This window comes from Muricauda brasiliensis, from assembly GCF_003057865.1.
GTDB classification, from domain to species: Bacteria; Bacteroidota; Bacteroidia; order Flavobacteriales; family Flavobacteriaceae; genus Flagellimonas; species Flagellimonas chongwuensis.
In genome coordinates, this window is sequence record NZ_QBTW01000014.1 from 1 (window position 1) to 115,343 (window position 115,343).

108 protein-coding genes and 1 other RNA gene (1 of these 109 running past the window's edge) are annotated in these 115,343 nt (G+C 41.4%); 67 read left to right on the top strand and 42 right to left on the bottom strand.

The genetic code is table 11. From position 1 onward, the window contains the following. The 10 genes from DCK90_RS10370 to DCK90_RS10415 form a co-directional block, all read left to right on the top strand. A partial coding sequence (locus DCK90_RS10370) for a BspA family leucine-rich repeat surface protein (RefSeq protein WP_159075809.1) occupies window positions 1–1,297 on the top strand: 1,297 nt, incomplete at its 5' end. A 30-nt stretch (window positions 1,298–1,327) separates the two neighbouring features. Then, a complete protein-coding gene (locus tag DCK90_RS10375) occupies window positions 1,328–2,218 on the top strand; it encodes a PorP/SprF family type IX secretion system membrane protein (RefSeq protein ID WP_108246146.1) in 891 nt (296 codons plus the stop codon). 615 nt (window positions 2,219–2,833) lie between these two features. Next, entirely contained in the window at window positions 2,834–3,133 is a 300-nt protein-coding gene (locus DCK90_RS10380) for an alpha/beta fold hydrolase (RefSeq protein ID WP_159075810.1), read from the top strand. A 43-nt stretch (window positions 3,134–3,176) separates the two neighbouring features. Next, window positions 3,177–3,467 (top strand): bestrophin family protein, encoded by a 291-nt coding sequence (locus DCK90_RS16990; RefSeq protein WP_159075811.1) that lies wholly within the window; start codon window positions 3,177–3,179, stop codon window positions 3,465–3,467. Next, a complete protein-coding gene (locus tag DCK90_RS10385) occupies window positions 3,388–3,684 on the top strand; it encodes a hypothetical protein (RefSeq protein ID WP_108246148.1) in 297 nt (98 codons plus the stop codon). The genes DCK90_RS16990 and DCK90_RS10385 overlap by 80 nt, the downstream gene beginning before the upstream one ends. A 433-nt stretch (window positions 3,685–4,117) precedes the next feature. Next, window positions 4,118–4,663, top strand: a complete 546-nt coding sequence (locus DCK90_RS10395) for a carboxymuconolactone decarboxylase family protein (protein WP_199912683.1) — start codon at window positions 4,118–4,120, stop codon at window positions 4,661–4,663. A 70-nt stretch (window positions 4,664–4,733) separates the two neighbouring features. After that, window positions 4,734–5,861, top strand: coding sequence for an L-dopachrome tautomerase-related protein (locus tag DCK90_RS10400; RefSeq protein WP_108246150.1), 1,128 nt, complete (start codon window positions 4,734–4,736; stop codon window positions 5,859–5,861). Further along, complete coding sequence (gene rclC, locus DCK90_RS10405) at window positions 5,858–6,418, top strand: reactive chlorine resistance membrane protein RclC (RefSeq protein WP_108246151.1); 561 nt, start codon at window positions 5,858–5,860, stop codon at window positions 6,416–6,418. The genes DCK90_RS10400 and rclC overlap by 4 nt, the downstream gene beginning before the upstream one ends. 15 nt (window positions 6,419–6,433) lie before the next feature. Further along, on the top strand, window positions 6,434–7,369 hold the full coding sequence (locus DCK90_RS10410) for an NADP-dependent oxidoreductase (RefSeq protein WP_108246152.1): 936 nt from the start codon (window positions 6,434–6,436) through the stop codon (window positions 7,367–7,369). 11 nt (window positions 7,370–7,380) lie between these two features. Beyond that, window positions 7,381–8,871: an L-dopachrome tautomerase-related protein gene (locus DCK90_RS10415; protein WP_108246153.1), complete on the top strand. Its 1,491-nt coding sequence runs from the start codon at window positions 7,381–7,383 to the stop codon at window positions 8,869–8,871. A gap of 57 nt (window positions 8,872–8,928) precedes the next feature. Here DCK90_RS10415 and DCK90_RS10420 read toward each other — a convergent pair whose 3' ends face one another. Together DCK90_RS10420 and DCK90_RS10425 are read right to left on the bottom strand one after the other, a co-directional pair. Continuing rightward, a complete protein-coding gene (locus DCK90_RS10420; RefSeq protein ID WP_108246247.1) occupies window positions 8,929–9,801 on the bottom strand; it encodes a polysaccharide deacetylase family protein in 873 nt (290 codons plus the stop codon). 85 nt (window positions 9,802–9,886) lie between these two features. Next, on the bottom strand, window positions 9,887–10,282 hold the full coding sequence (locus tag DCK90_RS10425) for a DoxX family membrane protein (protein ID WP_108246154.1): 396 nt from the start codon (window positions 10,280–10,282) through the stop codon (window positions 9,887–9,889). Window positions 10,283–10,372: 90 nt separating this feature from the next. Between DCK90_RS10425 and DCK90_RS10430 the strand changes: the two genes are divergently transcribed. The 5 genes from DCK90_RS10430 (at window position 10,373) to DCK90_RS10450 (ending at window position 15,389) form a co-directional block, all read left to right on the top strand. Further along, window positions 10,373–11,200 (top strand): helix-turn-helix domain-containing protein, encoded by an 828-nt coding sequence (locus DCK90_RS10430; RefSeq protein WP_108246155.1) that lies wholly within the window; start codon window positions 10,373–10,375, stop codon window positions 11,198–11,200. Between the two features lie 166 nt (window positions 11,201–11,366). Continuing rightward, complete coding sequence (locus DCK90_RS10435) at window positions 11,367–12,191, top strand: SDR family NAD(P)-dependent oxidoreductase (RefSeq protein WP_108246156.1); 825 nt, start codon at window positions 11,367–11,369, stop codon at window positions 12,189–12,191. Window positions 12,192–12,265: 74 nt separating this feature from the next. Beyond that, complete coding sequence (locus tag DCK90_RS10440) at window positions 12,266–13,477, top strand: MFS transporter (RefSeq protein WP_108246157.1); 1,212 nt, start codon at window positions 12,266–12,268, stop codon at window positions 13,475–13,477. 108 nt (window positions 13,478–13,585) lie between these two features. Then, window positions 13,586–14,407 carry an SDR family NAD(P)-dependent oxidoreductase gene (locus tag DCK90_RS10445; protein WP_108246158.1) on the top strand — a complete coding sequence of 274 codons (822 nt, stop codon included), beginning with the start codon at window positions 13,586–13,588 and terminating at the stop codon, window positions 14,405–14,407. Window positions 14,408–14,495: 88 nt separating this feature from the next. Beyond that, the gene (locus tag DCK90_RS10450; RefSeq protein ID WP_108246248.1) at window positions 14,496–15,389 is read left to right on the top strand and encodes a helix-turn-helix domain-containing protein; all 894 of its coding nucleotides are present in this window, start codon (window positions 14,496–14,498) and stop codon (window positions 15,387–15,389) included. A 221-nt stretch (window positions 15,390–15,610) separates the two neighbouring features. Here DCK90_RS10450 and DCK90_RS10455 read toward each other — a convergent pair whose 3' ends face one another. The 4 genes from DCK90_RS10455 to DCK90_RS10475 all read right to left on the bottom strand — a co-directional run bounded on the left by DCK90_RS10455 (window position 15,611) and on the right by DCK90_RS10475 (window position 17,123). Then, complete coding sequence (locus DCK90_RS10455; RefSeq protein ID WP_159075812.1) at window positions 15,611–15,997, bottom strand: MBL fold metallo-hydrolase; 387 nt, start codon at window positions 15,995–15,997, stop codon at window positions 15,611–15,613. A gap of 433 nt (window positions 15,998–16,430) precedes the next feature. Beyond that, window positions 16,431–16,724: a PAS domain-containing protein gene (locus tag DCK90_RS10465; protein WP_108246161.1), complete on the bottom strand. Its 294-nt coding sequence runs from the start codon at window positions 16,722–16,724 to the stop codon at window positions 16,431–16,433. Next, the gene (locus DCK90_RS10470; RefSeq protein ID WP_159075813.1) at window positions 16,721–16,891 is read right to left on the bottom strand and encodes a PAS domain-containing protein; all 171 of its coding nucleotides are present in this window, start codon (window positions 16,889–16,891) and stop codon (window positions 16,721–16,723) included. The genes DCK90_RS10465 and DCK90_RS10470 overlap by 4 nt, the downstream gene beginning before the upstream one ends. 16 nt (window positions 16,892–16,907) lie before the next feature. After that, window positions 16,908–17,123 carry a PAS domain-containing protein gene (locus DCK90_RS10475; RefSeq protein ID WP_108246163.1) on the bottom strand — a complete coding sequence of 72 codons (216 nt, stop codon included), beginning with the start codon at window positions 17,121–17,123 and terminating at the stop codon, window positions 16,908–16,910. A gap of 352 nt (window positions 17,124–17,475) precedes the next feature. Between DCK90_RS10475 and DCK90_RS10480 the strand changes: the two genes are divergently transcribed. The 6 genes from DCK90_RS10480 (at window position 17,476) to DCK90_RS10505 (ending at window position 28,821) form a co-directional block, all read left to right on the top strand. Further along, a complete protein-coding gene (locus DCK90_RS10480) occupies window positions 17,476–19,056 on the top strand; it encodes a response regulator transcription factor (protein WP_108246164.1) in 1,581 nt (526 codons plus the stop codon). Between the two features lie 287 nt (window positions 19,057–19,343). Continuing rightward, a complete protein-coding gene (locus tag DCK90_RS10485) occupies window positions 19,344–24,182 on the top strand; it encodes a gliding motility-associated C-terminal domain-containing protein (RefSeq protein WP_108246165.1) in 4,839 nt (1,612 codons plus the stop codon). 11 nt (window positions 24,183–24,193) lie between these two features. Next, window positions 24,194–25,204, top strand: a complete 1,011-nt coding sequence (locus DCK90_RS10490) for a PorP/SprF family type IX secretion system membrane protein (RefSeq protein WP_108246166.1) — start codon at window positions 24,194–24,196, stop codon at window positions 25,202–25,204. A 44-nt stretch (window positions 25,205–25,248) separates the two neighbouring features. Then, on the top strand, window positions 25,249–27,183 hold the full coding sequence (locus DCK90_RS17175) for an OmpA family protein (protein ID WP_159075814.1): 1,935 nt from the start codon (window positions 25,249–25,251) through the stop codon (window positions 27,181–27,183). A gap of 240 nt (window positions 27,184–27,423) precedes the next feature. Further along, window positions 27,424–27,870, top strand: a complete 447-nt coding sequence (locus DCK90_RS10500) for a DUF1330 domain-containing protein (protein WP_108246168.1) — start codon at window positions 27,424–27,426, stop codon at window positions 27,868–27,870. 30 nt (window positions 27,871–27,900) lie between these two features. Further along, entirely contained in the window at window positions 27,901–28,821 is a 921-nt protein-coding gene (locus tag DCK90_RS10505) for a hypothetical protein (RefSeq protein ID WP_108246169.1), read from the top strand. Window positions 28,822–29,221: 400 nt separating this feature from the next. Here the strand turns inward: DCK90_RS10505 and DCK90_RS10510 are convergent, their stop codons facing one another. Further along, a complete protein-coding gene (locus DCK90_RS10510) occupies window positions 29,222–31,315 on the bottom strand; it encodes a hypothetical protein (RefSeq protein WP_159075815.1) in 2,094 nt (697 codons plus the stop codon). Between the two features lie 507 nt (window positions 31,316–31,822). On the opposite strand from DCK90_RS10510, the gene DCK90_RS10515 reads away from it, so the two are divergent. Further along, window positions 31,823–32,080: a winged helix-turn-helix domain-containing protein gene (locus DCK90_RS10515; protein ID WP_229418473.1), complete on the top strand. Its 258-nt coding sequence runs from the start codon at window positions 31,823–31,825 to the stop codon at window positions 32,078–32,080. Here the strand turns inward: DCK90_RS10515 and DCK90_RS10520 are convergent. The 10 genes from DCK90_RS10520 to DCK90_RS10565 are packed head-to-tail and all read right to left on the bottom strand — an operon-like array spanning window position 32,077 to window position 40,446. Beyond that, on the bottom strand, window positions 32,077–32,832 hold the full coding sequence (locus DCK90_RS10520) for a sulfite exporter TauE/SafE family protein (protein WP_108246172.1): 756 nt from the start codon (window positions 32,830–32,832) through the stop codon (window positions 32,077–32,079). The genes DCK90_RS10515 and DCK90_RS10520 overlap by 4 nt on opposite strands. Window positions 32,833–32,835: 3 nt before the next feature. Next, window positions 32,836–34,002 carry a molybdopterin molybdotransferase MoeA gene (locus DCK90_RS10525; protein ID WP_108246173.1) on the bottom strand — a complete coding sequence of 389 codons (1,167 nt, stop codon included), beginning with the start codon at window positions 34,000–34,002 and terminating at the stop codon, window positions 32,836–32,838. Continuing rightward, the gene (gene moaA / locus DCK90_RS10530) at window positions 34,002–34,994 is read right to left on the bottom strand and encodes a GTP 3',8-cyclase MoaA (protein ID WP_108246174.1); all 993 of its coding nucleotides are present in this window, start codon (window positions 34,992–34,994) and stop codon (window positions 34,002–34,004) included. Before moaA ends, DCK90_RS10525 begins: the two co-directional genes overlap by 1 nt. Then, window positions 34,984–35,883: a bifunctional molybdenum cofactor biosynthesis protein MoaC/MoaB gene (gene moaCB, locus DCK90_RS10535; protein ID WP_108246175.1), complete on the bottom strand. Its 900-nt coding sequence runs from the start codon at window positions 35,881–35,883 to the stop codon at window positions 34,984–34,986. Before moaCB ends, moaA begins: the two co-directional genes overlap by 11 nt. Then, on the bottom strand, window positions 35,884–36,327 hold the full coding sequence (locus tag DCK90_RS10540) for a molybdenum cofactor biosynthesis protein MoaE (protein WP_108246176.1): 444 nt from the start codon (window positions 36,325–36,327) through the stop codon (window positions 35,884–35,886). After that, window positions 36,320–37,333 (bottom strand): HesA/MoeB/ThiF family protein, encoded by a 1,014-nt coding sequence (locus DCK90_RS10545; RefSeq protein ID WP_108246177.1) that lies wholly within the window; start codon window positions 37,331–37,333, stop codon window positions 36,320–36,322. Before DCK90_RS10545 ends, DCK90_RS10540 begins: the two co-directional genes overlap by 8 nt. Continuing rightward, window positions 37,330–37,566: a MoaD/ThiS family protein gene (locus DCK90_RS10550; RefSeq protein ID WP_108246178.1), complete on the bottom strand. Its 237-nt coding sequence runs from the start codon at window positions 37,564–37,566 to the stop codon at window positions 37,330–37,332. The genes DCK90_RS10545 and DCK90_RS10550 overlap by 4 nt, the downstream gene beginning before the upstream one ends. Continuing rightward, window positions 37,563–38,168, bottom strand: coding sequence for a nucleotidyltransferase family protein (locus DCK90_RS10555; protein WP_108246179.1), 606 nt, complete (start codon window positions 38,166–38,168; stop codon window positions 37,563–37,565). The genes DCK90_RS10550 and DCK90_RS10555 overlap by 4 nt, the downstream gene beginning before the upstream one ends. Further along, window positions 38,165–39,319: an XdhC family protein gene (locus tag DCK90_RS10560; protein ID WP_108246180.1), complete on the bottom strand. Its 1,155-nt coding sequence runs from the start codon at window positions 39,317–39,319 to the stop codon at window positions 38,165–38,167. Before DCK90_RS10560 ends, DCK90_RS10555 begins: the two co-directional genes overlap by 4 nt. Then, the gene (locus DCK90_RS10565; protein WP_234414731.1) at window positions 39,316–40,446 is read right to left on the bottom strand and encodes a cysteine desulfurase family protein; all 1,131 of its coding nucleotides are present in this window, start codon (window positions 40,444–40,446) and stop codon (window positions 39,316–39,318) included. The genes DCK90_RS10560 and DCK90_RS10565 overlap by 4 nt, the downstream gene beginning before the upstream one ends. 176 nt (window positions 40,447–40,622) lie before the next feature. On the opposite strand from DCK90_RS10565, the gene DCK90_RS10570 reads away from it, so the two are divergent. The 6 genes from DCK90_RS10570 (at window position 40,623) to DCK90_RS10595 (ending at window position 45,223) form a co-directional block, all read left to right on the top strand. Next, window positions 40,623–40,952 (top strand): ArsR/SmtB family transcription factor, encoded by a 330-nt coding sequence (locus tag DCK90_RS10570; protein WP_108246182.1) that lies wholly within the window; start codon window positions 40,623–40,625, stop codon window positions 40,950–40,952. Between the two features lie 46 nt (window positions 40,953–40,998). Next, window positions 40,999–41,466, top strand: coding sequence for a DUF6428 family protein (locus tag DCK90_RS10575; RefSeq protein WP_108246183.1), 468 nt, complete (start codon window positions 40,999–41,001; stop codon window positions 41,464–41,466). 10 nt (window positions 41,467–41,476) lie between these two features. After that, a complete protein-coding gene (locus tag DCK90_RS10580) occupies window positions 41,477–42,094 on the top strand; it encodes an arsenate-mycothiol transferase ArsC (protein WP_108246184.1) in 618 nt (205 codons plus the stop codon). Then, complete coding sequence (gene arsB, locus DCK90_RS10585) at window positions 42,094–43,152, top strand: ACR3 family arsenite efflux transporter (protein WP_108246185.1); 1,059 nt, start codon at window positions 42,094–42,096, stop codon at window positions 43,150–43,152. The genes DCK90_RS10580 and arsB overlap by 1 nt, the downstream gene beginning before the upstream one ends. Window positions 43,153–43,224: 72 nt before the next feature. Beyond that, window positions 43,225–44,172, top strand: coding sequence for a TolB family protein (locus DCK90_RS10590; protein WP_108246186.1), 948 nt, complete (start codon window positions 43,225–43,227; stop codon window positions 44,170–44,172). Window positions 44,173–44,314: 142 nt separating this feature from the next. Next, window positions 44,315–45,223 (top strand): DUF4382 domain-containing protein, encoded by a 909-nt coding sequence (locus DCK90_RS10595; RefSeq protein WP_108246187.1) that lies wholly within the window; start codon window positions 44,315–44,317, stop codon window positions 45,221–45,223. Between the two features lie 66 nt (window positions 45,224–45,289). On the opposite strand, the gene DCK90_RS10600 is transcribed toward DCK90_RS10595, so the two are convergent. Continuing rightward, a complete protein-coding gene (locus DCK90_RS10600; protein ID WP_159075816.1) occupies window positions 45,290–46,480 on the bottom strand; it encodes a TlpA family protein disulfide reductase in 1,191 nt (396 codons plus the stop codon). 152 nt (window positions 46,481–46,632) lie between these two features. Here DCK90_RS10600 and DCK90_RS10605 point away from each other — a divergent pair, with 152 nt between their 5' ends. Both DCK90_RS10605 and DCK90_RS10610 read left to right on the top strand, forming a co-directional pair. After that, a complete protein-coding gene (locus DCK90_RS10605) occupies window positions 46,633–47,022 on the top strand; it encodes a DoxX family protein (protein WP_108246189.1) in 390 nt (129 codons plus the stop codon). Between the two features lie 52 nt (window positions 47,023–47,074). Beyond that, a complete protein-coding gene (locus DCK90_RS10610) occupies window positions 47,075–47,428 on the top strand; it encodes a tRNA-binding protein (RefSeq protein WP_108246190.1) in 354 nt (117 codons plus the stop codon). A gap of 4 nt (window positions 47,429–47,432) precedes the next feature. Here the strand turns inward: DCK90_RS10610 and DCK90_RS10615 are convergent, their stop codons facing one another. Continuing rightward, window positions 47,433–48,929 carry a potassium/proton antiporter gene (locus tag DCK90_RS10615; RefSeq protein ID WP_108246191.1) on the bottom strand — a complete coding sequence of 499 codons (1,497 nt, stop codon included), beginning with the start codon at window positions 48,927–48,929 and terminating at the stop codon, window positions 47,433–47,435. A gap of 391 nt (window positions 48,930–49,320) precedes the next feature. Here DCK90_RS10615 and DCK90_RS10620 point away from each other — a divergent pair, with 391 nt between their 5' ends. Both DCK90_RS10620 and DCK90_RS10625 read left to right on the top strand, forming a co-directional pair. Next, window positions 49,321–50,169 carry a TolB-like translocation protein gene (locus DCK90_RS10620; protein WP_108246192.1) on the top strand — a complete coding sequence of 283 codons (849 nt, stop codon included), beginning with the start codon at window positions 49,321–49,323 and terminating at the stop codon, window positions 50,167–50,169. Between the two features lie 697 nt (window positions 50,170–50,866). Next, window positions 50,867–51,511, top strand: coding sequence for a response regulator transcription factor (locus DCK90_RS10625; RefSeq protein ID WP_108246249.1), 645 nt, complete (start codon window positions 50,867–50,869; stop codon window positions 51,509–51,511). 74 nt (window positions 51,512–51,585) lie between these two features. Here DCK90_RS10625 and dnaK read toward each other — a convergent pair whose 3' ends face one another. After that, window positions 51,586–53,505 (bottom strand): molecular chaperone DnaK, encoded by a 1,920-nt coding sequence (dnaK, locus tag DCK90_RS10630; RefSeq protein WP_108246193.1) that lies wholly within the window; start codon window positions 53,503–53,505, stop codon window positions 51,586–51,588. A 231-nt stretch (window positions 53,506–53,736) separates the two neighbouring features. On the opposite strand from dnaK, the gene DCK90_RS10635 reads away from it, so the two are divergent. Further along, the gene (locus DCK90_RS10635; protein WP_108246194.1) at window positions 53,737–55,161 is read left to right on the top strand and encodes an L-serine ammonia-lyase; all 1,425 of its coding nucleotides are present in this window, start codon (window positions 53,737–53,739) and stop codon (window positions 55,159–55,161) included. 132 nt (window positions 55,162–55,293) lie between these two features. After that, window positions 55,294–56,307: a glycoside hydrolase family 88/105 protein gene (locus DCK90_RS10640; RefSeq protein WP_199912684.1), complete on the top strand. Its 1,014-nt coding sequence runs from the start codon at window positions 55,294–55,296 to the stop codon at window positions 56,305–56,307. Window positions 56,308–56,309: 2 nt separating this feature from the next. Here DCK90_RS10640 and DCK90_RS10645 read toward each other — a convergent pair whose 3' ends face one another. Beyond that, window positions 56,310–56,792, bottom strand: a complete 483-nt coding sequence (locus DCK90_RS10645; protein WP_108246196.1) for a nuclear transport factor 2 family protein — start codon at window positions 56,790–56,792, stop codon at window positions 56,310–56,312. A 70-nt stretch (window positions 56,793–56,862) separates the two neighbouring features. On the opposite strand from DCK90_RS10645, the gene panB reads away from it, so the two are divergent. After that, the gene (gene panB / locus DCK90_RS10650) at window positions 56,863–57,681 is read left to right on the top strand and encodes a 3-methyl-2-oxobutanoate hydroxymethyltransferase (RefSeq protein WP_108246197.1); all 819 of its coding nucleotides are present in this window, start codon (window positions 56,863–56,865) and stop codon (window positions 57,679–57,681) included. Window positions 57,682–57,701: 20 nt separating this feature from the next. Next, window positions 57,702–58,406, top strand: a complete 705-nt coding sequence (locus DCK90_RS10655) for an RluA family pseudouridine synthase (RefSeq protein WP_108246250.1) — start codon at window positions 57,702–57,704, stop codon at window positions 58,404–58,406. Here DCK90_RS10655 and DCK90_RS10660 read toward each other — a convergent pair. Then, window positions 58,396–59,940 (bottom strand): hypothetical protein, encoded by a 1,545-nt coding sequence (locus DCK90_RS10660; RefSeq protein WP_108246198.1) that lies wholly within the window; start codon window positions 59,938–59,940, stop codon window positions 58,396–58,398. The genes DCK90_RS10655 and DCK90_RS10660 overlap by 11 nt on opposite strands. A 147-nt stretch (window positions 59,941–60,087) precedes the next feature. Here DCK90_RS10660 and DCK90_RS10665 point away from each other — a divergent pair, with 147 nt between their 5' ends. Further along, the gene (locus tag DCK90_RS10665) at window positions 60,088–61,260 is read left to right on the top strand and encodes a 2-isopropylmalate synthase (protein ID WP_108246199.1); all 1,173 of its coding nucleotides are present in this window, start codon (window positions 60,088–60,090) and stop codon (window positions 61,258–61,260) included. Between the two features lie 12 nt (window positions 61,261–61,272). Further along, window positions 61,273–62,391, top strand: a complete 1,119-nt coding sequence (leuB, locus tag DCK90_RS10670) for a 3-isopropylmalate dehydrogenase (protein WP_108246200.1) — start codon at window positions 61,273–61,275, stop codon at window positions 62,389–62,391. Here leuB and DCK90_RS10675 read toward each other — a convergent pair. Further along, window positions 62,384–63,640: a peroxiredoxin family protein gene (locus tag DCK90_RS10675; RefSeq protein ID WP_108246201.1), complete on the bottom strand. Its 1,257-nt coding sequence runs from the start codon at window positions 63,638–63,640 to the stop codon at window positions 62,384–62,386. The two genes, leuB and DCK90_RS10675, sit on opposite strands and share 8 nt — an antisense overlap. Before the next feature lie 129 nt (window positions 63,641–63,769). Between DCK90_RS10675 and pheT the strand changes: the two genes are divergently transcribed. After that, window positions 63,770–66,181, top strand: coding sequence for a phenylalanine--tRNA ligase subunit beta (gene pheT / locus DCK90_RS10680; RefSeq protein ID WP_108246202.1), 2,412 nt, complete (start codon window positions 63,770–63,772; stop codon window positions 66,179–66,181). Between the two features lie 2 nt (window positions 66,182–66,183). On the opposite strand, the gene DCK90_RS10685 is transcribed toward pheT, so the two are convergent. Then, entirely contained in the window at window positions 66,184–66,711 is a 528-nt protein-coding gene (locus DCK90_RS10685) for a fasciclin domain-containing protein (protein WP_108246203.1), read from the bottom strand. A gap of 209 nt (window positions 66,712–66,920) precedes the next feature. Between DCK90_RS10685 and DCK90_RS10690 the strand changes: the two genes are divergently transcribed. Further along, window positions 66,921–67,640 carry a hypothetical protein gene (locus DCK90_RS10690; RefSeq protein ID WP_199912685.1) on the top strand — a complete coding sequence of 240 codons (720 nt, stop codon included), beginning with the start codon at window positions 66,921–66,923 and terminating at the stop codon, window positions 67,638–67,640. On the opposite strand, the gene DCK90_RS10695 is transcribed toward DCK90_RS10690, so the two are convergent. Beyond that, window positions 67,637–69,265 carry an ABC-F family ATP-binding cassette domain-containing protein gene (locus DCK90_RS10695; RefSeq protein ID WP_108246204.1) on the bottom strand — a complete coding sequence of 543 codons (1,629 nt, stop codon included), beginning with the start codon at window positions 69,263–69,265 and terminating at the stop codon, window positions 67,637–67,639. The two genes, DCK90_RS10690 and DCK90_RS10695, sit on opposite strands and share 4 nt — an antisense overlap. A 173-nt stretch (window positions 69,266–69,438) precedes the next feature. On the opposite strand from DCK90_RS10695, the gene DCK90_RS10700 reads away from it, so the two are divergent. Further along, window positions 69,439–70,827: a TlpA family protein disulfide reductase gene (locus tag DCK90_RS10700; RefSeq protein WP_234414734.1), complete on the top strand. Its 1,389-nt coding sequence runs from the start codon at window positions 69,439–69,441 to the stop codon at window positions 70,825–70,827. 57 nt (window positions 70,828–70,884) lie between these two features. On the opposite strand, the gene fsa is transcribed toward DCK90_RS10700, so the two are convergent. The 3 genes from fsa to ffs all read right to left on the bottom strand — a co-directional run bounded on the left by fsa (window position 70,885) and on the right by ffs (window position 72,513). After that, the gene (gene fsa / locus DCK90_RS10705; protein ID WP_108246205.1) at window positions 70,885–71,541 is read right to left on the bottom strand and encodes a fructose-6-phosphate aldolase; all 657 of its coding nucleotides are present in this window, start codon (window positions 71,539–71,541) and stop codon (window positions 70,885–70,887) included. Window positions 71,542–71,580: 39 nt separating this feature from the next. Continuing rightward, window positions 71,581–72,390 (bottom strand): SDR family oxidoreductase, encoded by an 810-nt coding sequence (locus DCK90_RS10710; RefSeq protein ID WP_108246253.1) that lies wholly within the window; start codon window positions 72,388–72,390, stop codon window positions 71,581–71,583. A gap of 24 nt (window positions 72,391–72,414) precedes the next feature. Next, window positions 72,415–72,513, bottom strand: an RNA gene (gene ffs / locus DCK90_RS10715) — signal recognition particle sRNA small type. A 98-nt stretch (window positions 72,514–72,611) separates the two neighbouring features. On the opposite strand from ffs, the gene DCK90_RS10720 reads away from it, so the two are divergent. From DCK90_RS10720 to DCK90_RS10745, 7 genes are all read left to right on the top strand, one after another. Continuing rightward, window positions 72,612–73,655, top strand: a complete 1,044-nt coding sequence (locus DCK90_RS10720) for a glutaminyl-peptide cyclotransferase (RefSeq protein ID WP_108246206.1) — start codon at window positions 72,612–72,614, stop codon at window positions 73,653–73,655. Continuing rightward, on the top strand, window positions 73,655–74,047 hold the full coding sequence (locus tag DCK90_RS10725) for an acyl-CoA thioesterase (RefSeq protein ID WP_108246207.1): 393 nt from the start codon (window positions 73,655–73,657) through the stop codon (window positions 74,045–74,047). Before DCK90_RS10720 ends, DCK90_RS10725 begins: the two co-directional genes overlap by 1 nt. 398 nt (window positions 74,048–74,445) lie before the next feature. Continuing rightward, complete coding sequence (locus DCK90_RS10730) at window positions 74,446–75,180, top strand: LytR/AlgR family response regulator transcription factor (protein WP_108246208.1); 735 nt, start codon at window positions 74,446–74,448, stop codon at window positions 75,178–75,180. A 137-nt stretch (window positions 75,181–75,317) separates the two neighbouring features. Further along, window positions 75,318–75,491, top strand: coding sequence for a hypothetical protein (locus tag DCK90_RS16995; RefSeq protein ID WP_159075817.1), 174 nt, complete (start codon window positions 75,318–75,320; stop codon window positions 75,489–75,491). A 333-nt stretch (window positions 75,492–75,824) separates the two neighbouring features. Continuing rightward, window positions 75,825–77,909, top strand: coding sequence for a tetratricopeptide repeat-containing sensor histidine kinase (locus DCK90_RS10735; protein ID WP_108246209.1), 2,085 nt, complete (start codon window positions 75,825–75,827; stop codon window positions 77,907–77,909). Window positions 77,910–77,937: 28 nt separating this feature from the next. After that, on the top strand, window positions 77,938–78,606 hold the full coding sequence (locus DCK90_RS10740) for a response regulator (protein ID WP_108246254.1): 669 nt from the start codon (window positions 77,938–77,940) through the stop codon (window positions 78,604–78,606). Window positions 78,607–78,786: 180 nt separating this feature from the next. After that, window positions 78,787–79,452 carry a hypothetical protein gene (locus DCK90_RS10745; protein ID WP_108246210.1) on the top strand — a complete coding sequence of 222 codons (666 nt, stop codon included), beginning with the start codon at window positions 78,787–78,789 and terminating at the stop codon, window positions 79,450–79,452. 17 nt (window positions 79,453–79,469) lie between these two features. On the opposite strand, the gene glyA is transcribed toward DCK90_RS10745, so the two are convergent. Then, entirely contained in the window at window positions 79,470–80,744 is a 1,275-nt protein-coding gene (gene glyA / locus DCK90_RS10750) for a serine hydroxymethyltransferase (protein ID WP_108246255.1), read from the bottom strand. 251 nt (window positions 80,745–80,995) lie between these two features. Between glyA and DCK90_RS10755 the strand changes: the two genes are divergently transcribed. After that, entirely contained in the window at window positions 80,996–82,180 is a 1,185-nt protein-coding gene (locus DCK90_RS10755; protein ID WP_108246256.1) for a hypothetical protein, read from the top strand. 76 nt (window positions 82,181–82,256) lie between these two features. Here the strand turns inward: DCK90_RS10755 and ytxJ are convergent, their stop codons facing one another. Continuing rightward, entirely contained in the window at window positions 82,257–82,646 is a 390-nt protein-coding gene (gene ytxJ / locus DCK90_RS10760; protein WP_108246211.1) for a bacillithiol system redox-active protein YtxJ, read from the bottom strand. A 142-nt stretch (window positions 82,647–82,788) separates the two neighbouring features. Here ytxJ and clpB point away from each other — a divergent pair, with 142 nt between their 5' ends. The 8 genes from clpB to DCK90_RS10800 all read left to right on the top strand — a co-directional run bounded on the left by clpB (window position 82,789) and on the right by DCK90_RS10800 (window position 94,033). After that, entirely contained in the window at window positions 82,789–85,389 is a 2,601-nt protein-coding gene (clpB, locus tag DCK90_RS10765; protein WP_108246212.1) for an ATP-dependent chaperone ClpB, read from the top strand. 158 nt (window positions 85,390–85,547) lie between these two features. Further along, window positions 85,548–86,861 (top strand): gluconate:H+ symporter, encoded by a 1,314-nt coding sequence (locus DCK90_RS10770; RefSeq protein ID WP_108246213.1) that lies wholly within the window; start codon window positions 85,548–85,550, stop codon window positions 86,859–86,861. Window positions 86,862–86,872: 11 nt separating this feature from the next. Then, a complete protein-coding gene (locus DCK90_RS10775) occupies window positions 86,873–87,340 on the top strand; it encodes a RidA family protein (RefSeq protein ID WP_108246214.1) in 468 nt (155 codons plus the stop codon). A 12-nt stretch (window positions 87,341–87,352) separates the two neighbouring features. Beyond that, a complete protein-coding gene (locus DCK90_RS10780) occupies window positions 87,353–88,417 on the top strand; it encodes a dipeptidase (RefSeq protein ID WP_108246215.1) in 1,065 nt (354 codons plus the stop codon). A gap of 117 nt (window positions 88,418–88,534) precedes the next feature. Then, window positions 88,535–89,131: a TetR/AcrR family transcriptional regulator gene (locus DCK90_RS10785; RefSeq protein WP_108246216.1), complete on the top strand. Its 597-nt coding sequence runs from the start codon at window positions 88,535–88,537 to the stop codon at window positions 89,129–89,131. A 250-nt stretch (window positions 89,132–89,381) separates the two neighbouring features. Continuing rightward, window positions 89,382–90,284, top strand: coding sequence for a leucine-rich repeat domain-containing protein (locus tag DCK90_RS10790; RefSeq protein ID WP_108246217.1), 903 nt, complete (start codon window positions 89,382–89,384; stop codon window positions 90,282–90,284). A gap of 241 nt (window positions 90,285–90,525) precedes the next feature. Further along, window positions 90,526–93,465 (top strand): DUF4132 domain-containing protein, encoded by a 2,940-nt coding sequence (locus DCK90_RS10795; protein WP_108246218.1) that lies wholly within the window; start codon window positions 90,526–90,528, stop codon window positions 93,463–93,465. 4 nt (window positions 93,466–93,469) lie between these two features. Beyond that, window positions 93,470–94,033: a hypothetical protein gene (locus DCK90_RS10800; RefSeq protein ID WP_108246219.1), complete on the top strand. Its 564-nt coding sequence runs from the start codon at window positions 93,470–93,472 to the stop codon at window positions 94,031–94,033. 90 nt (window positions 94,034–94,123) lie between these two features. Here DCK90_RS10800 and DCK90_RS10805 read toward each other — a convergent pair whose 3' ends face one another. After that, complete coding sequence (locus tag DCK90_RS10805) at window positions 94,124–95,557, bottom strand: PorP/SprF family type IX secretion system membrane protein (protein ID WP_108246220.1); 1,434 nt, start codon at window positions 95,555–95,557, stop codon at window positions 94,124–94,126. Window positions 95,558–95,630: 73 nt separating this feature from the next. Here DCK90_RS10805 and DCK90_RS10810 point away from each other — a divergent pair, with 73 nt between their 5' ends. Then, complete coding sequence (locus DCK90_RS10810) at window positions 95,631–96,155, top strand: SixA phosphatase family protein (protein ID WP_108246221.1); 525 nt, start codon at window positions 95,631–95,633, stop codon at window positions 96,153–96,155. Window positions 96,156–96,157: 2 nt separating this feature from the next. Here the strand turns inward: DCK90_RS10810 and DCK90_RS10815 are convergent, their stop codons facing one another. Continuing rightward, complete coding sequence (locus DCK90_RS10815) at window positions 96,158–96,895, bottom strand: DUF6503 family protein (RefSeq protein ID WP_234414740.1); 738 nt, start codon at window positions 96,893–96,895, stop codon at window positions 96,158–96,160. 80 nt (window positions 96,896–96,975) lie between these two features. Between DCK90_RS10815 and smpB the strand changes: the two genes are divergently transcribed. Further along, the gene (smpB, locus tag DCK90_RS10820; RefSeq protein ID WP_108246223.1) at window positions 96,976–97,437 is read left to right on the top strand and encodes an SsrA-binding protein SmpB; all 462 of its coding nucleotides are present in this window, start codon (window positions 96,976–96,978) and stop codon (window positions 97,435–97,437) included. Here smpB and DCK90_RS10825 read toward each other — a convergent pair. Further along, a complete protein-coding gene (locus DCK90_RS10825; protein WP_108246224.1) occupies window positions 97,434–98,075 on the bottom strand; it encodes a protein-L-isoaspartate(D-aspartate) O-methyltransferase in 642 nt (213 codons plus the stop codon). The genes smpB and DCK90_RS10825 overlap by 4 nt on opposite strands. Window positions 98,076–98,190: 115 nt before the next feature. Here DCK90_RS10825 and DCK90_RS10830 point away from each other — a divergent pair, with 115 nt between their 5' ends. The 8 genes from DCK90_RS10830 (at window position 98,191) to DCK90_RS10865 (ending at window position 105,769) form a co-directional block, all read left to right on the top strand. Beyond that, a complete protein-coding gene (locus DCK90_RS10830) occupies window positions 98,191–99,156 on the top strand; it encodes a Gfo/Idh/MocA family protein (RefSeq protein WP_108246257.1) in 966 nt (321 codons plus the stop codon). Window positions 99,157–99,208: 52 nt separating this feature from the next. Then, the gene (locus tag DCK90_RS10835) at window positions 99,209–100,096 is read left to right on the top strand and encodes a 3-hydroxyacyl-CoA dehydrogenase family protein (RefSeq protein WP_108246225.1); all 888 of its coding nucleotides are present in this window, start codon (window positions 99,209–99,211) and stop codon (window positions 100,094–100,096) included. Between the two features lie 179 nt (window positions 100,097–100,275). After that, on the top strand, window positions 100,276–101,511 hold the full coding sequence (locus DCK90_RS10840; RefSeq protein WP_108246226.1) for a DUF1015 domain-containing protein: 1,236 nt from the start codon (window positions 100,276–100,278) through the stop codon (window positions 101,509–101,511). Window positions 101,512–101,517: 6 nt separating this feature from the next. Further along, window positions 101,518–102,177 (top strand): YggS family pyridoxal phosphate-dependent enzyme, encoded by a 660-nt coding sequence (locus DCK90_RS10845; protein WP_108246227.1) that lies wholly within the window; start codon window positions 101,518–101,520, stop codon window positions 102,175–102,177. Between the two features lie 13 nt (window positions 102,178–102,190). Beyond that, complete coding sequence (locus tag DCK90_RS10850; protein ID WP_108246228.1) at window positions 102,191–103,507, top strand: exonuclease domain-containing protein; 1,317 nt, start codon at window positions 102,191–102,193, stop codon at window positions 103,505–103,507. Between the two features lie 3 nt (window positions 103,508–103,510). Then, window positions 103,511–104,359 (top strand): ion transporter, encoded by an 849-nt coding sequence (locus DCK90_RS10855; RefSeq protein ID WP_108246229.1) that lies wholly within the window; start codon window positions 103,511–103,513, stop codon window positions 104,357–104,359. Further along, entirely contained in the window at window positions 104,356–105,279 is a 924-nt protein-coding gene (gene miaA, locus DCK90_RS10860; protein ID WP_108246230.1) for a tRNA (adenosine(37)-N6)-dimethylallyltransferase MiaA, read from the top strand. Before DCK90_RS10855 ends, miaA begins: the two co-directional genes overlap by 4 nt. Continuing rightward, complete coding sequence (locus DCK90_RS10865) at window positions 105,272–105,769, top strand: gluconokinase (RefSeq protein ID WP_108246231.1); 498 nt, start codon at window positions 105,272–105,274, stop codon at window positions 105,767–105,769. Before miaA ends, DCK90_RS10865 begins: the two co-directional genes overlap by 8 nt. A gap of 73 nt (window positions 105,770–105,842) precedes the next feature. Here DCK90_RS10865 and DCK90_RS10870 read toward each other — a convergent pair whose 3' ends face one another. The 9 genes from DCK90_RS10870 to coaBC all read right to left on the bottom strand — a co-directional run. After that, window positions 105,843–106,559, bottom strand: coding sequence for a response regulator transcription factor (locus DCK90_RS10870; protein WP_108246232.1), 717 nt, complete (start codon window positions 106,557–106,559; stop codon window positions 105,843–105,845). 9 nt (window positions 106,560–106,568) lie between these two features. After that, window positions 106,569–108,155 (bottom strand): sensor histidine kinase, encoded by a 1,587-nt coding sequence (locus DCK90_RS10875; protein WP_108246233.1) that lies wholly within the window; start codon window positions 108,153–108,155, stop codon window positions 106,569–106,571. Window positions 108,156–108,219: 64 nt separating this feature from the next. Further along, complete coding sequence (coaE, locus tag DCK90_RS10880) at window positions 108,220–108,813, bottom strand: dephospho-CoA kinase (RefSeq protein ID WP_108246234.1); 594 nt, start codon at window positions 108,811–108,813, stop codon at window positions 108,220–108,222. Next, window positions 108,810–109,766, bottom strand: coding sequence for a CdaR family protein (locus DCK90_RS10885; protein ID WP_108246235.1), 957 nt, complete (start codon window positions 109,764–109,766; stop codon window positions 108,810–108,812). The genes coaE and DCK90_RS10885 overlap by 4 nt, the downstream gene beginning before the upstream one ends. 1 nt (window position 109,767) lies before the next feature. Continuing rightward, entirely contained in the window at window positions 109,768–110,775 is a 1,008-nt protein-coding gene (locus DCK90_RS10890; RefSeq protein WP_108246236.1) for a glycosyltransferase, read from the bottom strand. A gap of 54 nt (window positions 110,776–110,829) precedes the next feature. Then, a complete protein-coding gene (locus DCK90_RS10895) occupies window positions 110,830–111,642 on the bottom strand; it encodes an enoyl-ACP reductase FabI (protein WP_108246237.1) in 813 nt (270 codons plus the stop codon). 73 nt (window positions 111,643–111,715) lie between these two features. Further along, entirely contained in the window at window positions 111,716–113,368 is a 1,653-nt protein-coding gene (gene recN, locus DCK90_RS10900; protein ID WP_108246238.1) for a DNA repair protein RecN, read from the bottom strand. 46 nt (window positions 113,369–113,414) lie between these two features. Beyond that, a complete protein-coding gene (gene porD, locus DCK90_RS10905) occupies window positions 113,415–114,305 on the bottom strand; it encodes a type IX secretion system protein PorD (RefSeq protein ID WP_108246239.1) in 891 nt (296 codons plus the stop codon). Beyond that, window positions 114,298–115,343, bottom strand: partial view of a bifunctional phosphopantothenoylcysteine decarboxylase/phosphopantothenate--cysteine ligase CoaBC gene (gene coaBC, locus DCK90_RS10910; protein ID WP_108246240.1) — the 3' portion only. Its footprint extends 160 nt past the window's final position; the window shows 1,046 of its 1,206 coding nt (coding positions 161–1,206); the start codon falls outside the window, past its right edge; it ends in the stop codon at window positions 114,298–114,300. The genes porD and coaBC overlap by 8 nt, the downstream gene beginning before the upstream one ends.

The window sequence follows — 115,343 nt, forward strand, 5'->3', positions numbered from 1 at the left end:
CCAAGATATTGGTGGTTGGGACGTAAGTAAAGTAACCGATATGAAGAACATGTTCGCTAGTGTACAAACATTTAACCATAACATTGGTTCTTGGCAAGTTGGCCAGGTGACCAATATGGTCGGCATGTTTGCATATGCTTGGAAATTCAACCAAGATATCGGTGGTTGGGACGTTAGCAATGTCACCAACATGGCTGGGATGTTCTTCTCGGCAAGAGCCTTTAACCAAGATATTGGATCCTGGGACGTGCAGCAAGTAACCAGTATGAAAAACATGTTCTTTGATTGTCCTTTGAACCAGGATTTAGGTGCTTGGAACGTAAGCAATGTAACCGACATGTCGGATATGTTTGGAAGCTTTGGCCATCTGTCTGTGGAGAATTACGATAAGCTATTGATAGGTTGGAGTACGTTAACATTGCAGAATGGGGTGAATTTTGGCAATTATGCCGCTTTTTATTGTAACGGAAGCGACGCTCGACAGCAAATAATCGATGACTTTGGATGGAGCATTTTTGATGCTGGTGCAAAATGTTTGGATTCTGACAATGATGGTGTTGAGGATTCCATTGATGTCTGCCCCAACACGCCAATTGGAGAAGAGGTAGATGAAACTGGTTGTCCCGTTGATCAAGATGAAACAGATACGGATGGAGATGGCATTCCTGATATGGATGATACCGATGACGATAACGATGGAACTCCAGATACGGATGATGATTTTCCTTTGAACCCCGAGGAAGATACCGATACGGACGGAGATGGTACTGGAGATAACGCCGATGAGGACGATGACAATGACGGTACTCCAGATTCGGATGATGCATTTCCGTTTGATCCGGATGAGCATATGGATACAGACGGTGATGGTATTGGTGACAATAGCGATACAGATGATGACGGTGACGGATATTCCGATGAAACTGAACAGGAAGAAGGAAGTGACCCGAAGGATGCTTCCAGCATCCCTGAAGATTCAGTGGACGAGGGAGACGATAATGGGGATTCTCCTGGGATCAGTGAGCCATTGTTGGTGCCTGCACAAGCCTTTACCCCTAACGGAGATGGCAACAACGATGCTTGGATCATTCCAGGTATCGACAATTATCCCAATAATAATGTCAGGGTTTATAACAGATGGGGACATGAGGTCTTCGGAACGAAATCGTATAGGAACAACTGGGAAGGCTTTTACAAAAGCAGAAATGAAAAGCTTCCTGCGGGATCGTACCTCTACATCATTGATTTGGGTAATGGAAGTGCTCCGTTACAAGGCTGGATCTTTATCAACTATTAACCACAACGACAGAAAACACACAATACAGACATGAACCTAATTAATAAATTACAGATACTGTTAGCAGCTATGGTTTTTACCGCAACGGTGAATGCACAACAAGACCCCAACTATACCTTTTACCAGTACAACATGAACTTATACAACCCGGCTTTTGCTGGAAGCTCCGAGGCTGCTGAATTCTCATTGGGAATTCGGAGCCAGTGGGCAGGTATAGAAGGAGCGCCCGAGAGTCAAAGCGCCATCTTTGGTATGCCCGTTGGAAAGAACGTGGGATTGGGAGCGTCCATTCTCAATGACCGCACCTTTATCGAACAACAGACTTGGGTGGCCATAGACATTTCCTATTTCATCCAATTAAATGAAGACCATCGCCTTTATTTTGGAATCAAGGGTAGTGCCAACTCTTATAATGCCAACACCGATGGGTTGATTACCTATGGTGTAGCTCAAGACGGCACGCTCATCAACTATGAAAGTAGATTTACCCCAAATGTAGGGGCAGGAGCCTACCTAAAACACGATAGGTACTTTGTGTCTCTTTCTGCACCAAAACTTCTCACCCCAGATAGATTGCAGGAACGCGATGGCAATGCCTATTTGGGTGCAGATCGTATGCATGCCTATTTGAGTGGAGGCTACAGCTTTATCTTGGGCAAGACATTGGACCTAAAGACCATGGGGATGTTCCGCTATGTGGACGCCTCACCCGTATCTTTGGAACTTACCGGGATTTTGGATTTTGGGGAACGATTTGAATTTGGTGCCTCGTACCGAATTGACGAAAGTATCAGCGGCTTGTTCCTGTTCAATGTAAGCAACGGTTTTAACCTTGGGTATGCTTACGAAACGTCCATTCAAAATTCAATTGATGGATTGGACAACAATACCCATGAGCTTTTTATGAAGTTAACGCTATAAAAACCACTTATTAGATCAGGAGAGCTCAATTTTAAACATATAATTAAACCTAATAAGTTCGAGAAGATTGCTTGATGGTATCACATATACCTCTAACATTGTACTTTTAGACTAGGATTTTTATTTCTAGGTTGATAAAATAAACTGTGTAGCGATTAAATTATCTAATTTTATAGCGCAAAACCCCCATAAGTTTTGCCTCTGAAAGTACTGTTTTATAGACAGTTTAGAGTTCGGTTAACCAGTTTTTAAGACAAGTGTAAATACTGATTGTCAGGTAACTGCGAATAACGCTTTCTTCCAGTCATCCCGTCACATTTTAGTGTTTAGTTTGACATATATGTTCGTTTATTTTTTATAGTTAAATCTGACATCAACGAAGCAAGCTTACCAAAAGTGGTCTGTAATTCGGTTAGTAAAAAAGCATAAGCAAGGAAAAAAACAATAAACTTAAGAGTTGGCAAAGGAGGTTCGAATCCCTCAACGCACACCTTCTTTGAAAGGGTCTTAAAACCGGAAAATAATCTTGAGGATGAATATATCCTTTTCTTTGAACCCAGTTCAGAAAAGAGCACACAAGCTGCTAGGGAATCACATAACCGAATTGCAAAAAGATTGGACAGGACATTGATTCCAAAGGACCAAGCCATATTCCAACGTTCCTATTCCGGATCAGGTTCCTTCAGGGAGGATCCATTGGGTTTTAGGGACGAATACCAAACGCTCGAAACTCCGATGTTTGTAGTTTCCGGTGATCATGACATCAGTTTTGCAACGGAGAATTGGTTCCCATTGATGAAATATGCCCCTGCACTTCAGCATATCATATTCAATGATGCCGGACATGCACCCCATCACCAATTCCCGGAACAATCGGCAGGGTATATAAATGCTTTTCTAGGGAATCATTACTAGGAATTTCCAATAGAATCACCAATACAACCAAATCATTTATACTATGTATGCCAAACGACATTACGGTTTTTGGAAATTGTTCAACTGGAGCAAAAAACCTTTTATTCTAAGTACGCTTTATGCTGCCTTCACAACAATGGCCCATTGGCTGGTCTATACCTATTTCCATTTGGACATCGCATTGAATTGGCAGCCCATAAGTGTTTTGGGCATAGCCGTGGCTTTCTACCTTGGCTTCAAGAACAGTGCCAGTTATGAAAGATTATGGGTGGGGAGCCATTATCAACAGTTCCAGGAGCTTTGGCGCAGCCGTTACCAGTTTTATCCAGGGTGATGAAAGCCACTCCATTCAGAAAGAACTCATCTACAGGCATATTTCGTGGCTTACGGCACTGCGTTATCAATTGCGATTGGAAAGGGAATGGGAACATGTCGAAAATAGGTTAAAGGAAGTTTATATGCCTACCATTTGTGAACACTATTACGAGGATTTGGAAGGAGAAATTTTAAATATGATCGACCACGGGGAATTCAAAAACTATAAGGACTAATCCAATATGGCCACACAGATTCTACAAAGGCAATCCGTACGACTGCAAGAACCCAGGGACAAGGCCTATTTTGAGGATTGATCTCTTGGGTATTTTTTCTTATGGAAATGATCGGTGATTCGAACATTCCAAATCCCATGTCGACAAAAGATGGATTTTTGATGTAGAATAGGTCTGGCATTCGATGGTTTGTCATAACCGGACCGATTTACATAAATCACAAAAAGGACTCCCTGATTCGAGTCCTTTTTTATTGGTTTCGATTACTGCAAAAAATGACTGACACAACCCAACAAAACTTTATAACAACTTATATTTCAATAGTATATGTGATTTTATGTAAATCGTACTTCTGTACCATTCTTACGCTCAAACGGACTATTTATTCGAAAGCCACTGGAATAACTTTGTCCCATAAATCAATATAAAAACCATGATAGAGACAAGTAAAGTACCCAGCTTACAGGAAGTAAGTAGTACATCGAGGGAAATGTTGGAAAACGTCCAACAAAAATTGGGAATAGTCCCAAATCTTTATGCAACCATAGGCTATTCCTCTTCTGCCCTAAAAGCCATGTTGGAGACGGAGACCACTTTGACCAAGGATGCTTCCTTTTCGGCCAAGGAGCGGGAAGCAATCAACCTTATCGTTTCACAGGTAAACAATTGTGACTACTGTTTGGCCGCCCATACTGCATTGGCCAAAATGAGAGGATTCAGTGAAGCCGATACCTTGGCCATTCGAGCTGCAACATACGGTGACGCCAAATTGAACCTTGTATTACAATTGGCAGCTTCCATTGCCGAGAACAAAGGAAATGGGGATGCTGACTTAAAGGAAGACTTCTTTGATGCCGGTTATGATGAGAAAGCCTTGGTAGAACTGATCGCACTTATTGCATTGAGGAGTTTTACCAACTATGTTTTTTCCAATACAAGGGTACCTGTGGATTTTCCAGCCGCAGCTCCATTGAACTAAAAACCCAAAGATAGATCGCTAAGTAGACAAAACCTACTTACCGGTCCATCCAAACAAAAATGAATTGACTATGAAAACAATTGGACACATCATTCTATTGACCTTAACACTTGCCGTGATGGCGTGCAAGGACACAACAAGGGCCAACCGTGATACAGTGGGAACTAATACCGCTCCAGAAAGCCAAAAATTGGAAACCGTTTTCACGGATAGTATATATCAGTTTACCGGGGTTGCCGTGGCAAACGATGACCGGTTATTTGTGAACTACCCCTATTGGTTGGATACACATCAATATTCCGTTGTCGAAGTAAAACAAGGCAAAGCGGTTCCCTACCCCAATGAAACGTGGAACAGTTTTAAAAAAGGAGAAGACGGACAAAACAAATTTGTCTGTGTCCAGGCCGTGTATACCGATGACCAAAACTATCTATGGATTGTGGATGCCGCTGGCATTGGATTGGGCCCTGTATATCAAAGGAGCAACAAGGTGATCAAGATCAATTTGGCAACAGATGCAATTGAGCGGATCTATCGATTTCCCGAGGAAATTATCAATGAACACGTCTATCTTAATGACATCCGTGTGGACAACCAAAATGGTTTTGCCTATATGACGGATTCCTCCTCAGGGGGATTGGTCGTTTTGGATATCAACTCAGGGGAATCCAGGTATGTTTTGGAGAAGAGCCCAGCGGTCCTATCGGATAAAAACTATACGTTCAGTCCTTTGGGCGAAGAACTCACTACAAGTGATGGCAATCCTTTGAAGGTGAACAGTGATGGAATAGCCTTAAGTCCTGATAGGGAGTGGCTCTATTTCAAGCCCCTCACCGATGCAAAATTATACCGTATAAACACTTCGGTTTTAATGGATTTTGAAACCCCAAAAAACACCATTGAGGAAAGTGTAATCGACCTAGGGACTTTTACCACCACCGACGGGATGATCTTCGATGACAAGGGTAACCTATACTTTGGCGATTTGGAGCAACACAGCATCCTTAAGATCACACCAGATCTTCAAATGCAGGAATTGGTACAGGACAAGGACCAATTGATCTGGCCCGATAGCTATAGTATTTCCAAAGATGGATATCTGTACATCACGGCTTCCCAAATCCAATGGATGCCTTGGTTCCATCAAGGAAAAAACAAAACCAAAATTCCTTATAAGGTATTACGATTGAAATTATGAAAAATATACTAGCCATAATTCAAGGTTGGGAAACAAAGTCCATACCTTTCTTACGGATAGCCATATTTGTGGTCATGGCTTGGATCGGGGGCTTAAAGGCATTCCAGTATGAAGCAGATGGTATTGTTCCCTTTGTGGCCAATAGTCCTGTCATGAAGTTCTTTTACGCCCATCCAGAAGAATATCAACGTTATAAAAACAAAGAGGGTGAATTGGTGCCAACCCATCTTGCGTGGCACCAAACCAATGGAACCTATCGATTTTCCTATGTTTTGGGAACGGTGATTTTCCTTATTGGAACATTGACCCTCTTGGGAATCTGGCTGCCCAAGATCGGACTGATTGGAGGATTGTTGACCATGGCCATGTCCTTGGTAACCCTTTCTTTTTTGATTACTACACCGGAAGTCTATGTGCCTGATTTGGGAGGTCCCGATCATGGTTTTCCTTTTCTATCAGGAGCAGGAAGATTGGTCCTGAAGGATATTATCATGATGGCGGCCGGCATGACCGTTGCCTCTAAAAGTGCAAAACAAATTCGAATTGAACCTAAATAAAAAATAAGACAATCCATGAAAGCAATTGTATTAAAGACACCGGGAGGTGTAGAAAATTTGACCATCCAAGAAGTAGATAGGCCCACCATCAAATCCGGAGAGGTATTGATCCAGGTCAAAGCAATCAGTATCAATCCCGTCGATGTAAAATCAAGATCGGGCAAAGGAGTCTATGGACGGATAAAGGATGAAAATCCGCTTATTTTGGGTTGGGATATCTCAGGAATTGTGGTGGAGAGCCAAGATGCCAAATTTAAAACCGGAGATGCCGTTTTCGGAATGGTGCAATTCCCCGGACACGGTAAGGCTTATGCCGAATATGTTGCGGCACCAGCGTCCCAACTGGCCTTGAAACCCCAAAACATCACCCATGAAGAAGCGGCTGCGGCAACATTGGTAGCACTGACCGCTTGGCAGGCTCTTGTCAAAAATGCCCAAGTCCAGAAAGGACAAAAAGTACTCATCCATGCAGCTTCTGGAGGTGTAGGTCACATGGCGGTCCAAATTGCCAAATATTTGGGGGCAACCGTGGTTGGTACGTCCTCGGTAAAAAACAGGGATTTTGTACTGGGCCTGGGAGCTGATGCGCACATTGATTACCACACCTACGACTGGACAGCCCATCCCCGGGAATTTGATTTTGTCTTGGATACCATTGGGGGCAACAACATCGACCACTCCCTTGAAGTGACCAAGGAAGGGGGAAGTATCATCAGCATTCCAACGGGGTTGAACGAGGAGGTCACCTCAAAGGCAGCCTCCAAAGGGGTCAACGGCTATTTTATCCTGGTACAATCCAATGGTGCGGACATGGAAGCGATTGCCTCCCTAATGGAAAAAGGAACCCTCAAGTCCCATATTTCCCAAACTTTCGATTTTGATCGAATGCAAGAAGCCCATTTGGCGCAAGAGACAGGAAGAACGGTAGGAAAAATCATTATTACCCTATAACCTTGAAACGCATGAAAAACGTATTGATTATTTCATTAAGCATCCTAATAAACCATGGAATCCGTTCCCAAGAACCAAAACACCTGGTTTTGAATGAGCTCCCGGAAAAACAGCTCAATGACTTGATTTCAAGAAAAATGGTCTCTGGTGAAAAGGGCACCATTGGCTATTTTACCTTCAAAAAGGGGGCCGAGGTACCATGGCACCAACACCCCAACGAACAGTATTCCTTGATTACACAAGGTAGCGTAAAAGTGTATATCGGCAAGACCGAGACATTGGTCAAAGCTGGGGAAGTCATGGTCATCCCACCCAATATTCCCCATCGGTTCATTGCCTTGGAGGACGAGACCATAGACATTGATTTTTTCACCCCTTCCCGAATGGACTGGATCAATGGAACGGACAACTATTTCAATGAGGGGCCAGACAAGGTCAAAGAGAAACCTTGGGACCTGAAAGTAGGTCAACCCGAGGTTTTTGCAAAAGTGGACCATGCTGTGGGCAACATAGCGTTTACGCCCCAGGGAGAAATTGTGTACAGCCAGCATCCCTTTTTTGCACCGGAGACCCGGGTTTCCATATACAATCGGGAAACAAAGACCAGTAGGCCGTTCCCCAATGAAGCTTGGAATACACCAAATAGGGACAATGACCATTATTTCAGCAATGTATTGGGAATCCGTAACGACGCCAACGGAATCATATGGATATTGGATATGGGACAGCGCAATGAGGTCACGCCAAAAATTGTAGGATGGAACACTCGTTTTGACACTTTGGAACGTATCTATTATTTGCCCGAAACCGCTTTGGCCGCAACCTCACAACCCAACGATATGGTCGTTGATACCAAACATGGAGTATTCATCATTGCTGATGAAGGGATCGGCAAAGGCGGGAATGGTGAAAAAGCCGCATTGATCGTTGTGGACATGGCTACCGGCCGGACACGAAGGCTTTTGGAAAGTACACGGGCAACACTGCCTGAAAACGTCCCTATTACCATAGATGGGCAACCCTTACAGGTGAACGGCCATCATCTCTTGGTGGGATGTGACGGGATAACCGCCGATGAAAATTTCGAATGGCTCTATTTTGCACCATTGAACGGAACTAAAGTGTATCGGATCCGCTTGGAGGAACTATTGGACGAGGGGTTGGCTCCGTCCGAATTGGAAACCAAGGTGGAATCCTATGCTTCAAAGGCGAACAATGGAGGACTCTCGATCGATCGTGATGGCAACCTATATTTGACAGATGTGGAATCCCACAGTATCTCCGTCATTCTGGCCAAAGACCGAAGTACCCATAAATTGATGGATGACCAGCGTATGGCCTGGCCTGATGGGGTCAGTTTTAACGCAGTGGATGGCTACATGTATGTTTCAGCCGCTCAGGTACATTTAGGTGCTGCCTTCAATAATGGAACCAATAAGGCCAAAGCACCCTTTTACATTTTCAGGTTCAAGCCTTTGGCCAAGGGCTTGATGGGAAGATGATGAATTGATTTAGACAAAAAAGAGGCAGACCTTAAAAGTCTGCCTCTCTTTATTAGTTTAATCCTTTATGCTTGAACGGTCTTTAAGGGTCATTTCCGCAATGTCATCCTTCCTTTTAAAAGTAACTCCTGCATGGCCTTGCATATAGCGCACCAGATCATGGGCCATCTTGACCATCTGCGCCGTCCCCCCTATCCTATCATGGAAACTGATGGACATCAATCTTCTCTTCAACTCACTTTCGATATACAATTGGTCAAAATCCGCTTTGACCTGATCATAGAATTGATCAACGGAAAATCCCTTACCTTCAATAAGTAGAATGTCATTGTTGCGCAAGGTATACGGAACAACAGCAAAATCCTTCCCATTGATGGTCAACAAGAAAGGTTCGTCCCTACTTAAATCATCAATATGGTAGGTAAAACCCAGTTCTTGTAAAATCCGCAGTGTATTTTCACCCCTGCGCAACCAATTGGCATTATAACCGACCGGTCTAAACCCCGTTGTTTCCTGTACGGCCTTGACGCCGTCCAGAATGAACTTCTTTTCCTGCTCATAGCTTAAGTCATACTGATTGCTCCAGTTCATCCCATGTGCCGCTGCCTCATGGCCCCGATCAACAATTTCCTTTGCGAGTTCCGGATTTTTCAGAACCGCAGAACCAACCATATGGGAGGTAACCTTGATGCCAAGTTTATCCCAGTTATCAAGCATTCGGGGTATCCCCTCCTTATAACCATATTGATACCAGGTTTCAGCGGGAAAGTCCTTATACCCCTTTTTCATATTTTGGGGAAAGGGACTTTCCGCATTTTCCGGTTGACCACCAGACTCAAATTGCATGGAAATGGACACCACCATTCTAGATCCATCGGACCATTTCGACGGTAGCGCTTCATTTTGTTCTTTCGTATTCATTGTATTCATAAATCCTTGAATTGGTAAATAGCTCAATGCTCCAAAGGCACTAGACTTTTTGATAAAATTTCTTCTGCCGTTCAATGCTCAATAATTAGAGGTTCGATATGCTGTTATCCAGGGAAAAGGAATTTCGATCCACAAATTGGAGCAACCCTGCCAAAAACAACAAATGGATCAGTTGTGAAGGGATGGCCTCCCAATTTTCGAGCATACAGGTTCCGAACAATAGGATCAGCATCAGAAGGGCAGCAATGGAGGCGGCTTGTCTTGTAAACAGGCCGATCAACAACAAAATGCCAAGGGAAAATTCCATAATGGGGAGTAAAAGGCCAAAAAAATGGACCATGGGTTCAGGAAGCATCGTTTGTTGAAAGCCTCCCGACATCCATGATGCAAAGGCACTTAATTTGGGCAAGCGTACCAAACCATGACCAAACATGCTCATACCAACACCCAATCGAAGCACCAGAAAAACATTTTTTTTCATAACAAAGTTTTTAGATTTTGACATCAAAGTTGGCGCTTCCGTTTTCAATAAAATTGTATAATTTTAGGGTATCTTTGTATTTTATCAAGTATGAACAAACGTAACCTATACTTGCCTTATGAGGTCGAAAACCGGGTGATGACGGAATATGTGGCCAAGGAATTCCAGAACACCTATTTTGAGATGATCTTTGTTTTGGAAGGTAACGGGGTACAGGTCATCAATTCGAACAGGTTGACATATGGCCCGAATAAATTGTTTCTTGTTTTTCCAAGGGATGTCCATAGTTTTGAAATCAAGGAAACTTCCCACTTTTTTTTCCTTCGGTTCAATGAGAGCTATTTGAAGGAGCAGCCATCCCACTGGTTGAATACATTGGAATATATTTTCCATAACCATGACCATTTACCTGGATGTATCCTAAAACACCTTTCTGACAAAACCATTGTCCGGTCCCTTACCGAGGCTATCACCATGGAATCCGAAGGGGAAGCCCCTTATCAACAAGAAGTTGTACAACAGCTCATCAATACGTTGATCACCATTGCGGCCAGAAACATTTCAATACGGGACAATGCTCCAAAGTTTACACCCTCATATCCAATTTCATTGCAAGGTTATATCCATAGGCATATTTATGAACCCGAAAAATTGAGGAGCCAGACTATGGCATCCGTCTTCAATGTCTCACCCCATTATCTCGGGGAACTTTTTAAAAAAGAGACTGGGGAAAACCTAAAAGACTACATTGGCAAGTATCGGATAAAACTGATAGAATCAAGACTTCAATATACGGATATGCGCATAAATGAACTTTCTGCAGAGTTTGGCATGACCGATTCCAGCCATCTTACCAAATTCTTTCTTCGGCATAAAGGGATAACCCCGACCCAATTCCGTGCTAGGTCAAGGAAATAAGCATAACTTACCATTGCGTCGCCCCTGACCAATCTTCATAAGTAGAACTAGTTGAATCAAATAAGAACCTATAATCCCACTTTTGTGCTATTCTTCCTCTGAAACAGACTATTTCCACGGAGCTACCACTGATAACTTTGTTCCAACAAATTAAAAAACATGAGTTATGAGTAAAACCATATTTATTACAGGAGCTTCCAAAGGGTTTGGAAAACTGTGGGCGGAAGCCTTTTTAAAACGAGGGGACCGCGTCATTGCGACAGCTAGAAAAATTAGTGATCTAGATGATTTGATTGCCACCTACGGGGACCTTGTTTTTCCTTTCCAATTGGATGTCAATAATAGATCTGAAGTGTTCAAAACTGTTAAAGAAGCTGCGAATGCCACTGGGAATATTGATGTGTTGATCAACAATGCTGGTTTTGGGTTATTTGGTACCACGGAAGAGACCACCGAGGAACAGGCACGTGCACAAATGGAAACCAACTTTTTTGGCTCCTTATGGGTAGCACAGGCCATTCTTCCCGTATTCAGAAAACAAAAAAATGGGCATATCATTCAAATTTCCAGTTTTCTTGGATTGACAACCTTACCAATGTTAGGGCTTTACAACGCCTCCAAATTCGCTGTGGAAGGATTGATCGAGACCATTTCCTCGGAAGTGGCCCATTTAGGTATCAAAACCACACTGATCGAACCCAACGGGTTTTCCACGGATTGGTCAGGGGCTTCGGCCGTACAGACGCCTTCAACCATTACCGATTACGATCCGGTACGCAATGCTTTCGAAGCTGCAGGCTCCAATCCTGACAATTGGGGTATTCCAGCTGCAACAGTTCAACCTATATTGGATATTGTAGATATGACTCAACCTCCGAAACGACTTTTATTCGGGAAAGTGGCCTACCACACTATCCATGAATTTTTGAACCAAAGGCTTCAGGAAGTAGGGGAATGGAAAACGGTAAGCTTGGCCGCACACGGGCATTAATGGGAATTCAATTGCTATGAATCCATGGGAAGGCCAACGAATGGCCTTCCCTCTCTTACATTACCAAAAAAAAAATGATTGTACTCGAAAAAGAACACAAGGGTTTGAGCACCTGGCTTGCCTTTATGTTGATCCCGCTAGGAGGTTTGGCCACGGATATATTTTTGCCTTCCCTACCGGGTATGGGACGTTATTTGAACGTTTCCCAATCCGCGGTCCAACTTTTAGTGATTGTATTTATGACGAGTTCGGGACTGAGCCAAATTTTCATCGGAGGTATTTTGGACAGTTTGGGTCGATATCGGATCAACCTCATTTCCCTATTGGCCTTTTCCCTCGTGAGCTTTTTGATCACCATTATCCCAAACATCTATGTGATCTACGGTCTTCGGATCGTACAAGGAATTGCTGTATCCTTGATCATAGTGGGTAAAAGGGCCTATTTTGTAGATCTCTATTCCGGAAACCGCTTAAAGCACTATACCAGTCTATTTTCAGTGGTCTGGGCCACGGCACCGGTTATTGCTCCTTTTATTGGAGGGTATTTGGAGCATAATTTTAGCTGGAGAGCCAATTTCTACTTCCTTGCCCTGTTCACTTTGACGATGTTCGTCCTTGAATTTCTATATAGCGGGGAATCCTTGCCAACACATGAACGAAATCCGTTCAAACTTTCCAAAATCGTAAAAATCTATAGATCCATGCTTGGTACCCGGGATTTCAGTCTGGGCCTGTTGATCATCGGCACCAATTACAGCCTTCAGATTTTATATAGTATCTCGAGCCCCTTCCTCATTGAGGAACAGTTCCACCACTCCCCTATCACTACGGGCAACAGTGCTCTTATATTGGGTCTGGCGCTCATGGCCGGTGGTTTGGTTTCCAAAGCCATGATCCATATTCCCTTAAGAAGAAAATTACTGGTGGCCATCCTTTTGGAAGTAATCCTTGCATTGGCCATGACCATACTATCGATTCGGTACAGTTCCCTCTACACCTTAGTAGGTACCGCATTGTTGATAAATTTCATTTCAGGGTTCATTTTCAACAATGTGTACTCCTATTGCCTCAGACGATTTAGTTCGAATGCCGGGGCAGCCAGTGGGTTAACAGGTGGGGGCATTTACGTGATCAGTTCCATATTGAATTTTGGCATGATCGGTTCGGTGACCATTTCCAGTCAATTGGTCTACAGCTATCTGAATTTAGGACTGGTGGGGCTCATGGCCATGGCCATTTTTGGATTCCTGTCCCATCGAAAGGCCAGATCCATCGGTTATGAGTAAGGACATAGGAGATTTGTGCTATTGTTCCCGACAAATGGACTATTTAAACCCTTTGGAAAACAAGAATTTTACATCATAAATTAAAATATAAACCAAATATATATCACAATGAAAAAGACAGTTTTTATCACAGGAGCATCCCGCGGATTCGGAAGATTATGGACCGAGGCCCTTTTGGAAAGGGGTGACAATGTTGTAGCCACAAGTAGGAATAAAGAAGCCTTTGAAGATTTGGTAAGTACCTATCCAGAAAATCTTCTACCCCTTGCTTTGGACATTACCAACAAGGCCCAGGTGGAGCAAGCCCTTCAAACCGCCAAAACCCATTTTGGTTCGGTCGATGTCGTCATCAACAATGCAGGATACGGGGTTTTCGGAGCGATTGAGGAATTGGAGGAAAAACAGGTTCGCGATTTGATCGATGCCAACATCATGGGCACCTTGTTCGTCACCCAAGCCGCCATACCGATCATGAGGGAGCAAGGTAAAGGACACATCATCCAACTCTCCAGTGTTCTTGGTATTTGGGCATTACCGATTCTGGGTATGTACAATGCCACCAAATTTGCAGTGGAAGGCATGAGCGAGGCGTTGTCGCATGAGGTAAAGGATTTTGGCATCCATGTGACCATGGTAGAGCCCAACGGGTATAAAACAGACTTTGGTGGAAGTTCTGCAGTAAGTGCAGAAATCAACCCTGCCTATGAAAAGGTAAGGGAGACCCTATTCCAAACGGAGGGCATGCCCGTGGAACAATATGGTAACCCGGAGGCCACTGTACCCGCTATCTTGACATTGATCGATGCCAAGGAACCGCCCCTACGATTGTTCTTGGGCAACTTGGGTCTTAAGAAAACCAAGGAAGAATACGCCAAAAAATTGGCAGAATGGGAAGCTTGGGACGAAGTGGCCGTTGCTGCACACGGATAATATAATAGCTCTATCCATGGATTTACAGGTGTTAAATTAGCGTGAATCCATGGATACTTCGATTAAAAAAAACTGTAATTTTAAACGTATGAAACATTTCCGCACATTAAGCGAACTACATGAGGGAAATGGATGGGCGCCACCAGAAAATCCTTTTTTCAGCATGATCGGGTGTCAACAGGCCTGTCCCCTTGGAGATAGGGAGTTTACCACTGATGCCTATGTCATTGCTTTCAAAAAATTGAAATCAGGCGTAATCATGTATGGTCGTACCCCCTACGACAATACCAATGGTTCCATGTACTTTATGAAACCAAGGCAAATTATCGAGCTCAAGGGCTTGGAATTTGAGGAGGCCGGTTTTATGTTCTTTATCCACGAGGATTATCTTTTGGGCCATGAACTCTTCGAAACAGTGCAGAAATATGGCTTTTTCGACTATGAGGTCAACGAGGCCCTGCACCTGTCCCCCAAAGAGGAAAGTGTAATATGGGAGCTCAAGGATAAGATCATTACAGAATACAACAACAATCAGGATGAATACAGTAGGGAAATCATGCTGGGGCACATGGCCTCCATATTAATGTATTCCCAGCGGTTTTACAAAAGGCAGTTCATCAACCGATCGGAGCTTTCAGGCAAGACCATATCCAAATTCGATGCGGTCCTTCAGAAATATATCAAGGAAGGTGGACTCCAAGAAAGGGGGTTGCCCTCGGTGAACTTTATGGCCGAGCAACTGTTCCTATCACCGCGATATTTAAGCGACCTGCTGAAACAGGAAACAGGTAAAACAGCCATGGAACTTATCCATCTTACGCTTATTTCCGAAGCAAAGAACCTGCTTAAATCTGCAGATCGAGGAGTTGCCGAGATTGCTTATGAACTCGGTTTTGAAAATACATCTTATTTTACACGCTTGTTCAAAAAACAAACGGGAATGCGTCCCTTGGACTTTAAGAAGCAACTCCTATTGAACTGATAAGGTGCATCAAAAAACGATGGACCAAAGCCATCTGAGTTTTTGAATGTAAAAAAGGGAGCATATCGATAGCCTAAATGGCACTGTTGGATATGCTCCCTTTACTTTTGAAATAGACCGAATCTTCCTCGCTACCTCTGGGATACCAACATAGGGTCCAATTGCCTTTATTGACCTTTCGGAACATAATGAAAAGTACCATTGGATTTGACAATATATCCCTAACGTGGAAATGGAAGGTGATTGCCAAAAAGCAGTTGCTTGGATTCTGCCAAGTGTTCCAAAACGGATAGCCTGGTACGAACAACAAGTTCAAAATCAGAATCAATCTCGTTGCCCCATTCGGGATGTTCAACCAATAATTGATGTTGAAAAACATCAGCGATATGTAGAAGGTCTGTTTCCCCTGAACTGATATGTATCATCATTTGTCCTAGGGTATGCCCTGGTGCCGGAACCATCTGAAGAAACCCAAATAAGATGTCGTTACCGTTGTAAAAGTGTACGGGCGACCTTAGTTTCTTCAAATAATGTCTTGTAAACTGAATTTCAAAAGCGGCCACAGCATTTTGGGTTCCTTTCGAAAAATCAGGCTCTGGGACATCCAAAAATCATATTCTGTTTTAGATATGTGAACCAGGGCGTTTGGAAAGGCAAGGGCGCCATCCCCAGTCAAAACCCCACCAATATGATCGGGATATGCATGGGTAAGTACAATATGGGTAAGTACAATATGGGTAATACTAGAGACGGCAATATCAGCACTTGCGAAATGATCCAACAATTTTCCACTCGTTGGCCCAAGGGAACCCCCACAACCCGTATCAACCAAGATATGTTCGTTCCTTGAAGTATATTATTGATAATATTATCCAGATATTCCTTGTTTACAAGCAAGAGACTTTCCACCAACCTTCTTTCAGAGATATCCCAAAAAAATATGGTAAGTCTTTCCTGTGAAGGATAAAAGCAATACTCGAACCATTTATCGAAAGGGGCATAATATTCTTCAGACTATTATTTTTTTGTGCTTCCTAGGCTCTATGGACCATCGTATGAAATGTTAAGTGAAACATCCGGAAACTCGGTCCAAAAATGCTTCCCAATCAAATTCGTAGCCGTTCTATCCAAGATTTCAGCAGCATTGCCATATACATACGTAATGCGCCATTCCGTATTTAACGATATAATGCCATCGCTGATATTGTTGAGCGTAAAATCCAATTGAGACAGATGTTTCTTCCCGGCCAGTAGATTCCTGTATTTACTCCTGTAGTTCAATATTGAAAATTCATCGAGGTTTTCAGAACCCGGGGGCAGGATTTCCTTGCTCATTTGTCGAGGTTTTTCAGTAGGCCCAAATGGGCATTGATCTCGCCTTGGCTATTCCGTATACTGGTAGAAAATATGGATACTGGAAAACGACTCCCATCCTTTCGCATGTGCACAGTCTCATGCTCTCCCCTTATTCCTTCCTTCAATGTTTTTTTGAACCCCGCCAAAAAGTCCTTTTTCAGTTCAGTCGGCCAAAAGTTCCTCCTTTACAAAACCAATGAGTTCACAAACTGATGAATTGACAATGATAATTTTGCTGTTCATATCAGTGATCGGTAGTCCTTCACGGATGGATTCTACAAAAATATCAGAAAAACCGGGGTCTTTCTTGAGAGTTTTTACGATTGTTTTGTCACTGTCTGCCATAACAATATCCGTGCTATTCAACAATTGACCCATGTGGGAGGATATATCATGTTAAATTAAAATTTTCGGGGGAATTACAACTTGACCAAAGTCAAATCACTGGGGCATTTTGCACTGGGGTCCTCTTTGTCCACACCAATAATCGAAACTATCCCAGATCTTACAACATACTTGAAAAAGGTTTCATTAAAAATTTAAGATTTTGAGATTTTAATTATTAAGTCTTAATTGATAATATTACAATTTCAAATCAAAATTCCCTACCCTATTAATAAAATCGTCAAAAAATAACCTTGAAAAAATTGCTAACTTAGGGGTCACATTCATTACCAAACATTAATCATATACCCAAATTTAGAATCGTAAAGTCCTAACCCCCTAATCCATGAACTATCTGAGAAATGGCTTGACCGCTTTGTTGAGCCCACTATTTCTATTTGCCCAGACCAAGCAAAAAACAACCGAAGCCTTTGACAGTATCTTTTACCACACCTACATGGAAACGGCCACCACGGATTTGGACAAAGCCCTGCACACTGCCGATTCCCTGTACCAAAGTTCAAAAACGGATATCCATAAAATCCGATCCTTAATGCTCATTTCCGACATGTACCATAGGAAGGCCAATAGGGACTCTTCCATATATTATGCCAAGGTAGCTGAAGATATTGCCCACAATGCAAATATTTTTGATTGGCAAGCCAGGATCAGCGGTGTACTTTCCACCCAATACCGAAACATGGGATTGTATAAACAAGGTAGCCTTTACTTGAAAAAAGGTCTTGAGGCCAGTGAAAACATTCAAGATCCGAATACCTCCAAACAATTCAGGGGGCAAGTCTATCAAGAAAAAGGATATTACGCCTTGAATCTGATGCAGTATGATCAAGCGGTCAATCATTTTAAAACGGCACGGGCCCTCTTTGAATCCCTTCCGGAATCCAAGAACCGAATCTTGTTTTTATCCCAGACCGAGGAACAGCTGGGAAAGAGTTTTTTAAAATTACGGCAATTGGATTCGGCACGGCTTCATTACAAAAAAGGTCTTCAAATGTCCACCAGAACGTCCGATGGCAAAACGGTGTTCAAAGGTTTTATCCATCTTGGTCTTGCCAAGGTCAATCTGGCACAAAACAAGATGGAACAGGCCAAAGACCATTTGGATAAAGCATTGGATATTTCAGAAACAGCCGGACTACCGGATTTCAAGGCAGATGTTTACCAATGCTTGGCAACATACAGCAAAGCCACTGGGGACATCGATCAATACACCCACTTCAATGACCTTTATGTGGCAGTTGTCAAGAACACTGCCGTGAGCAATCAACAGTATTCGGACAATGTGGTCACCAAAGTAAAACAAGAGTTGGAGCAAACCGTTGCTTCAAAGAAAATGTTCCTTTCAGGTGCCATTATTGCTTTGGTTTTGGTAAGTGGGATTTCGATACTATATGTAAAAAGACAAAGACAAGATCAGAAAAGATATCGAAGTTTGATCGCGAATCTTAAAAAGAAATCTGAACCGACCCGCTCCGCTACACTGGATACTTCCATAGGATTAGGCAATACAGTCCAGGAAAGATTGATGCCCATAGATACTGAATTGCATATATTGGACCAACTTGACACCTTTGAAAAAGGGCAACTCTATTTACAACCCAACCTTACCTTGGCACAATTAGCGGTTCAATTGGAGGTCAATACCAAATACCTTTCCCATACTATCAACAGGCACAAGGGCAAAGATTTCAATAATTACATTAATGAGTTAAGGATTGTACACATTGTTGGGGTCATTGAGAAAAACCCAAAATACCTATCCTATAAAATCGGATATATTGCTTCAGAATGTGGATTTTCTTCCCACAGCAAATTTGCCACGGTATTTAAAAATGTTACCGGCCTTACGCCTTCCTCATTCATTGATCAAGTAAAAAAAGAACGAAAAAACTTAAAAAGGGTCTAGGGCACTAGATTCTGTCCTAAAAATCAACCACTTATTTAAATCCAACATAACTAATTGTAAATGTGTTGTTTACAGCTAGCTTATGTGCGTCCCGCATTTTTCGTATTCCTGAATTCAGATATACTTCACTGCATATTCCTGAAATGTTGCCGTTCTAATTTCAGTAATTTTCCTACAAAATCCACATAACACTACGATTAAAACTCAAGAATTAAATAACCATTAACCCATACCAAGAAAGGTCTTACCTGACCTTTCTTTCAAATAGCGGCCAAACACTTTCCCAAATGAATTTCAAAAGATTTAAAGGAACCATCTTGTTTCTCATATTGGTCTTGACCACCATTTCAAGGAGCTACGGAACGATCGAAAAAAAAACCTTCTACATGGTCCCAAAACCAGCCATGGTCGATCCAGTTCATGGTATGATCAACGAATTCACCCTAAGTTTGACCCCCACTGATGAGACTTGTACAGGAAATGGTCAAATAACAATGGACATTGGCAATACGGAGGCCGGGGCGGAATTTGAGTTCCTGATTTACCAACTGCCCAATACGGTCACTCCTTTTCGTGTCATTGACAATGTCATCGCAACAGGCCCTACCTTGACCTACACCGAAACGGCTCTTCCAAACAGTGATTTTCAGGTTGTGGCCACCCAGGTCGTGGGTGCGGAAAGCAATCAAAAGACTGAAAATGTCACTATTTCCAATACTATGGAAAGCCTATCCTTTACCCTGTCCCAAACCCCTATTTGCTCAGGAGTCGAAATACACGTAAACGTTACTGCTGGTCACCCCAGCACCTATGAATTGAGGGATGAATCGGACAATGTCGTCATTGCCCCGCAACCTTCCAATGTGCTTTCCCCAGTTACCCAAGGAACGTACAATGTCATCGTAACGGATGTATGCGGGAACAGTGCCTCTTTGGGCATCACTGTGGCCAATGACCCGCAAACCTATGCCGTGAGAAGGGTCAACCCGATCCATTCCTTTTGGTTAATGGAAGACTGTAATACCATACGCCATGAAGAACAATTGATGTACAATGGATCGAACAATGTTCCGGAGGATAGGTATCCCATCAATGTATCCATTGAAATTGAAGACCCTTTTGGAGGTCCTTCCACACAGATCAACACTACATGGAATTCCAATTCCGATAACGGCCAGTCTGTAGACATCCCGTTCCATTATGGGGAGTCTTATGATTACACGGTCACCTTTACGGATAATTGCGGAAAGGTATTTTCACAGACCGATGTGATAGATGCAGTTCCCAATACCAGATTGCGACAGCCCATTGCCGATTGCGGTACAAAATATATCTCCTTGGACCTGTTCAAGTTCCATTTGGAACCCTTGGAGGTTACCTTCACTGCCTACCCCGTCGGTTTTGACCCTGCCGTTTTCAATGGGGATTATACCACTGGAACCTATTCCAATGTTTATAACACCTTACCCAACAACATTAATTTTGGTGATACTTCCACTGGGGTACCCGAGGGGGATTATGAAGTGGAATTGACTTCGTGTGGGAGAACGGAAATACAGACCTTCACGGTTAGTCATAATGCCAACTTCAATTTGCGGATGTACCGGTATTATGCAGGATGTGGGGATGATGAAGGCTCCATTAACTTTTATATCAATGTCGGCGGGGCCCCTGCTGTTGCAGATGAGCTGGTTTCTGCCCAGTTTACCAGCGCACCACCGGAATTCATTGCCAACTTTGGAGCGCTACCGTACGATGTATCATACAACATTGCGGCCGATGGTCAATTTTATATGAATTCCCTCCCTGCGGGAGACTATTCGGTGGAAGCCACAGGAACCTGTGGTTCAACCTTGACGGAAACATTTACCATTTATGACAAAACCATATCCTCTTCAGTGACCCCTATAATGAACTGCGGCAGTTTCAATGTAGAGGCCTCCGTTTCCTCTTACCTTGCCAGAGAAGTGTTATGGCTACAGAAATTTTATCCAGCTTCGGGACAATGGGGCCACCCCACCTCGGAAAACCTATATACCGAAGGAACGGACATCGCTAATTCAACTGCATTGTCCATGGGTGGAACAGCAAACTACTCAGGCTATAATACTTTTTCCGGATCGGTGAACAATGTCGTATCCTCGGGACAATTCAGGGTTGTCGTCCAATATGTCATTCATAACAATGGTGCCCCTGGGGTATCCCAATGCCGGGATGTCCTAGACACTTTCAATGTTCCCTCCAACGGTATCAACTTGAACAATTTTTATGTGGCCAGTTGTACCAGTGGCAACACGGAATTGGTCATTGATGCCAATGGAGTGGCACCCCTTGACTACAGTATTACCGCCTTTAATGGCAATCCATTGACCATCAATAACGGGAATAGTCCTGTTTTTTCAGAACTACCGGATGGTGAATATACCGTAGAGATTCAGGACAGTTGTGGAAACACAGGTGTCTTTGAATTTAAGACCGATGTCCCTAAGTCCCCGGTCATCAAACCGGAAAACTTATGTGATGGCCAAGTGGGCTCCCTTTCCATAGAGGGATTATCCTTTTTGGATATCGAATGGACCAAGGATGGAGATCCGACAGTCATCGGAACCGGAAATACACATTCGTTCAACCCATTTAATGAAGCGACGGATGTGGGCTTGTACCATGCGAACATCTCCTATGGTCCCAATCCCAGTGCCTGTATCAATCAAACATTAAGTTTTGAGGTCATTTCCCCGCCAGATTTACCTGAGGCGGGTACGGGACAGACCATTGACATTTTACAACAAGATGCCGATATCATCAATCTTTTTGATTTTTTGACCGCACCCTATGATAACTATGGGGATTGGACCGACCTTTCCAATACCGGGATGTTAAACAACGAAGTATTGGATGCCAGTACATTGCCTGTTGGCACCTACCAATTCCAGTATGATGTCAAGGGTATCTGTTCCGGCTTGGATTCCACAACAGTGACCATAAACATCATATCCTCTGACCTGACCGCATCGGATGACAGCTTTTCCAACATTTGTCCGTTTGAAGCACAGAACAACATTGGCAATGTCATGGACAATGATACGGAGGGTGGTCCTGTTGTCCATGGGGATTATTCGATCAGTGAGGAAGTTCCAGATCCTGATGGTATTATTTCGGTAAACCCGGATGGTTCCGTTGATGTTGCCGCAAATGCCCAACCAGGCCAAACTTACACATTGGAATATCGCATTACCGAAGTGGCCAATAGCAACAATTTTGATACAGGGATTCTGACCGTCACCATCATTGTCGACACCATTGACCCGACTTTCAACGAGACACTGCCATCGGACGTTACGGTGGAATGCGATGCAATTCCAGCTCCGGAGATCTTGACCGCATCTGATGACTGTGGTACCTCGGTGGTTACATTCAACGAAACAACCGCTGCGGGAAGTTGTCCAAATATGTATACGTTGACCAGGGAATGGACCGCTGAAGACCTATCTGGCAACACCGCTGTTCATACCCAAGTAGTAACCGTGGAAGATACCGCTGCCCCAACGTTCAATGAAACCTTGCCCACTGATATTACAGTAGCCTGCGATGCTGTTCCTACGGCACCGCCCCTGACGGCAACGGACAATTGCGGAACGGCAACGGTAGCCTTTAGCGAATCGGCGGTTGGTACCTGTGCGGGCAACTATACGATCACACGGGAATGGGTGGCCACGGACCAATGTGGTTTGACCACTTCACACACCCAAGTAATAACCGTTGAGGACAACATTGCGCCAACGTTCAATGAATCTTTGCCCACGAATATTACGGTAGCCTGTGATGCTGTTCCAACGGTAGATACCTTGACCGCATCGGACAACTGTGGTACGGCGACGGTGACCTATGATGAAACCATGGCCTTAGGTTCCTGCCCGGGCAACTATTCCATAAGAAGGGAATGGACCGCGACGGACGATTGTGGCAATACAACAATACATGCCCAGGTCATTACCGTGGAAGACACCACGACACCAATGTTCAATGAACCCTTACCTACTGATATTACGGTATCATGTGATGCCGTTCCAATGGCGGATACCTTGACAGCTACGGATAGCTGCGGCACGGCATCGGTAACCTTCAACGAAACAATAATGCCAGGCTCATGCCCTGGAAATTATATGATTTCGAGGCAGTGGACAGCAACCGATGAATGTGGCTTGACATCCGTTCACACCCAGACAATTACAGTGGAGGATACCACTCCGCCTACATTCAATGAAACATTGCCAACGGATATAACCGTAGCATGTGATGCCATCCCAATAGCAGAAACATTGACAGCTTCCGATTTCTGTGGAACCACTACGGTCACCCTTACGGAAACCATTGTTTCCGGGGACCCATCAGGTGACCATGTATTGGAAAGGGTGTGGACAACGACTGACGAATGTTCCAATAGCACGTCGCACACCCAACAGGTGGCCGTCATGTCCTGTATTGAAAACCCCGATATTGTCCTAATCAAGACGGGAAACTTTCAGGATGAAAACAACGATACGTTTGCTCAAGAGGGAGAAAGTATCACCTATACCTTTACAGTGGTCAACACAGGGGACCTCCCGCTTAATGATCTTCAAATAGAGGATGATATGTTGGAACCAAGTACGATTCCGGTTTCCCCGTCAACCTTGCTGCCCGGGGAATCCGTAACGGCCACTGCATCCTACCGTCTGACCAAAATGGACATGGAAGGGGAATCCATTTCCAACACGGCCAAGGTCTCCGCTAAAACCGAGAATGGTTCTGATATTTTGGATGTATCGGGAACCGCAGCCGGAAATGACGACCCGACCGTGATCCAACTACGCATGAAATCAGGCAATGTCACTATTCCCAATGTGATCACCCCTAACGGGGATGGCAAAAATGATTTCTTTAGCCTTTCAGGGTTGCCACCGACAGCAAGGGCATACTTGGTTATAACGAACCGTTGGGGCAACGAGGTATATAAAAACAGTGATTATCAAAACGATTTTAACGGTCATGGACTGAACGAAGGCACCTATTTCTATCAACTCTCCATTTCTGGACCCTCAAATACGGAACAATCGTACCAGGGATGGTTGTTCATTAAACGATAAGCCCAAAAACTATGAGATTAAAACAAATCCGATATATACTACTTTGGAACCTTTTCATTTTTGCCCATTTCAGTGTAATTGCGCAGCAAGAGGTCCAATTCACCCAATATATTTTCAACACCTTAAGCGTAAACCCTGCATATGCAGGCTATAAAGAACAGTGGTTTGTACAATTGGCACTTCGAGACCAATGGTCAGGGCTTGATGGGGCTCCCAGGACCGGACAATTCTCGGTTGATGGCATCCTAGATCCGGATACCCGAAATATGGGCGTGGGCCTTCAGGTCACCTCTGACAAACTGGGTCCCCAGGCCAGTACTTCAGTTTATCTCAATTATGCATACCGGATACGTCTGAATGCTTCGGACACCAAACGATTGGGGTTTGGTCTCGGTGCCGGATTGGCACAGCACGGTCTGAACGGATCTGAATTTTCACCAACAGATCCCGATGATGCCTATCTGTTATACGGCAATGAACATGTTTGGAAATGGAACATGCGCCTTGGTGCGTATTACTACAGTCCCAGATGGTATGTGGGCGCTTCATTGATGGATGTTCTCGATAGAAAGGAAAGCTACGTTTTCAATAGTGACGACGACTATTACAATATATTTCACAGGAAGCATTTTTACTTTATTGGTGGTGCAATTTTTGACATGGGGGCGTCCTTCAAACTACGCCCCAGCTTCCTGTTGAAAGAAGATTTCAAGGGTCCCTCCAGCCTAGACCTTAATGCCATGATGATCTATGAGGAAAAATTCTGGTTCGGACTGGGCTATCGGACCGGGGTCGAGGTCTGGGACAAAACCTACAATGATTTCAGTGCAAAGGACCTATCGACCACCAATTCCATCTCAGGGATAGTACAATTTTACCTGTCCGAACGGTTCAGGATCGGGTATTCCTATGATTACATGCTCAATGATATGGAAAATGTCCAGAATGGCACCCATGAAATCACCCTGGGATACACTTTCCAAATCAGAAAAAAACGTTTATTGAGCCCTAGGTTCTTCTAATGCCCCAAAACAAGTCAATCGTGAAAAACCAAAATATCATTTCAATGAAATTGCTGTTTACCCTAATGTCCCTTTTCTTTATCATTTGTGTCGGATATACCCAGGAGCAGCCCAGTAACCGAGATAAGGCATATGAACATCTGTCAAAGTTCCAATATGCCCGTGCCATCCCCCTATTACTGAAATTGGTCGATCGAAAAAAACCGCGCTTGGAGGACTTGGAACAATTGGCCCAGAGTTATTACCTGACCAATGATTATGAGCAGGCGGCCAACTGGTATACGCGTGTTACCGAACACCCGGAAAGCCCTGCGGAAAACCTATTGCATTATGCTAAAAGCCTCAAACAGACCCATCAATACAAAAAAGCCATCAAAGCGTTGGTGGACTATACCGAACGGACCGGCAACACCGACGATATTGCCCTGGAGTTGGAAGGATCTAAGAAAGCCTTGGAGTGGCTCGCGAATCCTAGACCCTTGGAACTCTATAATGAGACAAACATCAATACCCCAAGATCTGAGTTTTCGGTCCATCCGACACAAAATGGGGTATACTATACCGGGGAACCCCTAAAGGGAAAGGGAAATTATGGATGGACTGGCAGTTCCTATTTACAGGTCTATCAGGCCGAACTGGATGAAACCGGTCACATCATAGATTCAAGCCCCATCAAAAACGAACCAAACCCAAACAGCAGATACCATATAGGACCTGTGAGTTCCAACAAAAATGGTGATACCATGTTTGTCACCCGTACTTATGTTGGGAACAAACCAAACATGGAGCCGGAAAATGGCATCAAATACATGACCCATCGTCTTGAACTCTTGATTTACAACAAGGATGCAGCAGGAAGCTGGAAAAAGACCTCTTTTCCCTTTAACAATATTAAAAAATATTCCGTAGGCCACGCTGTGTTGGCTCCAGGGGAAAAATCTCTTTACTTCATCTCCAATCAACCAGGAGGATTTGGTGGAACGGACATCTGGTTTTCGGAGTTACAGGAAAATGGTCAATGGGGCAAACCAATCAATGCTGGAAGTACCATCAACAGTGAGGGAAATGAAATGTTCCCAAGTTTTGGTTCCGATGGATTCCTGTACTACTCCAGTGACGGCCATCCGGGCATGGGGGGACTTGATGTGTTCCAGTCCAATAAAATAGAAACGGGCTGGACCGAACCCAAAAATCTCCAGCACCCCATCAATAGTGGTGGTGATGATTTTTCCTACATCACTTGGAACGATTCAAATGGTGTTACAAGGACCTTCATGGCCTCCAACAGATCGGGGGGCAAAGGAAATGATGATATCTATAGTTTGGAAGCAAACGATGGAAGGAGATTGGTGTTGGACGGAGTTACCTATATGGGGCAAACCACAGAGAAAACGCTATCGGGGGTAGCTGTCACATTATACGATGGGGAGCGCACCCTTATGGCCAAGACACAAAGTGGTATGGAGGGGGCATTCCATTTTGAAATCGACCCGGAAAGGACATATAAGGTACTTGGTCAGAAAAAGGGATTTTACAGTGACTCATTGACATTGAGCAACATTCGCACGAATCGAGATTCACTTTATATAATACTACATTTGGAGCCCATGTTCGAAGTGGGCAAGAAAATTGTATTGGAGGATATCCATTATGATTTTGACAAATTTGATATCCGAAGGGATGCGGCCCATGTTCTGAATGAACTCGCGAGAATCCTTAGGGACCACCCCAGTCTTACTATTGAACTTTCCTCCCATACGGACAGTAGGGGCAAATCCAATTACAATATGAAATTATCAGAGAAACGGGCCAAGTCCGCTGTGGATTACTTGGTGTCCCGGGGTATTTCAAGAAATCGATTATTTGCAAAAGGCTATGGGGAATCACAATTGTTGAACAATTGCCCTGACCATGCACTTTGTACCGAAGAGGAGCACCAAGCCAACCGTAGGACCGAGATCAAGGTCTTGGCATATTAGTATTTTAGTTATACCATATCAAATTATAAAAGCTAGGGGCCTGCCTGCCATAGCAATCGTTTCGCTGGTATTAAGGAAACTGATAACTAATCTCTCTAAGTATATTCGATGAAACATTTAGAGTTCCAACGAATGGGAGTGGCTCATGGCGCAGATAAAACACCAGGCACTACCATCAAACCCTTTATAAATTAATAGATTATAATTATATTTCTCTATCTTTTTAATTATTGATTGGTTATGGACAACTACCTCAATGCAAGTGAGGAATCGGGCAAAGAATTTTACCGAAATTTCCACGACAAGGGAAGAATTGTATTATTGAACCTATTGAAATTTAGGAAGAGAGCTGATTATACCTCCCATCGGAACATAAAGCCAGCTGTTGAAATAACCGGTGAGGAAGCGTATCGTTTATACCTTGAAAGTACCATTCCCGAACTGGAAGAAGTAGGCAGCCGAATCCTATATTATGGAAAAAGTGGACGTTTTCTTATTGGTCCACTCCACCCAAAATGGGATGCTATATTACTGGTCGAACATGCATCGGTAACAAAATTTATGGAATTTTGCCAAAGTAAGGGTTATCTTAAAAACGCAGGACATCGTACAGCAGCCCTTGAAGATTCCAGATTGTTGCCCTCAACGGAAATAAAGGATTTTTATAACCCAAAGGAAAGTGTGTAATCGCTTTCCAGTATAAAACCAAAATGGACAATGTATAAACTGAGAGCAAGGCATTCCATCACTTTTTTAAGCTTCTTTTTGATCATTTCATCCAGGGGCCAAGAATCTTGGATTGATACTTCCCCGCATTCTGGGTTAAACGAACTAAGAACCGACTTTTCATTTAAGACCTTGGTATCCAATAATTCTGTAAAAAGCATTACTGGAACATTAAAGCGATTGAACGAAGCAAAGCAGTACTTTGATGAAATATTTAATACAGATTTGGATTTTGCTGTTCTATTTGTCGAAAATGAAAAATGGGGGAAACATGCCTATTTTCCACCACCAGGTTTACCACAAGCTATACATGGAAATGTAATCTTGGGATTGGACAAATCAGTACTTTCAATAACGGTAGAAGAAACAATCGATAGATTGCCTGAACAGCACCAAGCCATGCTGAAGCCCGTCTACGGTGATGACATCAACTTGGACCTTTTCTACAGGGATATCCTATCCATCCATGAATTGGCACATCTTTATCACTTTAAAGAAGGTACCAAACCGCAAAGAAAATGGTTGCAAGAACTGTTTGCCACCATGAGCATGTATTCCTTTGTAAAAGAAAAATCTAAAAATGCTTACAATTTAATGAACACATATCCTGAATTTGTCCTTAACTCGGGAAATCGGATGGCCGAACACAAGACCCTCAAGGATTTTGAGGAAAAATATGTCCAAAACCTGTCACCCCAGAATTATGAGTGGTTTCAAATGCAATTCTACCAACATGCAAGGTCGATTATTGATTCCGGTGATCGGCATATATTAGAAAGGCTCCATAATTTTCTAATCAATACCGATTTGGATAGAACGGCGAGACTAAGTGACGAGGAATTATCCCTTCGTTTGAAAAAAGAAGTCAGCACAAGCGTTTCTGATATTTTGGACACGTGGATGTATAGATGATTTTTGGACCGAAGTGTATACAAATTGATATAACCATCTTTTAGGACACCTCCTTAATTCTTAAATTTTCCTAGTAGATCATTCTTCTGATTTTTATCGGATATATTGCTCTACTCATTTCTTTTGTGGCGAAGGGAGATGCTCATTTTATCGAACTGGGCCGGGAACCAATTATAGTCTGAAATAAAATTTAACGGAAATTGGCACGAAACAAGGTTCAAAACCATTCTTTTGTTAAAGTTAAGTTAAACTAGAGCCCCTTTCGGTGGCACCGCAATTTTACTCCTCTCAAAACCCCTAAAAACATTGAGTTTTTCCAATTCGGAAAATACCCTCTTCCTCCGCAAAAAACCCGTAACAAATGTTGCGGGTTTTGTTTTTAATGATAGCAATAACTGAATTATTCGTGTTGATTGGAGTAATGGTTGGTCTCAAAAGGACTACAAATTTGTTCGGTGTAATATAAAAAACCATTGGAGGACATTCCTTCAATTATAATCTTTACCTCTCGTTGTTCGTTTAAAGGAACTGTAATTGAATATGGGACATCTGAGTTTACCTCAAATTGACTTTCCCACCAAATGGCGCCATATTTTTGATATAACAACGAATCATAATCTGGATAATTTGGAGCAAAATAGGCTTGTGCCCTACTGAATCCTTTTGGCACAGTAATGCTTGTGAACCGGTTCCTTCCGTATAATCCATCATAGTCAGACCGTAACGACAAGGAAATAAATGGTCCTTGATGAGGAGCTACATACCTATTATAAACCATCGATTTTACCATGGAAAGGGGCATGGACATGAGTTGTCCCGAATCAACCGGAAGTCCTTCGATTAAAACAGGTACTCGGGCTAGATAAGGAGGATCGGGAACATAAACACCAATACCTCCAATTTTTCTATTGAGACGTGTTTGAAATCCCAATTTCCGAATGTAGTTTATAAGACTTGGATAACGGTTCACGGTTGCTTTATCAATTAGTCTCATTTCAATTTCAGGAGTTATTTGAAACTTTGTAGTCTCCTTTGCCCTTTCCGAAACCACCACTTCATCCAGAGATATGATTCCATCCGTAAGATCAAAACTCTCATTCATTCTTAATTGCGAAACCCCTGATTTAAACCGGTCCGCTTTGCTCAACCATTTGGTATAATCAAAAGTATCTGCATTGTTATCATCAAAATAGAGTTCCGCTTTTGGTTTTCTAAGTTTTCCTTTGTGGTTCAGTACGCTGATCATTATGGAATCCCCCTCAAACAAAGGCAGGCTTCCTTCAAAATTCTTGTTGGTTGAGAGCTCAAAAAAATTGACTGTACCCAATGCTTGGGAAAACAACGAAACTTGTTTTTCGTTTTCGAGGTCGGCATCCAAAATCTTACCGTTGAAAGCAATGCCTTCTTCATATTTGTAAGTGCTAATTTTAGCATTTCCTGCTCTGATATACTGGTCAAACCTTTCGGTCCCTTCCATAAGTAATCTGGTGTCCATTTGATAATCCCTTGAACGTTTATTGCCATCAAAAAAATAGCGGCCTTCAATACGTTTATGGAGATAAGGCTGAATCAAAAAAGAAGAGGCTATAGAATTATCAGGGAAGTAGGCATTTGATTCAGCAGGTAAAACCGACAAACTTAAATGGGCCATTTGATGTCCCTGAGGAAGTATCATATCTATCTGTAAGGAATCTTGAGCTTTGTTTAAACAATAGCTTACATCTACAGAACCTACCCTTTCCTTCAAATTCTGTCTATTAAAAAACATACGTTGTGAAATGGGTTTCATAGTTTCATCCAAAATCACCGCTGTATTGATTCCGCCGGGGATTTGATTGCGATTTACGGAAATGGGTCTGCTATCTCCATCAAGCTCATAACGATAAACATAATTTCCGTTGACATGGTTATAAATAGCCATAGAAAATTTCTCGTTATTTAAAATAGATTTAGACCGTTTGGAGTTTAGTACAACAACATCCTTCGCTGTATTATTGATGCTTATTCCTACTCCATGGTGTAGTTTAACTTCCAGCTCCTTGGTGGTCCTAAGACCGTTTGGATGTTGTAATTTCAAAAAATAGGTTTCGGTTGGGTCGGTAAAAAAACCAAATCTTCCTTGCCCTAATTGGTTTGTTTGAATGTTAGATTGTATTCGTTCACCTTTTCCCGTAATCAGCTCTATTTCATTGGTCTTTATTGGTGGTAAGGTTTGGTTAAAAATCTTGAAGCCGACATTATTGTATGTGTTCGCTACAATTTGTTGCCCTTCGGGATAAACTAAAACAGTAATGCCACCTTTGTTCTTTGATTCTGATTGTTCCCCTACTCCAATGATTTCTATATTTTGAAGAAAAGGAGCAGTAAACTCAAAATTCTTCATATAGTTGGTCCAGGCCATTATGGTATATGAATCCTCAATAAAAGTTGAATCAACTTTAAAATCACCAAAAGAAGCACCATTGCGTACTAAAAACATCTTTTTTGTTAGCATGCTTCCATCTTTTGAAAAAATTCCTACATGTAGGTTTTTCGTGGCCAAGGATGGTAAATGTTGATTCTGATTTTGAACATATGCCTTGAACCATATGTGCTCTCCCTTTAAAAAGACCGTTTTATTCAATTGTAGGTGGATATTTTCAAGTAAATGCAGACCTTCCGTCCCTTTGACTGCCCGTTCCTGTGCAAGGGCAACAATTGACAGAATAAAAAAGAGAAGGGATATAACTATGTTTTGAATACGGTACACTGTAAATAAAGGTAAGACATTACCGCTGGATACCAAACAGTTAAACATCATTCGGAAAAGAATTATGCAATACGTTTTGTTTAAATAAGAACAATATTATCCTATATTTTTTATTTGGGGTGAATATTCAATTTACCGCATAGATGCTTAAATTTAACCGTGATGAAAAGTGAAAAAGAACTTAAAATAAGATGCTGGATAGATATTGACGGCAAAAAGTTTTTTGGCCCTGGGCGAGCCCAACTATTAATAATGATTGACAAAAACGGTTCCCTGTCTAAAGCGGCCAAGGAAATGGGAATGTCCTATCGTAAAGCATGGGCAATGGTCGAAGACATGAACCAACGAGGTCGACAACCCTATGTAGAACTCCACAAAGGCGGCATACAAGGTGGTGGTGCGGAATTAACCGAGGCTGGCAAAAAAGCACTTTCCACCTTTCAAAAAATGAATGATAAAATCACTGAAACCGTTCAGCAGCATACGGATGAAATGTTGGGGATGATTTAAATCTTGATATCAAAACCGTGAAGTAAAATCAGACGGAAACCCACGTAGAGTACCAAAATACTGGTAAGCACACCCAAAAACTTCAGGTTGAACTTCTTGTTTGATAGATAAGAACCGATACTCCCTCCTATTACCACGGCAACAATAAGCTGTAGCATCAATTCATTGTTCAGTTTAAAGGTGCCTGCCACGTTGAGACCTATAAGCCCAGAAATAGAATTCACCAAAATAAAAACAGAGGCCAGCGATGCAACTATTCTAGGGTTTTCCCACTTCAATAGATTTAGTACTGGCGATAAAAAGATGCCCCCACCTATCCCGGAAATTCCGGAAAGCAATCCAATTCCCCCACCAAGCAATGATTTTTTTGGATTGGAAAATTTCTTTGAGTCCAGCTTTTTCTTCGCAAAGCGAAGCAACATAAAAACACCCGCCATCACCAAGGCACTTCCCAATACCAGAAAAAATACGGTTTGCGATAAGCGGATTTGTGCACCTAGATAAGCAAATGGGATACTCACCACCAAAAACGGCCAGAATAACTTCATATCAAACACCCGGTTCCGAATAAAAACTATAGTGCCTATGGTCACCACGCAAATATTTAAAATGAGGGCTGTGGAACGGATTTCATAAAAATCGGTCAGGAAAAGGCTTAAAATGGCCAAATAACTGGAGCCGCCACCAAATCCAACAGAGCTATAGAACAGCGCAATCAAAAAGAAGACTATGGGTAAATATTCAACTGTCATCAATTATGAAATTAGTTTACACCTTACCAAATCACCTTCTTTCAATACCTCGCCATCATCCACAAAAGCAAGTGCGTTGCCTTTGGCCATGGATTGAATCATGGAAGACCCCTGTCCATCAAGAATCTCTACTTTTCCTTCAACGATAGCAGCTTTTAGAAAGGATGGTCGCCCAAAACGGTTTTCATACCCATGTTTTATTGGGAATTGATAAGTAGTCAAACCTACGCTCCCATATCCCGATAACTTTTGGAGCAACGGAAGCACGTACACATAAAAACAGGTCAATGAAGATGCTGGATTCCCGGGCAAGGCAAACACAAACTGATTACCTTTCCTCCCAAAATATAATGGCTTACCTGGTTTTTGAAAGACCTTGTAAAACAATTCGTTAACTCCATTTTCTTCGAGGGATTGTTTTACAAAATCGTAATCCCCAACCGATATTCCTCCAGAAATAATCAATACATCACAAGAGTCCAATGCCGTTTTGATGCCTGCTTTTGTGGCCTCAAAATCATCTTGTATCTGAGTTTTTTGATGATGCTGAAACCCAAATTGCTGAAGTGCCCCAGAAATCGCGTAGCTGTTGGATTCGTATATCTGTCCTTCGGTTTTGGGTTCTCCCGGTTTTACGAGTTCATTTCCCGTGGTGATTATATTGACTTGTGGTTTAGAAAAAACGTCCAATTGCGATAATCCCAAACTGCCCATCAAAGCTAATGATGGTGGATTCAAAACGTGTCGTTTTTCAAATACGGCTTGCCCTTTGGTCAATTGACCACCTTTTTTTCGGATGTTCTGACCAATTTTTGGCATTTCATCAAGAAACAGCGTGCTGTCTGTTACTGAGGTTTTCTCCTGCATCATCACAGCGGTAGTATTTTTGGGCACTTTTGCCCCTGTAAAAATCCGAACGGCCTCGCCATCTCGCAACTTTATATCCTTGGAATCGCCAGCGGCGACCTCTCCTACCAGATTGTACTCCTGATACAGTCCGCAAAGCGCATAACCGTCCATAGCGGAATTATCAAACTCGGGCACATCAAAAGGAGCTGTCGTATTTGTTGAAAGTGCATAACCCAATGCCTCATTTAGAGGTTTTGATTCACTTTTTAAACTGATTTTTTGATCCTGAATGCTTCGAAGTGCTTCTTCAATTGTAACCATTAGCCTCCTATTGAAATCATTGAACGGTTTTGCTCGTAGTGGTCGGCGTCCATTTTAACATCCATGCCATCACGGGAATGCTTTTTGGATTTTATGGCCTCCAAAATGGTGTTTTCAATTTGTTCTCCATTGCGAAGTGGGGTCAACAAATCGGTTTCTGAGGTGGCAAACAGACAGTTTTTCATCTTACCATCAGCAGTTAAACGAATACGGTTGCACTCATCACAAAACGGGTTGGTAATCGTACTTACAATGCCAAAACTGCCCTTGTGGCCCTTCACCCTAAAATTGGTGGAGGTACTGTGCTTTGGATTATCAAGGGTTTCGATTTTCCCAAATTTATCGCCAACAGTCTTTAAGATTTCTTCTTTGGAAACTCCCTTGCTCCAGTCCCATTTGTTGCCTTTGAATGGCATAAACTCTATAAACTTGGGGGTAATATTTTTATCCTTGGTCAAGGCAATAAAATCATTGATTTCTTTATCGTTCACACCTTTGATCAGCACAATATTGAGCTTGATATCCATATCCATATCCAAGGCCATATTCAAGTTTCGCATAATGCGCTCATAATAGTCCCGCTTGGTAATGAAAATAGATTTGGCCTTGTCCAAGGTATCCAAACTAAAATTGATTTTGCGCAGCCCAATTTTGTCGAACAGGTCTAGATATTTGTCAAGTACAATTCCGTTGGTGGTCAATTTTAGGGTCACGCCCAATTTGGCCAGCTCTTCGACCAAAAAACCGAAATTCTTCCGAACCAAAGGTTCACCCCCTGTCAGCCGAACCGTATCCACGCCCAAATCACGAAATGTTCGCGTCATCTCGATGATTTCCTCCAGCGTCATGATACTCGGTTTTTCCATCAACTCAATACCTTCTTCGGGCATGCAGTAAAAGCACCTCAGGTTGCACCGGTCCGTCAATGAAATGCGCAGATAGGCATGTGGCCTACCGAAATTGTCTATTATCTGTGGTTTTTTATCCATCATGTCTTTTTCCTTCTATCACTTTAAATGCATGCAGCACGTGCGGGAAAATCGCATCCATGGATTCCGCTGCTCCTTTAGTAGAGCCCGGCAGTGCCAATATCAATTTACCGTCCTTGATGCCCGCGATGGAACGCGAGAACATCGCATACGGCATCCGATTTTGCCCATAGCTACGCATTTGTTCTTCTACTCCTTTAAGTTTGATGTCCAACAAGGGCTCCAAGGTCTGTGGGGTGACATCTCGTGGCCCCACACCCGTTCCTCCCGTAAAAATCAGTAGGTCTGCAGTGGTGTTTTCCACTTTTTTGATGATTTCCTCTGCCTCATCGGGAATGATGCTTTTTTGGGATGGCACACCCAGAGACTTCAATTTCTCAATGATAGCCTCTCCTGCCCTATCCTCGCCTTTTCCTTTGGAAATGGTATCGGAACAAACAACAACATCGGCAGTCAACCCTTCCGAATTGATTTTATAGGAAGATTTCCCTCCTTTTTTAGATTTCAACCGAATAGTGCCGATTTCCACGTTTTTGTCAATCGGTTTCAGCATATCGTACATCGTGAGGGCCACGACACTTGCCCCGTGCATCGCCTCAACCTCTACTCCAGTTTTGTAAATGGTCTTTACCGTCATGGAAATGGTAATCTCCAAGCCATCAATCTCATAATCGATTCCGGTATATTCAATGGGTAACGGATGACAATCGGGCAACAGGTCCGGCGTTTTTTTGACGCCCAACAAACCAGCAGCCTTGGCCATTTCAAACACATTCCCTTTGGGAACCTCGTTATTTTGAATAGCCTCGATTGTTGCCTGGCTACTCGTTTTTACGATAGCTTCCGCGGTTGCCTCCCGCAAAGTGGTCACTTTATGAGTTATGTCTACCATTTACTTGTTTACTTTCCATTGATGGGTTTCGTCCTCAAAAATCTCTTTGCCAAAAACAGGCACTTTCGCCTTTATTTCCTCCACAAAAAAGTTGGTGGCCTCGATAGTGATTTTTCTATGTGCCGAAGAGGTGAACACGAACAAGCACAACTCGCCAACCTTTACCTTGCCCAAACTGTGATAAATATGGGCACAAGTAATGTCGAACTTGGCAAAGGCCTCTTCCCGAATTTCATGGAAGACCTTTTCCGCCATTTCTTCATAAGCCGTATAATCGATTGCAGTGACGGTTTTACCATCCACTTTGTCCGCCCTTACTTGTCCCAAAAAAATGCTATGGGCACCGATATTGGTCTTGCTCTGGTGGTTGGCCACCGAAGTCGCTATTTTTTCGGGAGGAATCGCTCCTTGTACAAACACTTTTTTTGGTTTCTTCTTATCCATCAATAATTGTTTCTATGCCGCCTTCCACGTTTTTCAAATTGTGAAAGCCGAATTCGTTTTTAAGGATTTCTATGGCGTTTTTGCTTCGTTTGCCGGACTGGCAGAACACAAAAACTTCTTGATTGTTCGGTATTTCTTGATATCGTGCCGTTAAATCGCCCATTGGGATACTCAACACCTTTTTGCCTTTTGGCTTGGGCTGTTCAAACACTTCTCGCACGTCGAGATACCACTGTTCTTTGTTTTTTAAATCACAATCGATGTAAACGGGCGCTATTCCGTTTTTGCGAATTTTTTCTACTTCTGCGGGGCGTTTGTTTATGTTGATGGTCTGCTCGCTGGCTTGCATCATATTGATCAACTTTAGCTTACCAGAAAGCACCTCTCCCTTCCCAAGGATGATTTTAAGGACTTCGGCTGCCTGAAGCGTTCCCAAGATGCCCGGTAATACACCCAAAACCCCTGTAGCCTCACAACTGATGTTCTGTCGCGTACTTTTCGGAAACAGACAACGATAGGTAGGGCCATTCTTATAATTGAAGACCGACAATTGTCCTTCATTTTTGTAAATGGATGCAAATACCCAAGGTTTATCTGCCAAAATACAAGCATCGTTGATGAGATACTTGGTTTCAAAATTGTCCGTACCATCCAATACCACATCGTATTGATTGATGATGTTTTCCGCGTTCTCCATTGTCAACGGCTCTTCGTACACTTCATACTCTACCTCACTGTTTTGTTTTTCCAATCGTTCTTTGGACACAACTGCTTTTGACTTCCCTACATCCGATTCTTGAAACAAAACTTGTCTGTGCAAATTGGACATATCGACCTTATCATGGTCCATCAAACCAATTTTACCGACACCTGCACCCACCAAATACATGGCAGCAGGACAGCCCAATCCGCCAACACCTACTAGCAACACCGTGGCGTTGCGAAGCTTTTTTTGGCCTTCAAGCCCGACTTCCGTGAGTTTTATTTGTCTATCGTATCTGCTCATCCTCCAGCGAACGGTGGCAACAGGGCCACTTCGTCTCCGTCCTTTATCGTTATTATATCATCCAAATTTTGGTTCACGGCAATCTGTACCGAATCTTTGTCCGCTATAGCCAATCCGTTCAAACATTGTGCCTTTAGTTCCAAAGCGGTCAACGGTTCGTTGAACTCCAAAATCTCTTCAGATTTTTCAGCAGCTTCAGCCACCAAACCAAAATATTTTATCGTCACATTCATGCTTCCATTTGCTTTAGCTGTTGTACATCTACTTCGGTATCCACATCAAAACCGCCCTTTTTAAAGACTTCCGTGCAATATTTAAAATCTTCCAAGCGAGTTAGTTTCTTGGCCCCTTCGTCCGCTTCCAATTGCAACAACAAAGGAAATGCTTCCTTACCAAAAATCGCTGGAACTCCAATATTATCCCCATATTTGGAATAGGTTGCTTTGGGGTGTTGAGTCAATTGTGTATGCACCAGTTTGATTAGGTTGGCGCGTTCCAAAAAGGGTTGGTCGGATACCAGAAACAATACATGGTCCAATCCTTCTTCCTCCGCCATCGCAGCTTCCAATCCAACTTTGATGCTGGACGCCATTCCCTGCTCCCAATCGGTATTAATGACCACTTTAAAGCCTTTGGGGTCAATTTTATTCTGAATTTCTTCTTGCCTAGCCCCTAGTACCAAAATCTTGGTATGGAAACCCAAGTCATCAACTTCATCCATGGTATGTTTCAAAAGTGTTTTTCCTTTGAACTCAACCAGCTGCTTTGGTCGACCTAAACGGGTAGAGCCACCTGCTGCCAAAACAACCACCGCTATGTTTTCTTCTGAACTCATAGGGTTATTTTTTGAAATTGATTTTCAGTGACATCATGAATCGGCTCGGTTTTCTGTTTTAGGGGTCGCGCTCCCTTGTTGGTCAATACACTCTGAATCTCAGCCAAAATGGCTAATCCGATTTCGGCTGGGGTCTCTGCGCCTATTTCCAACCCTACGGGCGCATGGATTTTGGCTAGATCTTCCTTTGACACTTCAATATCTTCATCCGCAAGTTCGTTAAGCATACGATTGTACTTTTTTAACGGTCCAAGGATGCCGATATAAGGTGTCTCTGCATTTCCAAGCAATAACTTGAGTACCTCTAGGTCATAATTATAATTATGGCTCATCAACACGAAACAGGTGCGTTGATCTATATTGATGTTTTTTAGTGTTTCTTCTGGCTTAGTTACAATAACTTGACATGACCCGACAAAACGTTTTTTGTTGGCGTGTGTTGGTCTACCATCGGTAACGGTTACTTTCCATCCCAACAAATCAGCCTGTTGTGCCAAAATCTGTGCATCGTTCCCCGCTCCCACCAAAATCAATTTTACAGGAGGTTGATGTAATTGGATAAATGCAAAATATACTTTCTTTTCAATTTTCAACTCTGCGAAACAAGAATTGTCCAATTTAATTGTCTCCTTACTTTTAACAAGCAAAGCTTGTTGCAGTTCCTCGGGAAGTTGCCGACCTGAGATGATCTGGTTTTCATCTGAAACCAAACAGGTTCCTAGTTGTTGTTGGGATTTGTCCAAGTCAAAAACTACTGAAACAGCCATTGGAACTTCCTGTTCGGCAACAGTTCTCAATAGCTCACAGGGATTATTCTCATCGGTATAATTAATAGGCTCGAATAACACTTGAATGATTCCATTACAGCCCAATTGCGCCCCGATTACCGCATCGTCCTCATCGCTAGTATCGTAGGTGACCAATTTATTTTCTTGCCGATCCAATGCAAAAAGTGCCTTTCTGAGCGCATCACCTTCCAAACAACCTCCACTAATAGCTCCGATAATAGTTCCAAACTCGTCCACCAACATGCGAGCGCCTGCCCTACGGTAGGATGAACCATCAACATGGACAACAGTAGCTAAAACACAGCGAATACCCTGTGATTTCAACTCTTGATATTGTGCTATGATGACATCCAACTCCCTCATACAACTGCAGTTTTTAGTTGGTTGATGGCTTTTTTGATTTCAGACAAGGCTTTTTCAATGTCTTCCGAAGAAGTGCTTCGCCCTGTACTGATACGAAGACTGGCCAAGGCTGTATCATCTTCAATTCCCATCGCTTTTAGCACGTGGGACGGATTTACTTGATTTGAAGTGCACGCAGAACCCCGAGAAACGGCCAAGGTGTTCAAATACCGAAGTAGCTTGGTGCCATCAATTGCTTTAAACGACACATTTGTGGTATTGGATAACCGTTTTTCATCCCGGCAATTAATGGTTGCTCCGTCTATGTCCAATAACCCCTGCTCCAATTGGTTTTGAAGACTTTTGAATTTTTGCTGATTCTCTACCAAGCTTTGATTTGCAATTTCACAAGCTGCACCAAATCCAACAATTCCAGGAACATTCAAAGTTCCTGGTCTGACTCCTTTTTCGTGACTGCCTCCATAAAGGTGTTTATCAATGGAAATATCTTTTCTTTTATTCAAGTAAAGTGCGCCAACACCTTTAGGTCCATACAGTTTGTGTGATGAAAAAATAGCGATATCGATTCCCAATTCTTGTAAATCAACAGGAATTTTGCCAACAGCCTGCGTGATATCCGACATCACAGGCACATTGTTGGAATGCGCGATTTCGGTTATGGTTTTTATTGGATGAATTAGACCTGTCTCGTTGTTAGCGAGCATCATGCAAACCAAAATCGTGGAGGGTTTTATGGCCGCTTCCAATTCAATCAAGTCAATATTTCCTTGCCTGTCCACATCCAAATAGGTAACTTCAAAACCATCTGATTCCAATGCTTCCAAAGTATCTAAGACTGCTTTATGCTCTGTTTTGCAGGAAATTATATGATTCCCTTTATCGCTATTTCTTTTACAAAATCCGAACAAGGCCAGATTGGCGGCTTCCGTAGCTCCCGATGTAAACGTTATTTCGGTTGCCCTACAATTCACCAGTTTGGCAACTTGATTTCTAGCAGTTGCTACTGCGTCTTCAGCATGCCAACCAAAAGAATGGTCGCTGTTCGCATTGCCAAAATTTTGGGTAAAATACGGCAGCATGGCCTCCACTACCTTTGTGTCGGTGGGTGTGGTCGCATTATAATCCAAATATATTTTTTTAGTAAGAGACAAATTATAATCGTTATGTTTTGATATGCATAACGCAATTTAATAAGAATCATCTAGCTTTCACTTATGTTTTTCAAACCATTAAGAAATAAAATCAAATAAAATTTTTGACACATTTATTATTAATCGTAATATTGCAATATACAAATAAGACAATGGGCTTAGCCAAAACAGAAATATTTACGGACAAACAAAACGAGATTGCACAATACGCGAAGGTGTTCGGACACCCTGCCCGTGTCGCCATTCTTCAGTATTTGTACAAGCTGAACGCATGTGTTTGCGGTGATTTGGTAGATGAAATTGGTTTGGCGCAACCCACTATTTCTCAACATTTAAAGGAGTTAAAAAACTTAGGCCTCATCAAGGGAAATGTTGAAGGAACCAGCGTTTGTTACTGTATTGATGTTGATAATTGGAAGAAAATGAAAAACGTAATGTCAGATTTCTTGAATCAAGATCTCAACCAAAAGGATTGTTGTTAAAAAAATTTAATATCATTAATCGTAATATTGCAATAAATATAGGGATATGAAATTAGAAGAAGTTAAATCAGTATTGACCCAATTGGACACCATAGCGTTTCAATTACCGAATGGGGATTTGGTTCCCAATCATTTTCATGTGACCGAAGTAGGTAAAATCACCAAGCATTTTATTGACTGCGGTGGAACAGTTCGAAACGAGGAGGTGGTCAACTTTCAACTTTGGAACGCCGATGATTACGACCATAGACTTCATCCAGAGAAATTGGTCCATATTATAGAATTGTCCCAAAAAACGTTGGGCTTCGGCAATCTAGACGTAGAAGTGGAATACCAAGGGCAGACCATTGAAAAATTTGACCTTGATTTTGACGGAACCAACTTTCTATTGACCACCAAACAAACGGATTGTTTGGCCAAGGACAATTGTGGTATCCCAACCGAAAAGCCCAAAGTAAAGTTATCCGAATTACAAAACACACAAACTTGCACTCCAGGTAGTGGATGCTGCTAAAACCCAACTTATGGCACTTTTTGACAATTTAAACCAATTTGTTTCCGATTTGGATACAACATCCATTGCTGCGGAAAGAAAACAAACCTTATCTCCTCTTGTGGAGTATATTCAGGAAAAATTGGATAACGACCAACCCATCCGACTTAATTTTATCTGTACCCATAACTCGCGAAGAAGTCATTTATCACAAGTTTGGGCGCAGACCATGGCATCTTATTTTGGGATTGATAATGTGAGCTGTTATTCTGGGGGAACAGAAGCCACTGCCCTATTTCCGATGGTGGCTTCAACTTTAGCAAGCTGCGGGTTTGAAATAAACATGCTCTCCGAAGGAAAAAACCCAGTGTATGGCATCAAGTTTTCCGAAAACGAACACCCTGTCATCTGTTTTTCCAAACGAATGGATGATGATTTCAACCCAAAATCAGATTTTGCGGCCATTATGACCTGTTCCCAAGCTGATGAGGGCTGTCCGTTCGTTCCCGGTGCAGAAAAACGCATACCTATCACCTACGACGACCCCAAAGCATTTGATGGCACACCGGAACAAGCCGAAAAATATAAGGAGCGAAGCTTACAAATCGCAACTGAAATGTTTTATGTCTTTTCCCAAATTCAGAAATAATGGCGATTAAAAAATTAAGCTTTTTAGATAAAAACCTTACCCTTTGGATTTTTGTCGCCATGGCGGTAGGCGTCGGAATCGGTTATTTTTTTCCAAGCTTCCCCGATTTCGTCAACGAATTCAGTAGTGGCACAACCAATATCCCCATTGCCATCGGGTTGATTTTAATGATGTACCCACCATTGGCCAAGGTAAAATACTCCTTGCTCCCAAAGGTTTTTAAAAACACCAAAATTCTTTCCATCTCACTTTTTCTGAATTGGATCGTGGGACCTGTTCTGATGTTTGCACTGGCCATAATCTTTCTGCGGGATTACCCTGAATATATGGTCGGACTTATTTTAATTGGTTTGGCTCGTTGTATTGCCATGGTTTTGGTGTGGAACGATTTGGCCGAAGGAAGCAGTGAATATGGTGCAGGTTTAGTGGCCTTAAACAGTATTTTTCAGGTTTTTGCCTATAGTTTTTATGCTTGGATCTTCATCACCGTACTCCCACCCTATTTTAGGTTTGAAGGTGCTATTGTTGATATATCCATTGGCACTATCGCAGAGAGTGTGGCCATTTACCTAGGGATCCCTTTTTTAATGGGGATTTTAAGCCGCCAAATTTTGGTGAGACTTAAAGGTGAAGCATGGTACACCAAAAAGTTTATCCCAACCATTTCTCCCATTACCTTAATTGCCCTTTTGTTCACGATTGTGGTTATGTTCTCGCTAAAAGGTGAATTGATTGTGGAGATTCCTATGGATGTATTGATCATTGTAGTTCCATTGTTGATCTATTTTGCTTTGATGTTTATTATTGGTTTTTTCACCACAAAAGCCATGGGGGCCGAATACGACAAAACTGCTGCAGTCGCCTTCACGGCCGCGGGAAACAACTTTGAGCTGGCCATTGCCGTTGCCATTGCTGTTTTTGGTTTGAATTCCGGACAGGCATTTACAGGGGTAATTGGGCCATTGGTAGAAGTACCAGCATTGATTTTATTGGTAAAAGTTTCATTCTGGTTAAAGAAAAAATATTTCACACCTAAAAAAGTAGAAGTCCAAGGTTAAATCACCATTTTAAAAATTCATGGAGTTTAGTAAATTCGACTACACTAAAATTTCAAACAAACTAAACTCATTATGACTAAAACAATAGCTTTTCTTGGATTATTGGCATTACTACTGTCCTGCAATTCAAAAAAGGACAATACCCAACGTGAACTTGGCTTGGTTTACAATGTTTTAAGGGATTTTGACATTGAGAACTATGAGATTTTTTCAATGAACCTCGATGGGTCCAACAAAAAAAACATTACCGACCTGTACCCTGTGGATTGGACCTATTATTCTTATGAAGATACCTTGTATTTTATTTCTGATAGAGGAGCGTGCAAACGTTGTTATTTTTTGTACAAAAGCAACTTTAATGGAGAAAACGTTCAAAAAGTTAGTGATCTGGAGTTGGCTGATAGCTGGATGAGCAGCAGAAAGAATGGCACCGAACTTATCGTAAAGCCCAAGCTGATAACAGAATCTACATTTTACATTCTAAACCAAAATGGAGAGATCATAGATCGATTGGACACAAAACTAGCTTTTGCTGCTGACCCCTTGTTTGTAAATAATGGAAAACAAGTCGTTTTTAGAGGCGGAAAAACAGTTCGCAAAGAGATTAACGGTTTTAATGAAGAGCTTTACATTATTGATGTGGATGGAAAAAATCGAAAGCAACTTACTCATTATCCCGAAAAAGACTCTACCGCTGGAAAGTATGAGTATAGGGCCGGTGCCCCAAGACTACACCCAACCGAAAACTTTGTTACATATCAAAGTAAGCAAAATGGCAAGTATAGTTTATATGCCGTTAGTTTGGATGGGAGCAAAACATGGAAGTTGACAGAAAATGCTCAAAACGAGGGTTGGCATGATTGGAGTCCCGATGGCAAGTGGTTGGCCATTGAACTTTTCGACGATGAACAAACACAATTTCATATTGGCTTGATGAATTGGGACACCAAGGAAATGAAAATCTTGACCGACGATACCTTCAAGTATCAACAAGCTCCGAACTTTATCTACAAAGATTAAATTGTAGATTATACAAGTGCTTTTTATCTATAAAATCAATTTTTCTTGTCATTGGGGTAGGGTTTATTCCACCTAACTTGTTTATTTGGTAGAAATCGCACAGGGATAATTCTGCCCTGAAAAATTTTAAAAACCCCATACTATGAGAACAAAGATTTTTAGCAGTTTATTTGCCGTAATGACCTTATTTTTTGTAAGCTGCTCCGATGATGAAGGAAACGGAGGAAATCCACAAGGAACAGGCACGCTTTCTGTGCAAATGACCGATGCTCCTTTTCCTTATGAATTAATTGCAGAAGCAAACGTTACTGTGTATAAAGTAGAGGCTCGTCGCGTTTCCGAAGACGATGATGATGATGCCCTTACTACAAGCCCGTACATAACCTTGATGGAAGAAGAAATAGAAACAAACCTATTGGAACTGACCAATGGATTGACTCTTCAATTGGCAGAAATTGAGGTTCCTGTTGGGACTTATGATCAGGTTCGCGTATACGTTAAGGGCGTAAATGTAGTTTTAACCGATGGAACGGTTTATGAGCTAAAGGTTCCCAGTGGTGACTCATCCGGAATTAAAGTATTTATAGACCCAGGAATTACTGTAGTAAGCGGTTTATCTTCCGATTTATTACTGGATTTCGATGTAAGTCGCTCATTTGTGGCAAAAGGCAATATTAGCACAGCCGCAGAAATAAGCGGGTTCAATTTCAAACCTGTAATCAAGGCCAGTAATCTTTCCACTGCCGGTACACTTTCAGGAAATGTTAGCACTGTTGAAGAGGAAACTCAAATTGGCCTTTTTGGTGCACAAGTTTCTGTATTTGCAGCGGACACGCTCAACACTACTTCATTTACCGATCCAGATGGTAATTATGCCATTCTAGGTCTGGAAGCCGGTACTTACGAAGTAGTTTCCGAGTTTGATGGCTTTATTGCAAGTGATACCATAGAAGTACAAATAAATGCTGCGAACGTTACGACCCAAGATTTTATTCTTGAAGTAGATCCAGATGCAGCTACTGAAGAAGAAACAACAGAAGGCGGAAATTAATATCCCCGAACACAAACAAATTAAAGAAGAAAAAGCCAGGATATATCCTGGCTTTTTTATTAGAAATCATCTCTCTTTCATATGATTATCGACAAATTCGATTAAATCCTCTCCATGTAAGTTTTTTGCTAGTACCCTACCCTCCTGATTCAGTAAGAAATTGGCCGGAATAGTTTTTAAGCGAAGAGCATCCATAAACGGATTTTGGTCACCTTCCAAATGCGAGTAATGTGTCCACCGGTAAGCACCGTCTTTTTGTATGGCATTGTTCCAAGCAGTTTCATTACTTTCTAGGCCATACGCCAAAATCTGAAAACCTTTCTGGTTATATTTTTCCCAAAGCGGCACCAAAATATTCCTGTTTTCCAACCTGCAGGGTGCGCACCAAGATGCCCAAACATCTAGCAACACCAACCTTTGATTCTCAATCAAGGACTGTAACCGCACCTCTTGCCCATCTTTCATAGGAAAGAGTAAATCAGGAACTTGATCTCCTACCAAAATGGGTAAATTTTCCTTGTCGGCCATCGAACCCAACTCTTTAGTCCAAGGATGCTCCGGATACAGTGTCCTCCATTTTTCGGATTGATTGTACAGCAATTCAGCAATTCGCTCGTAGTTTCCTTCCGGGCTGGCCCAGCGAAGAGCGACCATTGCAGGGAAGAATTCATCAGTGTCATCTGCAAAGTCCATCAATTGCTTTTGGTATTCAACAAGCCTCTTTTCACGTTCCAGCAAACCTTCATCCGAAGCTTCTTTTATTGATTGATTTTTCAACTGTTTTTGATAGGCTTCCAAACGCAAATCCCTCAATTCAATCATTTTACCATTGATAAGCGAAGGCTCCTCCAACGAAAAAGAGGCCTGAAACTGGGATATCTTGGAGTTTAACTTGATGCTTTTGCCTGATTCATATACCAACGGAAAGTAATTATCCGTTTCAGGGTTTTCATTCAACAACTTATTCGGATACTTTTCTCCTTTCCGCTGAACCGCTATCTCCAGCAATACAGGAGCTTTCATTTCAGGTGGATTTATAAATTCAAAGCTTCCACTCTCATCAATTTGGGCCGAATCTAACACCTTACCTACAAAACTTTGGGCCACCCCATCAAATTTTTCGGGAACAACCACATATACCATAGGTTTCCAATCTTCGCCACCCTCCAAATCCATGGTCCCGGACAACCATGCTTCCTTGGAACAGGATTGCATCAAAAACAGGAAAAGCAAAGAGAATTTGAGTAAATTTTTCATGTCAGTAAAATTAACCAATTCCCCATTTGATATGATGGCTTTGGTCAACCTTAAAGATTAGGCTACATATCAATATGCATTTAATTGTTGCCATTCAGTTAGTTACCATAGAATAGCCCGACCAAACCAATATCTATTCAATCAATTAAAAAATGAAAACAAAATCAATTATAAATGCACTACTCAAAATTATCCCGGCCATAATTTTATTGCAGACCTTGTTCTTTAAGTTTACGGCAGCCCCCGAATCTGTCTACATATTTGAACAGCTACATATGGAGCCTTGGGGAAGAATAGGCCTGGGAATAGTTGAATTGATCGTAGCAGTTCTCATCTTGATCCCCAAGACAACTTGGCTTGGAGCTTTGTTGGGTATTGGTATTATGCTCGGGGCCCTATTTTCACATCTGACCCTATTGGGTGTGGTGGTCCAAGATGATGGCGGCATTCTTTTTATTTTAGCACTGGTTACCTTCATTTTTTGTCTGATTTTGACTTGGCAACGGCGTTTCGAGATACCATTTATCAAAAATTTGTTCTGAATTAAGTCCGCCCCTGTTCGATACAGCCTTATTTTTACTTTAAATTTTGAAAATGGACGAAAAGAAAGCATCCAACGAATTAACTTGGAGTGATTTTACTAAGGTAGAAATGCGCATTGGAACCATATTGGAAGCGCAAGTGTTTGAAGAAGCTAGAAATCCTGCGTATAAAATGATCATAGACTTTGGACCTATCGGAAAAAGAAAGACCTCTGCCCAAATCACAGATCTATATACTCCCAACGAACTTGTAGGGAAACAGGTGGTTGCTGTGGTCAACTTTCCACCAAAACAAATTGCCAATATGATGAGCGAATGTTTGGTTCTTGGTGGTATCGGAAAAAACAAAGAAATAACCCTCCTACAACCGGAACGAAATATTGAAAACGGCACCCGAATCGGATAAGATTTTATTCTGCTAATTCTTCCTTCTTCTCCGCGGTTTTGGACATGGAAAGGGAGGCGTAAACTTTATCCAAAATTTCGGGTTTGTCCGTAAGCACCACCAACGTATCATCAGCTTCGATAATGGTAGAGCCATTTGGTGTAAGATAGTTACCATTGCGTTGAATCATGGCGATAATGGCTTTCTTAGGAAAGTTCAAGTTTACGATTTTTTCCCCTGTGGCAGGACAAGCCCCACTGATGGTTATCTCTTTCATAATTGCTTTTGGATGTTCCGACAAGAGTTCATCCGTAGGAGAAAGTGGTTTGGCACTCTCGGGCAATCCCACATGCAACCATTTGGCCACAATGGACAAGGTACTCCCCTGAATCAATACAGAGGTTATCGAAACAAAGAAAACAATATTGAATATGATACTTGCCTTGTCGATGCCCGCCAACAACGGATACGTAGCAAACACAATGGGCACAGCCCCTCTTAATCCCACCCAAGAAATGTAAAACCTTCGTCTTAACTTCATTCGAAATGGCAGCAAAGAAAGCATTACCGCCAAGGGGCGTGCAACAAAAATCAAGAAAAGCGAAATTAACAGCCCTATTCCAATAAACGGAACAATCTGGGTTGGAAATACCAATAGCCCCAATGTAAGGAACAATACGATTTGCATGAGCCATGCCAGCCCATCGAACATTCGCATAATGGTTTTTTTATGAATCAGGTTTTGGTTGCCCAAATAGACGGAACATATGTAGATGGCCAAAAATCCATTTCCTCCAATAAAATCCGTTGCCGAAAAGGTAATGAACATCAACGCTATGGTCAATACTGGATAAAGCCCTTCAAAATCCAACTGTATTCTGTTGATGATTATCTTGCTCAATTTGCCAAACAGGAAACCGGCCGCGCCGCCCAATGCCATTTGTAGAAAAAACATGGGCAATACCGACAAAATATTCCTTTCCGGAAACTGCACTAGGGTCAAAAATGCAATGGTAAGCACGTAGGCCATGGGGTCGTTACTACCACTTTCCAGCTCCAACGTAGGCCTAAGGTTCTTTTTTAATGCCAGATTCTTGCCCCGGAGTATAGAGAAAACTGCAGCGGCATCGGTAGAGGAGACAATGGCGCCCAACAATAAACTTTCGTAAATACTGAAGTCAGTAATCAAATACACAAAATATCCCAAACCTACGGCAGTTAGTAAAACCCCAATAGTTGAAAGTACTATGCCTTCTTTAAGTACAGGCTTTACGGATTGCCAGTTGGTATCGAGACCACCTGAGAAAAGAATAAAGTTCAATGAGACCACCCCAACGAACTGGGCAATCTTTGGATTATCAAAATAAATACCTCCAATACCATCTGAGCCGGCCAACATACCAATGGTCAAAAACAGCAATAATGTAGGAATACCAAAACGGTAACTTGTTTTGCCCGCCAAAATACTGATCAGAAGAAGTACCGAACCTATTAAGATGATATTTTCAATAGTGATATTCATTTTAGGCAGGCTTTCTAGTTTGAGGTAATTATTATAAAATATTTGAAGAATAGCTCCTTATAATATAGATACATCTTTCAAAAAGCGAAGTTAACTCAATTTGTCCGATATGTGAAGGGGTAAAATACTACCATTATCCTCAAAATGAGTATAAAAAATATTGATTTTGAACAAATTGACCCTAATTTATCCCAACTTGAATTAGTCTGTTGAAACACAAAAAAGAACGTTTAACTGCATTTTTACGATCAACCCGGTGTTAAACACCTAAAAAATATTCGATGAAATGCACTTTTTAGTCGTTAAAAGTAAAAACCTGTGAAAAATTGATAAGTATTCACCATCAATCTTTTTGATCTTTGCTATGTATTAACCCCCAAATCTATACATCATGACACGTTCAACTTTTTACAGCCTAATTGTTTCAGTTACAATACTAGCCGGTCAAACTACATTTGCCCAGGCAGACGAAAAAATGATTAACGACACTATGGACGGAAGCGTTTCCACCATTGATGGGTACGTTCCTTCCATGTCCATTACCAAAGATGGTAAAACCGCCTACTTTAGCAAGGGTACTTATGAGAAGCCACTTTACGGTGTGTTTTCTAAAAAAGAATTGATTTATCACGTTTATCGCGCCGAGAAAGTTAACGGCGAATGGACCAACGTTACGCAATTGGAGGTATGTCCTAAACATTATTCCGCGAAACACCCAACGGTAACCGCTGATGGATCTCGATTGTTCTTCGCTTCTAACATGAAAGGAAGTTATGGTAAATATGACATTTACGTAGCCGATATCGCCGTTGATGGAACTCCAGGTGTATCCAAAAACCTTGGCCCCAAAGTAAACACCAAAGAAGATGAGCTCTACCCTAGCATTTATAATGAGACCTTGTTGTTCTTTGCTTCTGAAGGGAGAGATGGTTACGGTGGATTGGACCTTTATGCCTCACAGGTGGTAAAGAACACGCTTACCACATCCGTAAACTTGGGTGCCCACATTAACAGCAACAGTGACGACTACGCCATTCAATTGAGCCCAGAGAAGAAAATGGGGTTTGTAGTATCCAATAGAGGATTCAACAATACTGTATCACAATATACTGTGGCATATGGACGTTCAAGTAATCGGGATCAGTACAACGATGTTGCTGATGGAGGTACAGGACTCCAAACTGTTATGAACGATGACACCAACGAATATGCAGGTGCATCTTTCCAAGACGAAGAATAGAATACATTAAAATAAAATACTTATTGAATCGGTCAATAAACCTGAAGTGTCTTGTGATGCTGTTTCATAGCCGAATTTTGAGACACTCATGACCATGATAAGAAAGACAGGGGGAAACTGACAGACTATCATAGAAAGCGGGTTGTATTATTTCAATCTGACCGATTTACACCAAGAATAGGATGCTGATGGGACGGCATCCTATTTTTTTGTTTAAAATTCTGATATACAATTAATTGAGAGCAAATCACACTACCCCTTATCCTACTATTCTGAATTAAAAGGTTTCACCAAAAGTGCATTTGAACGAAAACCACTACAAAAATTCTGCTCAATAGTTAAAAAATTCTAAATTCACTATTGAAATAATACAATCCCAAATCTATTAAGTCATGAACAAGAACTACAACACAAGAAAAAAAGGCGTCCCAAAACCTCTTTTCACCTAACTTTTTTGATGAGGTAAAACCTCAACTCAACACAAATTTTAGCAACCAATCCCATAAGGGATTGTACCCATTTTTGAAGTAAACTTAAATGGAACATTGATTGGTATAGCTTTTCCCAAAGGCAATACGGTTAGTTTCAATATTAGTTTATCCCAACTTCAACTATGCGGAGAAGGACTCCCATGTCCAAAAACTTAACCTACAGAACAAATGATGTAACAGTATTAATCCCCCAAATCTTTCTTATCATGGAAAAAAAACCATTAAAAATTGCCATCATCGACAATGATGGTACTATCGGCGGCATTTACAATCAATACTTTGAAGAAAACAATCAGTACGAACTCCATGGAACCTACAGTTCCGTACACGAGCTCTTATCCAATTTTGGACGTAGCCATCCAGATATTATAATCTGTGAAGCAATGCTAAACGGTATTTCAGGCATAGATGGCCTTGATTATTTTTACCGAAAAAACAAAGACCTTAAGGTATTGATGATGAGTAAAATGAACGATTTCAAACTCATCAAAGAGGCTTTTAAAAAAGGAGCGAGTGGCTACCTTATCAAACCGATAACCAAGGATAGATTGTTCAATGCTTTGGAGGCACTTGACCAGCATGGAATTGCTTTGGAACTGGATGTAGCGAAAAAAATCATCGACTCGTTCCAATCAAAATCTTTTGAGGCTTTTTCCAAAAAGGAGAACGAAATCATAGAGCTCCTTACCCAAGGATTCACCTATAAAATGATTGCGGACAAGCTTTTTGTTACGCCCAGCGCGGTCAATTTTCACATTCAGAACATTTATGTTAAACTGAACGTAAATTCAAAATCAGAAGCTTTACGGAAGCTCAAAGAAATGGAAATGCAACAGTTGAACGCGGCATAAGTTGAAGATTCCACTAAACAAAAAACCCTGACCAAATGGTCAGGGTTTTTTTTATCTATTTAAAGTAATATAAATTATTTCACTTCTTCGAAGTCAACATCCTCTACGTTATCACCTTCGGATGCACCGTTGGCAGCACCATCACCACTAGCTGTATCTCCCGTAGCACCCGCAGCACCACCCTGTGCTTCAGCTTGCGCTTTGTACATTTCTTCGGAAGCAACTTTCCACGCTTCGTTGATTTTCTCCAAAGCAGGTGTAATGACCGCTAGGTCTTTACCTTCGTAAGCTTTCTTCAACTCTTCCAAAGCATCTTCGATTGGCTTTTTCTTGTCATCGGACAATTTATCGCCAAACTCGCTCAATTGCTTTTCTGTTTGGAAAATCATGGCGTCCGCCTCATTCAACTTATCTGCGGTTTCCTTCGCTTTTTTATCTGCATCGGCATTGGCTTCCGCTTCCGCTTTCATCTTTTGTATTTCTTCTTCGGTAAGACCAGAAGAAGCCTCGATTCGGATGTCTTGCGACTTTCCAGTAGCTTTATCCGTTGCAGAAACCTTAATGATACCGTTTGCATCAATATCGAAGGTCACTTCAATTTGAGGTGTACCTCTTGGTGCTGGTGGAATACCATCCAAGTGGAATCTACCAATAGTCTTGTTATCCGCTGCCATCGGTCTTTCCCCTTGTAGTACGTGGATTTCAACCGAAGGTTGATTATCTGCAGCTGTAGAGAACACTTGTGATTTCTTGGTCGGGATGGTTGTGTTCGCCTCAATCAATTTGGTAAACACGCTTCCCATGGTTTCGATACCCAAAGAAAGTGGGGTTACATCCAACAAGAGTACGTCTTTTACATCCCCTGTCAATACACCACCTTGAATAGCGGCACCAATGGCAACAACCTCATCTGGGTTTACACCTTTGGATGGTTTTTTACCGAAGAACTTCTCAACGGCTTCCTGTACCGCAGGGATACGGGTAGAACCACCTACCAAGATAATCTCATCAATATCGCTTTTGGACAATCCTGCAGCCTTCAATGCTTTTTCGCACGGGTCGATTGTTCTTTTCACCAAATCGGCGATTAATTGCTCAAATTTGGAGCGCGACAATGTTCTTACCAAGTGCTTTGGTCCTGAAGCAGTAGCTGTAACATAAGGCAAGTTGATTTCTGTCTGTGCAGAAGAAGACAACTCGATTTTTGCCTTTTCTGCAGCTTCTCTCAAACGTTGCAAAGCCATTGGGTCTTCACGAAGGTCCATATCTTCATCCTTCTTGAACTCTTCCGCCAACCAATCAATGATTTTTTGGTCAACGTCGTCACCACCCAAGTGAGTGTCACCATCCGTAGCCAAAACTTCGAATACACCATCGCCCAATTCCAAAATGGAAACGTCATGTGTACCGCCACCAAAGTCGAATACTACAATCTTTTGTTCAGTGTCCTTTTTATCAAGTCCGTAAGCCAAAGATGCGGCAGTCGGTTCGTTGATAATACGTTCCACGGTAAGGCCTGCAATCTCACCAGCTTCTTTCGTAGCCTGTCTTTGTGAATCGTTAAAATATGCAGGAACTGTAATTACAGCTCTGGTTACATCTTGTCCCAAGTAATCCTCTGCGGTCTTCTTCATTTTTTGAAGAATCATGGCAGACAATTCCTGAGGGGTGTACAAACGACCATCCACATCCACACGAGGTGTATCGTTGTCACCCTTAACCACTTTATAAGGAACCCTAGTGGCCTCCTTACTGGATTCTGAGTATTTATTACCCATAAATCGCTTAATGGAATAAATTGTTTTGTGAGGGTTGGTCACGGCTTGTCTTTTTGCAGGGTCGCCGACCTTAATTTCCCCACCGTCAACAAATGCGATCATCGATGGAGTAGTTCGTTTACCTTCAGCATTTGGAATTACCACAGGCTCGTTACCTTCCATTACAGAGACGCAGGAGTTGGTTGTACCTAAGTCTATACCTATAATCTTGCTCATCGTATCTAAAAGTTATATCTGTTTAAAATTCAATTTTGTTTCGCTCATAAAATGTCAATGATTATGCCACGACAGAGAATCTGACAAGGTGTCATATTATTGCCAAAACCTCTACATACCTTGATTCCGTTGAGGATACCATAATCAATATTAAAAACCCGCCCCCTATATTTAAATATTCGCATTTTAATCCCTTTTAGCTTCCTATATTTGAAACCATAAATTGAGTTTATGGAGTGCATTAGTGTGTTTGATATGCTTAAAATCGGCGTTGGCCCTTCCAGTTCCCATACCCTTGGACCGTGGCGTGCCGCAGAACGTTGGATTACCGAGCTTGAAGAAGAGCAAGTTTTTAATCATGTACAATCCATTAAGATATACTTGTACGGCTCACTTTGCCTCACCGGAAAAGGGCATGCAACAGATATTGCCGTAGTGATGGGGTTATTGGGAACAGACCCTGTAACCATTGATATTGACAGTATTTCAGGAAGTATTGACAGAATTAAAGCCGAAAACAAACTCAACTTTGGCAATAAACGAACAATACCGTTCAGTTTTACAGATGACATCATTTTCAAGAAAGAGTTCCTTCCCTTCCATGCCAACGCCATTAAGTTTGAAGCTGAATTGACCGGAAAGGAAACAACTTCCGAAACCTACTATTCCATAGGCGGAGGTTTTGTGGTAAAGGAAGAGCGCATTCATGCAAAGGAGAACAAAGAAACCTTTAAAACATTTCCTCATCCCGTTAAGACTGGGGATGAATTGCTACAACATTGCAATGCACAAGATAAATCCATCTCCACCATTGTGATGGAAAACGAACTATCACTAAGGACCGAGGATGAAATTGATAAGGGAATCAAACAAATCTGGAACACCATGTTGGAAAGCATGTACGTGGGCTGCCATACCGAAGGTAAACTCCCCGGTGGGTTGAACGTGAAACGACGTGCTTACGAGATGCATCAAAAACTTAAGGGCAATGTATCCTACTCCAATCCGCAGGAGTGGTTGGAAAGTATTCGGGATACAGAAGTCAAATTTCGACAGATTATTAAATGGGTAAGTTGTTTTGCCCTCAGCGTAAATGAAGTGAACGCCTCTTTGGGACGAGTGGTCACTGCCCCGACCAATGGAAGTGCCGGTGTAATCCCAGCTGTATTAATGTACTACATGGTCATAGAAAACCACGATGCCAATTTTGATGATGTAAAACAATTTTTATTAGTGGCGAGCGAAGTGGGAAGCATTTTTAAAAAAGGTGCCACTATCTCTGCAGCCATGGGTGGTTGCCAAGCAGAAATAGGGGTTTCTTCCGCCATGGCGGCAGCGGGATTAACAGAGTTGATGGGCGGCACTCCCGAACAGGTATTGATTGCTGCTGAAATCGCTATGGAGCATCATTTGGGTCTTACCTGCGACCCCATCGGTGGCCTGGTACAAGTACCTTGTATAGAACGTAATGCCATGGGGGCCATTAAAGCCATCAATGCAGCGGAATTGGCACTGGATACGGACCCAAGCGAGGTGAAAGTACCTTTGGATAAAGTAGTAAATACCATGTGGGAAACAGCAAAAGATATGAGCTCCAAATACAAGGAGACTTCTGAAGGAGGACTTGCGGTAGGTGTATTCTTGAGTGATTGTTAAAATGAATATACAACCATTAACATAAAATGATATAAAATGATCAACCTTAAAAATATCACATTAGGATGCGTCCTGCTCATTTCAAATTTATCTTTTTCACAAAAAATCAAACCAGAAGAGGTTAAGGCCACAATGAGGAAAGTTGCAGATTGGCAAATTGACCATTATCGGGACGCTTATACTTACGACAAACCTCACCATCCTCTAAATTGGACAAATGGCGCTCTCTACGTTGGTATGGTAAAGTGGGCTGCAATGGCGGAAAATGACAAATACTATGTATGGCTAAAAACCATAGGTGAATTGAACGATTGGAAGCTAAACGACCGAATCTACCATGCAGATGACCATACTGTAGGACAATTTTATTTGGAACTGTATAAAAAGTATAATGATAAAAAAATGTTGGACCCCACAAAAGAGCAGTTCGATTTTATTATGTTCCATCCGGCCAAAACTTCATTGAATTGGCGAAGCCCATACCATCAATCTCGTTGGAATTGGTGTGATGCACTCTTCATGTCCCCACCTGTTTGGGCAAAATTATACAACATCACAGAAGAGAGGAAATACCTTCATTTTATGATGGATGAATTCAAGGCTACTACCGATTTTCTATTTGATGAGAAAGAGAGTTTATATTATCGTGACGAAAGTTACATGGGTAAACTTGATAATGGAGCCAAAATATTTTGGTCAAGGGGCAATGGTTGGGTTTTTGCTGGCTTGGCAAACATTATGAGCGAACTGGAACCAGAGAGTTCCGAATATCTTTATTTTAAGGGCATATTTGAAAAAATGGCCGCCAAACTGTTGAAGATACAGACGCCTGATGGCCATTGGGCAATGAGTTTACTGGCACAGAAATTTTACCCTACTCCAGAAACAAGTGGCACTTCGTTTAATGTATATGGACTTGCTTGGGGCATTAATACTGGTATTTTGGATAAAGAAACCTATGGGCCAGCTGTTGAAAAAGCATGGAATGCATTGGTTAGCTACGTCAACGAAGAGGGAATGTTGGGATATGTTCAACCTATTGGTGCCGCTCCTGGAAAAGCATGGCCAGACAAAACCGAAGTGTACGGCGCAGGAGCCTTTCTCAGTGCAGGTTCAGAGGTGTATAAATTATACGGGGGCAAATAAAATCACTCTATCATACACCCCTCCTTACCCCGTGTATCGATTAAATAAATAATCTTCCATTCGCCATCAAAATTGATAAGTTGAAAGGAGTTGATGCCGCAATGGCTAAATTCCCCGTTTAGCCAAAATTCGTAACCCACCCAAGCGTTGGCCATGGTTCTATCTACCTGAATGGAAAAAGAAGTAAGCTTTTCCTCAAACTTCACGGTTTCCGGAATGCCCACAATGGATTTTAAAAATTTCGAGAATTCTTCGGTCCTAAAAAGGGTTTTTCCCTCTGGATTTCTTCCTGTAGTCTGAAGCACAATTTCATCGGCCACCGTACTTTTAATAATCGTCGAATCTTGTTCATGGAAACCTTTAAAGAAAGTTTCTATAACTTGTTTTATATGGGCTTCAGCTTCTTCATTCGATGGATTCGGACCTTGGGCATATACGAACGCACCCAAAGCAAATAATACTACACAACTGAACAGTTTTCTCATTTGATTAGTTTTTTGATTGAAGCCTAAATTAAACAAATCTCCTTACTTTTAACCATCAAATAGAATTACGATGTCTACAGCTAAAAAAGAATACAAGAGAGTAACCGTAAAATCGTTGGTGGATATGAAAAAGACCGGTGAGAAAATCAGTATGCTCACCTCTTACGATTACTCCATGGCCAAAATCGTGGATGGTGCCAATGTGGACGCTATTTTAGTGGGCGATTCCGCCAGCAACGTCATGGCGGGACACGAAACCACGTTGCCCATAACCCTGGACCAAATGATTTATCACGCGAGCTCTGTAGTAAGAGCGGCCAAAAGGGCACTTGTTGTGGTTGATATTCCTTTTGGAAGCTATCAAGGAGACTCCAAAGAAGCTTTACGCTCCGCTATACGAATCATGAAAGAAAGCGGCGCCCATGCTGTAAAAGTTGAAGGCGGCGAAGAAATAAAAATATCCATCAGCCGTATATTGGAAGCGGGCATCCCTGTGATGGGGCACTTGGGACTAACGCCCCAATCCATTTATAAATTTGGCACCTATACCGTGCGTGCCAAGGAAGAAGAGGAAGCCGAAAAGTTGAAGTCTGATGCTAAATTGTTGGAAGAATTGGGCTGTTTTGCCATTGTACTGGAGAAAATACCTGCAAAATTGGCCAAAGAGGTTGCGGAAAGCGTCTCCATCCCAATTATCGGCATAGGTGCAGGTAACCATGTGGATGGTCAGGTTTTAGTGGTTCACGATATGTTGGGGATGACGCATGAGTTCCATCCAAGATTCTTGAGAAGGTACTTGAATCTCTATGATGAAATGAGCGAAGCAGTATCTCAATACGTGAACGATGTAAAAAGCCAGAATTTCCCCAATGATGATGAATCATACTAAATATCAGTAAACAGTTGACAATCAACAATACCCCACACTCCACCCCCTCCAACCTTCAAATAATATTTGAAGACAACCACTTGATTGTGATTAATAAGCGGGTTGGGGACATTGTACAAGGGGATAAAACAGGTGATGATCCTCTAAGCGAAGTGGTGAAGCAATATCTCAAAGAGAAATACAACAAGCCCGGTAATGTCTATTTGGGCGTAGTTCACCGATTGGATAGACCCACTTCGGGCATTGTACTATTTTCCAAAACCTCCAAAGCATTGCCACGCCTAAATAAGATGTTCGCGCAAGGAGAAACAAAGAAATTGTATTGGGCGGTAGTGAAAAATACCCCTCCACAAGAAAGTGGAACTTTGACCCATTGGCTGGTACGCAACCCCAAGCAGAACAAATCGTACGCGCACGAAAAGGAAGTTCCCAACAGCAAAAAAGCTGTTTTGGACTATAAAATCCTAAAGAAACTCGACAATTATTCCTTGCTGGAAATTGATTTGAAAACCGGCAGACATCACCAAATTAGGGCTCAATTGGCCACCATAGACTGCACCATCAAAGGAGACCTTAAATACGGAGCCGACCGAAGCAATAAGGATGGAGGCATACACTTGCACGCCAGAAGCTTGACCATAACCCATCCCGTACAAAAAGAGCCAATTACTTTTTTGGCCCCTACACCGGAGGACCCAGTATGGAATGCCTGTATCAGCGAGTAAACTCCAAGGCCTTTTCCCTGATGATTTCGGAAACAGGTTTGTTCTGCAGATGACTTTCCAACCACGAAAGAATATCCAGATACAAGAACGCCCTTTTTTCGTAGGGGTGGTTTTCGTACTTCTTCAACTCGTTGTACAACTTTTGGAATTCTCCTTTTAAATCGGTCGGGTAGATATCCCCAAGGTTTCGCAAGAATTTGATCATTTCCTTTTGCACCTCGTGCAAATCGTTCATTTTCAGCAAGAACTTGTACGTACTTTTAAGCTGAACTTCCAAATGGTAGTCCATCCCCGCTTCATAATGTGCCACTAGGCTCAATACCCTTGCAAAGCACATCAAATCTTCTCGCATTTTCAGCTTTTTGTTGGAAATGATTTTTTTGAGGTAGGCAATACAATTCTTGTTATCTCCATTTCCAAAGTACAGACAAGCAATTTTGTAATAAAGTAACATAATGTGATGTTCATCTATTTGCTGTTTGTGTTTTTTGATACCGTACTCGATAATGTTCACCAAATAAATACCCTTATCAAAGGTCCCCTCCAAAAAATGAAGGTTCAATTTGTTCGTGTTGATGTACAAAAAGGCTAGGGAACTAATATTATCATTTTTTGGAAAACTGGAATCTTGAACTTGCTCTTCCAAGCGCTCCAAAGTTTGTCTGAACTGTGATGCATATTTCACAAAGAACAAGGACTCCAATAAATAATGGTTCCCTTTTAAAAAGAACACGGGATTCAACGGAATCATATGTTCGTTTTCGTAGAAAAGGTCCACCCATTTGCTTGCGTATTTGTAGGCTGACAAAAAGTCCTGAATTAAAAGACTATACCATAGATGTGCTTTGTACAGCCATAATTTTTCTCGGAAACCCAACTTTTCAATATCATATTTGGGCAAATGCTCGTCAAAGTAACCCTTTACTTTTTGAAGGTCCTCATCGCTGCGCACATATCCCACTTTCAGCATCATTCCGTACAACTGCAAAGAAAGATTGGAAAGTTTGCTCGTCATCACATTTTGTGCGGAAAGTTCCTTGGCCTCTACGGCAAGTTCGTCAGCTCTATCAGGTATACTGCGGGTAATGTATTGGGTTTCGATTACTTTTTCGAGCTCCACAATCTCGTAGGCCACATTCTTTTCCTCATTTTCAATAGCGAAACTTTTGGCCTTCTCTAAAATCTTCAAGCTTTGCTTGTACAGCCCCTTTTGATACAGAATAGTGGCAAAATCCAGTTGTTCGCGAATCTGGATGCGAACATTTTGGTTCACGGGGTTCAAACGTAAGCTCACCAAAATTTGCTTATACAAATGCGCTTTAAGGTTTGAGAGCTGTGATTTTTTGACAATGCCGCTGTCCAAAATTTGCTTCTCATCGTACTTTCGCATCTTATCCAAGAGATTAAAAAGCGCCAAAAACTTGGCATCCGTGTTCACCCCCAATCGACCAACATACAGTTTGAATTGGCGTTTTTCGGATTTGGAAAGCGATTTTACTAGCACAAACAGAGCATCCTGATGGGCATTTGTCATCGTAAAAAATAATATTTAAAATGTTGTTTTTCAGTTAATTAAATGCAACAAAAAGCAGTTTAACGTTGTAACACAAACTGAGCCACTTTTCATCTTCAACCTTGCTTTACTAATTTCGTTAGTCATAGAAAAAATCAGGTTGATATCATGGGTAAAGATAAGGTAGAAATTTTTGACACAACACTAAGAGATGGAGAACAAGTTCCAGGGTGTAAACTGGATACTGAACAAAAATTGATCATTGCCAAACGACTGGATGAACTCGGAGTTGATGTGATCGAAGCAGGTTTCCCCATATCCAGTCCTGGTGATTTCAAATCAGTGAACGAGATTGCAAAACTGGTCAAAAATGCTACCGTATGTGGATTGACCCGCGCCGTAAAAAAAGATATTGAAGTGGCTGCTGAAGCCATCAAAGACGCTAAAAGACCAAGAATACATACCGGAATCGGAACTTCCGAATCCCACATCAAATACAAATTCAACTCTACACAAGATAAGATTATTGAGCGTGCCGTTGATGCGGTAGCCTATGCCAAGACTTTTGTGGAAGATGTGGAATTCTATGCTGAAGACGCTGGACGAACCGACAACGAATTTTTAGCTCGAATTTGTGAAGCTGTCATAAAAGCTGGGGCAACCGTACTTAACATTCCTGATACAACAGGATATTGCCTTCCAGAGGAATATGGCGCTAAAATGAAATACTTAAAAGAAAATGTGACCGGTATTGATAAAGCCATTCTTTCTTGCCACTGTCACAACGATCTTGGTTTGGCCACGGCCAACTCCATTGCAGGTGTAATCAACGGTGCCAGACAAATTGAATGTACCATCAACGGTATCGGTGAGAGAGCCGGCAATACTTCTTTGGAAGAGGTGGTAATGATTATGAGACAACATCCACATTTAAATTTGGATACCAACATCAACAGTCAATTGTTGTGGGACACCAGCACCATGGTTTCCCAAAAAATGGGAATGCCAGTACAGCCCAATAAAGCTATTGTGGGCTCCAATGCCTTTGCCCATAGCTCTGGAATCCACCAAGACGGTGTAATCAAACGTAGGGAAACTTACGAAATCATCGACCCTAAGGATGTCGGTGTGAGCGAATCCTCTATTGTTTTGACTGCTAGAAGTGGGCGTGCTGCCTTGGCCTACAGAGCTAAAAAGGTAGGTTATGAACTTACTAAGCTTCAATTGGACACTGTGTATGAAAACTTCTTGAAATACGCGGACGTGAAGAAGGAGATTTTGGATGAAGATATCCACGAGATTGTTGAAACCAGCAATGTTGGAATGAAAAGTTTGGCGTAACACACGTATCGTATGACATTGAAAATTGCATTGCTCCCTGGAGATGGTGTGGGCCCCGAAGTGCTGGCCCAGGCTGTCAAATGCCTAGAAGCTGTTGAAGAAACCTTTAATCAACGATTTATATTTAAAGAAGCCCTTGTTGGTGCCATCGCTATCGACAAAAAAGGAACTCCCCTACCCGATACCACCCTAAAGCTTTGCAAAGAGTCGGATGCCGTGCTTTTTGGCGCCATTGGCGACCCTAAATACGATAACGACCCAGATGCCAAAGTGCGACCCGAACAGGGCTTGCTCCAATTACGAAAAGAACTAGGCCTTTTCGCTAATATCAGACCCGTCCTGTCACACCCGACTTTGTTGGACAAATCACCCCTAAAAAAGAAAGTGATCAACGGCACCGATTTTGTAATCTACCGTGAACTTACGGGAGGGATTTATTTTGGAGAAAAAAAACTGAACGAAGAAGGCACCAAAGCCTCCGACCTTTGCGAGTATACAGAAAAGGAAATAAGCCGTATTGCCCATTTGGCCTTTAAAGCTGCAAAAGGTAGAAAAAAGAAGCTCACCTTAGTGGACAAAGCCAATGTATTGGAATCTTCCAGGTTGTGGCGCAAAGTTGTGACACGAATTGGGGAAAGTTACCCCGAAGTAGCATTGGATTTTTTGTTTGTTGACAATGCGGCCATGCAGATTATCCTGAATCCTAAACAGTTTGATGTTATTTTGACAGAGAATATGTTCGGAGACATTATTTCAGATGAAGGCAGTGTTATCGGTGGTTCCATAGGTTTGTTGGCTTCAGCATCTATAGGCGAAGAAAATGCTTTGTTCGAGCCTATACACGGCTCATACCCACAAGCCAAGGGCAAGGACATTGCCAACCCCATTGCCTCTATTCTATCAGCCGCAATGCTTTTGGAGCATTTTGGACTGGCCGAAGAGGCCTGGGCCATCAAAAAAGCAGTGGACAAATCATTAAAAAAAGGAATTGTAACTCCGGATTTAAAGGAAAACAGCCAATACGGCACCAATCAAGTTGGTGATTTTATTGCACACAATATTGTAGATATTGAAGATGATACCCTTATGAACGATGAAAATATCGATTTGGGCAAATCGACCATTATATAGTTTCGCTATTTTCTTCAGTCTCCTTTGAGGATGTCAGCTCTTGAATGGTTTTATTGAACTCCTCTTTGAATTCGATAAACTTTTCACCAGTCGCCGGTCCATTAAAACCTGTGTGAATCTTCTTGACGTTTCCGAATTTATCAATATAAATGGTAGTAGGATATGACAGAATATGGTTCAACATCGGCAACTTCTCGTTGGCCTTTTGTTTGTTCGATGTCCCATACTGCGCCAATAGAATAGGATAAGGCACCTCTTCTCGCTCTTTTAATCGGTTTATTCCCTCGAAAGCCTTTTCCTCGGTTTTGGAATATTCAAATGCCAGTCCCACAAATTGCACATCCAAATCCGGATGTTTCTTAATAAAATCCACATAAAAGCGGGTCTCATCCAAACAATTAGTGCACCACGTGCCCATAATCTGTACAAGAACCGGCTTTCCTTGGAACATAGGGTCATCTAAACCTATCATTTGTCCGTCACTATTCGGGAAAGTGAAGTCAAATTTATCATAACCTTCACGTAAATAGGTGAGTTCATTTGAATCAGGAAGTTCAAAGGCTTCATTTCTAGCCCCTAGAAACTCCTGAATGGAATGTTGTCCGGAGTAAAACTTTCCGTCCAAAGTACTATCGGTTACTTGGGCCAAAAAAAGAAATACGTGGGAACCATCAAAAGCGGACAGTTTCATACTATCCCCTGTCACCACTCCTTCCAAATAGCGATAATCTCCTGTGTTTGTTCTAAAAGTTCCCTTTACCTCATTGCCGTTCTGCATAAAAATACCCTTGGCAGGGTATTCATCCTCCGTGTTTACTTTAAAATAGGTTTCCCAAATACCTGAAATGTTCACATCAGCTGGTTTCTCCACATCAAAACGGTCTTGCGGACCATGTACAGCCTTAAAGGGAACACTACGTTCCTTACTTTCCTCAACAAATTCCCCTGTGATTTCGGTAGCAGTGTACCTTCCTACTATATGACCTTCAAAAATGGGCATACGGATATCGATGGAGTCACCATCAAAGGTAAACTCATCAATCTCTACCACCTCTTCGGCATTATATACTTTCATTACATATCCACCTTCATCGTTTTGGGAAACTGTAAACTCAAATGGCAGCTTTTGCGACTCCGAAACTTCCATAGTTCCCAGCCAATGACCAATTTTAAGATTTCCTTTCCCTTCTTTTTTGCAAGAGGCCATAAGAATCAAAAGCCCCAACATTGCCAACCTGATTCTTCTCATAAAATGAAAGATTTTACCTAAATGTAGGGAATACATTTTAAAACAGAGCATTTCTATAGGTTTATGGTTATTATTATCGTTGAATCTGTTCCCCTATTGTTATATATTTGTGCCCTCTAAAAATGGGCTATGAAGATTTCTTATAACTGGTTAAAACAATTTTTACAAATTGATTGGGACGCTCAAAAAACAGGCGAACTGTTAACTGATCTCGGACTTGAGGTTGAGGGCATATCTCAATTTGAATCAGTTAAGGGTGGATTGAAAGGCATTGTAGTAGGACATGTTCTTACTTGTGAAAAGCACCCAAATGCAGATAAGCTAAAACTAACTACAGTAGATATAGGCCAAGAGGCACCGTTGCAGATTGTTTGTGGCGCCCCCAACGTAGCCGCCGGACAAAAAGTACCTGTTGCCACTGTTGGAACTACGCTCTACACCCCAGAAGGTGAAGCTTGGGTCATCAAGAAAGGGAAAATTCGTGGTGAGGTAAGTGAGGGTATGATCTGTGCCGAAGACGAAATAGGTGTTGGTGAAAGCCATGATGGAATTATGGTACTCAATGAGGAATTAATCTCTGGCACCCCTTGTTCCAAAGTTTTTGATATTGAAAATGACGAGGTTTTTGAAATAGGCCTTACCCCTAACCGGGCCGATGCCATGAGTCATTTTGGAGTGGCGCGTGACCTTAAGGCTGGTTTGGAGCAAAAAGAAATCCAAAAAGAACTCGTTACCCCTTCCGTAAGTAACTTTTCTATTGACAACCGCTCTTTAAAGGTAGACGTAGAGGTTATGGAAAGCAACCTTGCTCCAAGATATTGCGGTGTAACCATAAGTAATCTAGTAGTACAGGATTCTCCAGATTGGTTAAAAAACAGGCTAAAATCCATTGGATTGGCCCCAATAAACAATGTTGTGGACGTCACCAATTATGTGCTTCACGAACTGGGCCAGCCATTGCATGCCTTTGATGCATTTAAAATAAAAGGTAACAAAGTAGAGGTAAAAACTTTGCCAAGTGGCACCAAATTCACCACTTTGGATGGTGTTGAACGCGAATTGCACGAAGACGACCTTATGATTTGTGATGCGGGAACCCCAATGTGCATTGCTGGTGTTTTTGGTGGGCTTCACTCCGGGGTTACGGAACACACTACTTCCATATTTTTGGAAAGTGCCTACTTTGACTCTGTTTCGATTAGAAAAACAGCTAAAAGACATGGCCTAAACACTGATGCTTCTTTTAGGTTTGAAAGGGGTATCGATATCAATCTGACCAAATATGCCTTGAAAAGAGCCGCCTTATTGATAAGAGAAATCGCCGGCGGATATATCACTTCGGAAATTGTTGACTTATTCCCCAAAAAGCCACAGGATAGACAAGTATTCTTGACCTTCAATAAAATTCACTCATTGATTGGCCAGGAAATTCCTCAGGACACTATCAAATCTATTCTTTCCTCTCTGGAAATCCGCATCAACAATGTAACCGAATCGGGGCTTGGATTAACCATCCCAACCTATAGGGTGGATGTAACAAGGGAGGTTGATGTTATCGAGGAAATCCTAAGGGTTTATGGCTATAACAACATTGACTTCAAGGAGAAATTGAACGCATCCATTGCCAAAACATCTCGTTTTGAAAACTACAGAATCCAAGATGTGGTAGGAAACATGCTTGCTGCAAAAGGTTTTTATGAAATAATGACCAATAGCTTGGTTTCGTCTGAACTTACCACAGATGACAACAGTGCTGTTGAGATGTTGAATCCATTAAGTTCCGACTTATCGGTGCTACGCACCTCCATGCTTCATTCCGGACTTCAAACGGTAAGTTATAACCACAATAGGCAAAAAACTGACCTTAAGTTGTTCGAGTTCGGAAAAACCTATCACAAATTGGATGGGAAGCATACGGAGAAACAACATTTGGCAATCTTTATCTCAGGCGACCGCAGCCAGAACAGTTGGTCGGTGGCCTCTAAAAAATCAGAGTTTTTCTATCTGAAAGGTATTGTTGACAATGTTTTAGAGCGTTTAGGGTTAAGAGACATCGATACAAAACCATTGACCGAATCAGGTTATGCTGAGGGGATATCTTATATGAAGAACGACAAGGTCTTGGTATCGCTTGGTTTAGTGGGCAAGGCGGACATCAAAAAGTTTGACATTAAACAGGAAGTGTTCTTTGCGGACTTGAATTGGGATGCCATTCTGGAATCCGTAAGCACGCAAAATGTTTCTTTCAAAGAAATTCCAAAGTTCCCAGAGGTGACCCGAGATTTTGCACTACTGTTGGACGAATCCATCTCTTTCCAAAAGGTATACGATATTGCTTGGAATACAGAGAAAAAGTTGCTTAGAAAAGTAAACCTGTTCGATGTGTACACTGGAAAAAACTTGCCCGAAGGCAAAAAATCCTACGCTGTGAGCTTTACATTGATGGATGAAAAGAAAACGTTGACCGACAAACAAATCGACAAGATCATGGGCAAACTTTTGGCCCAGTATCAAAAGGAATTGGGAGCTGAACTTCGTTAAAATTACATCTGAGCTGGGAGGATAACGCTATCTATTTCATGGACCACACCTTCATTTTCCAGATTTAAGTCTGCAGTTGTAATCCTGGCTGTATTTCCCATGGGGTCGGTAAGCACAATGTCATAGCCGTCCAAGTGCGCAATAAGCTTTTTACCCTGCACCGTTGTAAAACTTGCCATACCATTGCCCCTGCCTATTGCACGCAACATACGGGAAGCAGTAAGTTGGCCTGCAACAATATGATAGGACAACAAAGACTTTAGGGCCCTTTTGTCCTCCGCCTTGATCAACTCGGCTATTTTATTGTTGGAGAACTTTTCGAAAGCAGCATCTGACGGAGCAAAAATGGTAAATGGTCCTGACTTTTGAAGCAAAGAGCCCAGTTCAGTTGCGTTTACTGCAGCCAATAAAATTTTATGATTATCCATTTTGCCCGTATACGAAAGTGCATTGGATGTGTTTTGAGCAGTGGTGTAAAATGACAATGCCAGACAAAGGCCTAGCAAGAATTTGGTTGCGGGGGTATTCATGTGGTTGGTCAAATTATAGGGCTTCTCTTAGTATGATTATACGATTAACTACCAAAAACGTCGATAAGATACACCTTTTTTTGCTTACTTGGTTCAATTAATTTTCACCCGTAATTCCATTTAACAGAAACTTAACGCCAATGTCCTTGGGGAACACATCAAATCAAAAATTCAATTCCTTAAATTTGAGTAGATTACTAAAAAATTGTATGATTTTGAGAGGAACAAATATTGAACACAAGCTTCAAAAAAGTAAAAATAAAAATGCGAGTAGCTTAGATATTTTGGACGAAGTACAACAAATTCTGAACAAACATTCCCTCAAGGACGAACAGATAAGTAAGCAATTGGGCTCAAAAAGCAACTTTCGCGAAAACGATTTTGATTTTGACCTATTGGAAACGGATAAAATATTCCACATTGACCAAATCAAGGAAATTTGTATTGATTACCGTTTACGATTTTTGAACAGCTCTTATTTTAAAGGTAAAATTCCACAAGAAGCGATTTCCAAAATCAAACAGTTGGAAGCAGCCCATAATACCGAAATAAAAGGTTTTAAAATTATGGCCCCCTCCAAGTTGTTCAAATTGGAAGATAAGGACGACCCATTGCTCTTTGCCCCTATCGGAAACGATTATTATTATCTAATCCACAAGTGGGGAAACGACCTTCACCCCTTGCGAAAATTGTTTGCATGGCCTTTTAAGAACATTGCCAACTTGGGATTGGTGGTACTTCTTATCAGCTACCTCGTTACCCTTATGGTTCCCGAAGGGCTCTTTTCCAAAAAGAACACGACGGCAGAGTTTTGGATCATCTACTTTTTTATGTTCAAATGCATTGCATCCATAGTGATTTTCTACGGATTCGCTTTGGGCAAAAATTTTAATTCCGCTATTTGGAAAAGCAAGTATTTTAATGCCTAGGCCGTTACGGCATACATTTTATCACGCTGTTCCTTAATGGACTTGTCGGACATGTAATCATCAAAGCTCAAGTAACGGTCAATAGCTCCGTTTGGCGTTAACTCAATGATTCTATTCGCCACCGTGTTCACAAATTCGTGGTCATGAGTGGTTAATAATATTGTTCCCTTAAAGTTTTTCAAAGAGTTGTTGAAAGCTGTAATACTCTCCAAATCCAAGTGGTTGGTGGGTTCATCCAACATAAGTACGTTGGCACGGAGCATCATCATACGGCTGAGCATACAACGAACTTTTTCACCACCAGAAAGCACGGTACATTTTTTAAGGGCTTCCTCTCCGCTAAAAAGCATCTTTCCCAAGAAACCGCGAATATATACCTCTTCCCTTTCCTCTTCGGTCTTGGCCCATTGGCGCAACCAATCCACCAAGTTGATGTCTTCTTGGAAAAAATCTGAATTATCCGCCGGTAAATAGGACTGGGTCGTGGTAACACCCCATTGAAACTTACCACTTTCTGGTTTGTGTTTATTGGCAATAATATCATAGAATGCAGTCGTAGCACGTGAATCTTTGGACAGAATAGCCACTTTATCCCCTTTGGCCAAGTTGATGTTCACGTCTTTGAACAACAAATCCCCGTCTTCTGAAGTTGCAGATAGTTTCTCCACATTCAAAATTTGGTCACCGGCCTCTCGTTCTCTATCAAAAATAATGGCAGGATATCTTCTGCTCGATGGTTTAATGTCTTCCACTTTAAGTTTGTCCAACATCTTTTTACGTGAAGTTGCCTGCTTACTTTTGGCAACGTTGGCGCTAAAACGCTGGATAAACTCATTGAGTTCTTTCGCCTTTTCCTCGGCCTTTTTATTCTGTTGGGCCCTCTGACGTGCGGCCAATTGGCTACTCTCGTACCAGAAGGTATAGTTACCAGAAAATAAGTTGATCTTTCCGAAATCAATATCGGCGATGGTTGTACAAACAGCGTCCAAAAAGTGTCTGTCGTGAGAAACCACGATTACAGTGTTATCATAGTTGGCCAAGAAGTTTTCCAACCAGTTGATAGTGTCGTAATCCAGGTCGTTGGTAGGCTCATCCATGATCAGCACATCGGGATTTCCAAAAAGCGCCTGTGCCAAAAGCACACGAACTTTGAGCTTGGAATCCAAATCGGCCATATTGGTATAATGCAAGTCTTCCGGAATACCAAGATTGGAGAGCATGGCGGCCGCATTGCTATCGGCGTTCCACCCATTCATTTCTTCGAATGTAACCTGAAGTTCACCTATTTTCTCGGCATTTTCATCCGTATAGTCCGCATATAGCGCATCTATCTCCTTTTTTATCTCGAACAATGGCTTGTTTCCCATTACCACTGTTTCCAATACAGGGTACTCATCATAGGCGTTGTGGTTCTGCTCCAGAATGGACATACGTTTTCCAGGCTCCAAGTGCACATGACCGGAAGTAGGATCTATTTGTCCCGATAATATTTTGAGAAACGTGGATTTTCCAGCGCCATTGGCACCAATAATACCGTAACAATTCCCTTCGGTAAAGGTTACATTGACCTCATCGAACAAAACTCTTTTGCCAAACTGTACGGATAAATTCGATACTGATAACATGCAACTATCTTTAGATTTTTTGCAAAAGTAGCTAAATACAAATGGTAATTCTAATTTTGGAATGCATATTTAAACGATGGAAAATCACCGTTTAACAACTTTTAACTACCCCTTAACAAGTTTAGCTTCTTGGGTTGCTTACATTTGAAAGTCAAATAGATTGGTATCTATATATGGTAAGATTTTTACTAAGCCTCACTTTTATTTCTTCAATTGTATCGTGCTCGGATACCCCTGAGAACAATTCCACTGTGTTTTTTGGTGGTGAAATTGTAAACCCTACAAGTGATTATGTGGTTCTTTACCACAAAGATAACTTTGTGGATTCCGTAAAGCTCGATGAAAAAAACCACTTTTCTTTTCAGCTCGATACCTTAGAAGATGGCTTATATCATTTTGACCACACGCCTGAGCTTCAATATGTGTATTTGAGAAAGGGAGACAGTCTTGTTGCACGCCTTAATACGGTAGAGTTTGATGAATCACTTGTGTTTTCTGGAAAAGGAAGCGAAATCAACAACTTTCTGATTGAAATTTTTTTACAAAATGAAAGTGACGAGGAACTGATAAAAGACTATTATAGTCTTGACCCGGAGGCTTTCAGCCAGAAAATCGACTCCCTACATAAGGATAAATTGGCCTTGTTGAACGAATTGAGTTCTGACGACCAATTGTCCCCCAAGGCTTTGGCCATGGGCAAGGCTTCCGTGTATTACAACACTTTTATTACCAAGGAAAAATATCCTTTCTATCATAAAAAGAAAACAGGGGAAGAAACCATACACGATCTCAGCAACGAATTTTACAGTTACCGAAAAGAGATAGATTTCAACAATAAGGATTTAACCTATTTAAAACCTTATTTTGATTTCATGAAATGGTATATAGGCAACGTTTCTTATATGACTTGCCTGGATGACTGTTCCAGTAATAAAAAACCTGTAAGCGACCGCTTGCATTTCAATCAACACAAGCTTGCCATTGTAGATAGCATTGTTGTTGAAAAGGAATTGAGAAACAACCTTTTCCGTAATATTGCCGTGGATTATTTAAAGTGGGAACATAATCCAGACAACGAATCCGTAGCTTTTATAGATAAGTTCAAGACGCTATCTACAAACGAAGAGCACGAACAAGAGATTGAGCTGTTATACAAGGGAATACAAAATCTTCAACCCAACAATACCATCCCGGATATTGCCGTTGTAAATTTCAATGACGAGAAAATATCATTAAAGGATTTAGCAAGCAAAAAAGAGAATACCGTCTTCTATTTCTGGACAGCGGGGCAAAAAGGACACTTTAGAAATATAAGCAAACACATTGCTGAGCTAGAAGGAAAATATCCGAATCATAACTTTTTGGGCATCAATCTAAGAACCAGCCACTCGCAGTGGAAACAACTCATGAGCGAGAACAATTTGGACAAGGAGAAACAATTCTACGGAGAAAATTTTAAGGAGCTACAAATGGCCATGATCATTGATGGTCTCAACAAATGTGTCATCACTAAAGATACCGTTGTGGTGGACGGCTTTGCCAATCTTTACACTTCCCTATAAATAAAAAAGCCCCAAACTTTAGTTCAGGGCTTCTTTACTTTTATTTTGATTCCTTAATTAGGAATTTCCTTTTTTGTAATCTTCCAAGAATTTGGCCAATCCAATATCGGTCAATGGGTGTTTCAACAATCCATCAATAGAAGATAATGGTCCAGTCATAACATCGGCGCCCAATTTAGCACAGTCGATTACGTGCATGGTGTGACGGATAGATGCGGCCAATATTTCAGTTTCAAAACCGTAGTTGTCATAAATCAAACGGATTTCAGCAATCAGGTTAAGACCGTCCGTTGAAATATCGTCCAACCTTCCCAAGAAAGGAGATACGTAGGTCGCTCCTGCTTTAGCGGCCAATAAAGCCTGACCAGGAGAGAAAACCAAAGTACAGTTGGTACGGATACCTTTATCTGAAAAATATTTCAATGCCTTTACACCATCCTTGATCATGGGGACTTTCACTACAATCTGCTCATGCAGTTCGGCTAGCTCCTCCCCTTCTTTGATCATTCCGTCAAAATCGGTGGATACTACTTCCGCAGAAACATCTCCATCCACAATATTGCAGATGTCCACGTAGTGCTTTAAAATATTATCCTTTCCTGTAATACCTTCTTTCGCCATTAGGGAAGGGTTGGTGGTAACTCCATCCAACACACCAAGTTCTTGTGCTTCCTTAATTTGGTCAAGGTTGGCAGTATCAATAAAAAACTTCATTTCTAAGTATTTATAATTTGTTCGCTAATACGTGTAAAATTACAACTTATAATGGTTGAGGAGTAACTTTTCGTAGACTTTGTCCGGTAAAATCTTCTTTAATCTAAGGGAAAACTTTTGTAAAAACGCTCCAACGGGGTTGTGCACCTTCGGTTTTTTCTGGTTGATAATTTTATAAACGGCCTCGGCTACCTGAATTGGGTCACCCCCACTATCCACATCCTCGTCGATTCCTTTAAGGGTTTGACCATATTTTTCTTCGTAGGCAGAACCTTTGATCACAGGGGAATGATACCTCCCAGATGCTATATTGGTAGCAAAATCACCCGGTGCCACATTGGTGATGGTTATGTCGAAATCCTTGGTTTCCATTCGCAGTGCCTCGGTAATAAGTCCCAAAGCGCCTTTTGTAGCGGAATAGAATCCCCTGAAGGGCAATCCCATATATCCAGCAATGGAAGTAATGTTGATGATAGTTCCCCCGCCTTGTTCTCGCATTTGTGGCAGAACGGCCTTCATCACATGTACCGGACCATGAAAGTTGGTATCAAAAACATGAAGTATTTCTTCGTGAGGGGTCTCTTCAATAGGTCCTGTAATCCCTACCCCTGCATTGTTGATCAACACATCGAGCCTATCCTCTTTGGAAATCACATAAGATACTGCCTTTTGAATGCTTTCCACATTCTTAACATCCAATTGAACAAGTTCAAATCCGTTAAAATCGGGGTAGTTTTTTGGATTTCGCGTAGTACCGTAAACCGTAAATCCCTTTTGGGTCAAATACGTTCCGATGGATTTACCAATACCTGAAGAACCGCCGGTGATCAGTACAACTTTTTTATCCATGATCATCTGATTTTTGGGTACAAAAAAAGGCAAGCTACCTACATCGCACCGCTACGACCGCATACCCTTGCTGCGTTCCCGCCCTGGGGGATTCTGCAGGAGCTGGTCGTGTAGGACTTGCCGGTTGCAAATATACGACCTTTTATATTTGTGGCAATCCCAATTGATTCTTAATTTCGGTGTTTTACGATTAACGATTTATGACACAAGCATTAAGAACAATGGGCAAACTTTTTTCCATAACCGGGGCATTGCTCTTCTTTTTGGCGTGCGGAGGAAGTGCCGACCCCGCCAAACACTTTTCCATTCAATTGGAAAACAAAGCCATACAGCAAAACCAACAAGTAGGTGTTGCACTAAAGAACAAAAAGGACATCGAAATTTCCGACCTACATTATTATATGGATGGAAAGGAACTGCCTGTTGAAAATGGAAAGTTGACTCTGGATCTCCCCACCCTAGGAAACAAAACCTTGGTCGCAAAGTTCAAAATCGAGGAAAAAACTGTGGAAGTTGAGAAGGATATGAGGTTGTTGGCCGCCGATGCCCCAGAGGTATATACTTATGAAATCGTAAATAGCTATCCTCACGATACGGGTGCCTACACGCAAGGATTGGAGTTCTACAATGGTACTTTGTATGAAAGCACAGGAAAAAGAGGGAACTCGAGCGTTAGAAAAGTAGATTTTGAAACAGGTGAGATTCTTCAGCAGATAGATATGGACAACACCATTTTTGGTGAAGGCATCACTATTATGAATGATAAACTGTACCAACTTACCTGGCAAAGTGGGATGGGTTTTGTTTACGACATTTCCAATCTGGAGAAAATCAAAAATTTTGTTTATGGCAAAAGTCGAGAAGGATGGGGCCTTTGCAACGATGGCAGCAAAATCTTCAAAAGTGACGGTACCGAAAAAATCTGGTTTCTTGACCCGGAAACCATGGAAGAACAAGGTTACATTGAAACAGCTACCAACAAATCCATTTTTAACATGGCCAACGAGTTGGAGTACGTCGACGGTAAAATCTATGCCAACGTGTATCAGAAAGAAAGTATGATGATCATAGATGCCTCTTCAGGGGCCATTGAGGGCGTTATTAACTTTGGAGGGCTCAAAAACAAGGTAAACAAGGGGCCGGAATGGGACGAAGGCAATTCTGTGTTGAACGGAGTGGCCTATAATCCAGAAAGAGAAACCTTTTTTGTGACCGGTAAAAACTGGGACAAGCTGTTCGAAGTCAAAATTCGCAAAAAAGAGTAATGAAGACCTATTCCCAAGTTTTTGATGTAGTCCCGAGCGATTTGGACGACCTGAACCATGTAAACAATATTCGGTATGTAGAATGGATTCAGGATATTTCAAAAAAACATTGGATGCACGTTACCTCAGAGGACGTGCAAAACTCCATGATATGGGTAGTCCGAAACCATAATATCACCTATCACAAATCCGCAGTGCTGGGAGATACCATACAGTTGAACACTTACATCAAAAGCAATAACGGGCCCATTTCCACACGGATTGTAGAAATAAAGAACAAACAAACCAACGAATTGTTTGTAAGCGCCGTAACAGAGTGGTGCCTATTGGATGTCAAAACTTTGCGCCCAAAACGGGTCCCGGAAGAAATCAAGGAGCTTTTCTTGCAGTAAACCTCTTACAATTTCATTAAGACGCTGTATTTCATCGAAATATAGTCCTATATCCTAAAATACCCTTGTCAAAAATTTTGTAACCGAGACAACAAATCGTAATATAGTAGTGAACCAAACATAAACCAAACCTATTTGTTGAACCTATTACACGCAACCTTGACCATCTTTACATTCCCTACTTTCCTAAATCCCAATACTTGTTGAAACAGGCATTTTTTACGTTTAAGCCTTTCAAAAAAATGAAATGAAAAATTACAGTTAAACCTGTTTTAACGATTTTTTAGGGAAAAGTGTAGGAAAATAGCCCATTTTAAGGTAAAACCCATAGTTTTTTTAAGGGAAAACTGCAATGAGTTTATTTTGTGCGTTAGTAACTTGCAATCAGCAAATTGCACATGGAATACACCTACAACATAATCGACTCCGATGCAACCTCAAAGCTTCAACTACAACTCTATTTGGAGGAGTACGAAGATTTGGTATGTGCAGGTGTGGACACCACGGCTTCCGCTGGACTCAATTCTATTTTAAAATATAATCCAGACTTGGTGCTCATCAACCTTGGTGAAGATGGTATGGATTACTTTCAGATGGTAACGGAGCTGAACCAATACATGCAAACGCTTCCCATTATAATAGGGTATGCAAAGACCAAGCAGTACGCTTACAATGCCATTAAGAGTGGTTTTTTTGATTATTGGATTCTACCACACAATGAGTTCGATGTGAGAAAGACAATACTCAGATTAAGAAAACTGTATCCAAAGCAGGATACTCCATCTACCATTTGCCTAAAATCGTATAAGGATTACAGGTATTTGGACACCAAAAACATCCTTTATCTTAAATCCGACAACAACACCACGGATTTCTACATGAAGGATGGTACCGTGATAAGTGCCTTTAAAACCTTGAAATCCTTCGAGGATAAACTTCCAAAGGATTTCATACGCGTGCACCAGAGCTATATTCTTAATAGTCGCTACGTTTCCCGTATCAATTATGGTAAGTCCATTTGTAGCCTAAATCAAGGAGAAGAAGAGGAACTTCCTTTTTCCAAAACATATAAGGACAAGGTGGACCAATTGAAAGAAATGCTCTCCAAAACAGTGACAAAAGCCCTTAATTAGCAAAATTCTTGCAAATTACCGCATAATTCTAACAGACTTCCTTAGAATACTACTCCCTTTGGATATATACCAACTTGGCTTAAAATGCCCTGTACTTTAGCTGCATAAACTTAATATTCATACCAAAACCTATCATTATGAAAAAAGTACTTAGCATTTTAGCAGTGGCATTATTAACAGTTGGATTCTACTCTTGTGAAGCCGAAACAGATGTACAGGATACCGAAGCTATGTTCGAGCAATTGACAGTAGATCAAAATGCAACGGATGATGATGATGCAAATGTAGATGGACGTGGCGATAATGAGTAGTAAATAATGCTTTCAGATACCATTACCAACTTAATAAAAAACATAATTTCAATTTCCATTCTTTCTGTGGTGCTATTCTATCACAAGGATGAGTCTTCTATACAAAATAAGATGGCTCCCATACATAAGAATGACCAATTAAATCGTTATCAAAAAAAGTTGCTTCAAAATCGGGTACATGCAGGGTTTTTAAAACACAGCGTAATCAGATTAGAGCAAACAGTCAACGATAGTCGAGAACTTTAAATTGATATTGAACATACAACTCAGCCCCAAACTTAAAAATTTGGGGCTTTTTTTGTTACCTTGGATATATAAACGAACCAAATCAGTTTGAAAAACGGAACCCTTATACTGCTTGTTATGCTCTTTTTGGGATGCTCCCAGCAAAAACCAAAAAAGGAAGTTTCCTCCAACCCCGAGGTAGATACCATTCAACAACTGTTGACTATTGCCAAAACTTCCAAGGAATTGTCCCTGGATAACCGTAAGGCTTATTTAAAAGATGCTGAAGTCAAAGTGTTGGCAATGACAGAGGACACCACCAAATTGGAGCAGCTTTCGCAAGTTTCGCTGGCCTATATGAAAATAAAAGACTCTTTGGGCTTTAGAGAATCGAATGCGGAACTCTTAAGATTGTCCAAAGAAGCAAAGGCCAACAGGATATTGGGGTATTCCTACTGGGATCTTGCCACATTTATGGAAAGCAAAGGTGTTATGGACAGTGCTTTTTATCACTACCAAAAAGCTTTGGAAAGTTTTCAGGAATTGCCAAAAGATTCCACTTCGCAATCCCTCAAAGCTAGAATGTTGTACGGTATGGCACGGGTTCAGGATTCGTATAAAGATTATTTGGGTGGAGAAATCAGCGCCACCGCCGCCATAAAAATTTTTGATGAGCTTGACGATAATTATAGGCTTTATAACACCTATAATATCTTAGGCATTCTTGCGAATGGTATGGGTGACAAAGAAAAGTCACTGAGTTCATACAATAAAGCCAAAGAATACCTTGATAAATCAAAAATTAAAAACAAAGCGGAAAACATTTGGCAAAACAAAAACAATATAGCTAGTGTCTATCTTAACTCCGGTGATTTCACCAAGGCTAAACAAGCATATAGTGAGCTACTTTCTGATGAAAATTTAAAAGAAAAACTTCCTGAGATATACGAAAAAGCTTTAGGAAGCTTGGCCTATTCCTTTCTCAAGGTTGATGGCGACACTGAACAAGCTGAAAAACTTTTAAGGGAGGCCTTTACCTTGAACTCTGCAACAGGAGATTTGTATGATAAAGCAAGGCTCCATTACTACTATGCTGAATTATTGGCCACCAAAGGAGATACCGTACAGGCCATTGCACAGGCCAATGAATCCTACTCCATAGCGCGGGAAACCTACAACAACGACCGTTCGTTGGATGCACTAAAATTACTGACGAAGCTTGATAACACCAAAGCATCTGCCTATGCCGAAGAATACTATCAATTAAATGAAGCCGTAAGCGAGGAAGAGCGTACCAAAAGGGACAAATTTGCACGAATACGATTGGAAACGGACGAAATTATCGAGGAAAACCAAATCCTGACCAAAGAAAAGCAGGTGTGGATATACTCCGCTATATTACTGATTATCTTCGGGATAGGGTTCATGCTCATGGTTTCGTTGTACGTAAACAACAATCAATTAAAATTTAAACAAAGACAACAGGAAAGCAACCAAGAAATTTACAACCTCCTACTTTCTCAACAAGGTAAGTTCGAGGAAGGAAAGCAATTGGAGCAAAAACGGATTTCCGAAGAACTCCACGACGGGATATTGGGTGAAATGCTGGGAATACGCCTCATTTTAAGTGGACTCAACGAACGTGATGACCCGGCTTCCATACAGCAGCGAGCTGGTCTTATCGAAAAACTGCAAGAGCTGGAGGAAGAAATCAGAACCATTTCACACGAACTGAACCATGCAGCGTACAAAAAATTTCATAATTTTATTGTGTCTCTTGAAAACATGATCGTGGAGATTGAAAAATCTTCGGGCATTACGTGTTCCTTTACTTATGACCCTGAAATACATTGGGACGATTTATTGGGGGACATTAAGATCAATGCTTACAGGATTATTCAAGAATCGCTGAAAAACTGTGTCAAACATGCCAAAAGTCAACATGTCACCATATCGTTCCATGCTATGGACGATAAGTTAAAGTTGATTATTACAGATGATGGTGTTGGCTTTGATGTAAACAAAAAGAAAAAAGGAATTGGCCTTAGGAATATTGTTTCAAGGGTCAAAAAAATAAAAGGAACTCTGGATATTGACAGTAAACGGGGCCAGGGAACTTCTATTAAAATTTTAATCCCCGCGAAATACACGGATGTAAAAACACCTGAAGAACCTAAATTAATAAATGCTTAGTTCCCCAGATACAATAATAGAACCTACCATGAAAACACTGAGAATATTGGCTATAGACGACCACGAAATGACGATGCTCGGGTATAAATTTATACTGGAGAGCATTAATTTTGACGGCTACAACATTATTGTGGATACGGCTACTTCCTATCATGCTGGCAAAAAGCTTATCGAGGATTCCGTGAATACTTTTCAGTATGATATTTTATTCTTGGATGTACAATTGTTCGCCCCGAACGAAGATCAACCCTACACAGGTGAAGATTTGGGTATTTTGGCGCGTAAGATCGTGCCAAGTAGCAAAATCGTTTTCATGTCCTCTTTTAGCGATAATTTTAGAATAAACAGTATCTTAAAATCAGTTGATCCGGACGGGTATTTGGTAAAGACTGATATTGACCCCAAAACACTTGAAGATGCGGTCAAGACCATAATGCTCGACCCACCTTATTATTCTTCAAAAGCTCTTGGTGCCATTAGAAAGAAAATGGCCAATGACATAGAAATTGATGAAAAGGATAAACAGATATTGTATCATTTGTCCAAAGGAACCAAGAACAAAGATCTTGAGAAGTTCATCCGGCTTTCCCCCTCTTCCATTGAGAACAGAAAACGCCATTTAAAGACGCTATTCGGAACAGAGAACGAAAATGACCTAGCCCTTATATTGGCCGCAAAAAACAGAGGTTTTATTTAGTGATCACTTTCCATAAAAGGGACCGCAACCCAATTTTGTCGTTCATTTTTAATTTTTTTTTCAAAAAAATCTTACAAACAAGGGGAAATCCCCAGAATTTTTAAGGATAATCTGCAATCCCATGCAAAAGATTCATCCTAACTTTATGTTGAAAGAATATAAGAATTCAATCAACACCACATGTCATCTTCAAATAGATCAAAAAAAAATTATAAGTACGCTGGTCCAAAAACCTATGAGGCCACAGATGGACTGGACGATTTTCTTAGAGTTCTGGAAAAGTATTTTTTTGCGACTGCAAAAGTAAAGTGCAAACACGATTCCCTAAACAATAGAACAGATCTTATTATAGATTTGTTTCACAATTTTGGGATTGCCGAATGCTTAAGGCATTTCAACAATGGCGATTGGGGCGGGTATAACTTTGCCGAAGAAAGCCGTTCCAACATTTCTTCATCTCTTAACATAGCACTTCAAGTGCTTAACCAAAAGAGTGCCTATCCAACTGATATTATGGAGCTTTCGATGCATTTTAAAGATACTTCAATAATCATTTCAAGATTGTACAGACATAGTATTCCCGAGCATGCAAGCAATATATTGACATTAGTCGGCAAACACTTTGTTTATTTTACCAAAGGATTGACTGAAATGCCTTATGAAATTTTTGTACCGGTTTTTGAGGACACATCCATACAAGACGACCCTTTCAAGGTAAATATAGAGACCTGCTATGATAATTACTGGGGACTATATTTTGATAAAGGGAACCAAGAGCATGAAGCCTTGATATATTCCCTCCACCAAAAGAGATTTTACGAGGAAAGCATATTCCTTTTCGAATAATATTCCACTAGCAAATACTAAGCACTGAACAAAGGTCGCGACTTCATCAAGTCGTTGACCTTTTGTTTTATCTCGGTAATCTTTTTATCGTTCCCAGCATCGGTGATGATTTCATCAATAAAGCCTACTACTGTCTCCATATCTTCCTCTTTAAGACCTCTAGTGGTAATAGCAGAAGTACCAAAACGGATTCCAGAAGTTATAAAAGGCGATTTATCATCAAAAGGTACCATATTCTTGTTTGCAGTGATGTCGGCTTTAACCAAAACTTCCTCCGCTTCCTTACCAGAAATATTTTTGTTTCGAAGGTCTATCAACATCATATGGTTGTCCGTACCCCCAGAAATCACTTTGTAACCCCTGTCCATAAACGCTTTGGCCATAGCGGCAGCGTTCTTTTTCACCTGAACCATGTAGTGCAAGTATTCATCTGTAAGTGCTTCGCCAAAAGCAATGGCCTTGGCAGCTATGATGTGCTCCAATGGACCACCTTGATTCCCTGGGAACACCGCCAAGTCCAATAAAGCTGACATTTTTCTCAGGTTTCCGTTCTTTAGTTTGATGCCGAATGGATTGTCGAAATTCTCACCCATCAAAATAAGACCTCCACGCGGGCCACGCAGAGTTTTGTGCGTGGTGGTGGTAACAATGTGACAATGCGGAATAGGATCGTTCAAAATACCTTTGGCAATCAAACCTGCAGGGTGCGAAATATCGGCCAACAAAATAGCTCCAACACTATCGGCAATCTCACGGAATCGTTTAAAATCCATATCCCTTGAGTAAGCGGATGCACCGGCAATGATCAATTTGGGCTTTTCCTTGTCCGCAATCTCTTGAATCTTATCATAATTAAGCATACCGGTCTCCTCATCAACCCCATAAAAAACAGGATTATATAATTTCCCAGAGAAATTTACGGGTGAACCGTGGGTCAAATGCCCTCCATGGGACAAATCGAAACCTAAAATTTTATCTCCTGCGTTAAGACAAGCGTGGTAAACCGATGCATTGGCCTGTGAGCCAGAATGTGGTTGCACGTTAGCATATTCAGCTCCAAAAAGCTCCTTGGCACGATCAATGGCCAATTGTTCCACTTGGTCAACAACTTCGCAACCGCCATAATAGCGCTTTCCAGGATATCCTTCGGCATATTTGTTCGTAAGCACGGAGCCTGCGGCCTCCATTACTTGCGGACTTACAAAGTTTTCGGAAGCTATTAGTTCAATACCCTCCAACTGTCTTTCTTTTTCTTGCGCTATAAGTTCAAAAATCTTCTGGTCTCGTTGCATGTTGCCCATTGTTTAATTAAGGGCGTAAAATTACAAATTGAAAGGGGATTTCCATCTATAAAAATAGTGCTGGAACATTATTTTATTAAACGACAATTAACAATTCTGTGAAAAAGTTAAATCTTGTACAGTCCGTCATTTCAAAAGGGTTTTTATTAAAAATATACTACAATCACCCCTTTTTCGTTTATAGGAAGAGGATTTTTGGCACAGCTATTGAATTCCACATAACAACCATAAAGTTGACCCAAATGAAAAAACTTTTACTCTTAACCACAGTTTTAGTTCTTGCTGCATGCGGCGGTGTAAAGAAAACCCAAGAGGCCCTAAACACGGGCAACTATGGGACTGCCATGAACAAGGCCATTAAAAACCTTGCGGAAAACAAGACCAAAAAAGGGCATCAGGAATACATATTGCTACTGGAAGAGGCTTTTGCCAAGAATGCTGCAAGGGAACAACAGGAAATTGCCTTTCTTCAAAATGATGGAAACCCGGCCAATTTGGAGACCATCTACAATAAATATTTACAGTTAAAGCAGATTCAACAACGTATACGTCCATTGCTGCCATTGTATATTAATGATGAGGGGAGACAGGCCGAGTTCAAATTTGTAAACTATGACAATCAAATTTTGAACACCAAGGATAATCTTTCCGAACATTTGTACCAAAATGCCTCGAACCTATTGGCATCTGCCAAATACAAAGCAGATTATAGAGCGGCTTATGACGATTTAAAATATTTACAGGAAATAAATCCAGGCTACAGGGAAACTGTATCCAAAATGGATGAAGCCTATAACAAGGGGCTCGAATTTGTAAGGGTGGATATTGCAAATCAAACACAACAGATAATTCCAGAACGTTTGGAGGCGGAATTGCTGGATTTTAATGCCTTTGGAATTGATAACTTCTGGCTACAATACCATACCAATCCGTTGGCCAATGTAAAATATGATTATGCGATGAATCTTGATTTTATGGAAATCAACGTATCGCCAGAGCGTATCAATGAGACACAAGTAATCAAAGAAAGACAAATAAAGGATGGTTGGGAATATCTTTTGGATCGTGAAGGCAATGTGGTAAAAGATAGCTTAGGGAACAAGATAAAAATTGACAAGATGCGCACGGTAACCTGTAAATTGTTTCAGTTCACACAAACAAAGACCGCACAGATTGGCGCCAAGATAAGTTTTACAGACTTGCGAAACGGGCAGGTAATCAACTCCTACCCCCTATCCAGCGAATTCCTGTTCGAGCATATTTTCGCCAATTATCAAGGTGATAAAAGAGCTTTGGAAGACGATTTAATGTTGTACCTGAATGCAAGGGAAGTACCTTTCCCTTCCAACGAACAAATGGTGTACGATGCCGGTGAAGACCTTAAATTGCGACTCAAGAGCATCGTCTCAAAATATCAATTCAACTAAAAGATTGTGTCACATCGAGCGCAGTCGAGATGTACTAAGTTCTCGACTGCGCTCGAACTTACATACATTCCTTTTACTATAAATACTTGGTAAAGTCCGTATCTGAAATGGCACCATGCGAAGTATGAAAGACCACTTCTCCTTTTTTAATCACCAATAATTGGGGGGATTCGTGCCGAACTTCAAACTTATCTTCGATTCTATTGGACACATCTCTATGATGCTGTATCGTTAAAAAATAGAGGTCGATATCCAAATCCATATCATAAGATTCGGTAAACATATTCAATACCATCCTACTGATACCGCAAGTGCTAGAGTGCTTATAAATAACCTGGGGTTTATTATTTGAGCTTTCCACAATCGTTTCCAATTGAGCTATGGACTCCAATTGAATCCACGGCAACTCTTTCCTTTCTTTCTTTGTTCCCGCCTTCTTTCCAAAAACACTGTCAAATATTCCCATAGTGCAAATTTACAGGATAAGTCGTGAGCAAACAAAAAGCTTACAACTGACTAAATGTCTTGCTGTTTCTGGTTTTATCAGCCATTTTGACGGTACACATCTATTGGTAAGGTTGTTGACATATCAGAGGAAAACAACGACTATGAACTTTAATAATTTTACCATAAAATCACAGGAAGCCATTCAAAGGGCCCAGCAGTTGGCCCAAGAATTTGGGCATCAACAAATCGAGAACGAACACTTGTTCAAGGCCATTGGCGAGGTCGATGAAAACGTGTTGCCTTTCATATTGAAGAAACTGAACGTCAACACCAACCTCCTCAACCAAATATTGGACAAGGAACTCCAGAGCTTTTCAAAAGTATCTGGAGGTGATATCATGCTTTCTAGAGAAGCTGGAAAAACTGTCAACGAAGCGAGCATCGTGGCCAAAAACATGGGCGATGAATATGTTTCCGTTGAGCATTTGCTACTCGCTATTTTCAAATCCAAGAGTAAAATCGCCCAAATCCTAAAGGACCAAGGTGTGACCGAAAAGGATTTGAAAGCGGCCATCGAAGAACTACGCAAAGGCGGCAAGGTAACCTCGCAAAGTGCCGAAGAGACCTACAACTCCTTGGATAAATATGCGAACAACCTTAACCAAATGGCCGATAGTGGCAAATTGGACCCCGTAATCGGGCGTGACGAGGAAATTCGTAGGGTATTGCAGATTTTGTCCCGACGCACCAAGAACAACCCGATGTTGGTAGGTGAACCCGGTGTGGGTAAAACCGCTATTGCCGAAGGTCTGGCACACCGGATTATTCAAGGGGATGTTCCCGAGAACTTAAAGGATAAAGTAATTTATTCCCTCGATATGGGTGCACTTATCGCAGGTGCCAAATATAAGGGCGAGTTCGAAGAGCGTCTAAAAGCTGTAATCAAAGAGGTAACCTCATCAGATGGGAACATTGTGCTCTTTATTGATGAGATTCACACGCTCGTCGGTGCAGGTGGCGGACAAGGTGCCATGGATGCTGCAAACATCCTGAAACCTGCTTTGGCCCGTGGTGAATTAAGAGCTATTGGTGCCACTACTTTGGACGAGTACCAAAAATATTTTGAAAAGGACAAAGCCTTGGAGCGTAGGTTCCAAAAGGTTTTAGTTGATGAACCCGATACCGAGAGTGCTATTTCCATCCTTAGGGGAATCAAGGAAAAATATGAGGCGCATCACAAGGTTCGAATCAAGGACGAAGCTGTAATCGGTGCTGTGGAACTGTCTCAACGGTACATTACCAACAGGTTTTTGCCCGATAAGGCCATCGACCTTATGGATGAGGCAGCTTCCAAACTTCGCATGGAAATCAACTCCAAACCCGAGGAATTGGATGTGCTCGACCGCAAGATCATGCAGTTGGAAATTGAGTTGGAGGCTATCAAAAGGGAAAACGATACATCTAAATTAAAAACCTTGAATTTAGATCTCGCCAACCTTAAGGAAGAGCGAAACGAAATCTTTGCCAAGTGGGAAAGCGAAAAGACCGTGGTGGACAATATCCAAAAAACAAAAGAGGATATTGAGAACTATAAGATTGAAGCCGAACGTGCCGAACGAAACGGCGATTACGGAAAAGTGGCCGAATTGCGCTACGGCAAAATAAAAGAGGCCCAAGAACGATTGGAAAAACTCCAAGATGAATTGGCTGAACAGCAAACTGCGGGCACTTTGATCAAAGAGGAAGTTACTTATGAGGACATTGCCGAAGTGGTTGCCAAATGGACCGGTATTCCAGTGAACAAAATGATGCAGAGCGAAAGGGAAAAACTTTTGCAGTTGGAAGATGTATTGCACAAACGCGTGGTGGGTCAAGACGAGGCCATAATTGCGGTTTCAGACGCTATCCGAAGAAGTAGAGCGGGCTTGCAAGATGCCAAAAAACCCATTGGCTCCTTCCTATTCTTGGGTACAACAGGTGTAGGTAAGACCGAGTTGGCAAAAACCTTGGCCGCCTATCTGTTCGATGATGAAAATGCCATCACACGGATAGATATGAGCGAATACCAAGAGCGCCACTCCGTGAGTAGATTGGTTGGAGCGCCTCCAGGATATGTGGGTTATGATGAGGGAGGTCAGTTGACCGAAGCCGTAAGGCGTAAACCTTATTCCGTCATCTTGCTGGATGAGATTGAAAAAGCACACCCCGATACCTTCAACATTCTTTTACAGGTGTTGGATGAAGGTAGATTGACCGATAACAAAGGTCGCGTGGCAGACTTCAAAAACTCCATCATTATCATGACGAGCAATATGGGAAGCCACATCATTCAGGAGAAGTTTGAAGATGCTGTAGATGTGGAAAGCGCTTCGGAAGCAGCCAGAGTGGAAGTTTTGGGATTGCTCCGTAAGACCATCAGGCCGGAGTTCTTGAACCGTATTGATGACATCATCATGTTTGCGCCATTGAGCAAATCGGATATCAAGGACATTGTAGGACTGCAGTTGGAAAACTTGAAAAGAATGTTGGCCAAGCAGAACATTACCCTCGATGCCACCGAAGAAGCCATTACATATTTGGCTGCAAAAGGTTTCGACCCGCAATACGGTGCACGACCTGTAAAACGATTGATTCAGAAAGAGGTATTGAACAACTTGTCCAAAGAGTTGTTGTCAGGAAAAATAACCTCCGATAGTATAGTGCTTTTGGATTCCTTTGATGATCAATTGATATTTAGAAATCAAGATGAATTGGTAGAGTAATTCTACAAATAAGTTTCAGTCAGAAAATCCCCTCCCCTAACCTTTTGGGAGGGGATTTTTATTTATATCATATTTTAAGATCAAAATTTTAGAAATCCTCAACTTTCGTATGCCATTACATTTAAATCCTTATTTTAGCTCAAAACCATATCCTAAATATGCCATTAATCATTGCCGTACTAGGTATCTTACTGCTGTTCTTGCTAATTGCAAAATTTAAACTCAACGCCTTTCTTTCGTTTATCATTGTATGTCTGTTTGTTGGTATTTTCCAAGGAATGGAATTGGGTAATTTAGTGCAATCCATACAACGGGGAATTGGTAATACGCTGGGTTTTCTCGTCCTAATTCTGGGACTTGGTGCCATGTTGGGAAAATTGGTGGCCGATAGTGGTGCCGCCCAACAAATCACGACACAATTGGTGGCCAAGTTTGGTGTAAAACATGTTCAATGGGCCATGGTGGTCACAGGGTTTATAGTGGGTATCCCGATGTTCTACTCCGTGGGCTTTGTTATTTTGATACCCTTGGTGTTTACCGTTGCCTTTTCCACTGGATTGCCATTGCTTTATGTTGGATTGCCCATGCTCACCTCATTATCAGTGACGCATGGATACCTTCCTCCCCACCCCGCTCCAACGGCCATAGCCGCCATGTTCAATGCAGATATAGGAAAAACATTGATGTACGGCCTTATTGTAGCCGTTCCCGCCATTATTGTTGCGGGACCGTTGTTTGCTCGAACTCTTAAAAAGATTGAGGCCAAGCCATTGAAAGAGTTTTACAATGCCGAACCCATCCCCGAGGAAGAACTACCGTCGACAACGGTTAGTATTTTGACCGCCCTTTCCCCTATCATTTTTATTGGGGTGGGCATTGCGGCCGAACAATTTTTGGAAGAAGGATTACTCAGAAATATACTTGCCTTTATTGGCAATCCAGTAATCGCTTTATTGATTTCTGTGCTGATTGCCATTTACTCCTTGGGATTGGCAAAAGGAAAGGAAATGAGCACCATTATGGATTCCTTGTCCGCCTCCGTTTCCAGCATCACCATGATTCTTTTGATCATTGCCGGGGCAGGGGCGTTAAAAGAGGTCTTAATAGATAGTCAAGTAAGTGACTATATCGCTGATAGTTTAAAGGGTTCCAGTATCTCGCCTTTGGTACTGGCCTGGCTCATCGCCACCGCCATCCGCGTTAGTGTAGGGTCGGCAACCGTAGCCGGGCTTACCGCTGCCGGTATTGTACTCCCACTCGCATCAGGTACTGGAACAAGTCCAGAATTAATGGTTTTGGCCATTGGTTCGGGAAGTTTAATGCTTTCACATGTCAACGATACCGGATTTTGGATGTTTAAGGAGTATTTCAACCTTTCGGTAAAAGAAACGCTTTCTTCATGGACCGTTATGGAAACTTTGGTAGGCGTAATGGGATTATTGGGCGTTTTAGCGATCAATAGTATAATCTAGCAATAAAATTTATGGAAAAATCACCATCACAACGAATGGAGGAACTCAACCTCCAATTACCTCCTGCGCCACCACCTGCCGGCGTTTACCGACCTGTTTTGGTTGTCGACAACTTTTTATACGTATCCGGTCAAGGACCTGTGAATTTAGATGGCTCCCTTATGACGGGGCGTGCCGGAGACGACATCGATGAGGAACAAGCAAAACTAGCGGCCCGTCAGGTAGGATTGACCATGCTGTCCACTATCACAACTCATTATGGAAGTTTGGACAAAATCAAAAGAATGGTAAAAGTTTTGGGAATGGTGAATTGCACGCCGGACTTTGGCAAGCAACCGTATGTAATCAATGGTTTTAGTGAATTAATGGCAGATGTTTTTGGAAAAGAGCATGGCATTGGTGCACGAAGTGCCGTTGGAATGATGCTTCCTGGAAATATTGCCGTTGAAATCGAAGCCATTTTTGAACTTCACAAATAACACCTCCCTTTCATGTTTATATTCGATGCCCATCTCGACCTTGCTATGAACGCGCTTGAATGGAACAGGGACCTTAGACTTTCTGTTTCCGAGATAAGGGAGCGCGAACAAGGCATGTCCGATAAGCCAGATCGTGGTAAGAACACTGTATCTCTGCCTGCCATGCGAGAAGGGAATATTGGCCTCTGCATGGCCACGCAAATCGCACGCTTTGTGGAGAAAGAAAGCCCGCTTCCCGGTTGGCACTCCCAACATCAGGCATGGGCACAGACACAGGGCCAACTTGCGTGGTACAAAACCATGGAGGCGGCAGGTGAAATGGTTCAAATCAAGGACATTGAAAGCTTGGAATCCCACCTCAAACTTTGGAAAAGTAATCAGCCCAATAAACCAATTGGTTACATTTTAAGCTTGGAAGGTGCAGACTCCATAATAGACCTGGATTATTTGGAAAAGTCATACGAATCAGGACTCAGGGCCATCGGACCTGCCCATTATGGCCCCGGAATTTACGCTCATGGGACGGATTCGGTGGGAGGAATAGGTCAAAAAGGAAGGGATTTACTCAAAAAAGTGGAGGAACTCAACATTATCTTGGATGCTACCCACCTTTGCGATAAAAGCTTTTGGGAAACCATGAATCTCTACAATGGACCTGTTTGGGCCAGTCATAACAACTGTAGAAAAATAGTAGACCATAATCGGCAGTTTTCCGATGAGCAAATCAAAGAGCTTATTAGAAGGGATGCTGTTATAGGAGTCGCCTTGGATGCATGGATGATGGTTCCCAACTGGGTCCGCGGTAAATCCACTCCACAAGAAATGAATGTCACCTTGGAAATTGCAATCGATAATATCGACCATATTTGTCAACTGGCAGGGAACACCGACCACGTTGGCTTAGGAACAGATTTGGACGGTGCCTTTGGAAAAGAACAGAGTCCGTGGGACATGGATACCATAGCTGACCTTCAAAAAATTCCTGATCTATTGACGAAGAGAGGTTACACAAGCTCGGATATTGAAAAAATAATGAACCAGAACTTCATCAACTTTCTGAGAAAAGTTTGGTCTTAAACATTGACCTAACCAAAAAAAAAGCAGAAACATGTTAAAATACAGGCTTTCGGCAGTTTAAATACCAAACAGTATTTGATTTTTTATATCTTAGTTTCGACCAACAGCAACCTAAGAATGACCAAGAAAGCAGAAAGGACCACCGCTTACATTATAGAAACCGTAGCTCCTATTTTTAACAAGCATGGTTATATAGGGACCAGCATGAGCGACCTTACTGAAGCCACAGGGCTTACCAAAGGAGCCATTTATGGTAATTTTGAGAACAAGGAAGCTCTAGCGCTGTCCGCTTTTGAGCACAATAGAAATATGCTGCTGCAAGCCATTGATGCAAAATTGGGAACAGGGCAAGAAGCCTTGTCCAACTTATATTCACTTTTGAATTTTTATAAGCAGTACGACGTTTTCACCCTTCCCATGGGTGGTTGTCCATTATTGAACGTAGGAGTGGACGCCCAAGGAAACAATAAACTTTTAGCAGCTGCTGTTAGGGAAACCATCAAAGAAATTGAAGGCAAAATTGCCCTAGTCCTTGAAAATGGTGCCAAACAAAACGAAATCAAACTTCCCGTTCCTCCATTACAATTTGCCAGACAGTTATTCACTATGGTTCAAGGTGCGGTAGCAATGAGTACTATGACCCAGGACCGAAAGTATTTGGTCAATACCATTAACTATTTAGAATATTTGGTGAAACAGGAGCTTAAAAAGTAAACCTTTTCCCTTACAACATACCCTTTCATAAGATTAAAAAACTGCACTCCTTCAGGCAAAGCCAGTTTTTATGATTGCTTCTTTCTTCCAAAAACCCAATCTATGTATGAAAGATTTGGGAATGTTGATGCCATCCGTCAATTGAAACCCACCATCCGTCAATTGAGCACACCTTATATGGATCTGTTGACATATTTTGGTTGAACAAAATTATAAGCACATTCATCTAGCTTAAAAAACAACCAATACAATGAAAAAATATTTTTACAGGAAATCGGACAAAAGATTCTGGAGCATTGAAGACAAAGAAACCAGTTACAATACCAGTTATGGGGTAGAATATTTAGGAAGAGAACGATTTGGCTCCAAATCATTTTCCTCGATAGAGACGTGCCAAAAGAACATAAAAAAGGAAATCCAAAAGAAAATGGATGATAACTATAAAGAAATTACCATTATTGATGATTTTTCTGATATTTCCACGATGGAATACGTTTGGGAAATCCAACAAGCGCAAATCGAGCAACCTTCTGAATATTACCTCAATATCTCACCGCACGTTTTAATAAAAGCACTCTGTAAAATAACATCACTTGAGAAACTTACTCTTCGCAATGTTGAAGAGCTTCCTAAGGAAATGCGGCAATTAGTCAACTTAAAAAAACTGAATATAGACTTTAGACATAACTACAAAGCAAGTATGCCTGAAGGCATGAGTAAACTTAAAGAGCTTGAAGAATTGAGCGTGCACCATATTTGCAGTATTGATAATATTGAGGAGCTGGAAAATCTAAAGAAATTGTACATAGGTTGTTGGCACGAAGGGGATGGGATCATTCCCGAGAATATTGGTCAATTAAAAAAACTTACACACCTCCACCTATTTTACGCAAACCAAATCCCGGATACTATATATGAACTGGAAAACCTAGAAGAATTGGGTTTTAAATTTTCAAATGTCAAAGAACTACCTGAAACCATCGAGAGACTCAGCAAGCTAAAAAAATTAGAGCTCGATTTTAGGGGAAATTTTGGGGACCAACCTCTAACACTGCCCCATTCTTTTGCAAAACTGAGTCACCTGAGCGAATTGACAATACTTGGGCGTAATGTGGAGAACGTGCCCGAAAGCTTTAAAAAATTACTCGATTAAAAATTGATTTTAAAGAAAACATACCTCATCAAAGGTTCCCAAAATTGTGCGCTAAACATGGATTTTTATGTACACACTATACAAAATTAAAAATCTCGATTGAGTTAGATTTCACATTTTAGAAGAAAATCATTTTAAAAATGTTCCTGATAATTGTTTGAAAATTAAAGGAAAGTGGTAGTTGGGGGCACTTAAAAAACATTTGGCAGTGGATACTGCCTCAAAAGAAAAGACATAACTAATGTACACCCCAACAGAGGATGAAAAATTAAAGGCTCTCCAAACTAGAAAGAAAGCCCTTGAAAAATTTTATAAAGCCATTACACGAAAAGACAACCCATTATATTTATCTATGATGGCCTTTTTGACCGGTGAAGTTAACGTTTGTCCACCTAGTGATCCCCAACATAATGACAGTCTCAAGTTCAAAGAAATAATATTTGCCCTTTTAGGGCCCTATCCCGATTGGGATTTTATGGATAAACGTATCCTTACCTTTATATCCCAAGACAGTTTTATCCATGAAGGTCATTTTTTTAATTATTTAGAAGAGGGTTTTTATGAAGGCCTCTTGAAGTGGTTACAAAAAACCAGTGCAGAAAATCCTAGCGTTAAATTCGAGGAGCTACTAGACGAATTAAAAAAATATAATATTGAAAAAGGCTTTGTACTTTCAAGGTGCATTGTTAAAGATTCCACACTCTTGCCCAATGGACAGCCCACTTCTTTAGGCAAGTATGTATTGGAAAACTTTATCAAAGACCCCGAATTTTTCATCAATAAGTCACTCAACAGGCAAGCACTAGTGGAACTTATGCTAAAACATGCCAAAAAAGACTTTGAGCCGTATCTATCTCGATTTTATATTATAACCTACAGCGATGGAACCAAACATCTACCATTTGGAGTTTATGAAGTATTGTGCAAATACGATTCAGAAAAGTATACTGAAATACTTAAAAATACACTAAATGATCTAGACGCAAAATGTTATGGTTGTAAAATAGACGCTGCTAGGCTACTGATGGAAAATAGAGCAGAAAAGTACGGTGCCGATGCCTTTAGTTTGGTGGGGGAAACAATGGAATATCTGTCCAATAAAAAAAATGAAAAGCCCGATTATAAACTTAGATGGTCACTGGGAAAATTATCAAATGATGGAATCCCGGAACTGATTGATTGGACATGCAAACATTTTGGAAAATCCGCAATCCCATTACTGCACAATTATGTAAAAAACACAAAACATCTAGATCTTGATGTTGTAAAGATAACCCTAAATCATTTTGGATCTGCGGCTTTGGATATTGTAGGAGAAGCTTTTAAAGTTAACCTTGAGGGAAACCTTAATGGACAGATCAGGTATTATAATTCATTGTTCGATGCTCTTTCCAATATTGATTATAACCCTTACCACGAAGAGGTTTGGAAACTTTTGGAATCCAATTCGCCCGAAATAAAACTCTTGGCATGCAATGAAATCAAAAAATTTGGGCCAAACCACGTAATTCCAAGAGCAAAAACCCTTCTTAACCACGAAAACGCCACCAAAAGAGAAATGGGAATAAGATTGCTATTATCTTTTGAAGAGGTTTGGAGCGAATTGATGGTGGTAATGGATAAAGAAAAAAACGAAGATCTACGGAACCTGTTAGTCAGAAAATTTTATTCCAAACCAACCCAAATCACTCTGGAGGAAGCAAAAAGAAGGATTGCCTCCGCAAATGAAAGAGGCAAACTCAGCAGAAAACCCGCCAAATGGATCGACATCTCAAAATTTCCAACTTTAAAATGGAGCAATGGAGTGGAATTGGAAGATAAGGAACTATTGTACCTTTTCTATAGGCAAAAGTCGTGGGACGACATATCCCCCGACCCCGAGGCACGGGATATTTATCCCCTTATTGACAAGAAAAGCGCCAAAGGCCTATCATCCACCCTCCTTAAACTCATAAAGGAAAATGGCGGCATAATGGCCAAGAATCGGTTTGCCCTATCTATAATGGGAATTTTTGGAGAGGATTCCGTCGTGGGCCTTTTGGAAGAAGAAGCAATTACGGGAACAAACTCCAATGCATGTCAAGTGTTGGGGCTTATGGAAACAATTGGGGCTGCAAGGGCCCTGGACAACATAGCGAACTATTTTACCGTAAAATATCCCAATATAAGAGAAGCGGCACAAATCGCTTTTAAACAGATAGCCGACAACAAAGGTATGCTCACACAGGAACTTAGGGATGCTATCGTACCTGATTTTGGTTTTGATGGGCTTACCAAGGAAATCAAGGATGGAGATGATTTATACAAAATATGTATTGACAAATCCCTTGACCTAATATTCGAAGATGCCGAAGGAAAGTGCACCAAGAGTATCGCAAAAATGGCTACATCAGAAACATTAGGCCATATCGCAACATTAAAAAAAGACATAAAAAAAGCGTTGGAACAATCCACTATCAATTTGGAACAGAAATTATGCAACCAAAACATATGGCCTGTGGAGGAATGGAAGAAAAGGTTTCTTCAAAACCCGCTGTCATTTGCTTTGGCCCAAAATTTTGTGTGGGGAACGTACCAAAACGGAGAATTGACAAAAAGTTTTATGCCCGATGAGAGGGGAGAATTGCAAACGATGGAAGGTGAAACTTTCAAACCAGAACAAGAAGCGTTGATTAAATTGGTACATCCCTTAAGCCTAGATTCACAGGAAAAAGACAAATGGTCCGCTATTTTGCAAGAAAAAGGAATCACCCCCCCTTTTCCTCAAATAGACAGAAGGGTGTTTGTATTGGATAAAGAAAAAAGTGATACGAAATTTGATTTCAGCCATGAAAAAAGAAGTGTTTCCGATACCGATTTCAAATACCGTACAGCAGACCTAGGTTGGCGGAGGGGCAGCATACTCGATGGTGGAGATATATCTTCTTACAAGAAAAGTATTCCCGCCCATAATCTGGAAGCCTTTATTATGTTGAAGGGCATCAATGTACAAGGGTCGTTTGGCGAAAAAGCAAAAATCGAAAAACTGTTCTTTGTGCCGTTGGATACGGTATATACCGGAACGGATACCATAAATGAACCACGAACGGAAAACGACCATAGATTGATACCTTTCGGGGAAGTGCCCCCGGTAGTGTACTCGGAGGTTGTGCGGGACATAGAATCGATATTGGAACAATAATAAGATGGGAGAAGAAGATCAAATAGATTGGACTATCCAGTTGCACAATGAGGTCTTTGATAAAGTGTGGTATGAAGGAAAATATAGCTTGGAGAACGGATATCACAGTGTTACAAAGGCAGTTTATGTACAATTTAAAAGTGGCCTTGTCCTTAAATTTTCTACAGAAAAAAAGGAAAGAAAAACTGCTGGTCACCATTTGGTCATAGAGGAAAAACAGCTATGGCAAAAGGAAAAAAGGTACGTGAAAGACCTGAAAGAAGTAACTGCCTTGGGAGAATACGGACCTTTTATAAAAAGTCCCGTTATATCCTGTGACATGGAAGTGCAAAATGTAGGAGAAAACATAATTGCTCCGTTTACGCGGATGATGAACCGAATGTACAGCCAATATTTAATGCTGAACATCCAATTAATGGTTGACGATGAATATGCGCTTTGTATTGCCGCATCCAAGGTGATAAACGGACAACAAATGATCAACTTCTATAACCAATTGACGGTTTTCTTCCAAAAATCGGTCTACACAGACTACAAGCAGAAAACATCCGAATATTTTATGTGGTGATTTTTGTTTTCGCCAACAATTGTCTTTCAGTAAGATGAAATGCATACCATTTTTGAACTATTTGTGGTAAGCAGTAGCTTAAGAAGTAAATCAATCCCCCCTCACCCTAAAAACCCAAAGTTTTTCATCGTATTTGCCAAAAAACTTACTGTCGCGGGCTTTTCTGGCCTCTTCCATGGTGTTGAAGCGTTCCAAATACACATAATTGTATTTATTGAAACTTCTGTAAAAAGATTTCGGCTCCAGACCCTTCTCCCGCAGCATCTTCATAAAGTTATCAAAATACTTTTTGGTGCCGTAGACATTGGCTATCAAATAAAATCCAGGTTCTAGACCATCTTCATTTTCTACTTCTTCGTAACGTTCGTTGGCTTGCACAACCACTTTTTGGTTCTGCAATTGTGCAATACTATCTTTTTTGCGCTGTAGCTCTAGTCGCTCTTTTTCTTGTTGAAGCTCCAATTGTTCCTTGATACGTTTTACTTCCGCCAAAGAATCTTTTTCACGTTCAATACGCCTTCTTGCCTCCAGTTCTCGTTGTTCTTTATCTAATCTTTGTTGCTCAATATCTTCTTCAAGCCTATTGGATTCTTCATTTTCCTTCTCCTTTTCTCTTGATCTTGTTCTTCCAAATTGATAAGATGCAACAATCTCTATAGTTGATTCTTCTTCGGAGAGGGAACTATCTGTTCCGAATTCCATCAGTCCGCCAATTGAAAAAGCTTTTGAGATAGTAATGCCCAGTCCTCCCGAGGGACCATAAAAATTATTGTAGCCGCCTTGAACCCAAAACTTAGATGTGGAAAACAGACCGTTCAGTCCGTACTGGGCATCCCCATTAGGAATGGTTTTTATATAAAGAACTGGTCTCACAAAACTATTTCCAAGACCTTTGGATATTGCAATAGGGAAATCGTTGCTCAATGTCCCTGTAACACTCTGAAAGCTATCCATGTTCCCGCTATTCCCTGAAACATTGAACCCAACGGCATTCTCCAACGCCACTCCAACACTAAACCGATTCAGCGCTAATCGTAATCCCGGCGAAAATTGTATCCTAAAAGCTTCGTAATCCTCCAAAAAAACTGGATCTAATTCATCCCCTTGAAAAAACTGTTCGTCCGCTACCGATTGTTGAAAAGCGAAAATATTCAATCCGACCATTAAGCGAATATCATCGCCTAATTCAAAAGCTTGGGCAAAATTCAAATTACCTCCAGTATATAGAAAAACTCCCGTGTTGTGCTGTAAAAACCCAGCAGAAACTACCGATGAGGCATTTAACTGGTGAGTGTAATTGGCAAAAATGGTGGTCGGGTCTTCATCTATTGTCTGCCATTGCCAGCGCGTCCAAACAGAAAAGGAGTTCGGGCTGTTCCAATCCAAAGCATAGGTAGGATTAAATAAACTTGCATTGAACTGTGTTAACGAATGTTGTCTAAAATCAGATGGCAGAACGGGCTCTTGCCCCCAGCTTGTCATGTAAATTGCCATTGCAAACAAACAAACCAAATATTTTGGCATACGAGAAAATGAAAATTAAACGTTACTTTTAGGCTAATTATCTAAAAAACACTCGTGAATTTTGAATAGAACCATGCGAACCATCAAACCTCTAATTATACTTGCATTTATATTCTTTGGAATAGTCAGCTGCAAAAAAGATACGAAAATTGGGGAAGATCCTATTATTTCCACCTTCTATTTTATTAGACATGCAGAAAAAGATAGAACCGACCCGGAAAATGCTGACCCAGAGCTCAATCAAGATGGGTTGGACAGGGCCATTCGTTGGGCCGAAGTTTTTGATGCCATTCCTTTGGACGTCATTTATTCCACCAATTACGAGCGCACTTCAATGACAGCCGCCCCAACTTCTGTAAAAAAAGATATTGACATTACATACTATGATCCCAGCACATTTGATGTGGAAGAGTTCAAATTGGTCAATGATGGTAAAAACGTTTTGGTCGTAGGACATAGCAACACTACACCAATGCTTGTAAACAAAGTACTTGGAATGGAAAAGTACGATCAAATGGACGATTCTGACAATGCCAGTCTGTTCATCGTACGAATCATTGATGGGGTACCGACCGATATTCGTCTAAAAATGGACTAGGTTTATTCTACCACAATATTTTTGAGCTCAATTTTACTTAAGAGTTCAAGCTCACCTTCGTTGTATAACTTTCCAATATCCAAAATGGACGTATTTTCATTTTTAGGCTTGTAGTTTTCGTAATCTACAAATCTAATGCCTTCGACATATCTTTCATTATACGCCTTTCTAAAACGTTGTCCACCCCCGTTCACGTGAAAATCATAGGCAAGGTAATCGGGCTTAAAAGACTCTTTATCAAACCAATATAGATAGGTGTCTTCAAAATCATCCCCTCCACCCTGCTGGTCGAATGTTACTTTTACTTTATAATACTCTTTGTTGTTGATAGTCTCCTTTCCCAAAAGCTCCTTATTCACAGCTCCATCGTTGAGCCCAAAAGGCAATCGCACAAAATAATGCACAGAATTGATGGAGTTGGCATATTTCACGGCCATGGTATCATGTACCATTACCAAGGAATCGTTGATGTAGCGTTCAAACTCTTCGCCGCGTTTGATATCTGTAATAGTTGTTGAATCCAATGCTGAGATTCTCGTGAATACTCGCTGCCCCCCAACATTATCGGAAGCATAACTCATATCCCTAAAATCAAAAGAAACTTTGTGATCATTAAACTGTTTTCCTCCACTATCAGCTATGGAATTATCCACTATTTCTTGTACGGTCAATTCTTTTTTAGGCTCTTGTTTGCATGCGAAAGCGAAAACGAGCATCAGCGGGATAAAAAATCTTTTCATGAGTTGGTTTTGGTACTTATTCGTAAAATCTAGCATAACATTACAATTTTCTTGGCAAAGAGTTTATATTTTTGTGCCCGATGCAACAAAATATCAACATAAAAAATAAAAGAGCCCGATTCGATTACGAAATTTTGGATACCTATACCGCAGGCATTGTTCTGGGAGGTACCGAAATAAAATCGCTACGATTGGGCAAGGCTTCCATTTCCCAGAGCTTTTGTGAGTTCAATGACAAAGGTGAACTATTTGTTGTGAACATGCAGATTGATGAATACAGTCACGCAAGTCACTTTAACCACGCGCCCAAAGCCGTTCGTAAATTGTTACTTAACAAACGGGAATTAAAGAAACTTCAAAAAGAGGTGGCCACTACCGGACTTACAATCGTCCCACTTAAAGTTTTTATCAATGATAAAGGTCTCGCCAAAATGAACATCGGTCTGGCAAAGGGTAAAAAATTGTACGATAAACGGGAAACTATCAAGGATAGGGACAACAAACGTAACCTATCAAGGATCAAAAAGAGCTTCAACAATTAGTTTTTGTCTTCCAACAAGGGCACAAAGCGGAACGAACCGAATTCTTTTTTCTCAAACTCTTTTTCAGACTTTCGCACAAACAAGGTCATGATTTGTTCATCCGTCCCTACGGGAATCACCAACCTGCCCCCTACTTTTAGCTGGGCCATTAAAGGCCTTGGCACTTCAGGAGCCCCGGCGGTTACGATAATACCATCAAAAGGAGCTTCTACAGGCAATCCTTTGTAACCATCACCAAAAATCATTTTCTTGGGGCGGTAATGCATTTTATTAAAAAATAAACTGGTGGTCTTGAACAGTTCCAACTGGCGTTCAATAGTATAAACTTTCGCTTTTAAATGCATTAAAACGGCGGTTTGATACCCGCTTCCTGTGCCAATTTCCAAAATTTTGGCGTTCGGCTTCACCTCCAATAATTCTGTTTGAAAAGCCACGGTATAAGGTTGTGAAATGGTCTGGTCGGCCCCAATGGGGAACGCCTTGTCCTGATACGCATGGTCCTCAAAACTACTATCCAAAAACAAGTGTCTTGGAATCGTTTTTATGGCATCAAGTACCTTTTGGTCCGTAACTCCCTTGGCTGCAACAATCTCTGCCAAGTTTTTGCGCATTCCCCTATGTTTGAGCGTATCCTTCATGGTCTCTGGTCTGGTGGCACGAATTTAAAAAGTTCCCTAAAAATATCCCCTTAGTTCCTCTCAAAAATTTATGGAAAATGGCATCATATCCGTATTTTTGACCAAAACAGGTATTATGCTAAAAGTTGGTGTCCTCGGAGCAGGACATTTGGGAAAAATACACCTTAGGCTCTTAAACCAGTCCGATAAATATGAACTTGTCGGATTTTATGATCCAGATGAAATCAATGCCAAAAAAGTAGCCGCAGAATTTGGCTACACCCATTTTGACAACATCAATAATTTGATAGATGCCGTAGATGTGGTCGATATTGTAACGCCCACATTGTCCCATTTTGATTGTGCCAAAAAAGCCATCGAAAAAGGGAGGCATATCTTTATAGAAAAGCCCATCACCAATACGCTGGAAGAAGCGGAAGAATTATTGGAGCTTTCCAAAAAACATAATGTAAAAGGCCAAGTTGGGCATGTGGAGCGCTTTAACCCGGCATTTTTGGCAGTGAAAAACAAAATCGAAAACCCCATGTTCATTGAGACCCACCGATTGGCGGAATTCAATCCGAGGGGAACCGATGTTCCTGTAGTCTTGGACTTGATGATTCACGACATCGATGCCATTTTGAGCGTTGTGCCTTCGGAAGTGGAAAAAATTAACGCAAGTGGGGTCTCCGTTATCAGTCAATCACCGGATATCGCCAATGCGCGTATACAGTTTAAGAATGGCTGTGTGGCCAACCTTACCTCTAGCCGAATCTCTTTGAAAAACATGCGAAAGTCACGTTTCTTCCAGCGTGATGCCTATATTTCGGTGGATTTCTTGGAGAAAAAAGTAGAAGTGGTAAAAATGAAGGATGCCCCGGAAAGTCCAGGGGATTTTGATATGATTCTTCAAAATGCCGAAGGGAAGAAAAAGCAAATCTATTTTGAAAACCCCGAAATAGACGTCAACAATGCTATTTTGGACGAGTTGGAAACGTTTGCCGATGCCATCAACAACGATACTACCCCAATCGTTAGTTTGGAGCAAGGCACCAATGCCCTTCGGGTGGCCCTTCAGATTATTGAATCTTTTGAAAATTAATGGTTGTCGTTACTGAATTGGTTCTAACGGACAACACTTTAAACCATATACTATGCAACAAATAGCAGTAATCGGTGCTGGAACCATGGGCAATGGTATTGCTCACGTTTTTGCCCAAAATGGATACAAGGTCAACTTGGTGGATATTGCACAGGTATCCTTGGACAAAGGAGTTGCCACCATCACCAAGAATTTGGACCGAATGATTGCTAAAGAGGTTATCGATGAGGCCAAAAAAGAAGCTACTCTTTCCAATATTACCACTTATACCAATCTCAAAGAAGGTGTGTCTGACGCAGATTTAGTAGTTGAAGCCGCAACAGAGAACTTGGACATCAAACTCCAAATTTTCAAGGATTTGGATGAAGTTTGTGATGCCAAAACCATTTTAGCGACCAACACATCATCAATTTCCATTACGCAAATCGGTGCCGTGACCAAGCGCCCGGAAAAAGTAATTGGAATGCACTTTATGAATCCGGTGCCCATTATGAAGTTGGTAGAAATTATCCGTGGATACAACACATCGGACGAAGTCACGGAAACCATCATGGAGCTATCCAAAAAATTGGGCAAAACTCCTACGGAAGTAAACGATTATCCCGGTTTTGTGGCCAATCGTATTTTGATGCCCATGATCAACGAATCCATCGAAACCTTGTACAATGGCGTAGCCGGCGTTGAAGAAATCGACACCGTGATGAAATTGGGCATGGCGCACCCGATGGGACCACTACAGTTGGCTGATTTTATTGGGTTGGATGTATGCCTTTCCATTTTGAACGTGATGTACGACGGATTCAAAAACCCGAAATACGCTCCCTGTCCCCTACTCGTTAATATGGTAATGGCTGGTAAATTGGGTGTAAAATCGGGCGAAGGTTTTTACGATTATTCCGAATCCAGAAAAGCTGAAAACGTTTCCGCGCAATTCAAATAGGGTTCAAAGAACTTGGTTGTCGTTCCGACAGAGCGAAGCGATGAGGAATCTCATGATTTTAAATCTAAAATGAGATTTCTCACTACGTTCGAAATGACCAAGAATACTAAGTGTTTGGAAATAAAATATCGACAATAAATAATTAGGGAAGTATCCCTACTAACTAGATAACAAATTTCATGGCCATTGTAAAGCCTTTTAAGGCCATTCGCCCCACAAAGGATAAAGCTTTTTTTGTGGCTTCAAGATCCTACGAGGAATATTCCAAAGAGGAGCTTAAAGCGGTATTGCAGTATAACCCGTTCTCTTTTTTGCATATCATCAACCCTGGGTTCAAGTTCGAAAAGAACATTAAAGGGAAAGAACGGTTTGGATTGGTCCACAATCGGTATTTGGAATTTTTGGAGGAAAACATCTTTCAAAAAGACGAAGAGCCCAGCTTTTATCTGTATCAAATTGAAAAAGATGATTTTAAGAGCTTGGGGTTCTTTTGTGCCTGTAGTGTAGATGATTACCGGAACAATGTTATCAAAAAACATGAGGATACCATCCAAGACCGTGAAGAATTGTTCGCTGATTACCTTCATACGGTTGGTTTTAATGCCGAGCCTGTTCTAATGACCTATGAGGATAATGCATTGGTGGATGAGATTTTTCAGCGTAAAATTGAACGGAAACCCGAATACGATTTTACCACGACAGACAGGGTCAACCATAAACTTTGGAAAATCTCCTATCCTGAAGGAATCGAAAAACTGGAAAAAGCTTTTGGCGACCTTAATGCACTCTATATTGCGGATGGACATCATCGTAGTGCATCTTCCAGCTTGTTGGCAGACCTAAAAATGTCAGAAAATGAGAATCACACAGGAGAAGAGCCCTATAATTATTTTATGGCTTATTTGATTCCTGAATCACAGATTAAAATCTTCGAGTTCAACCGAATGGTCAAAGATTTGAACGACTATTCGAAAAAGGAGTTTTTGATTCAGTTGGACGAGCATTTCAGAATAGAAAAAAGGGAGGACGGACTTTGCAAACCATCCAAAAAACATGAATTTAGCATGTATTTGGGCGGAGAGTTCTACACCTTGCACTTCCGACAAACCAACCATGAATTTACGGATGCTTTGAGCAAGTTGGACACCCAAATCCTGTACAAAACCATTTTAGAGCCCATTTTGGGCATCACAGACCTGAGGAATGATAAGCGGATTTGCTACGGTTATGGCAAAAATAACCTTATCCAAATGAAGGATTTGGTGGATTCGGGAAGCTATGCGGTGGGTTTCAGCTTGGTTCCCACAACAGTTGAAGAAATCAAGGCAATTGCCGACGCTGGTTTGGTAATGCCCCCAAAAAGCACGTATATTGAGCCTAAGCTCCGTAGTGGGCTGGCTATTTATGAATTATAGAAAACTATGTCCATAAAAGATAATCTCAATACAATAAAATCCGAACTCCACGAGGGAGTTACCTTGGTCGCCGTTTCCAAAACCAAGCCCAACAAGGATATTTTGGAAGCCTACGAAGTGGGGCAACGCATATTTGGGGAAAATAAAGTGCAGGAGATGGTCCAAAAATGGGAAGACTTGCCCAAAGACATCGAATGGCACATGATTGGCCACGTACAACGGAACAAGGTCAAATACATGGCCGAATTTGTTTCCTTGATTCACGGGGTGGATAGTCCCCGCCTATTGAAAGAAATCAACAAACAGGCAAAAAAGCACGACCGTGTTGTTCCCTGTTTACTTCAAATCCATATTGCCGAAGAGGACACCAAATTTGGTCTGGATAAAGCAGAACTGGAGGAACTTATCGAGTCTGATGCATTTAAGACGATGGAGAACATCAAAATTGTAGGTTTGATGGGCATGGCAACTTTTACAGATGATGAAAGCCAGGTTCGCAGAGAATTTGCCCAACTCAAATCCATGTTCGACGACCTTAAAACAAAACTAAACGACATTACCATCCTTTCCATGGGCATGAGTGGCGATTACAGGCTAGCCATTGAGGAAGGTAGCACCATGGTCCGGATTGGAAGCAGTATATTTGGGGCTAGAAACTATACATAACCAGTAATTTTCCATGTACGCGATACTTGACATTGAAAGCACGGGAGGAAAATACAATGAGGAAGGCATCACCGAAATCGCCATCCACAGGTTTGATGGGCATCAGGTGGTAGACAAATTCATCTGTTTAATCAATCCAGAACGGGAAATACAACCCTTTGTAGCCAAACTTACGGGCATTAATAATAAAATGTTGCGTTCGGCACCCAAATTTCATGAAGTAGCCAAACGTATTGTGGAAATTACCGAAGGTGCCGTTTTGGTAGCACACAATGCACAATTCGACTATAGAATTCTCAGAACGGAGTTTAGACGTTTAGGGTATGATTTTCAACGCAAGACACTTTGTACGGTAGATTTGTCCAAACAATTGATTCCAGAGGCCGAATCGCATAGTTTAGGAAAATTGGCGCGCTCATTGGGGATTCCCATGAGCGATAGGCACCGTGCCAATGGGGATGCACTGGCGACATTAAAACTCTTTAAATTATTATTGGACAAGGACTCGGGCAAGAAAATTATTACCGAAGTCATCCGTGAAGAGACCCATGGAGAACTCTCACCGAACCAGTTAGACATGGTTTTTAACCTACCTTCGGAAACAGGTGTTTACTACATGCACGACAAAGACGGGGAAATCATCTTTTTGGGCAAGACCAAGAATATCAGAAAGAGGGTGAACCAACATTTTACCAACGTTGGTAAAATTGCACGAAAACTTCAAAAGGAAACGAAGAAAGTAACCTACCAGACCACAGGAAGCGAGCTTATCGCTATTTTAAAGGCATATGTGGAACAAAAAAAGAACAAGCCAAGGTATAACCATATTTCCAAAAAGAAACTCTTTACCCATACCATAGATTTTAATCAAAATGGGGGCGACCATATCATTTTAAAGGTTGAAAAGGACCGTACACTTGAATACAAAAAAATGGCCTTTAACGGAATGCAATCTGCTAAAAGTTTCTTGGACAAAATATCAGAAGAGTTTGAACTTTGTCCATGCTCTTTGGGATTAGGTCCTGAAGAGCCGGAGGAAGCATCAAACTGTAACAACAAAGTGCTTTCTGCTTTTGAAAAGTACAGTATACAAGAGAAAAATGTGGCCCTGACAGATCAAGGCAGGCAAACGGGAGAACGCAGTTTTATCTTAGTAAAAAATGGTAAGCTTCAGGGTTTTGGCTTTGTGGAACTCAACCATCAAATCAATAATATTCATATCTTAGAATCCATAATGACCCCAATGCGGAGCGACGAAAATACAACCTTTATCATTGAAACATTTTTAAGAAAAAACAATAGGTTAAAAACCATACCATTAACATCCTGATCATTGAAAGAATACAAACCACAAGCCAAATGGAAAAGTAAACTTCATGAAGTGATTTATGAAGCGGACACCCCATCGGGCAAGTTTTTTGATATTGTTCTTTTTATCCTGATCATCATCAGTGTTATTTTGGTCATGTTGGAAAGTATCGATGGCTTTGATGAGCATTACCATAAAACACTGCTTACCCTAGAGTGGATCGTGACCATCTTTTTTACCTTGGAGTACATTGCGAGATTGATCAGTATTAAAAAGCCATTAAAATATGTGTTTAGCTTTTATGGAATCATTGATTTCTTGTCCACCATTCCCCTCTACCTCTCCTATATTTTAGCAGGATCTCAAGTATTGTTGGCTGTACGAGCGTTTCGTCTGCTAAGAATTTTTAGGATTTTAAAGCTTGTAAAGTTCATGGGCGAAGCCTCACAACTACAATCTGCTCTAAAAGCAAGTCGAACCAAAATTGCGGTTTTCATTTACGTGGTTCTTATCCTTTCCGTAATCCTTGGAACCATAATGTATATAGTTGAAGGGGACGAATCCGGGTTTACCAGTATTCCAAAAAGTATTTATTGGACCATTGTTACGCTTACCACGGTAGGTTATGGTGATATTGCTCCACAGAGTAATTTAGGACAGTTCTTGGCAACCGTGATCATGATCTTGGGTTATGGAATAATAGCAGTGCCTACAGGTATAGTTACGGCGGAATTTGCAAGGAACAAGCATAGTGAAGTTGAAGACGACAACGGATATGTGGTCCATGTTAACACCCAATCCTGTCCCAACTGCTCGGTCGAAGGTCACAGGGATGATGCCACCCATTGTTATAATTGCGGACACCCATTATGAGCGAAAAAATATTACTTGCAGTGGTTGGCCCCACGGGCATTGGAAAGACCGCTCTGGGAATCCAACTGGCGAAACACTTCAACACCGAGATTATTTCCGCAGATTCCCGACAGTTTTTCAAGGAAATGGAAATTGGAACTGCGGTTCCCTCAAAAGATGAGTTAGAAGCCGTTCCCCATCATTTTATTCAGCATAAAAGTATTTTTGAGCCTTATTCTGTGGGTGACTTTGAGAAGGAAGCACTTTCCCTGCTAGATGGTTTGTTCCAAAAAAAAGATATGGTGGTTATGGTCGGCGGTAGCGGTCTATATGTGGACGCTGTTATATCGGGCCTTGATGAATTCCCAGAGGTTGACCCCGAGATACGCTCCAGATTAAACCAACAATTAGAAAATGAAGGCTTACAAAGTCTTCAAAAAGAATTAAAACAAAAAGACCCGGACTATTACAAAAGTGTGGACCTGGAAAATCCCCATAGGTTGATAAGGGCCTTGGAAGTCTGCATAGCATCCGGCAAACCGTTTTCCTCCTTTCTGGACAAACCAAGGGCAGCAAGGCCATTCAAGTCTTTTTATATAGGGGTTGATGCTTCTAGGGAAACCATCTACGAACGCATAAATACGCGAGTGGATCTTATGATGGAGGCCGGTCTCTTGAAAGAAGCTGAAAACCTTTATGCAAATAAGGACTTGAACGCATTACAAACAGTTGGTTACAAGGAACTTTTTGAATATATTGAGGGTAATTGCACTTTGGAATTTGCCATTTCGGAAATCAAAAAAAATACAAGACGATTTGCAAAACGGCAACTGACTTGGCTGCGAAAGAACGAAACCATTTTGTGGGTACCTTATAATGCTGAACCAGAAGAAGTACTTAGAATGGTTACAGACCGACTTAAAACCAACCTTTATGCCTAACGGTAAAACTGTACTAATTGTTATGGGAGTGAGTGGTTCCGGTAAGACCGAAATTGGAAAACGACTTTCCAAAGAGCTCTCAAGACCCTTTTTTGATGGTGATGACTTTCACCCTGAAGCGAACGTTAAAAAAATGAGCGCTGGATCTCCGTTGAATGATGAAGACCGGAAAGGATGGTTGGTCGCCCTAAACAAATTGGCTATAGAACACAAGAACAAAGGTGCAATCATTGCCTGCTCTGCTTTAAGAAAGAACTATAGAAGCCTTCTAAGGGCAGGGATGGGGAATTGTATGGAATTTGTATATTTAGATGGTTCCTTTGAATTGATAAAGTCGCGATTGGAGCAAAGGAAAGGACATTTTATGCCCTTGAACTTGTTGAAATCCCAATTTGACACGCTGGAACCTCCTTCCAAGGCAATAACGGTTTCCATAGATGAAACTCCTGCCAAGGTTGTGAAAAGCATCATTAAAAAACTAAACGATTAAAAATCCCCCGAATTTTCGGCAGAAAAAAAGCCGCCTTTAAAGGTGGCTTTTTTATATGATATGGGACATTGGTTTATTGCTCGTTTTCAGCTTTTACAACAAGCCTAAATCCTTCCCCGTGTATATTCAATATTTCAACTAGGTCATCTTTTTTCAGATATTTTCTTAGTTTGGCGATATAAACATCCATACTTCTGGAAGTAAAGTAGTTGTCATCTCTCCAGATTTTGGTCAATGCCAGTTCTCTTGGCATCAAATCGTTTTCATGAAGCGCCAACAAACGTAATAGTTCGTTTTCTTTTGGAGACAATTTTATAGGTTCTTCTTCCTTATATTTCAAGAAGCGTAATTTTGAGTTTAAATGGAAGTTTCCAATCTCAAATTCAAACTGCTTGCTATCGGCCAAAGAACTGGATGCTTTTCTCTGGAGAATCGCTTTCAGTTTCATTAAAAGGACTTCAGAATCAAACGGTTTGTTCAAATAGTCGTCCGCACCTGCTTTATATCCCTTTAGTACATCTTCCTTCATGGTTTTGGCCGTCAAAAAGATAATAGGCACGTTCTCATTTTTCTCTCGAATTTCCTTCGCTAAGGTAAATCCATCCTTGTAAGGCATCATTACGTCCAAAATACAAACATCATAATTGTCCTTTTTGAACTTTTCAAAACCTTCCATTCCGTTTTTGGCCAAAACAACATCAAAGTCGTTCATGGTCAAATAATCCTTAAGAACAATTCCAAAATTGGGATCGTCCTCCACCAATAGTATCTTTTTTTTCTCTGTTTCCATAGTTCGTTTTTAAATTAAAGGGAGTTTTATAAAAAAGGTACTTCCTTTTCCCTTTTCGCTTTCTGCATAAACCTCGCCCTGATGATCATCTATAATTCGTTTTACGTAGGCCAATCCTAATCCATGGCCTTTAACGTTATGTATGTCTCCGGTATGTTCCCGGTAAAATTTTTCAAATACTTTTTTCAGGACCGCTTTGCTCATTCCAGCACCATGGTCCTGTACTTTGATAATGATGCTATTTTTTACCACTTCGGTAAACACATCTATTTTAGGTGTTTCTGGGGAATACTTTACGGCATTGTCCAAAATATTTACCACCACGTTGGTCATGTGCATATCATTGGCCAAAACTTCAGAGCGTTCGGCATCAAGATGGGCATTTACATAGCCGCCCCTATCCTGAACAATAAGCTCTATATGTGCAATGGCATCTGTAATAATATCGTGCATATTTACACGGTCTTTACTGATGTCCAATTGATTTTTCTCCAATTTGGATATCCTCAGTACGTTTTCTACCTGCGCGTGCATACGTTTATTCTCATCACGAATCATGCCTAGATAACGCAACACCTTTTCCTTATCCTCTATGGATTTCGGATTTCGTATAGCTTCTACTGCTAAATTAATGGTCGCTATGGGTGTTTTGAACTCGTGCGTCATATTATTGATGAAATCTGACTTGATCTCTGAAATACGTTTTTGCTTTATTAGCTGGTAAATCGCGCTGGAATAGGCCAGCATGATTACCAATGTAAACACCAAGGATAATAGGGCCATTCCCATCACTGAGCTGAAAATGTATTTTTTCATGCTCGGGAACGTAAGTAGCAGGGAGAAATTGGAACTCCCTTCACTATCCTTAAAAATAGGCGCCTTGTACATTTTGGTACCCGAAAACTTGAACTTTCTGGAACGCACCTTGGTAGGGTAACCCTGACTGTACACTCCATATTCGTAATCGGTATCAATATTCCGGTTACTCAACTCTTGACTGAGCAACAATTCCAGTTCTTGTTTGGACACCCTTTTATGAATTGGCTTTGCTTTGGCCGCCTCCATAAAAACATCTTCCCAAGCCGCTTTGTCAATACTGCTCAATCCACCAATTTTCTCCGCGCGTTGTATAGGGGTCAAGCTATAACTCTTCCCATCCAATCCATATTCTTCTTTGAATACGGCCTTGGTCCGCTTGCTCGTGAAGTTTTTAATTGTGGTCGTATCTTCATTGCCACCTGTATTAATATCAAAGAACGCAGAGGTTATATTGTAATCTTCTTCAAGAATTCCGTGGGAATAAAATAGGATTTCATCGGAATTCAAATCCCGATCCACGAACAAAAAATTCTTGTATTGCGTGCTCTTGGGCTCGCCAATACTATCCGCAAGAGATGCTAAACGGTCCGAGTATTCCTTCATCTCGCGCTTCTCCACCCTACTCGCCACTTTATCCAGAATGTCCGTAACTGTCCTCGAGAATTGTTCTTCTTTGTCGTTTACGGATGTTCTAATCCAGTAAACCTGCACAAAAATTATCCCCAGAAGAGATAAGCTCATAAGAACAACTAGAAGAACGAATAGCTTCTTGTTCATTGATGTAAAATTAAAAATTTAACATTTAGTACTTTTAGCGTTTAACCAAAACTTAACATAAATGTTAAAATTTAGGTGCTATCGCTAATAGTTTGAGGTGTAGTTCCTTAACCTTTTCTTTGGTTTTATCCAAGTCTAGGTTTTCTATAACGTGATGGGCCAATTTCTTTTTTTGACCATCTTCCAGTTGATTATGGATGCGGTCCTTTATCGCTTGTTCGCTAGTACCGTCTCTCCGAACAACCCTTTGTATCCTGATATTCTCTGGCGCAGTTATAAGTATGGTACAATCGTATTTATCCTGTGCTTGGTTCTCAAAAATCAGTGCGGTTTCTTGAATAACATAAGGTGACTCTTGCCTTTTGGCCCACTCTAAAAAGTGCTCCCTAACCGCTGGATGGACAATTCCGTTAAGCTTTTCGAGCAAATCCGAGTCTTTGAATACCTTTTCTGCAATAAAGGACCTATCAAGCCCTTCTTCGTTATAAGCCCCATCACCCAATAATTGTATAATGGCCGTTTTTACCTCTTTGGAAGTTGACATGAGTTTTTTGGCTTCCTGATCAGAGTCGTAAACCGGGACTCCTAGGTCCAAGAACATTTTTGCCACGGTACTCTTTCCACTTCCAATTCCTCCTGTGAGACCAACTATCATCATTGCTGTTCCAAAACAAAATTTACGGTCCTTTCTTCCAACTTTACATCGTACACTTTTTGAGGGCTCTCTGTAATTTCCAAAAACAATTTGCTGCTTTCAGAGCCATCCAACTGACCATAATCGGCCACCACCTCAAAATCGGATGCGGATATCTCTTTCAGTCTTTCTATCGTAGCCTTGCAAAGAATAGTGACCGAGTTGGGAAACGTTTTTACTTGGTAACCTTCAGGAATATTGCGCACCTGAATCGAAACTTCAAAAACTTTTTCCGAGAATTTGGACACCTTGCCAAAAACCGTTGCACGCCCCACTGAGAATATGCTATTGTCCAGCCCTTTCGGGAAAAGCAAAGTGACATCGCTAGAAAAATCTTCGTTCACATTGCTAAGTTGAACAGGTGAGGTTTTAATAATCTTTATGGTATCTATTTCACTTTTTGGCCCTTTCACAACAACTGAATCAGGAGATATCTTAACCTTTCCGTCCAATATATAATTTTGTTGAAGTCGAAGGTTTAAGTTCGCCTGAATAGGTATCTTCTTGGAATCGACCTTGTATAAATCTACATCTAACACATTCGGGTCCAAATCCAACAAAGATATATTTTGAGACAGCTGTTGGTCCATTTGTCTAATCAAGACCTGCTCATCGAGAACATATTTCCCATCTTGGTACTTTACTTGGGATACATCAATATCTACTCGACTTCTAAAAATCTTATAGTACAAAAATTGAAACCCGCTTGTTCTTAGTTTTGCATCAATCTGGTCTTTTGAATTCTCCCCCAACAGTAAAGAATCGGGAAGGTTACGGTAATTTAAGGTAAAATAAGCCCTGGATTCGTATGTTTCAGATAAATTGCTGATAAACCATGCAAAAAAAGAGCATATCAGAAATAGCAAAAATACTTTTGCCTTTCTTTGGTTGAGACCGTGCAATACCTTTTTAAACACTTTACTTCTTCTTGAAAAATAGTTTTGGGAACAACTCCTCTGGGTTCTTATTACTAAAGTTAAGCAACATTGTGGACTTGAAAAAACCTATTCCATATCCTGTAAACTGAATCATAAGGGCAAAAATGGACAACAAGGCGACAATGAGACTTTTACTCTTTATCAAAGCATCCAAAAATAGTGCCAAAAAATAGAACATATAGAGTATCAGTGGTAGTCCAAGCCCTGCAAAGGCCAAGAGAATCGCCACCACCAATCCAAGCATAAACAATGTCGGAAACCAGTATGTCGGCTTCGCCGTTCCGGGGTGCCATTTATTGAGTATGGGACGGACCATCCCAAATTTATTGACTTGAATATAAAATTTGTTCCAGTCGATACGTCTTTTATGATACACAAATGCCTCGGGGAGCAATCTAGTTTCAAACCCCGCCTTCCAAATACGAAAAGTCAGGTCCGGGTCTTCACCAGGATGTATACGACCGAAACCTCCCGCCCTTTCAAATGCTTCTTTGGATATCCCCATATTAAAACTACGGGGCTGAAATTTACCTACGCCTTTTTTACCTCCACGGATACCCCCTGTGGTCAAAAAAGATGTCATCACATAATTGATGGCTTTCTGAATAGTGGTAAAGGAATCATCCGCTGCATCCGGACCACCGAAACAGTGCACAAACTCCCTAGTTAGTTCCTTGTTCACTTCGGACAAATATTGCTTAGGGAGGATGCAGTCCGAATCCAGAATGATGAAATAATTTCCTTTAGCATGTTGCATTCCAAAGTTTCTGGAATCACCTGGACCGGAATTTTCTTTAAAATAGTAGGAAATGTTCAGGCCATCCCGAAACCTATCTACCACTTCCTCCGAACTTTGTGAAGACCCATCCTCAACAATAACCACCTCAAAATCTTTCTGGAAGTCTTGTTTTTGGAGACTTTCCAAGAGTTCCCTAATTTCATCAGGCCGGTTGTACACCGGTACCACTATGGAAAAAAATGTATTCATCTCAAACAGAAAAGCCACCCTAAAAAGAGTGGCTTCCCATATATTTTTTAAAGTTTATTTCGAAAACTCATCGATTACTTCTTGACTCACACCTGTATTAGAGAACCCACCATCGTGGAACAAGTTCTGCATGGTCACCTTTTTTGTCAAATCGGAGAAAAGTGATACCGTATAGTTGGCGCAATCATCTGCGGTGGCGTTGCCCAATGGCGACATTTTTTCCGCGTAGTTGATGAACCCATCAAAGCCTTTAACACCCTGTCCAGCTGTGGTCGGGGTCGGTGATTGGGAAATCGTGTTCACCCTTACCTTGTGTTCCTTTCCGAAGAAATAACCAAAACTTCTGGCCACAGACTCCAAATAAGCTTTGTTGTCCGCCATATCATTATAATCCGGGAATGTTCTTTGTGCTGCCATGTAGGTCAATGCTACGATACTCCCCCATTGGTTCATCGCTTCAGCTTTATAAAGTGACTGCATAACTTTATGGAAAGACAATGCGGACACATCCCACCCTTTCTCGGTAAAACTGTAATTCTCGTCGGTGTAATGTCTTCCTTTTCTAACATTGACGGACATTCCAATGGAATGGAGCACAAAATCCAGTTTTCCTCCCAAAATCTCCATGGATTTCTCCACCAAGTTTTTCAAGTCCTCTTCGTTAGTGGCATCTGCGGGAATAATTTCTGAATTGGTCTTTTCCGCCAGTTCATTGATTTGACCCATTCGCATGGCGATGGGTGCATTCGTTAGAACAAACTCGCCACCTTCTTCGTGAACGCGTTCAGCGGTTTTCCAAGCAATGGAGTTAGGATCCAATGCACCAAAAATGATTCCTTTTTTACCTTTTAAAAGATTGTATGCCATAGTTTATTGCTATTGTTGATTGTGTCACAAAGATATTTAAACTATTTGAAGTTTGGGAAGCAGCTTTGTGGTTTTATTGTAACAGCTCCCTAGCATGCGCCAAAGCGGATTCGGACAACGACTTGCCACCCAACATTTCTGCCAACTCCCGTACACGTTCGTCCGTAGTCAGCCGTTTAATGTGTGTACTCGTGCCCTCTGCCCCTTCTTGCTTGTAAACTTTGAACTGATATTGTCCTTTTGATGCCACTTGTGGTAAATGTGTTATGGAAAATACCTGCATCGTACCGCTCATCTGCTGCATAATTTCCCCCATTCGGTTGGATATTTCACCTGAAACCCCGGTGTCGATTTCATCGAACATCATGGTGGGCAGGTTTTCATACTCCGCCAAAATGGATTTTATCGTCAGCATAATCCGGGATAGTTCCCCTCCAGATGCCACCTTTTTTAGTTCTCCGTAATTGGAGCCTTTGTTGGCAGAAAACAAGAACATCAAATCATCTTTGCCATTGGTTTTAAATGATTTGGAGGGATTCACCTCAATCTTAAATGTTGCTGCCGACATTCCCAATGATGCTAGATTTGTATGAAGCCTCTCGTTCAATTTGGGGATGACAGCCTTTCTTCCCTCACTTATTTTTTTGGCCCAAGCGTCCACCGTTTTGGTGATGGCATCGACCTCTTGTTGCTTCTCTTTGATTTTGGATTCAATATTGGCAACCGCATCCACCTTTTGGGCCAATTCCTCCCGAATGGCTATTAAATCCGTAACGGAATCCGTATGATGCTTTTTCTGAAGGTCGTAGAGTTGCTGTAATTTCCCATTGACTACTTCCAAACGTTCAGGATCAGCCTCTACACCTTCTTGCATTTGCTCCAGTTCGGAGGCAATATCATCGGTTTCAATCAAAACTGATTGAATCCTATCGTACAAGGATTTATAGTCAGCCCCGAAATCAGTCAAGCTCTGGAATGCCCGTTTTAAATCGGTAAGTCGGCCTACAATGCCCAATTGCTCGTCATTCAACAACTGATGCCCGGCGGACAACTGTTCCATAATCTGCTCCACGTTGCTCAATTGCTCGTACTCTTCTTCGAGTTCTTCCTGCATGCCTTCCTTGAGCTTGGCATCTTCCAGTTCCTTCAACAAAAAACTATTGTAATCGTGTTCTTTATCGGCATCAGCCTGGAAATCTTCCAACTTTTGAAGCTCTTTGGACGCTGCCCGCAACTTTTCAAGCTCATCCATATATCCCGAAAGATTTTCGGAGTTATCGGCCAATGCATCCAACACTTTCATCTGAAAATCGTTGTCGGTGAGCTGCATGGTCTGATGCTGCGAGTGTACATCCACCAATTGGTCTCCCAAGGCACGCATCACATCTAAAGTAACAGGGGAATCGTTTACAAATGCCCTCGATTTACCGCTCGGCAAAATTTCCCTCCGCAAAATAGTAGTGTCCTCGTAATCCAGTTCGTTTTCTTCAAAAAACGGCCTGAGCTGATATTTGGAAATATCGAACTCGGCCTCTATCACACATTTTTGTGCTGTATTTTTTAACGATGATAAATCGGCGCGCTTTCCCAAAACCATGGAAAGACCTCCCAAGAGTATGGATTTTCCGGCTCCGGTTTCACCTGTTATGGTGGTAAATCCGTTGGAAAAAGACACACTTACGTCATCAATGAGTGCATAATTTTGGATGGATAGATTTGCTAGCAATATTGAAGAATTTACCCGTAAAGATAAATTTCTTTATAGAACTGCACTAGTAATTTATTTCATTCCATGTGCTGGAATAAAATGGAGCCACTTTATTAAGGGTTTCCTTGAGTTTTACAATGTCCACCTTTGGGCCGTCCGAAAAGATATTCTGGATTTCTTCGGACTTGGCATCAAAAAAGGTCTGGATCAAGAAGGCATTGGGCCTACGGCTAATAAGTGTTTCGAACAAACGAAGGCTTCCGGCGATAATTTGCTTGCCCGTGCTATTGTTATCTGCCAGTATATCGAGTCCTTTTCTATGGTAGTTGTACATGGCAATCCGGTATTCCCTGAACGAGTTGCTCAATAGGTTGTCCACCAACTCAAATCGGCTGCGGTCCCCCGTGTCTTGGCTCCAACCGGCATAACCGGAACTCTGAGCTTGGGTCACAATGTTCTGTGCCTGACGATAAAAATCATTTCCACCTTCCAAGGAAAAAGTATCGGCATCCAATCCCAACATAATGTACACGTAGTAAGAAATTACCCCCACCAAATTGGAATCAAAATTATTTGGATTGTACACTAAAGGTTGGAATTCCTGATATTGAAAGTTAAATGAATTGTCCTTGTAGTTGAACACAGGGCTTTCGTATGTGGTATTAAAAACCGGTCGTGTGGATTGAATCTGAATATTGGCTTCAAAACGGTCCGATTCGTACTGGGTTACCGTAATGAACATCCGCGCATTGACACGCTCATTTTCACGATAAGTCCTGTTGGTCCATTTAGTCTTGTTCACAAAATCGTTCAGCGAACGCTCCAAAGTTCTAAAAATCTGTTGATTGGTCTGCCCTACTTGGTCAGAGTTCACAGTCACCGAAGAGTTCAACTCTTGTGCGGAAGTTCCGATGGTCACCAACAATAAGAGAATAGAAAAAACTATGTTACGCATGAATCCTGGAGATGATTTCTTTCCAAATATCGGAAGCTACTTCGGGCTTCGTCTTCAAATCAAACGTTTTTATCTCCGAATTCTTATCTATGAAAGTAATTTTATTTGTGCTACCGCCAAACCCAGCGCCGTCATCTTTTAAGGAATTAAGAACAATCCCGTCCAAATGTTTTCTTTTGAGCTTGCCTTTGGCATTTTCCAGTTCATTTTGGGTTTCCAAGGCAAATCCGACCAAGAATTGATGTTTTTTGGCCTCACCAAGTGACATTAAAATATCCGGTGTACGTTCCAGCTCAATCTTCATGTCACCTTCCTGCTTCTTCACCTTTTCAGAAGCTATTATTTTAGGACGATAATCTGCTACCGCAGCTGCACATATCGCGATATCAGTGTTCGCGTAATGTTCATGACAGGCTTCGTACATGTCTTGGGCCGAGGTCACCCGAATCAATTCGATGCCATTATGTTCGATGTCCAAATGTGTGGGTCCGGAGACCAAAATTACGTTCGCGCCAAGATTTGCAGCCCTTTTGGCCAGTTCAAACCCCATGGTGCCCGTGGAACGGTTTCCCAAAAAACGAACGGGATCAATGGCCTCTTGCGTAGGCCCGGCCGTAATGAGTACTTTTTTCCCTGAAAGTGGCAATCCTTTTTTTAAATCTTCTTGAATAAAGGCCACTATGTTCTCAGGCTCTGCCATACGTCCCTCGCCGTGCAATCCACTTGCCAGCTCTCCCGATTCGGCAGGAATGATAGTGTTTCCAAAAGATTCCAATTTATCAATTGAATTTTTGGTGGATGGATGCTGGTACATATCCAAATCCATGGCAGGTGCAAAATACACTGGACACTTTGCCGATAAATAGGTCGCTAAAAGAAGGTTGTCGCATGTCCCATTGGCCATCTTGGACAAGGTATTGGCTGTAGCGGGAGCAATCAGCATCACGTCTGCCCAAAGTCCGAGCTCAACATGGTTGTTCCAGGACAAGCTTCCATCTTCCTCGTTGATAAAATCCATCAACACTGGATTTTTTGAAA

Bases quoted from the DNA above. Each gene is read 5' to 3' on its own strand.
- DCK90_RS10375 (WP_108246146.1), top strand. From the start codon at position 1,328: ATGAACCTAATTAATAAATTACAGATACTGTTAGCAGCTATGGTTTTT.
- DCK90_RS16990 (WP_159075811.1), top strand. From the start codon at position 3,177: ATGTATGCCAAACGACATTACGGTTTTTGGAAATTGTTCAACTGGAGC.
- DCK90_RS10385 (WP_108246148.1), top strand. From the start codon at position 3,388: ATGAAAGATTATGGGTGGGGAGCCATTATCAACAGTTCCAGGAGCTTT.
- DCK90_RS10395 (WP_199912683.1), top strand. From the start codon at position 4,118: ATGATAGAGACAAGTAAAGTACCCAGCTTACAGGAAGTAAGTAGTACA.
- DCK90_RS10400 (WP_108246150.1), top strand. From the start codon at position 4,734: ATGAAAACAATTGGACACATCATTCTATTGACCTTAACACTTGCCGTG.
- rclC (WP_108246151.1), top strand. From the start codon at position 5,858: ATGAAAAATATACTAGCCATAATTCAAGGTTGGGAAACAAAGTCCATA.
- DCK90_RS10410 (WP_108246152.1), top strand. From the start codon at position 6,434: ATGAAAGCAATTGTATTAAAGACACCGGGAGGTGTAGAAAATTTGACC.
- DCK90_RS10415 (WP_108246153.1), top strand. From the start codon at position 7,381: ATGAAAAACGTATTGATTATTTCATTAAGCATCCTAATAAACCATGGA.
- DCK90_RS10420 (WP_108246247.1), bottom strand. From the start codon at position 9,801: ATGAATACAATGAATACGAAAGAACAAAATGAAGCGCTACCGTCGAAA.
- DCK90_RS10425 (WP_108246154.1), bottom strand. From the start codon at position 10,282: ATGAAAAAAAATGTTTTTCTGGTGCTTCGATTGGGTGTTGGTATGAGC.
- DCK90_RS10430 (WP_108246155.1), top strand. From the start codon at position 10,373: ATGAACAAACGTAACCTATACTTGCCTTATGAGGTCGAAAACCGGGTG.
- DCK90_RS10435 (WP_108246156.1), top strand. From the start codon at position 11,367: ATGAGTAAAACCATATTTATTACAGGAGCTTCCAAAGGGTTTGGAAAA.
- DCK90_RS10440 (WP_108246157.1), top strand. From the start codon at position 12,266: ATGATTGTACTCGAAAAAGAACACAAGGGTTTGAGCACCTGGCTTGCC.
- DCK90_RS10445 (WP_108246158.1), top strand. From the start codon at position 13,586: ATGAAAAAGACAGTTTTTATCACAGGAGCATCCCGCGGATTCGGAAGA.
- DCK90_RS10450 (WP_108246248.1), top strand. From the start codon at position 14,496: ATGAAACATTTCCGCACATTAAGCGAACTACATGAGGGAAATGGATGG.
- DCK90_RS10465 (WP_108246161.1), bottom strand. From the start codon at position 16,724: ATGAGCAAGGAAATCCTGCCCCCGGGTTCTGAAAACCTCGATGAATTT.
- DCK90_RS10475 (WP_108246163.1), bottom strand. From the start codon at position 17,123: ATGGGTCAATTGTTGAATAGCACGGATATTGTTATGGCAGACAGTGAC.
- DCK90_RS10480 (WP_108246164.1), top strand. From the start codon at position 17,476: ATGAACTATCTGAGAAATGGCTTGACCGCTTTGTTGAGCCCACTATTT.
- DCK90_RS10485 (WP_108246165.1), top strand. From the start codon at position 19,344: ATGAATTTCAAAAGATTTAAAGGAACCATCTTGTTTCTCATATTGGTC.
- DCK90_RS10490 (WP_108246166.1), top strand. From the start codon at position 24,194: ATGAGATTAAAACAAATCCGATATATACTACTTTGGAACCTTTTCATT.
- DCK90_RS17175 (WP_159075814.1), top strand. From the start codon at position 25,249: ATGAAATTGCTGTTTACCCTAATGTCCCTTTTCTTTATCATTTGTGTC.
- DCK90_RS10500 (WP_108246168.1), top strand. From the start codon at position 27,424: ATGGACAACTACCTCAATGCAAGTGAGGAATCGGGCAAAGAATTTTAC.
- DCK90_RS10505 (WP_108246169.1), top strand. From the start codon at position 27,901: ATGTATAAACTGAGAGCAAGGCATTCCATCACTTTTTTAAGCTTCTTT.
- DCK90_RS10510 (WP_159075815.1), bottom strand. From the start codon at position 31,315: ATGCTAACAAAAAAGATGTTTTTAGTACGCAATGGTGCTTCTTTTGGT.
- DCK90_RS10515 (WP_229418473.1), top strand. From the start codon at position 31,823: ATGATTGACAAAAACGGTTCCCTGTCTAAAGCGGCCAAGGAAATGGGA.
- DCK90_RS10520 (WP_108246172.1), bottom strand. From the start codon at position 32,832: ATGACAGTTGAATATTTACCCATAGTCTTCTTTTTGATTGCGCTGTTC.
- DCK90_RS10525 (WP_108246173.1), bottom strand. From the start codon at position 34,002: ATGGTTACAATTGAAGAAGCACTTCGAAGCATTCAGGATCAAAAAATC.
- moaA (WP_108246174.1), bottom strand. From the start codon at position 34,994: ATGATGGATAAAAAACCACAGATAATAGACAATTTCGGTAGGCCACAT.
- moaCB (WP_108246175.1), bottom strand. From the start codon at position 35,883: ATGGTAGACATAACTCATAAAGTGACCACTTTGCGGGAGGCAACCGCG.
- DCK90_RS10540 (WP_108246176.1), bottom strand. From the start codon at position 36,327: ATGGATAAGAAGAAACCAAAAAAAGTGTTTGTACAAGGAGCGATTCCT.
- DCK90_RS10545 (WP_108246177.1), bottom strand. From the start codon at position 37,333: ATGAGCAGATACGATAGACAAATAAAACTCACGGAAGTCGGGCTTGAA.
- DCK90_RS10550 (WP_108246178.1), bottom strand. From the start codon at position 37,566: ATGAATGTGACGATAAAATATTTTGGTTTGGTGGCTGAAGCTGCTGAA.
- DCK90_RS10555 (WP_108246179.1), bottom strand. From the start codon at position 38,168: ATGAGTTCAGAAGAAAACATAGCGGTGGTTGTTTTGGCAGCAGGTGGC.
- DCK90_RS10560 (WP_108246180.1), bottom strand. From the start codon at position 39,319: ATGAGGGAGTTGGATGTCATCATAGCACAATATCAAGAGTTGAAATCA.
- DCK90_RS10570 (WP_108246182.1), top strand. From the start codon at position 40,623: ATGGGCTTAGCCAAAACAGAAATATTTACGGACAAACAAAACGAGATT.
- DCK90_RS10575 (WP_108246183.1), top strand. From the start codon at position 40,999: ATGAAATTAGAAGAAGTTAAATCAGTATTGACCCAATTGGACACCATA.
- DCK90_RS10580 (WP_108246184.1), top strand. From the start codon at position 41,477: ATGGCACTTTTTGACAATTTAAACCAATTTGTTTCCGATTTGGATACA.
- arsB (WP_108246185.1), top strand. From the start codon at position 42,094: ATGGCGATTAAAAAATTAAGCTTTTTAGATAAAAACCTTACCCTTTGG.
- DCK90_RS10590 (WP_108246186.1), top strand. From the start codon at position 43,225: ATGACTAAAACAATAGCTTTTCTTGGATTATTGGCATTACTACTGTCC.
- DCK90_RS10595 (WP_108246187.1), top strand. From the start codon at position 44,315: ATGAGAACAAAGATTTTTAGCAGTTTATTTGCCGTAATGACCTTATTT.
- DCK90_RS10600 (WP_159075816.1), bottom strand. From the start codon at position 46,480: ATGAAAAATTTACTCAAATTCTCTTTGCTTTTCCTGTTTTTGATGCAA.
- DCK90_RS10605 (WP_108246189.1), top strand. From the start codon at position 46,633: ATGAAAACAAAATCAATTATAAATGCACTACTCAAAATTATCCCGGCC.
- DCK90_RS10610 (WP_108246190.1), top strand. From the start codon at position 47,075: ATGGACGAAAAGAAAGCATCCAACGAATTAACTTGGAGTGATTTTACT.
- DCK90_RS10615 (WP_108246191.1), bottom strand. From the start codon at position 48,929: ATGAATATCACTATTGAAAATATCATCTTAATAGGTTCGGTACTTCTT.
- DCK90_RS10620 (WP_108246192.1), top strand. From the start codon at position 49,321: ATGACACGTTCAACTTTTTACAGCCTAATTGTTTCAGTTACAATACTA.
- DCK90_RS10625 (WP_108246249.1), top strand. From the start codon at position 50,867: ATGGAAAAAAAACCATTAAAAATTGCCATCATCGACAATGATGGTACT.
- dnaK (WP_108246193.1), bottom strand. From the start codon at position 53,505: ATGAGCAAGATTATAGGTATAGACTTAGGTACAACCAACTCCTGCGTC.
- DCK90_RS10635 (WP_108246194.1), top strand. From the start codon at position 53,737: ATGGAGTGCATTAGTGTGTTTGATATGCTTAAAATCGGCGTTGGCCCT.
- DCK90_RS10640 (WP_199912684.1), top strand. From the start codon at position 55,294: ATGAGGAAAGTTGCAGATTGGCAAATTGACCATTATCGGGACGCTTAT.
- DCK90_RS10645 (WP_108246196.1), bottom strand. From the start codon at position 56,792: ATGAGAAAACTGTTCAGTTGTGTAGTATTATTTGCTTTGGGTGCGTTC.
- panB (WP_108246197.1), top strand. From the start codon at position 56,863: ATGTCTACAGCTAAAAAAGAATACAAGAGAGTAACCGTAAAATCGTTG.
- DCK90_RS10660 (WP_108246198.1), bottom strand. From the start codon at position 59,940: ATGACAAATGCCCATCAGGATGCTCTGTTTGTGCTAGTAAAATCGCTT.
- DCK90_RS10665 (WP_108246199.1), top strand. From the start codon at position 60,088: ATGGGTAAAGATAAGGTAGAAATTTTTGACACAACACTAAGAGATGGA.
- leuB (WP_108246200.1), top strand. From the start codon at position 61,273: ATGACATTGAAAATTGCATTGCTCCCTGGAGATGGTGTGGGCCCCGAA.
- DCK90_RS10675 (WP_108246201.1), bottom strand. From the start codon at position 63,640: ATGAGAAGAATCAGGTTGGCAATGTTGGGGCTTTTGATTCTTATGGCC.
- pheT (WP_108246202.1), top strand. From the start codon at position 63,770: ATGAAGATTTCTTATAACTGGTTAAAACAATTTTTACAAATTGATTGG.
- DCK90_RS10685 (WP_108246203.1), bottom strand. From the start codon at position 66,711: ATGAATACCCCCGCAACCAAATTCTTGCTAGGCCTTTGTCTGGCATTG.
- DCK90_RS10690 (WP_199912685.1), top strand. From the start codon at position 66,921: ATGATTTTGAGAGGAACAAATATTGAACACAAGCTTCAAAAAAGTAAA.
- DCK90_RS10695 (WP_108246204.1), bottom strand. From the start codon at position 69,265: ATGTTATCAGTATCGAATTTATCCGTACAGTTTGGCAAAAGAGTTTTG.
- DCK90_RS10700 (WP_234414734.1), top strand. From the start codon at position 69,439: ATGGTAAGATTTTTACTAAGCCTCACTTTTATTTCTTCAATTGTATCG.
- fsa (WP_108246205.1), bottom strand. From the start codon at position 71,541: ATGAAGTTTTTTATTGATACTGCCAACCTTGACCAAATTAAGGAAGCA.
- DCK90_RS10710 (WP_108246253.1), bottom strand. From the start codon at position 72,390: ATGGATAAAAAAGTTGTACTGATCACCGGCGGTTCTTCAGGTATTGGT.
- DCK90_RS10720 (WP_108246206.1), top strand. From the start codon at position 72,612: ATGGGCAAACTTTTTTCCATAACCGGGGCATTGCTCTTCTTTTTGGCG.
- DCK90_RS10725 (WP_108246207.1), top strand. From the start codon at position 73,655: ATGAAGACCTATTCCCAAGTTTTTGATGTAGTCCCGAGCGATTTGGAC.
- DCK90_RS10730 (WP_108246208.1), top strand. From the start codon at position 74,446: ATGGAATACACCTACAACATAATCGACTCCGATGCAACCTCAAAGCTT.
- DCK90_RS16995 (WP_159075817.1), top strand. From the start codon at position 75,318: ATGAAAAAAGTACTTAGCATTTTAGCAGTGGCATTATTAACAGTTGGA.
- DCK90_RS10740 (WP_108246254.1), top strand. From the start codon at position 77,938: ATGAAAACACTGAGAATATTGGCTATAGACGACCACGAAATGACGATG.
- DCK90_RS10745 (WP_108246210.1), top strand. From the start codon at position 78,787: ATGTCATCTTCAAATAGATCAAAAAAAAATTATAAGTACGCTGGTCCA.
- glyA (WP_108246255.1), bottom strand. From the start codon at position 80,744: ATGCAACGAGACCAGAAGATTTTTGAACTTATAGCGCAAGAAAAAGAA.
- DCK90_RS10755 (WP_108246256.1), top strand. From the start codon at position 80,996: ATGAAAAAACTTTTACTCTTAACCACAGTTTTAGTTCTTGCTGCATGC.
- ytxJ (WP_108246211.1), bottom strand. From the start codon at position 82,646: ATGGGAATATTTGACAGTGTTTTTGGAAAGAAGGCGGGAACAAAGAAA.
- clpB (WP_108246212.1), top strand. From the start codon at position 82,789: ATGAACTTTAATAATTTTACCATAAAATCACAGGAAGCCATTCAAAGG.
- DCK90_RS10770 (WP_108246213.1), top strand. From the start codon at position 85,548: ATGCCATTAATCATTGCCGTACTAGGTATCTTACTGCTGTTCTTGCTA.
- DCK90_RS10775 (WP_108246214.1), top strand. From the start codon at position 86,873: ATGGAAAAATCACCATCACAACGAATGGAGGAACTCAACCTCCAATTA.
- DCK90_RS10780 (WP_108246215.1), top strand. From the start codon at position 87,353: ATGTTTATATTCGATGCCCATCTCGACCTTGCTATGAACGCGCTTGAA.
- DCK90_RS10785 (WP_108246216.1), top strand. From the start codon at position 88,535: ATGACCAAGAAAGCAGAAAGGACCACCGCTTACATTATAGAAACCGTA.
- DCK90_RS10790 (WP_108246217.1), top strand. From the start codon at position 89,382: ATGAAAAAATATTTTTACAGGAAATCGGACAAAAGATTCTGGAGCATT.
- DCK90_RS10795 (WP_108246218.1), top strand. From the start codon at position 90,526: ATGTACACCCCAACAGAGGATGAAAAATTAAAGGCTCTCCAAACTAGA.
- DCK90_RS10800 (WP_108246219.1), top strand. From the start codon at position 93,470: ATGGGAGAAGAAGATCAAATAGATTGGACTATCCAGTTGCACAATGAG.
- DCK90_RS10805 (WP_108246220.1), bottom strand. From the start codon at position 95,557: ATGCCAAAATATTTGGTTTGTTTGTTTGCAATGGCAATTTACATGACA.
- DCK90_RS10810 (WP_108246221.1), top strand. From the start codon at position 95,631: ATGCGAACCATCAAACCTCTAATTATACTTGCATTTATATTCTTTGGA.
- DCK90_RS10815 (WP_234414740.1), bottom strand. From the start codon at position 96,895: ATGAAAAGATTTTTTATCCCGCTGATGCTCGTTTTCGCTTTCGCATGC.
- smpB (WP_108246223.1), top strand. From the start codon at position 96,976: ATGCAACAAAATATCAACATAAAAAATAAAAGAGCCCGATTCGATTAC.
- DCK90_RS10825 (WP_108246224.1), bottom strand. From the start codon at position 98,075: ATGAAGGATACGCTCAAACATAGGGGAATGCGCAAAAACTTGGCAGAG.
- DCK90_RS10830 (WP_108246257.1), top strand. From the start codon at position 98,191: ATGCTAAAAGTTGGTGTCCTCGGAGCAGGACATTTGGGAAAAATACAC.
- DCK90_RS10835 (WP_108246225.1), top strand. From the start codon at position 99,209: ATGCAACAAATAGCAGTAATCGGTGCTGGAACCATGGGCAATGGTATT.
- DCK90_RS10840 (WP_108246226.1), top strand. From the start codon at position 100,276: ATGGCCATTGTAAAGCCTTTTAAGGCCATTCGCCCCACAAAGGATAAA.
- DCK90_RS10845 (WP_108246227.1), top strand. From the start codon at position 101,518: ATGTCCATAAAAGATAATCTCAATACAATAAAATCCGAACTCCACGAG.
- DCK90_RS10850 (WP_108246228.1), top strand. From the start codon at position 102,191: ATGTACGCGATACTTGACATTGAAAGCACGGGAGGAAAATACAATGAG.
- miaA (WP_108246230.1), top strand. From the start codon at position 104,356: ATGAGCGAAAAAATATTACTTGCAGTGGTTGGCCCCACGGGCATTGGA.
- DCK90_RS10865 (WP_108246231.1), top strand. From the start codon at position 105,272: ATGCCTAACGGTAAAACTGTACTAATTGTTATGGGAGTGAGTGGTTCC.
- DCK90_RS10870 (WP_108246232.1), bottom strand. From the start codon at position 106,559: ATGGAAACAGAGAAAAAAAAGATACTATTGGTGGAGGACGATCCCAAT.
- DCK90_RS10875 (WP_108246233.1), bottom strand. From the start codon at position 108,155: ATGAACAAGAAGCTATTCGTTCTTCTAGTTGTTCTTATGAGCTTATCT.
- coaE (WP_108246234.1), bottom strand. From the start codon at position 108,813: ATGATGATAGTTGGTCTCACAGGAGGAATTGGAAGTGGAAAGAGTACC.
- DCK90_RS10890 (WP_108246236.1), bottom strand. From the start codon at position 110,775: ATGAATACATTTTTTTCCATAGTGGTACCGGTGTACAACCGGCCTGAT.
- DCK90_RS10895 (WP_108246237.1), bottom strand. From the start codon at position 111,642: ATGGCATACAATCTTTTAAAAGGTAAAAAAGGAATCATTTTTGGTGCA.
- porD (WP_108246239.1), bottom strand. From the start codon at position 114,305: ATGCGTAACATAGTTTTTTCTATTCTCTTATTGTTGGTGACCATCGGA.